General features: G+C 42.5%; 84 protein-coding genes, 10 tRNA genes, 1 pseudogene and 1 riboswitch (2 of these 96 cut by a window edge). Of the genes and pseudogenes, 56 read left to right on the top strand and 39 right to left on the bottom strand.

Annotated features, from left to right (window positions below):
• Positions 1-61 carry the 3' end of an ORC-CDC6 family AAA ATPase gene (locus OCU77_RS10885; protein WP_107302513.1) on the top strand. The gene continues 1,904 nt to the left of window position 1, outside the view, so only the last 61 of its 1,965 coding nucleotides appear in the window; its start codon lies off the left edge, out of view; it ends in the stop codon at positions 59-61.
• Between the two features lie 389 nt (positions 62-450).
• Here the strand turns inward: OCU77_RS10885 and OCU77_RS10880 are convergent, their stop codons facing one another.
• The 7 genes from OCU77_RS10880 to OCU77_RS10850 all read right to left on the bottom strand — a co-directional run bounded on the left by OCU77_RS10880 (position 451) and on the right by OCU77_RS10850 (position 10,899).
• The gene (locus tag OCU77_RS10880; RefSeq protein WP_107302512.1) at positions 451-3,297 is read right to left on the bottom strand and encodes a DEAD/DEAH box helicase; all 2,847 of its coding nucleotides are present in this window, start codon (positions 3,295-3,297) and stop codon (positions 451-453) included.
• The gene (locus OCU77_RS10875) at positions 3,290-4,696 is read right to left on the bottom strand and encodes an EH signature domain-containing protein (protein ID WP_048899583.1); all 1,407 of its coding nucleotides are present in this window, start codon (positions 4,694-4,696) and stop codon (positions 3,290-3,292) included. Before OCU77_RS10875 ends, OCU77_RS10880 begins: the two co-directional genes overlap by 8 nt.
• Positions 4,696-5,481, bottom strand: a complete 786-nt coding sequence (locus tag OCU77_RS10870; protein ID WP_048899584.1) for an OmpA/MotB family protein — start codon at positions 5,479-5,481, stop codon at positions 4,696-4,698. Before OCU77_RS10870 ends, OCU77_RS10875 begins: the two co-directional genes overlap by 1 nt.
• Before the next feature lie 13 nt (positions 5,482-5,494).
• A complete protein-coding gene (gene zorA / locus OCU77_RS10865) occupies positions 5,495-7,312 on the bottom strand; it encodes an anti-phage ZorAB system protein ZorA (protein ID WP_048899585.1) in 1,818 nt (605 codons plus the stop codon).
• Positions 7,313-7,795: 483 nt separating this feature from the next.
• The gene (locus OCU77_RS10860) at positions 7,796-10,144 is read right to left on the bottom strand and encodes a TOTE conflict system archaeo-eukaryotic primase domain-containing protein (RefSeq protein ID WP_107302511.1); all 2,349 of its coding nucleotides are present in this window, start codon (positions 10,142-10,144) and stop codon (positions 7,796-7,798) included.
• Positions 10,145-10,180: 36 nt separating this feature from the next.
• Complete coding sequence (locus OCU77_RS10855; protein WP_048900785.1) at positions 10,181-10,564, bottom strand: hypothetical protein; 384 nt, start codon at positions 10,562-10,564, stop codon at positions 10,181-10,183.
• A gap of 89 nt (positions 10,565-10,653) precedes the next feature.
• Positions 10,654-10,899, bottom strand: coding sequence for a hypothetical protein (locus tag OCU77_RS10850; protein WP_048900786.1), 246 nt, complete (start codon positions 10,897-10,899; stop codon positions 10,654-10,656).
• Between the two features lie 89 nt (positions 10,900-10,988).
• Between OCU77_RS10850 and OCU77_RS10845 the strand changes: the two genes are divergently transcribed.
• The 4 genes from OCU77_RS10845 to OCU77_RS10830 all read left to right on the top strand — a co-directional run bounded on the left by OCU77_RS10845 (position 10,989) and on the right by OCU77_RS10830 (position 13,913).
• Positions 10,989-11,387, top strand: a complete 399-nt coding sequence (locus OCU77_RS10845) for a hypothetical protein (RefSeq protein ID WP_107302509.1) — start codon at positions 10,989-10,991, stop codon at positions 11,385-11,387.
• A 57-nt stretch (positions 11,388-11,444) separates the two neighbouring features.
• The gene (locus OCU77_RS10840; RefSeq protein WP_048900788.1) at positions 11,445-11,669 is read left to right on the top strand and encodes a hypothetical protein; all 225 of its coding nucleotides are present in this window, start codon (positions 11,445-11,447) and stop codon (positions 11,667-11,669) included.
• 395 nt (positions 11,670-12,064) lie between these two features.
• Entirely contained in the window at positions 12,065-12,802 is a 738-nt protein-coding gene (locus OCU77_RS10835; RefSeq protein ID WP_048900789.1) for a zinc-dependent peptidase, read from the top strand.
• A 139-nt stretch (positions 12,803-12,941) separates the two neighbouring features.
• A complete protein-coding gene (locus OCU77_RS10830; protein WP_160314741.1) occupies positions 12,942-13,913 on the top strand; it encodes a GIY-YIG nuclease family protein in 972 nt (323 codons plus the stop codon).
• Positions 13,914-14,099: 186 nt separating this feature from the next.
• On the opposite strand, the gene OCU77_RS10825 is transcribed toward OCU77_RS10830, so the two are convergent.
• The gene (locus tag OCU77_RS10825; RefSeq protein ID WP_048900791.1) at positions 14,100-16,412 is read right to left on the bottom strand and encodes an AAA family ATPase; all 2,313 of its coding nucleotides are present in this window, start codon (positions 16,410-16,412) and stop codon (positions 14,100-14,102) included.
• 157 nt (positions 16,413-16,569) lie between these two features.
• Positions 16,570-16,755: pseudogene (locus tag OCU77_RS10820) on the bottom strand (IS66 family transposase); the annotation flags it as partial.
• A 278-nt stretch (positions 16,756-17,033) separates the two neighbouring features.
• Here OCU77_RS10820 and OCU77_RS10815 point away from each other — a divergent pair.
• From OCU77_RS10815 to OCU77_RS10800, 4 genes are all read left to right on the top strand, one after another.
• A complete protein-coding gene (locus OCU77_RS10815) occupies positions 17,034-18,758 on the top strand; it encodes an ATP-dependent nuclease (protein ID WP_107302508.1) in 1,725 nt (574 codons plus the stop codon).
• Complete coding sequence (locus tag OCU77_RS10810; protein WP_107302507.1) at positions 18,755-20,173, top strand: UvrD-helicase domain-containing protein; 1,419 nt, start codon at positions 18,755-18,757, stop codon at positions 20,171-20,173. The genes OCU77_RS10815 and OCU77_RS10810 overlap by 4 nt, the downstream gene beginning before the upstream one ends.
• A gap of 161 nt (positions 20,174-20,334) precedes the next feature.
• Entirely contained in the window at positions 20,335-21,501 is a 1,167-nt protein-coding gene (locus tag OCU77_RS10805) for an MBL fold metallo-hydrolase (protein ID WP_048900792.1), read from the top strand.
• Positions 21,494-25,804 (top strand): trypsin-like peptidase domain-containing protein, encoded by a 4,311-nt coding sequence (locus tag OCU77_RS10800; RefSeq protein WP_146156695.1) that lies wholly within the window; start codon positions 21,494-21,496, stop codon positions 25,802-25,804. Before OCU77_RS10805 ends, OCU77_RS10800 begins: the two co-directional genes overlap by 8 nt.
• A gap of 568 nt (positions 25,805-26,372) precedes the next feature.
• Here OCU77_RS10800 and OCU77_RS10795 read toward each other — a convergent pair.
• A complete protein-coding gene (locus OCU77_RS10795) occupies positions 26,373-26,690 on the bottom strand; it encodes a DnaJ family domain-containing protein (RefSeq protein WP_048900796.1) in 318 nt (105 codons plus the stop codon).
• An 8-nt stretch (positions 26,691-26,698) separates the two neighbouring features.
• Positions 26,699-27,352: a TetR/AcrR family transcriptional regulator gene (locus tag OCU77_RS10790; protein WP_239686085.1), complete on the bottom strand. Its 654-nt coding sequence runs from the start codon at positions 27,350-27,352 to the stop codon at positions 26,699-26,701.
• Between the two features lie 551 nt (positions 27,353-27,903).
• On the opposite strand from OCU77_RS10790, the gene OCU77_RS10785 reads away from it, so the two are divergent.
• A complete protein-coding gene (locus tag OCU77_RS10785) occupies positions 27,904-29,646 on the top strand; it encodes an Lcl domain-containing protein (RefSeq protein WP_244915156.1) in 1,743 nt (580 codons plus the stop codon).
• Entirely contained in the window at positions 29,643-32,294 is a 2,652-nt protein-coding gene (locus OCU77_RS10780) for a cytochrome c peroxidase (protein WP_107302505.1), read from the top strand. Before OCU77_RS10785 ends, OCU77_RS10780 begins: the two co-directional genes overlap by 4 nt.
• A gap of 143 nt (positions 32,295-32,437) precedes the next feature.
• On the opposite strand, the gene OCU77_RS10775 is transcribed toward OCU77_RS10780, so the two are convergent.
• The 4 genes from OCU77_RS10775 to OCU77_RS10760 all read right to left on the bottom strand — a co-directional run bounded on the left by OCU77_RS10775 (position 32,438) and on the right by OCU77_RS10760 (position 37,927).
• The gene (locus OCU77_RS10775) at positions 32,438-33,685 is read right to left on the bottom strand and encodes a dicarboxylate/amino acid:cation symporter (RefSeq protein ID WP_048900798.1); all 1,248 of its coding nucleotides are present in this window, start codon (positions 33,683-33,685) and stop codon (positions 32,438-32,440) included.
• 70 nt (positions 33,686-33,755) lie between these two features.
• The gene (locus tag OCU77_RS10770; protein WP_048900799.1) at positions 33,756-34,997 is read right to left on the bottom strand and encodes an NAD(P)/FAD-dependent oxidoreductase; all 1,242 of its coding nucleotides are present in this window, start codon (positions 34,995-34,997) and stop codon (positions 33,756-33,758) included.
• A gap of 163 nt (positions 34,998-35,160) precedes the next feature.
• Positions 35,161-36,291 (bottom strand): S-(hydroxymethyl)glutathione dehydrogenase/class III alcohol dehydrogenase, encoded by a 1,131-nt coding sequence (locus tag OCU77_RS10765; RefSeq protein ID WP_048900800.1) that lies wholly within the window; start codon positions 36,289-36,291, stop codon positions 35,161-35,163.
• Between the two features lie 205 nt (positions 36,292-36,496).
• Complete coding sequence (locus tag OCU77_RS10760) at positions 36,497-37,927, bottom strand: aminotransferase-like domain-containing protein (protein WP_107302504.1); 1,431 nt, start codon at positions 37,925-37,927, stop codon at positions 36,497-36,499.
• A 110-nt stretch (positions 37,928-38,037) separates the two neighbouring features.
• On the opposite strand from OCU77_RS10760, the gene OCU77_RS10755 reads away from it, so the two are divergent.
• Entirely contained in the window at positions 38,038-38,934 is an 897-nt protein-coding gene (locus OCU77_RS10755; protein WP_239686086.1) for a DMT family transporter, read from the top strand.
• Between the two features lie 96 nt (positions 38,935-39,030).
• On the opposite strand, the gene OCU77_RS10750 is transcribed toward OCU77_RS10755, so the two are convergent.
• From OCU77_RS10750 to OCU77_RS10740, 3 genes are read right to left on the bottom strand one after another with little or no spacing between them, the layout of a single operon-like run.
• Positions 39,031-39,873: an energy-coupling factor transporter transmembrane component T family protein gene (locus OCU77_RS10750; RefSeq protein WP_048900802.1), complete on the bottom strand. Its 843-nt coding sequence runs from the start codon at positions 39,871-39,873 to the stop codon at positions 39,031-39,033.
• Positions 39,873-41,567, bottom strand: a complete 1,695-nt coding sequence (locus OCU77_RS10745) for an ABC transporter ATP-binding protein (RefSeq protein WP_107302503.1) — start codon at positions 41,565-41,567, stop codon at positions 39,873-39,875. The genes OCU77_RS10750 and OCU77_RS10745 overlap by 1 nt, the downstream gene beginning before the upstream one ends.
• Before the next feature lie 2 nt (positions 41,568-41,569).
• Positions 41,570-42,121 (bottom strand): ECF-type riboflavin transporter substrate-binding protein, encoded by a 552-nt coding sequence (locus OCU77_RS10740; RefSeq protein WP_048900803.1) that lies wholly within the window; start codon positions 42,119-42,121, stop codon positions 41,570-41,572.
• 827 nt (positions 42,122-42,948) lie between these two features.
• Between OCU77_RS10740 and uvrY the strand changes: the two genes are divergently transcribed.
• From uvrY to OCU77_RS10700, 8 genes are all read left to right on the top strand, one after another.
• On the top strand, positions 42,949-43,593 hold the full coding sequence (gene uvrY / locus OCU77_RS10735) for a UvrY/SirA/GacA family response regulator transcription factor (RefSeq protein ID WP_048900804.1): 645 nt from the start codon (positions 42,949-42,951) through the stop codon (positions 43,591-43,593).
• Between the two features lie 47 nt (positions 43,594-43,640).
• Positions 43,641-45,443: an excinuclease ABC subunit UvrC gene (uvrC, locus tag OCU77_RS10730; protein WP_261856003.1), complete on the top strand. Its 1,803-nt coding sequence runs from the start codon at positions 43,641-43,643 to the stop codon at positions 45,441-45,443.
• A gap of 42 nt (positions 45,444-45,485) precedes the next feature.
• A complete protein-coding gene (pgsA, locus tag OCU77_RS10725) occupies positions 45,486-46,043 on the top strand; it encodes a CDP-diacylglycerol--glycerol-3-phosphate 3-phosphatidyltransferase (protein WP_107302502.1) in 558 nt (185 codons plus the stop codon).
• A gap of 634 nt (positions 46,044-46,677) precedes the next feature.
• Positions 46,678-49,575 carry a pyridoxal phosphate-dependent class III aminotransferase gene (locus OCU77_RS10720; protein ID WP_084711904.1) on the top strand — a complete coding sequence of 966 codons (2,898 nt, stop codon included), beginning with the start codon at positions 46,678-46,680 and terminating at the stop codon, positions 49,573-49,575.
• Positions 49,576-49,645: 70 nt separating this feature from the next.
• Positions 49,646-50,890 (top strand): carboxynorspermidine synthase, encoded by a 1,245-nt coding sequence (locus tag OCU77_RS10715; protein WP_107302501.1) that lies wholly within the window; start codon positions 49,646-49,648, stop codon positions 50,888-50,890.
• Between the two features lie 432 nt (positions 50,891-51,322).
• Positions 51,323-52,465, top strand: a complete 1,143-nt coding sequence (gene nspC / locus OCU77_RS10710) for a carboxynorspermidine decarboxylase (RefSeq protein WP_048900806.1) — start codon at positions 51,323-51,325, stop codon at positions 52,463-52,465.
• A 164-nt stretch (positions 52,466-52,629) separates the two neighbouring features.
• A complete protein-coding gene (locus tag OCU77_RS10705) occupies positions 52,630-53,016 on the top strand; it encodes a hypothetical protein (protein WP_048900807.1) in 387 nt (128 codons plus the stop codon).
• 156 nt (positions 53,017-53,172) lie between these two features.
• Positions 53,173-53,246: transfer RNA gene (locus tag OCU77_RS10700), tRNA-Cys, on the top strand.
• A 117-nt stretch (positions 53,247-53,363) separates the two neighbouring features.
• Here OCU77_RS10700 and cobA read toward each other — a convergent pair.
• The 4 genes from cobA to nirB form a co-directional block, all read right to left on the bottom strand.
• Complete coding sequence (cobA, locus tag OCU77_RS10695; protein ID WP_048900808.1) at positions 53,364-54,206, bottom strand: uroporphyrinogen-III C-methyltransferase; 843 nt, start codon at positions 54,204-54,206, stop codon at positions 53,364-53,366.
• A 90-nt stretch (positions 54,207-54,296) separates the two neighbouring features.
• On the bottom strand, positions 54,297-55,121 hold the full coding sequence (gene nirC, locus OCU77_RS10690) for a nitrite transporter NirC (RefSeq protein ID WP_048900809.1): 825 nt from the start codon (positions 55,119-55,121) through the stop codon (positions 54,297-54,299).
• 141 nt (positions 55,122-55,262) lie between these two features.
• Positions 55,263-55,589 (bottom strand): nitrite reductase small subunit NirD, encoded by a 327-nt coding sequence (gene nirD, locus OCU77_RS10685; RefSeq protein WP_048900810.1) that lies wholly within the window; start codon positions 55,587-55,589, stop codon positions 55,263-55,265.
• On the bottom strand, positions 55,586-58,135 hold the full coding sequence (gene nirB, locus OCU77_RS10680) for a nitrite reductase large subunit NirB (RefSeq protein WP_048900811.1): 2,550 nt from the start codon (positions 58,133-58,135) through the stop codon (positions 55,586-55,588). Before nirB ends, nirD begins: the two co-directional genes overlap by 4 nt.
• 693 nt (positions 58,136-58,828) lie before the next feature.
• Between nirB and OCU77_RS10675 the strand changes: the two genes are divergently transcribed.
• The 9 genes from OCU77_RS10675 (at position 58,829) to OCU77_RS10635 (ending at position 60,088) form a co-directional block, all read left to right on the top strand.
• A tRNA-Gly gene (locus OCU77_RS10675) sits at positions 58,829-58,904 on the top strand.
• A 90-nt stretch (positions 58,905-58,994) separates the two neighbouring features.
• A tRNA-Leu gene (locus OCU77_RS10670) sits at positions 58,995-59,081 on the top strand.
• A 52-nt stretch (positions 59,082-59,133) separates the two neighbouring features.
• Positions 59,134-59,207: transfer RNA gene (locus OCU77_RS10665), tRNA-Cys, on the top strand.
• 6 nt (positions 59,208-59,213) lie between these two features.
• Positions 59,214-59,289 (top strand) — tRNA-Gly (locus OCU77_RS10660).
• Between the two features lie 214 nt (positions 59,290-59,503).
• A tRNA-Leu gene (locus tag OCU77_RS10655) sits at positions 59,504-59,590 on the top strand.
• A 52-nt stretch (positions 59,591-59,642) separates the two neighbouring features.
• Positions 59,643-59,716 (top strand) — tRNA-Cys (locus OCU77_RS10650).
• Between the two features lie 6 nt (positions 59,717-59,722).
• Positions 59,723-59,798: transfer RNA gene (locus OCU77_RS10645), tRNA-Gly, on the top strand.
• A gap of 79 nt (positions 59,799-59,877) precedes the next feature.
• Positions 59,878-59,964, top strand: a tRNA-Leu gene (locus tag OCU77_RS10640).
• Positions 59,965-60,014: 50 nt separating this feature from the next.
• Positions 60,015-60,088, top strand: a tRNA-Cys gene (locus OCU77_RS10635).
• A gap of 67 nt (positions 60,089-60,155) precedes the next feature.
• Here OCU77_RS10635 and OCU77_RS10630 read toward each other — a convergent pair.
• Complete coding sequence (locus tag OCU77_RS10630; protein ID WP_048900694.1) at positions 60,156-61,061, bottom strand: hypothetical protein; 906 nt, start codon at positions 61,059-61,061, stop codon at positions 60,156-60,158.
• A gap of 604 nt (positions 61,062-61,665) precedes the next feature.
• Between OCU77_RS10630 and OCU77_RS10625 the strand changes: the two genes are divergently transcribed.
• Positions 61,666-62,454, top strand: a complete 789-nt coding sequence (locus OCU77_RS10625) for a hypothetical protein (protein ID WP_048900693.1) — start codon at positions 61,666-61,668, stop codon at positions 62,452-62,454.
• A gap of 238 nt (positions 62,455-62,692) precedes the next feature.
• A complete protein-coding gene (locus tag OCU77_RS10620; RefSeq protein WP_048900692.1) occupies positions 62,693-65,146 on the top strand; it encodes a collagenase in 2,454 nt (817 codons plus the stop codon).
• Positions 65,147-65,253: 107 nt separating this feature from the next.
• Here OCU77_RS10620 and melA read toward each other — a convergent pair whose 3' ends face one another.
• The 7 genes from melA to OCU77_RS10585 form a co-directional block, all read right to left on the bottom strand.
• On the bottom strand, positions 65,254-66,615 hold the full coding sequence (gene melA / locus OCU77_RS10615; RefSeq protein ID WP_048900691.1) for an alpha-galactosidase: 1,362 nt from the start codon (positions 66,613-66,615) through the stop codon (positions 65,254-65,256).
• A 66-nt stretch (positions 66,616-66,681) separates the two neighbouring features.
• On the bottom strand, positions 66,682-67,668 hold the full coding sequence (locus tag OCU77_RS10610) for an ABC transporter permease (protein ID WP_048900690.1): 987 nt from the start codon (positions 67,666-67,668) through the stop codon (positions 66,682-66,684).
• Entirely contained in the window at positions 67,668-68,423 is a 756-nt protein-coding gene (locus OCU77_RS10605) for an ATP-binding cassette domain-containing protein (protein ID WP_048900689.1), read from the bottom strand. The genes OCU77_RS10610 and OCU77_RS10605 overlap by 1 nt, the downstream gene beginning before the upstream one ends.
• Positions 68,423-69,436 carry a sugar ABC transporter substrate-binding protein gene (locus OCU77_RS10600; RefSeq protein ID WP_244915155.1) on the bottom strand — a complete coding sequence of 338 codons (1,014 nt, stop codon included), beginning with the start codon at positions 69,434-69,436 and terminating at the stop codon, positions 68,423-68,425. Before OCU77_RS10600 ends, OCU77_RS10605 begins: the two co-directional genes overlap by 1 nt.
• 275 nt (positions 69,437-69,711) lie before the next feature.
• A complete protein-coding gene (locus OCU77_RS10595) occupies positions 69,712-70,734 on the bottom strand; it encodes a PTS sugar transporter subunit IIC (RefSeq protein ID WP_048900687.1) in 1,023 nt (340 codons plus the stop codon).
• A 351-nt stretch (positions 70,735-71,085) separates the two neighbouring features.
• The gene (locus OCU77_RS10590) at positions 71,086-71,760 is read right to left on the bottom strand and encodes a transglutaminase-like domain-containing protein (RefSeq protein WP_107302500.1); all 675 of its coding nucleotides are present in this window, start codon (positions 71,758-71,760) and stop codon (positions 71,086-71,088) included.
• Positions 71,761-72,033: 273 nt separating this feature from the next.
• On the bottom strand, positions 72,034-74,286 hold the full coding sequence (locus OCU77_RS10585) for an acetyl-CoA hydrolase/transferase C-terminal domain-containing protein (RefSeq protein ID WP_048900686.1): 2,253 nt from the start codon (positions 74,284-74,286) through the stop codon (positions 72,034-72,036).
• A gap of 461 nt (positions 74,287-74,747) precedes the next feature.
• Here OCU77_RS10585 and OCU77_RS10580 point away from each other — a divergent pair, with 461 nt between their 5' ends.
• The gene (locus OCU77_RS10580) at positions 74,748-76,430 is read left to right on the top strand and encodes a wax ester/triacylglycerol synthase family O-acyltransferase (protein WP_048900685.1); all 1,683 of its coding nucleotides are present in this window, start codon (positions 74,748-74,750) and stop codon (positions 76,428-76,430) included.
• Between the two features lie 220 nt (positions 76,431-76,650).
• Here the strand turns inward: OCU77_RS10580 and OCU77_RS10575 are convergent, their stop codons facing one another.
• Complete coding sequence (locus OCU77_RS10575) at positions 76,651-78,351, bottom strand: FAD-dependent oxidoreductase (RefSeq protein WP_048900684.1); 1,701 nt, start codon at positions 78,349-78,351, stop codon at positions 76,651-76,653.
• Between the two features lie 189 nt (positions 78,352-78,540).
• On the opposite strand from OCU77_RS10575, the gene OCU77_RS10570 reads away from it, so the two are divergent.
• The 19 genes from OCU77_RS10570 to OCU77_RS10480 all read left to right on the top strand — a co-directional run bounded on the left by OCU77_RS10570 (position 78,541) and on the right by OCU77_RS10480 (position 97,306).
• Positions 78,541-78,954 carry a YeeE/YedE family protein gene (locus OCU77_RS10570; RefSeq protein WP_084711892.1) on the top strand — a complete coding sequence of 138 codons (414 nt, stop codon included), beginning with the start codon at positions 78,541-78,543 and terminating at the stop codon, positions 78,952-78,954.
• Between the two features lie 54 nt (positions 78,955-79,008).
• Positions 79,009-79,413: a DUF6691 family protein gene (locus OCU77_RS10565; RefSeq protein ID WP_390624754.1), complete on the top strand. Its 405-nt coding sequence runs from the start codon at positions 79,009-79,011 to the stop codon at positions 79,411-79,413.
• 104 nt (positions 79,414-79,517) lie between these two features.
• The gene (locus OCU77_RS10560) at positions 79,518-79,760 is read left to right on the top strand and encodes a hypothetical protein (protein ID WP_048900682.1); all 243 of its coding nucleotides are present in this window, start codon (positions 79,518-79,520) and stop codon (positions 79,758-79,760) included.
• 564 nt (positions 79,761-80,324) lie between these two features.
• Positions 80,325-81,512, top strand: coding sequence for an amino acid permease (locus OCU77_RS10555; RefSeq protein WP_107302499.1), 1,188 nt, complete (start codon positions 80,325-80,327; stop codon positions 81,510-81,512).
• Between the two features lie 383 nt (positions 81,513-81,895).
• Positions 81,896-82,492: an LPP20 family lipoprotein gene (locus OCU77_RS10550; protein ID WP_048900681.1), complete on the top strand. Its 597-nt coding sequence runs from the start codon at positions 81,896-81,898 to the stop codon at positions 82,490-82,492.
• A gap of 4 nt (positions 82,493-82,496) precedes the next feature.
• Entirely contained in the window at positions 82,497-83,384 is an 888-nt protein-coding gene (locus OCU77_RS10545; protein WP_048900680.1) for a tetratricopeptide repeat protein, read from the top strand.
• Positions 83,359-83,886 carry a hypothetical protein gene (locus tag OCU77_RS10540; protein ID WP_048900679.1) on the top strand — a complete coding sequence of 176 codons (528 nt, stop codon included), beginning with the start codon at positions 83,359-83,361 and terminating at the stop codon, positions 83,884-83,886. Before OCU77_RS10545 ends, OCU77_RS10540 begins: the two co-directional genes overlap by 26 nt.
• Positions 83,887-84,398: 512 nt before the next feature.
• Positions 84,399-85,040: a histidine phosphatase family protein gene (locus tag OCU77_RS10535; RefSeq protein WP_084711891.1), complete on the top strand. Its 642-nt coding sequence runs from the start codon at positions 84,399-84,401 to the stop codon at positions 85,038-85,040.
• A gap of 80 nt (positions 85,041-85,120) precedes the next feature.
• A riboswitch (cobalamin riboswitch) is annotated at positions 85,121-85,332 on the top strand.
• Between the two features lie 184 nt (positions 85,333-85,516).
• Positions 85,517-86,737, top strand: a complete 1,221-nt coding sequence (locus tag OCU77_RS10530; RefSeq protein WP_244915154.1) for a cobalt-precorrin-5B (C(1))-methyltransferase — start codon at positions 85,517-85,519, stop codon at positions 86,735-86,737.
• Positions 86,734-87,387: a precorrin-8X methylmutase gene (locus OCU77_RS10525; RefSeq protein WP_048900677.1), complete on the top strand. Its 654-nt coding sequence runs from the start codon at positions 86,734-86,736 to the stop codon at positions 87,385-87,387. The genes OCU77_RS10530 and OCU77_RS10525 overlap by 4 nt, the downstream gene beginning before the upstream one ends.
• Positions 87,387-88,682 carry a bifunctional cobalt-precorrin-7 (C(5))-methyltransferase/cobalt-precorrin-6B (C(15))-methyltransferase gene (locus tag OCU77_RS10520; RefSeq protein ID WP_048900676.1) on the top strand — a complete coding sequence of 432 codons (1,296 nt, stop codon included), beginning with the start codon at positions 87,387-87,389 and terminating at the stop codon, positions 88,680-88,682. Before OCU77_RS10525 ends, OCU77_RS10520 begins: the two co-directional genes overlap by 1 nt.
• Positions 88,675-89,544 (top strand): precorrin-2 C(20)-methyltransferase, encoded by an 870-nt coding sequence (gene cobI / locus OCU77_RS10515; RefSeq protein ID WP_084711890.1) that lies wholly within the window; start codon positions 88,675-88,677, stop codon positions 89,542-89,544. Before OCU77_RS10520 ends, cobI begins: the two co-directional genes overlap by 8 nt.
• The gene (locus OCU77_RS10510) at positions 89,541-91,157 is read left to right on the top strand and encodes a cobalamin biosynthesis protein (protein ID WP_107302497.1); all 1,617 of its coding nucleotides are present in this window, start codon (positions 89,541-89,543) and stop codon (positions 91,155-91,157) included. The genes cobI and OCU77_RS10510 overlap by 4 nt, the downstream gene beginning before the upstream one ends.
• Before the next feature lie 69 nt (positions 91,158-91,226).
• On the top strand, positions 91,227-92,144 hold the full coding sequence (locus tag OCU77_RS10505; protein WP_107302496.1) for a sirohydrochlorin cobaltochelatase: 918 nt from the start codon (positions 91,227-91,229) through the stop codon (positions 92,142-92,144).
• Positions 92,137-93,021, top strand: a complete 885-nt coding sequence (gene cobJ, locus OCU77_RS10500) for a precorrin-3B C(17)-methyltransferase (protein ID WP_107302495.1) — start codon at positions 92,137-92,139, stop codon at positions 93,019-93,021. Before OCU77_RS10505 ends, cobJ begins: the two co-directional genes overlap by 8 nt.
• The gene (gene cobM, locus OCU77_RS10495; RefSeq protein WP_048900675.1) at positions 93,018-93,806 is read left to right on the top strand and encodes a precorrin-4 C(11)-methyltransferase; all 789 of its coding nucleotides are present in this window, start codon (positions 93,018-93,020) and stop codon (positions 93,804-93,806) included. The genes cobJ and cobM overlap by 4 nt, the downstream gene beginning before the upstream one ends.
• A gap of 6 nt (positions 93,807-93,812) precedes the next feature.
• Positions 93,813-94,832: an adenosylcobinamide-phosphate synthase CbiB gene (gene cbiB, locus OCU77_RS10490; protein WP_107302494.1), complete on the top strand. Its 1,020-nt coding sequence runs from the start codon at positions 93,813-93,815 to the stop codon at positions 94,830-94,832.
• Positions 94,833-94,874: 42 nt separating this feature from the next.
• A complete protein-coding gene (locus OCU77_RS10485) occupies positions 94,875-95,969 on the top strand; it encodes a threonine-phosphate decarboxylase (protein WP_107302493.1) in 1,095 nt (364 codons plus the stop codon).
• Positions 95,966-97,306, top strand: coding sequence for a cobyrinate a,c-diamide synthase (locus tag OCU77_RS10480; RefSeq protein ID WP_048900672.1), 1,341 nt, complete (start codon positions 95,966-95,968; stop codon positions 97,304-97,306). Before OCU77_RS10485 ends, OCU77_RS10480 begins: the two co-directional genes overlap by 4 nt.
• 83 nt (positions 97,307-97,389) lie before the next feature.
• On the opposite strand, the gene OCU77_RS10475 is transcribed toward OCU77_RS10480, so the two are convergent.
• The gene (locus OCU77_RS10475; protein WP_048900671.1) at positions 97,390-98,493 is read right to left on the bottom strand and encodes a phosphoribosylaminoimidazolesuccinocarboxamide synthase; all 1,104 of its coding nucleotides are present in this window, start codon (positions 98,491-98,493) and stop codon (positions 97,390-97,392) included.
• Between the two features lie 593 nt (positions 98,494-99,086).
• On the opposite strand from OCU77_RS10475, the gene OCU77_RS10470 reads away from it, so the two are divergent.
• Positions 99,087-99,638, top strand: coding sequence for a porin family protein (locus tag OCU77_RS10470; RefSeq protein WP_048900669.1), 552 nt, complete (start codon positions 99,087-99,089; stop codon positions 99,636-99,638).
• A 139-nt stretch (positions 99,639-99,777) separates the two neighbouring features.
• On the opposite strand, the gene OCU77_RS10465 is transcribed toward OCU77_RS10470, so the two are convergent.
• Positions 99,778-100,497, bottom strand: coding sequence for a DUF4397 domain-containing protein (locus OCU77_RS10465; protein ID WP_048900668.1), 720 nt, complete (start codon positions 100,495-100,497; stop codon positions 99,778-99,780).
• Positions 100,498-100,584: 87 nt separating this feature from the next.
• Between OCU77_RS10465 and OCU77_RS10460 the strand changes: the two genes are divergently transcribed.
• Complete coding sequence (locus OCU77_RS10460) at positions 100,585-100,743, top strand: DUF2256 domain-containing protein (protein ID WP_371704208.1); 159 nt, start codon at positions 100,585-100,587, stop codon at positions 100,741-100,743.
• A 60-nt stretch (positions 100,744-100,803) separates the two neighbouring features.
• Positions 100,804-103,092 carry an ATP-dependent helicase gene (locus OCU77_RS10455; protein WP_107302491.1) on the top strand — a complete coding sequence of 763 codons (2,289 nt, stop codon included), beginning with the start codon at positions 100,804-100,806 and terminating at the stop codon, positions 103,090-103,092.
• Positions 103,093-103,198: 106 nt separating this feature from the next.
• Here OCU77_RS10455 and OCU77_RS10450 read toward each other — a convergent pair whose 3' ends face one another.
• The 3 genes from OCU77_RS10450 to OCU77_RS10440 form a co-directional block, all read right to left on the bottom strand.
• Positions 103,199-103,843, bottom strand: coding sequence for a murein L,D-transpeptidase catalytic domain family protein (locus tag OCU77_RS10450; protein ID WP_048900667.1), 645 nt, complete (start codon positions 103,841-103,843; stop codon positions 103,199-103,201).
• A 488-nt stretch (positions 103,844-104,331) separates the two neighbouring features.
• A complete protein-coding gene (locus OCU77_RS10445) occupies positions 104,332-107,490 on the bottom strand; it encodes a chitinase C-terminal domain-containing protein (RefSeq protein WP_048900666.1) in 3,159 nt (1,052 codons plus the stop codon).
• Between the two features lie 458 nt (positions 107,491-107,948).
• Positions 107,949-108,590 (bottom strand): YccT family protein, encoded by a 642-nt coding sequence (locus OCU77_RS10440; RefSeq protein WP_048900665.1) that lies wholly within the window; start codon positions 108,588-108,590, stop codon positions 107,949-107,951.
• A 438-nt stretch (positions 108,591-109,028) separates the two neighbouring features.
• On the opposite strand from OCU77_RS10440, the gene OCU77_RS10435 reads away from it, so the two are divergent.
• Positions 109,029-111,857, top strand: a complete 2,829-nt coding sequence (locus OCU77_RS10435; RefSeq protein ID WP_048900664.1) for a WD-40 repeat protein — start codon at positions 109,029-109,031, stop codon at positions 111,855-111,857.
• A gap of 98 nt (positions 111,858-111,955) precedes the next feature.
• On the opposite strand, the gene OCU77_RS10430 is transcribed toward OCU77_RS10435, so the two are convergent.
• Together OCU77_RS10430 and OCU77_RS10425 are read right to left on the bottom strand one after the other, a co-directional pair.
• A complete protein-coding gene (locus OCU77_RS10430) occupies positions 111,956-113,146 on the bottom strand; it encodes a class I SAM-dependent methyltransferase (protein ID WP_048900663.1) in 1,191 nt (396 codons plus the stop codon).
• Between the two features lie 212 nt (positions 113,147-113,358).
• Complete coding sequence (locus OCU77_RS10425; protein ID WP_048900662.1) at positions 113,359-114,759, bottom strand: methyl-accepting chemotaxis protein; 1,401 nt, start codon at positions 114,757-114,759, stop codon at positions 113,359-113,361.
• A gap of 89 nt (positions 114,760-114,848) precedes the next feature.
• Between OCU77_RS10425 and yccX the strand changes: the two genes are divergently transcribed.
• The gene (gene yccX, locus OCU77_RS10420; protein ID WP_048900661.1) at positions 114,849-115,121 is read left to right on the top strand and encodes an acylphosphatase; all 273 of its coding nucleotides are present in this window, start codon (positions 114,849-114,851) and stop codon (positions 115,119-115,121) included.
• 53 nt (positions 115,122-115,174) lie between these two features.
• Here yccX and OCU77_RS10415 read toward each other — a convergent pair whose 3' ends face one another.
• On the bottom strand, positions 115,175-115,343 hold the 3' portion of the coding sequence (locus OCU77_RS10415) for a TusE/DsrC/DsvC family sulfur relay protein (protein ID WP_048900660.1). Its footprint extends 161 nt past the window's final position; only the last 169 of its 330 coding nucleotides appear in the window; the start codon falls outside the window, past its right edge; the stop codon is at positions 115,175-115,177.

Below are 115,343 nucleotides of genomic sequence, written 5' to 3'. Positions count from 1 at the left end.
GCTTGCTTCCGATTGGAGAAAGCATTGGGAGGATTATTTCAACTTGGAACCTCCGATGTAATTGATACGCCTCTTAGTCCACTGTTATGTTGGGATTAAGAGTCGCCAGCCACACTTTTCCCCCCGTAAAAGTGTAATGGTTTAACACTTTTTCCCGGGTAAAAGTGCGGAGCAATTGCTTTATTAGGCACGAATTATGGCATTCGGTAATTCGTTACCTGCTTACATGCTAATGCATGTAAGCAGGTATGGAGCAGTAGGAAGACTTTCGTACTTTTATGTACCGCTTATCTTTCAGTAGCTTATCAACCTAGCCACAGAAATTACTGTGTTCGAATGAACGACATTTTGTCATTTCTTCGAACATGGGGACTGGGTGCTAGCTATATCAATCGATTGCTGGTGTCATAGAACGACCGATTTTGTTAACTTAAATTTACCATTTAGATGCTAGTCCACTACATTCTGCAAAATCAAATCACCCATTTCATCTTTACTGATTGTGCCAGGCATCAGGGCGTTGTAGCTTAAGTGCCGCTTCTTCGTGAGAAGCCTATTGAGGTTGGCATCAAATGAACCATCTTTGTATTTGGGGTGAATCGCCATAGGCAGATATACGTTCACATCCTTCTTTTGTCCAATACGAAATGCGCGGTCTGTACTTTGGTCTTCTACCGCTGGATTCCACCACCGAGTTAGATGAATAACATGGTTTGCAGCAGTGATCGTCAAACCGACTCCACCAGCTTTAGGAGATAACAGCATCACATCAAACTCACCTTCCGTGCCATTTTGAAACTCATCCACAAATTGTTTTCGTGTGTAGCCATCAACAGAGCCATTTATTCGACGTGGTCTTGATGGCAGTTGATATCGGTGCTGAAGGTATCCTGAGAGGTATTCTTGAACGTCAATCGCTTCACAAAATATAAGAACCTTTTCTCCAGATTCTTTTACCTTATCCAAGATTTCTATTAAAGCGGTAAGTCTTGCCGAGCGTTTCACAACACCATCAGTTATCCCGTTTCCATCAAATTCCTCGGCAATAAGCGATGCCCTGCGAATTTTCTGGATAGTCTCCAATACTCCACCAGCCATTCCTCTCTTTAACTGGGCATCCCTTACAATATTTTCGTATTCTGCCGCCTGTTGTTCAGGCATCATTTTCGCTACTTGGTGAATGAATTTTTGGGGAAGGCCATCCAAGTGCTCCTCTTTCAATCTTCTGAGCATCAGGGGAGGGGTGCTTTTTTCCACAAGCAGAGATTTGAGCCTTTTGGCTTCAGCAGGATCACTCTCTGCTGGTTTAGCATACTCATTATGGAACTGGCTAAGAGAACCAAATAGCCCTGGTTGAGCAGTATCAACGATACACCATAAGTCTTTTAGTTCGTTTTCTACAGGGGTGCCCGTTAAAATCAACGTGAAATCTGACGACAAAGATTTAGCCATTTCAGTCATACGAGATACTGGGTTTTTGATCTTTTGGGCTTCATCAAAGATGGTAACTCCCCATTCGATAGAGAGGAAGTATTTGATTTTGTCCCTGAGGGTTTCATATGTAGTTAGCACCCAGCCACTACCTGATATTATGGAGTTGCGCTCAATAACGGTGTAGTTTTTTATCTCTCTGATCTGAGCACCAAATGCTTCAAATACATCTCCAAGTCCATCTTCTTCTACATGCAGCTTTGCTTCATCTCGCCAGTTTTTGAGCAGGCCTGAAGGAGCAACAATGAGAAATGGCTTGGTAGGATAGTGGTTGTTGTTCATTAACTCTTTAACCGAGGCTAAAAATGCTAACGCCTGCATCGTCTTTCCTAGGCCCATATCGTCTGCGAGCAAAGCACCAATTGAGCCTGACTCCCAATGATTGGCTAGCCAGTCAACGCCATATTTCTGATGTTCATAAAGTGTTTTTGTTTTTAATGAGTCTGGAAGCCGAGTGATTTTAGGTCTGGCTTCATGTTTTATGACCTCAAACTCAACTTCCTCAATATTGTCTTTGAGGATTGGTGCAACGACATCAAGCGGGGTATCAGGCGGGCCTTCAGGCTCATCGAAAGGCTTTAGCATTTTTATTAGCAGATTCTTGGTTTCCAGTGATACGGGAACTCGTTGTCCTTCAAAAGTTATTTCAGGAACTTCAGCGTCTAGTGCTTTATTGACTTCGTCTAGAAGACGCTTCATTTCATCAATTGTGAAATTGACCAGAAGATCATCAATAGGGAAGAACAATCGTTCATCATCGTCAGGAACCCAGTCACCTTCTCGCTTCGCGACATAAGCACATAGCTTAGGAGACCAGATACCAATAGTATCGATTCGTTGGCTGATAAAATCGGGGGTTTCGACAAAAATAGCCTCAAGCTCTTCAGGGTGATCTTCCTGGTTAAGCTTTTCATTGATGACCTTATGTGGATTTGATACGAATGCTAACCTCTCTTGACTATCCCTTGTTTGGTAATCTTTTATTACACCGAGAACTTTTTGTACTCGCTGGGGGAGGACAACATATACACCATTTCCGATAGCATAGTTTGATCGGGCTGTACTCCAGGTCTTGAACTGATCTTCAAACTGGGTATGTCTTGCTTTAGGAATTGCGTACTCTACATCAGCTTGACCCTGGACATCCCAGTCTTTTGTGGTGTTTGGCTTAATCAACAGTGGATTAAATACACCATGTTCTTTGATATCTAACGTGACTCTATCTGCACGACAAATGGTGATATCCCGTAGCTGTCCATCAACAATAGACTCTTCAGGTAATAGCTCCTTGATTTCCCCCCAGCGGACAAATTTTTCATCTCTGTCTGATGTATCGACGTTGTTAAACTGCTCAAGTTTATTAATGATAGAGTAGAGTGGCTCAAGGATTAGTTCTGTTTGTCCTCTTACTTTCAGCGATATCCCAGAAACCTTAGATCCCATCATTGGTCTGCCTTCTGGAGTCATTAGCCGATAAGACAACTGGAAACCTGGCTGACTTATCAGCCCTTTAGCTACAATTTTAACTCTGGCGTGGGAAACAGGAGGAAGACATAGCTTTTGAATTTCTAATTCTGTCAGTGCTGCGATAAAGCCTTCGGAGCATGCTATCCCTGAATCGGTAATGCTGGGAGCTATAATCTCATTAACAGTCCTAAATAATGGATCTATTACCACCGGGGTATCTCCTGCCATAAGTCTGAATTTAGACCACTGGTTAGGATGAAGAATTTCGTTATCTAGTTTTACCTGAAAAAGAAAACCAGTATCTGTTTTTTGCCATGTGAATTGTGCAGAGCTAGTCATTCATATACTCCCTGTTTGACACCGATATCCCCGTTAAGCTGTAAATAAGATATGACAACTTCCGTTGCCATGTTCCTGACTCGCTGCCTGAATGTGCCCCAGTATGATCAGCCCAGTTAACTAAACTTTCTCTATGATATGATTTTTGATAGAGCTTAGGACGCTTATTGCTAGAGTCCCATAGCCTGAAACTACCTGAGTGACTCCATTCTGTAATTAAGACTCCATTCACCACCATTATTAGTGCACTGTGACGTGATTGGGCTCCTGAGAGCTTTGCATATGTGTTTCTGCCACCTTGAAGAAAATTGTTTGCCTCGGCATAGGCTCTAGGCCCTAGAGCTACCCATGCTTCTTGGATATGGCCATTTTTCAGGTAAGCGTTCCAGAATCGTTTTCTGTATTTCCAATGCTTATCGGCCATTGAATCCGTTTTTGCAACATGACTTAACAAGTTAAAAAAGTCGTGCATGGTGTTTTCTACCATCCAACTTTTCATTACATTAATAGCAACGGTATTGACACCAAGCCACAATGCCTTTGATGTTCGTGGATCTCCGTATTGATGAAGGAAGAAGTCTATAAGGATCTTTTTTATTTGGGGGTTGGTTTGATGTTGTGAGAATGACGTGAGCAGTCCTTCAGCGAGATTAATCCTTAAGGATGGATATTTTAGTGAGTCATCTTGAGTAAGGAAAAAGTGTATACAGGATGAAGTGATCTTTGACTGTAAAGAAGCATCAAACACTCCTAAATCAGACTCTAGTTGCTTCAATAGGCGGGAGAGGGACGCTAACGCAAATCCTCCATACTCCAGCCCTTTAGATAGCCTGTAATTGGAAAAGGTAGACTGAAAACCCGAATCTATTATTTTCTGGCTGCAAAGCTCATGGCTCCTCTCATCCAAAATACCAGTACTATTTACCCACTGCTTTATGGTGTTAACTTTTGTGTGGTTACTCCCACTTATCAAGTCGTGAAGCTCTTCTCGCAGTCGATCAAACTGCTTTGAATTTAAGGGGTATTCTTGGAGGAATACCTGTATAAAAGGGCTAACCGTATCAAACTTAGATTTACGTTTGATCTGGTCAAATAAAGGGGGGATAAACTCTTCATTTTCAAATAGGGGAGGATTGCCATTTACTGTCAACATGAATGCCCAAGGAACCAGCTTCCATTCCTTTCGAGTTAAGGAAACCGATGGTGACTGGTATTGAAGAAACTTATATAGCTTCCTGTAAACCGTCTCAATATCGGTCTGTGAGGGTTTGGTTGTCGTAACGAATCCATGCCGATTCTTTATCTTCAAAACCTCTGAGACAAAAAGCGACTCTGAAAGGTCAGGTGCTTTTCTTGAATCAATAGTTTTGAAGTCATCAAGGAGCTCTTTCAAGGACATTATTTTGCCCCCCAAGCAATAAGGGCCCTTTGAGGCTCCGTAAGGGCTGGTGGGGTCATAATAAAACGGAGATCAATTCGACGGTTTACACCGTCAGGTGTTGGTACGCTGTGATTATGGCCATCTACGGGCCTTCCCTCTCCGTATCCACTTACTGAAAAGATAGGCTGTCCAGATATATTTCGGAGGTTATCCAGTACGCTGTTTGGTACAACTAATCGATACGCTGCAATAGCCCTGTTGGCTGAAAGTTCCCAATTGTCTTTTATTCGACTAGATTTCATCGGTACGTTGTCTGTGTGACCTTCTATAAATACTGCGTCGATTTTGCCTTTGGTTTGATCGAGATTGGAGCAAGCGATATTACTAGGAGGATTTTCAGCATAACAGGGAATTACCTCATTTAAGACAATACCAATAGTCCTAAGGTTATTCCTGTATCTTTCACTCAGAGTATCCGCAGCAGTTTTGAAAAGGACGGCTTTTTCGGTCAACCTCAGCACACCGTGTCGCGTATCGATTTCAACGTCGATCTTCTCTTTCTTTAACCTGTCCTTGAGGTCTTGCAGTAGTTCATTCCTGATCTGCTCGGTATTGGTTAGTTTCCTAACAACCTCTTTCCGCGTTTCCGTTACCTCATTTTGTTTTTGTATGGCATCCTGAAAATTGATGATGAACGCGACAAGTGTAATGATGAAAACAAGAAGTAATCCAGACATCATGTCAGATACGGAAATTAGATAACCAGCACCTTCGTCCTCTAAGAGTTCATGGTGTTCACTCATGGGCTATTTCCTTTTACTGCTCTGGTTGAAAGCTGGTTCTAGCCATGGCACGAAGGTCTACTTCAAACCCTTTCAATTTTGCTTCTGCGGAGTTAGCGATAGTGTTTATCGAGGATTCAAATATCTCAGTCCTTGAATCTAGAGCTTCTCCCAAAGATTCAACTGCTTCAGAGATCTCCTGGGTAGCAGCAGCGAGGCTTTGAACAACATCAGAAGCGTGCTTATCAAGTCCTAAAATATATTCGTCCGTTTGTGTTGCGTAACGTTCTAAACCAGTGCTGACATTTTTAAATACATTTTCAAGAGTAGTATCTAAGCCAGAGAAGCGTTCTTCGTAATCTTTCCAGATATCGGACATTTCCTCTTGCACTTCTTGTAAGGTTTTGAGGGTTGAGTCAACGCTAGTGGTCGATTCCGAAAGCTGAGTTGATGTTCGGTTCAGTGATTGAATATAATTTTGGAAAGTAGTTGCTGTTTGCTGGAAGTCTAAATTAGTTTGGTTAGCTTTTTCGGAAAGCTCCCCAATGATTTCAATGGATTGAGATATTTCTCCGTAGAGAGTTCTATTGGCTTCTGTCATTGTTTGGTACTGAGTAGCTGTTTCTTTGAGTTTACCCAGTATGCCTTCGAATTCTTGTAAACCATCCTTTAGGTTGTCTGCTAGCTTCTGAGAGGCGATATCAAGTTGCAGAGTGACGTTGTCTATGGATTTTTCTACACTTTCAAGAAGAGCATCGACAGCTTGATCAATGCCTGCATTAATTTTCTTGCTGCCCTCTGACATAGCGTCGGACATATTGGTAACGGCATTTTGAGCCGCCTTTTGCATATCTTCTTGTCCTTTTGTTAGTGACTCAACCTGAGACTCGAGGCTATCACTCATAGTTTTTATGGTGGAGGCAAAGGCTTTCATTTCATCCCCAGCGGCACCGGCTATCTTATCTGCAAATTCACCCATGACTTTGGTTACGGTTTCGTCGCTTGCTGATTTTTGGTCATTCCGTAGTTCATCGATGGCTTTGATCATTGGTTGTGTTACATGTTGTTCTATTACCTGGCCAAGAGACACAGCAAGGTCATTTGCGAAGGATTGGAGTGCTGTGGACTGCTTTTGTGATTCAGCTAGGTTCTTACTCGCAAGCCGTTCTGCTGAAAAATACTCTACTCGGGCATCCAGTTCCGAATTTAGCTTTTGACAACTACTATTGAACAAGTGGATGTATTTTTTCTCATAAGTTGAGAATAATAGTGAGGTCAGTAACCCCACGATCGATGTAATAAAGGCAAGTGACGCGCCATCCAGAAGTATGTTAAGTGCTTCTTTTGCATCATTAATATTGTTTGAGTTTAACCCTGGAGCTGCGAGAGATATACCAACAGTAAGGCCTATAAATGTACCAACTATACCGAGGCCAGTCAGGATGTTTGGTAACGCGTTGTAGAAGCGCATGTTGATATTGGGCAAAAGAAGATTTTTCTGGTTAAAGTAGACAGAAGGTAGGTGGGTATTCATGATGACTTCTTTGTCGTCATCAAAGTCTTCTCCTGGAAGCAGCAACGTTTCCTCGAACTCTCTCCATGAATCTTTCAGGTATTGGTCAGCGTGCATCCAATCTCTTAGTTCATAGTAGTATTCGGGGAACTCTAGTTTGTTTCTTGGGGTTGACTGAGTTTTCTCAAGTGCATTTTTCAATGAGCGTTTGACGGGTGAAAACCTGAACCAAAAGCTTCCACTACACCAAATTGCAATGACGACAATAAGGCCACAGTAAACATAGATAAAAAGAGTAGATGTGATGAAGTTCATCACATCATGTAAGTTAGTGCCCATAAAATAATGTCCTAGCTTGTACTTGCACTGTGCTTAATCACGAGGTTTGCGCGCAGTTTACTATCAACCAATATCATATTAAAGCAGGCTTAGAAGGTAATAACTAGAACAGGCGTCAAGGTTCGAAATATTTCACTTAACGCGATAGAAGCTCAATAAGAGAGGTCACCAGACGCTAACGTTAACTAAAGCTAACATTAACAGCGAAAAACGTCCTTAATGTTAGGTTTAGTTAACATTACAGAGAGCAGTGAGAAGCTAGATAATTTATGAGTAAAAAAAGGTAGTCAACGCACCAAAAATGATAGTTTAGTGCTTGTGTGGCATTGAACATTTCTTGCGCTTGCGTATTCAGCGAAACAATCAGGTACATATACATTGCGTTGCTAAGCTATGGGGACAGAACGAGGCGGACTGTCCTCTGGTTTGTTTGGGAGAAGTTGTATCACTGGAGCAGAACCTAGCCTGACAATAGAATCGCTTTTACTCTTTTTGATTGGCAATCTCATATCCCATGGCTTTGTAACTTTTGGCTCTTTTATCAAACATTCTTTGTAGCATTGGTAACTTGATATCCACGTAATCATAGATAACAGTGTCGTGTTTACCATCGGATTGCCGATGAATACGGCCTGCATATTGGGCAAGTGAGCCCCGCCAGGAAATAGGCATCGTAAGAAATAATGTGTCAAGGCGAGGAAGGTCGAAGCCTTCACCGATGTATTTACCTGTCGCTACGATTACTTGAGCATCTTGTAATTTATCATTTGCGTCTTCTCGCTCTTTGGCTTTCATCGCTCCTCGAAGCACTACGGCGCTTAACTTTTGGGCCTCTAATAGATTTAAGAGTAAATTGGCATGCTCCCTTCGTTCTGTCAGAAGTAGTGGGTGGCGACCAGCTTTAATTGCTTCAGTCACATCACTTATGATCTGTTGGTTTCTCCCATGATTCTCCATAATCCAATGATAGACGGAAGCGATGTGTGGTCGTTTTTCTATTTCACTGAGTTCTGGCGGTGGTTGGTTGTGTATATGTTTTATGTGGACGGTTTGAGTAAAATAATTGGTATGGCTTGAAATGACTTTATGCCTTACTGGGCCTGCTAGCATAAACATGATCTTTTGATGTCCATCTTGCCGGTCTGGTGTAGCTGTTAGTCCATGTACGTATTTAGCATTTACTTCATTGATTACCATCTCATATCTTGGCGCTGAAATGTGGTGACATTCGTCGATGATCACTTGGCCATATTGGTGGGTTAGTTCTGATATGGTGTTATCACGTTTGTTAATTAGACTTTGATAGGTAGCAATATCGATCTGTCCTGTTGGCTTTTTCTTACCTCCGCCATACACGCCGACATCAATACCTGATGTAAATGAGAGGATTCGATCTTTCCATTGGTCTAGCAGTTGTCTGCTGTGGGTTAAAATGAGTGTATTTACTTTTCGTTTTTCGATTAAACCAATTGCGGCAACAGTTTTCCCGAAAGCCGTTGGTGCGTGCAAAATACCAGTATCATGAGATGCCATGGCATCAACGGCAGTTTGCTGCTCTTCTCTGAGTGAGCCTAGGAATTTGATGTGGTCTAGTGGCTGTCCGACGGTTCTTTTTTCATTGAAGATGACATTGATCTTTTGGCTATCTAGAAGGGATCGAACTTCATCAAAGCATCCCCTAGGAAGGGACAAATAGCCTTTTTCAATATGAGCACAGCTGATATAGCGAGGGATACCATGTGTAGAAAATCGCAGTGCTTGTGTTTTAAAGAATGTTGGATTTGAAAAGCTTGCTACTCGTTTTAGGTTGGTGATTACCGGGGAAGGTAATGGTTCGGTTGGTATATAAATATGATTTGCTAATGTCACTTCTATGGAGTCAGGGCAGTTAGGAATTAAGCTTTGGGTAATAGGCTTATTTGTGTCCCATGGATCAGTGAGTTCAAATGCTTCTTTAGTGGTTGATTGGTATGACTCCACGATTTTGAGTACTTGCTGTTGTGAAAAACGTCTGATCTTTGATAAGAAGTCCCATTGATCGAGTTGGGGGTTTAAATTTTCATCCACAAACACGCTGAAGCCATGGTTTCTGGATTTTAGCTGTAGGGGTAGTGCTATCAGGTTACCAAATCCTCCTTCAGGCATCACATCCTGGTTTGGAAACAGCCTGTCGTAAGAATCAAAAGAAAGCGATGGTTGAATTTCCATGGCTTTATCGAGTATCAAAAAGCCAAGTTGGCGGATCGTTTTTGCCGATATTGGTTCAGAGAAAAACACCCACAAATGTGCGCCATTTCCTGAGCGGGAAATCTCAATGGCATGAGGAATATCATAAGCTAAACATGCTTTAGATGTTGCTTGAATGGACTCTTGCCAATCGGACTTATCAAAATCGATAGCAAGGAGATGAGAGCGACTGTTTTTACAAAGAGGGTAAAGTCCTACGACTATTTTTCCGGAGAGATGATCGTAAAGTGTTTGATTGGTGATGGGCTTAAATTGCTGGTTTGGACATTCTCCACACTTCACCTTGGGTTTTGCACATACTCCGTTCTTCCATTCGTTATCACATGCTAATGAGTAGCCATTTCGACCCGTGCCGTTTTCCCATCGTATCGCATAAATATCAGCTCTTCCTTTAAACAGGTCGGCAAAAATTGCGATCTTTTGTTCAGGAGTCATTGAAGGGGTTGGTGGTGGTAGATTTTGTTGTTTTAACAACTCTTGTTTATGAGCTAATAGTTTTTGCTTTTCAGCATCAAGTTGCCGCAGACGAATGTCAATCGCCTCAAGTTCTGATGATAGAAGGTCTCGATTAGTAATATCAGGCAATTGAGGCACCTCAAATTTTTAACTTAGTTACCATGTTTAACTGCTTTTCTTGCGAAATGCCAATTCAGCTTTGAAAATTTCAATTCTCCAGCCAGGCTGACGGGTTTGAGTCCGAATAATGGCTTCAATGTGATCGGTATCGAGCTCCTTTAAAGGTTTAAATTCGACAGGCTGATTACCTTCTTTGCCTCTTGTTCCCCAATAGAAACCTTGTCGGATTTCATTGTGAGGTGCGTCAGCGTAGACAGATTGCTCCTCAAATGGCTCGGTATTAACGTTGCGTCGTAGATAGTCAGTCCCGCCATCTACCATATAGGTTTCTCCGTTGTCATCAATGTGAGTGACATAATCGTGTCGATGTCTGCTAATCAAAATTGTGCCGTCTGGTGTTTTTATCCGGTTTAGAACGATATGTTTCATGTGAGAGCCTCACTTAATTATGGCTAACATATTAATTTTATGAGCAAGTGTGGAGCCGGACGATCTAGAGCAACCGTAGACGAGTGTTGTTAGCAGTCTTCCCGGACACAGGTATTCCTGCTCATTCCCTTTGGCCTGGACTCCTCATCACCAAATGTAAGATAAAGATGGTTTGGTTTTGAAAAATTGCCGACGGTGCAGATACCCCAAGACCAGCACTCGCTATAGTCTTTATCTTGCTCTTTCATCATTTCTAGCTCGGCTTCAATCAGTTCATGAAGTGCCTCGATGTAGCGAGGAGTAAGCCTGATTTTATGGTTATGATATCTAGCCATTTCGATGCAACCTCAGAATTTACTCTATACTGTGTTTTTATACAGTATAGAGTTATAGATTGAAAAATAACAATTCGGAGGCTGTCGGGATGGACGTACCAAATATTTTAAATCTTGAGCATGAGCTAAGAGTACCTGCCGGTTTCGAGTTAACGCTTGTCATGCATGAGTACGGTCTTTACGTAAGCCAAAGTACGCTCATTACTCATTGGTGCTGTTTTCGATTGTTAGCTTTGACAATCGCCTTTTCTCGAGAGGAGGAGACTCGACGGTTTATGTATTCATTACCTAAGCAGTCTGATTTATTTAGCCTTCAATTTGCATTTCAACTGTGTGTACACCAGACCTGTTGTGGTGGGTTTCAACCTTCGAAGGTTCAGTTTTCGTATTCATTTGTTGATGACGATGATGCACGAGAAACTATTGATGACTTTTGGCAACAACTGCTGAAACAGGTTAAATGCCAGGAAGGATTGAAGAGGCTGTAGAAGTGAAAGAAGTAATCACTCTCACATATTCCTACTACATACGAAGTGAGGAAAAAGATGAAATTTAAAGAGGCGTTAATAGCATTGGGCATGACGAGCATTGTTGTCATGAGCATCAATATTATCGTCAACTCAGTGATTCTCGTATTTGTGTGGAATAGCTTGGTGTCCAGTATTCACCCAGCCTTGCCTGAGTTGAGCTTCTTTAACGCTGTTGGAGTCATAGTGGTTGCTTATATTGTGCAGGGCAAATTTTCGATTAAGGTCAATGTTAAGTATTGAGTATTTACGAATTCTCGCTCGAGCTGATTGCTTCAGTAATGAATTAAACATATCCACTTGATTCAACTGGGGAAGAGAAGGCAATGTTCAGAAATGGTGATTTGTACAACCGCCTTCAGGTATAAATGTAATTATTTTAAGATATCAACAATATTTGATTAGAGACTCAGCAAGAGTCAGAAAGAACTGTACGGGATATTGACACTTTAATTGGGGATGCGTGATCTATGTTTACATGCATTATACATGTTAGTGCACGTAAACGGCTCTGCCACTTTGACATTAAATGCAGTAGCTCAAAGTTAACTGGCTACTTTGCCTGGCAGAGCTTCCACACTCAAGAATGGTATGCTTGTAATTAGTTAATGTTTAAGTTGTTTATAGGGTGAGTTGGCATGTTTTTTAGCAAAAGCAAGAATAAAGGTAAGAAGGCAAAGAACAGGTTTGAGAATATTCACGGCACCCTGCTGTCCTCAATGGCGCTATATCCGTTTTTCTCGAATGAGCAGCAACGGATCATTTGTCATTTCGTAAACGAATTTTATAACGGTAAGACGGTGCTGGTCAGTCCTGATATCAAGATTGAAGATAGGGAAACTTTACTGATGGTAATCGCGGCCAATGCAGCTCTGGTGGGTGGGGCTCAGCAAACAGATTATTTCTCTTCCGTAAAATGGATCCACATTTGTTCTGACGATTTGCAGGTTGATGGTGATGCGTATGAGACTTCAACGGTGCGATTGAGCGCCAGGCCTTGTTTGAAGGAGTCGATTGAAATCACCGAGGGGCAAAATCTGATTGTTCATGAGTTCGCCCATATTCTCGATCATTTGTATGGTCTGTCAGGCAGTACTGCAGTACTGCGTGAGGCCTATGAGGTCTACCTTGACAATATTAAGTCGCAACAGGGCGATATAGTCCCAGATTGTGCGACACCACTGGGTGAGATAGTTGACCATGTCAACACTCATGATGAGATTATGTTCCATCCGCCCGAAGAGTACTTCGCAGTATTATCTGAGTTGTTTTTTACTAACCCGGCAGCAATCTACAACGACTATCCTAAGTTATACCGCGAGTTGGTCGGCATTTATGGTCTTCACATGGTCGAGATATTGGATGGGGGCGAATGAGAGAATTTTTGGCTTTGAGTGAGGTGATTTAGAACATCACGATTACTTTTTATGTTTTGATTTATATAGTTATACCTAGAATTTACATGTAGTAGTATTGGTTGCATAGCTATTGATAAACTAGATGTGGATGCTGATTATGTCTGGACACATTACTGATCTTGATATTCTTTTTGCGGAGCTGATTTTTCCTATCCTCATTGAGCGGGTTACCTTGTCTGATCCTCGAATCACCTATGGTGATATAGTTGAAGAAGTGAAGGCAAGACACCCTCATCTGAAACCAGTTAAAACCTTTCACCATCGCCATGTGGGGCGTCGACTTGGTACGATCTGGGAGTTTACCAAGTCTCAGGGGTGCCCTCATCTAGGTGCTTTAGTCGTGGATGCACAACACGGTGAATGTGGCACAGGAATCTATGGGTTAGTGAATCCCGAACAAGAGAGGGAGAAGATCAAAACCTTTTCTAATTGGAGCGATATCGAGCTAGATTTTGGCAAGCACATTAACTTAGTCAAAATGAAAAAAAAGGAACGAGAGACCAAGCCTAAGAAAATTTCGAGGGAAGAAGCCAAGTATAAAGTTGCTGATTACTGGAAGGAGATCAAGCAAAGCAGTCCAATTGACCAAAAAGTAATTGAGAAGTACCGCGAAGAGCTGAGGGAGTTAGTACAACAGGGACATTTACCAGCTAGAGCATTCGCCATGATCATCGGAAAGATGATTGAATCTGGTGAATATAAGGAGATGCAGCCAGCGTACCTTTATGTTGGCGAGTATATCAACAAAATGAATAACGATGAGGCTATTTTCGACGTTGTTAAAATTGGCTTCAGTGAAAACTTAGAGAACAGATCTAAGCAGTTGGCAGGGAATCTTAATCTAACACCACTCAAGTTTCACATTCTTAAAGCATGGAAGTTCAAGCCAGGGTATGCTTACCGAGCGGAGCAAGATATTCACGCCTGGCTCGATGACTTGAGATATGAGGGAGAGTTTTTCAATAGTCAAGAGGGACTTGTGCCTGAGTATGTTGAAGAATTAGTGAACAACTACTTGTTAGATAATCTGATGGTTGAAGTGCAGTGCGAAGAATTGGATATTAGCTAAGTAATTTATGTCCGTGACGTGTTAGCGATCGTCGGCTAGCACGTCGATGCTCCATTCTGAGTTAGTGTTCGCAGATCACGAGTATATTAAGATATATTTTTCGATCACTTGTGCTAATTAATAGCCTCTTAAAAAGGCCTCATCACCATTGACAAGACCAAATAGAAAGAAGATTCTAAAATCAAACTACATACCAGTTATGAACTGCAATGTATTTTTGGCGTAAGATTGGACAGTCTGAAAGTCCAGATCTTGAATTTTCGTGTCGAAACCATCAGCGTGATGATAATCCTTTGAAAACTCGTTTATTTTGGAAATTGTGCTAAATTTTCCGTGTTTATCATAGAAGAGGCTTGATTCATCAGTCTCTTCGCGGATTTTCGTGATCATCTCGCCCAGCCACATTCCTTTAATAAACTGTTTTGGATATAAGAATCTCAAGTATGCTTCTAAGATTGGGCGTATAGACCTCGCAACTTCTACTTTATCAGTTTCACTACCTTCAGAAACAAAATCATAAAGTTTATTATATTCTTTATGATAAGAATGCAGCACATAAGAATCGTAGTTATCTCTAGCAACCATTTTACTAGATATATACTTGGAGCTATCAGGGGCAAGAGGGTCTAAATCTTTGTATGAAGCCTCAATTTCAAAACACTGTGAATCTTTTGAAAGAATCGAATGTTTATAGATGTCAGACAAGAAGAAAGGATCGTGACTAAAAACAAACGTTTGATAATTATTTTCAATAAGTTTGGCAATTTGAACGATTGTTGCGTCTTTACGATAACTATCTAGTGAAGACATTGGATCATCTAGGATAATAATTGACTTATCATCATTAATTTTTGCAAATCTAGATAAGAAGAAAGCAAGAGCAAGAGCAGACCTATCACCAAGACTTAGAACGTGTTCAAAGATATGTTGATGTTCATTTTCATCTAAAATAGAAAGTTCATTGTTAATGAAAGTTATAACGTATTTTAATCTTGTAGAACCACCTTTACCTTTATTGTCCTTATCCAATTCCTTTAATCTAATCATTGAATGAAAGCTTTTTAATATCTCATTGATAGAGTCTTTATGTTTACTGATATTATCTTTTTGTTCTTCGGTAATCTCATCTCTAAGTTCTTTAATTCTCTTTGTATTAGTATTCTTAGATTCATTAAAAGTTTTAAAGTCTGCTAGGTCAGTTACGACCTCAGGAGTGAACCTTAGTTTTGATTCTGTGATAACGTCAATCTTAGACTGAATGGACTGACTTGTCTCTGTTCCCAAACCATCTACAAAATCTTTGATTGACTGATTGTAATTGTTTACAGCATTATTATAAGCAGTAAAATCTATATCATTAAAAATCTGATTAAAAAGTTCGTTAAACTTAGTTAAGTCTACTTGGGATAATAAATCCTTCTTTTTGTTTTGGATTATCTTTGAGCATTCTAATTCAAGATTTATAGAAACTCTGCCCAATTTAGAAAAATCAAAATCCAAAGAAATTTCATCAATTCTATCAGCCCATTCTCTCATTACATTTTTATTTGACTCTACACGATTCTCTAGTGCTTCAAGTTTTATACAGATATCACTAACACTCATTTCAAAATCATCACTGGCAAGTTCAAATTTGCTACTTGCACTTAGATAAGATTCGTTAATGAACTCTTGATAGAGATGGAATATTGGCGATGAGGAAAGTGGTTGGGCACAGAAAGGACAGTCGTTCGATTCAGTGACTAAGTTTGTCCCTGTTTCTATCCAAAAGCTATCTTGTTCTTTTAGGTTTTTTGCAATGTGTGAGTTGACCTTTTCTTCTGCATCTTTAGATAGTTGCTCGATGTTTATAATAAAACAATCTGTCTTTAACTCTGGCTTTTCAAGCTTTAGTAAAGATAGACACTTCCGCTTTCTAAAGTGTTCAACGCTCTTAAGGTCTTGAAGTTGGGCTTTCAAAGTTTCTAGCTCATCATCAGCGTTAGGAGTCGATTTGATAGCTCGAATTTTAGCAGGAGTCTTTGAGGGAAACTTAGTTGATAGTCGAGTCGTTATAGGGGTGATTTGACTCGTTAAAGTCTCATTTTGAGCTTTTAACTGGTCAATTTCCTTTTCTTTCTCGACAGACACGTTACCTAATGAAAACTCATAGTAGTTCGATAGCTGCTTGCGATCTTTACTATTAGAGATGTAAAGATTGTTGTCTATGAAAGCTTGGTTAAACACTTGAAAGGTAAAAGACGACTGTAAGGAGTCTAATGTGATGTTTTGAGAATCAACCCTAAGCTGTAGGGCTTGCTTTCCTTGAGACTCAATCGACTGTAATGCCTCAATGCTCGATTTATCGCTTTGGTTGATGGACTCGAATAGTTTACACAGAGTCGATTTACCAGAGCCATTTCTACCATAGATAAGGTTGAGCATATCGAAAGATTGACTTAGCCCTCCTTTATGTTGCCATTGCTTGATGTTTTCGATTTTTATTATTCTTTCTAACATTTCACACTCGTTCTAGAAAATTACTATATTGATAATCCACTTGTTGCATCAATCTTATACTTAATGATATGCATATAATATGATTGATTTCTTGAATGCAAAAAAACAACAGTATCCCCCCCATGATCCCACGGGGCGATGATTAATTAGAGAGGTTCTAGGGGGGGCGACGTGTTGAATAGCCAGACTCAGGCTTGGCTAACTCTTCTATACACTTAACCATATGGTCGAACAGGATTAGTCTATTAGTTTTTGCGGTTTCGATGATGCCATTGAGCATCGCACTGGCATCTGCACCTTTCGGAGTATCAGCGAAGAGCCAGCTTTTTCTGCCTATGACCACTCACCCTGGGTGCTGAGGCGTCCATTACATCACTACAAACCGGATAAATGTATTCAACTCATTTATTCCTCAATCAGAGCTTACATGGATTTTCGTACCAGCTTCTTTGTTCGCATAGAGTTTGTAAAACCTTACTAAGCCCTCATTAATCTAAAAGTCTTCATTAAGTGTGTAGTATCACAAAATAGTGCACATTATTGTAGATAGTCTTATTTTCTGGGCAGGTGGGGGGCGTATACTTGAGCAAGTTTGTTACTTTGAAACGTAGGGAAGTTTTCATGTCAGTTATACGCCATATAGAAATAATAAACTTTAGAACGCTCAAAAATCTATCATGGCACCCAAAGCCGGGACTGAATTGCCTTATTGGCCCTGGCGATTCAGGAAAATCTACATTGTTGGATGCTATTGACCTTACGCTCGGAGCTCGACGTTCCTATTCCTTCAACGATGCTGACTTTTACCAGCTAAATACCCAATCTCCTCTATCGATAACAATCACACTAGGTGACTTGCATGACGATCTAAAGAATATCGAATGTTATGGATTCTTTTTAAGAGGGTATAATGCAATTACCAAGGAAATCGTTGATGAGCCTCAGCAAGATACCGAAACTGTTTTGACTATAAAGTTAACGGTAGATAGTGATTTAGACCCAGATTGGCGATTGTTTTCAGAAAGAGCGGAAGCGGATGGTTTAGAGCGTAGGTTACCGTGGAAACACAGAGAGCTCTTATCTCCGGCTCGCTTAGGAACAACCGCACACCAGAACCTTGCTTGGGGCAGTCGATCAGTCCTAAATAAACTTTCTGAAGAGACATTTGATGTATCAACTGTCCTTGCACAGTTAGGAAGGCAAACCCGTGAAGCTTTCGCACAACAGCAAGTTGAAGGAGTTACTGGCGTTTTGCAACAAGTCAAAAATATATCTAATGGCTTAGGTGTACCTGTCGGAGAGCTGAAAGCGTTATTAGATGTAAATGGAATTTCCTTATCTAATGGTGCTATAAGCTTACACAATAGTGATAATACCCCTCTTCGACAGCTTGGCACAGGGTCGTCAAGACTTCTAATTAGCGGCCTTCAGAAAGCAGCCAGTCGCTCTAAAGTTATTATTGTTGATGAGGCCGAATATGGACTAGAACCCTATCGTATTACCCGTTTACTCAACGAGTTAGGTTCTAAAGATACCGCTCCAACCCAGCAAGTGTTCATCACAACCCATTCTCCGTATGTACTCCGTGAATTGCAAGCTCAACAACTGCATGTAATGCGTAAACCAACAATTGCACAGGTGGTTTTAGGGCCAGATCATATTCAACATACGGTTTACAGCCTAAATGGGGAAGGCTTACAGCAAGCAACGTTACGTGCCTGCGCTGAATCATTTTTCAGTAAAAGTGTCATTGTTTGTGAAGGTAAAACAGAAATTGGTTTAGTAAGAGGTATTGATCTTTTTAACCAAGATGCAGGCTATCAAACGATAACATCCAAAGGCATCCATTGTGCTGATGGTGGTGGTGATACTATGTTTGCTAGAGCACATATTTTTGCATCACTTGGTTATCCAACGGCAATTTTTAAAGATTCAGATAAAGCTCAGCAGCATCATGAGCACAAACAAAATGCGATAGAAGCCGGTATTTCCGTATTTGAATGGGGTCATAATAGGGCTACAGAGGATGCTATCTTTGCAGCTTGTCCTGCTGGCGCTGTTCTTTCTCTATTAGATATGGCCAGTAAAAGAAAAGGGGCCGATTCAATACATGCCCATATTCAAGCGCATTCAAATCAGTCAGTTAGTTTAGATGACTGTCGCGAACGATTTGCCGATGCCCATCGTGTGATCCTTGCCAAAGCCGCGAACAAAAAAGGCTGGTTTAAAGATATAGAACCAGCAGAAAATATATCCAGAAAAATAATTGGCCCTCGTTACAGCGAATTCACAGAAGAGCTTACCTCGCCTGTAAATGATTTATTTGTTTGGGCGTTTGAGCAATGAATATTGAAGCCGTACTCGATAGTGACTTAGGTTCAGTAGTCGCGCCTGCAGGTTGCGGAAAGACACACCTGATTACCGAAGCTTTGTCTATTCGGCCGCAAAAGCCAATATTGGTTCTAACTCATACAACTGCTGGTGTATCGGCTCTTAAGAAGCGCTTACGCCGTTTGTTTGTTCCTTCTTCTCATTATGTTGTTACAACTATTGATGGCTGGGCTGTTCGAATAGCTAATAGTTTTCCGGTATCTTGTCCAATCACTGCATCTCCAGATAATGCTCGCCAGTATTATCCGGAGTTAAGACAATCGGTACTTAGGACTCTTAATTCAGGGGCTCTTTATGAAATCATAAAGGCATCATATTCAAGGCTGTTGGTTGATGAATACCAAGACTGTGACAATAATCAACACAATATCATCGCTTCTCTGTCACAAGTACTACCAACGGTTGTTTTTGGCGATCCGATGCAATGCATTTTTAACTTCGCAGGCCCAATGCCAGATTGGCAACATGAAGTGCAGTGTAGGTTTCCATTGCTTGGAACCTTAAGTACACCATGGCGTTGGAATAATGCGGGTGCACCAGTTCTTGGTGAATGGATTCTTGCAGCTAGAGAAACCTTACAACAAGGGAGGAATCTAGATCTTACTGACTGCCCTAACCACGTTCAGTGGCAGCAATTAACAAATGTCGATCAAACAGATCTTGTTAATCAGCAGAATGCCCAGCAAAGGATAATCAATCGATATCAATTTGATTCGTTTCTTGTAATTGGAAGCTCAATTAACGAACGGTCTCGACATAGGTACGCACAGAGTAGTCGAACGACTCAAGTTGTAGAACAGGTACAACTAACACAGGTTATTAATGCTGCTGAACAGTTTGACCGTTTAAACGGTATGGCTTTGGTGGAGAGCATACTTACTACAGCGAGCACAATGGTCACCAATGTTGAAATGGCACGAACACTAGCTCGTATTCAGAGTATTCTTGGTGGAAGAAACAGACAACCACCAACCCTCCTTGAAAATGCATTATTTACCGTTGCTAATAGTAATGCTCGCACTGATATTTTGATGGCTCTTCAAGAAATTGAGAGAAAAGATGGTACGAGGATATACCGTAGAAGTGCTTTTACTGCATTGAAGGACTCTGTTTCCTTGTCGATTAGTTCACCAAGTAAAACTATATCTGAGTCAGCAATGGCAATAAGGGAGCAGATAAGACAAAGAGGTGACTCCCGGATCCCTAAACGAGCAATTGGATCTACATTATTACTTAAAGGGCTGGAAGCTGATCATTGCTTAATTCTCGATGCAAATTCGAGAGGAATGGACAGCAAACACCTGTACGTTGCTCTTTCTCGTGGGGCTAAAACGGTTACTGTTTTTTCTCGAAGTTGCCTTGTAAGTTAATTGTAATACTTAGTCGTTAATTGTCAATGGGAAATTTAAATGTGCGTTAGGCAAGTTAAGTTAGAATAAAGGTATAAAGTAAAAAATAAATTATTTATAGGGCATGAGTATCTATAAAATTTCCAAGGATTATTTGTTTTGATAAAAGGTTGTGATTCTGTATGGTAAAAATAAAAATGTATCCTGCTAAAGAAGGAGATGCTTTTTTAATTAGCTTTGGCAATGATAATAGTACAAATATTATCATTGATATGGGGCTTGAAGAAACATATCAATCATTTATTAAACCTGATCTAATTGAGCTAAAAGAAAGTGGGAAAAAAATTGATCTTTTAATTGTCAGCCATGTTGATAATGACCATATTTGTGGAGCTATTGAATTCATAAAAGAAAATAAAGATAACAATACAGTTATACAAGTAGGTGAGGTTTGGCATAACTCCTATCGGCACCTTAAATTTGATAAGGTCGATGAGGTTCTCGAACGGGAAGAGAAATTAGTACTTAAACAAATACGAGAGCAAAATACACCACCCTCTTCAACTGATGGACTTTCGGAAATAAAAATAGACGAAGGAATTACGCTCGCTGGATTATTATACAAGTATAATTATAATTGGAATGTTTCTTTAAATGAAAAAGCAGTATTAATCAGTGAACAAGAGTTGACTATTTCTACAAATGTGAGAGTTAAGGTTATATCACCTAGTGTTAATAAACTTAATTCACTAGCAATAAAGTGGAAAGAAAAGCTAGAGTCAGAAAAATATGGATTCATACTTAATAATGACATAATTTTTGATGATGCTTATGAACAATATATGAAGCATTCTAATCACAGTTCAGAAGTAAATGAGATTGCGAAAAATGAAGATAAGTTAACTTTCTATGAATTAAAAAATAAGAAAGGTAAAGATCGTTCTGTTACAAATGGTTCATCTATAGCAGTAATTCTTGAAAGTGAAGATGTAAAACTTCTATTCTTAGCCGATGCTCATGAAGATCTCATTTATGAAGAACTTAAAAAGTTAAATGACTCTGGGTATGAGTTAAATTTTGATTTTGTTAAATTATCTCATCATGGTAGCAATAATAATATTTCAAATAGAATACTCAGTTTAATATCAGCAAGAAAATATATGATTTCAACTAATGGTAAGTATTCTCACCCTGATTTAGCTACTATTGCAAAAATAGTTGACAATGATCGACATGCTAAAATAATAACAAATTATAATCATGATAAAGTATTGGAATTTAATAATAAATACTTTGATGGAATTGGCGAGTTTACAGTAACAGTTTTAAATGAATTAGTATTTGAGTGATAAAATGGAACTAGATAGAGTTGTACTTAAAGTAGAGTGTGGTAACAAATCTGGCACTGCTTTTTTGATAAGTGGTAATCGTGCTATTACTGCATTCCATGTAATAACTGAATTTAACAGTAAAAGCATTTTTCTTACAAGCAGTGATGGGAAGGTAATTAAAGCTAACTTAAGTAAAAAGATAGACGATTCGTATAAGAAGTTGGATGTTGCTTTGTTAGAGCTTGAATCTGAATTTACTCTAGCTAGTTCAATTAGTATCGTTGATTATAATATTATTACACGCGGGACTAAGTGGTGTTCTAGAGGTTACCCTAAAGCTAAAGAAATAACAGGTGATAATACACTAAAAGGTAGTGATAACATTATAAATCAACAACTAGGAAGCCTAAGAAATAGCAAGATTGATCTTGAACTAGAACATTCAAAGAAGCTTTCTACTTACGCTGGTTATTCTGGTTCTCCAGTGGTTATTTATGGCAATATCGTAGGTATAATTAATAATGAACTATTAGAGTGCGGTGAGTCAAAAGAGCTCACCGCATTGTCAATAAAGTACTTTAAAGAGTTGCTTGTTAGCGAAGGGGTTCATGTAGAATCGAGAAAAACATCTAAGCATAACCCTCTTAGGAAAGTACTTTCAGAGAAATGGTTCAATCAAAATGTAGAAAAAAGTATATCTGATTTAGGGGTTCGTTATACACCAGAGATAAATGTTAAGCTAAAAATTTCAAATGAACTCAATGCTATACTTCGTAATCAAGAGTTTTACGAAGATTTAAAGTTGGAACTACATAAGTATTTATTGAAAATTAATAATTTAGAGCAATTTCTTTCTGTGTATAAGAGTTGTGGAGAGGGATTAAATACTAATAAGTGGAGGGAGAAAATTTTTGAAAATATGTCAAAAATACAAGTGGATATTGAGAGGTTCATTTCCATAAAGATTGAATATTTAGATGTAGTTAGAGTTTTAGATTACGAAGAAGAAATTAGTAGAACTATAAATGATATATCTAGATCAAAAATTTGTAATAAAAAAACAAACATAAACAGTATAATAATTGATGCTGAAAATGTATCTTATGCTTTCAGAACGTATATTAATAATAGGTTTTTGAAGTTAGCTAATCATCCCTATATGTTATTACAAGGGAGAGCTGGTACTGGTAAATCTCACCTTCTTGCGGATACCGCTTCTAAACAGAATAAGTTAGGCATACCTGCAATTTTGCTGCTCGGGCAGCATTTTACTAATGATAAACCGCCTTGGAGTCAAGTTATAGATGATCTTCTTAGGTTGAAATGTTCTGAAGAAGAGCTACTTAAAACTCTAAACGAAATTGGAGAAGAAAAAGAGCAACAGGTATTGTTTATTATTGATGCGATCAATGAAGGTAGAGGGAAATACTTTTGGTCTAAAAGTTTGAATTCTTTTGTAAATGATTTTAAAAAATATCCTTGGATCAGTTTAGTCATTAGTATTAGAGATACATATGCACGAAAAATAATCCCTAAAGACTTTGCAGATAAAACAAAAATAATATATTCAACACATGTTGGATTCTCAGGCTGTGAGCATGAGGCAGTAAAAGTTTTCTTCAATAATTATAATATTGAATTACCAAAAATTCCTTTTATTAACCCTGAATTCTCAAACCCTTTGTTTCTAAAGCTGTTTTGTGAGGGCTTATTTTATAGAAAATTATCACATATCCCCAAGGGGTATGGGGGTATAACGAGTGTAATCAATTATTTTTTAGACAATATTGATGATAAGTTATGTCAGCCTGAATTTTACGATTATGGTGACTCTAGGAAAGTATGTCGTAAAATTGTGAATAGTTTAATTAGGTATAAGGCAGAAAATGAGTTAAATTATATTCCATATGATGACGCTTGTGATTTGGCAAATGAGGTGGTTGATAGATATTCAAATAAAAGAGGAATCATTGAAGATTTAGTTCACGAGGGACTGTTTTCAAAGAACATTTATTGGTTGAGTAATGAAGAAGATGAGGAGGGGATTTATTTTTCATATGAAAGACTTGATGATCATTTTTCAGCAGCTTTATTGATTGATGAAGTTATTACAAAAGAAAATATAATTGATGTATTTAAGTCTAACGGAAAGTTAAATTACCTCGTTAAAGAAGAATATAAATATCAAGGTTTACTAGAGTCATTATCCCTGCAGTTACCCGAAAGATACGGTTTAGAATTTTTTGAATTACTAGATGAAGATAAAAAAGAAGAACTTTTCGTTATTAATTCTTTGGTAAATAGCTTGCTATGGCGAAACTCAGATACAATTTCTACTGTTACCGATGAATATGTCAAAGATGCTGTATTAAAATATGTGGAAACATTTGAATCCTTTATAGAGCTTTCTTATTCAATTGCTGGTGACGATAATCATTCATACAATGCAAATACTTTACATAATTACTTAATATCCATGACGCTACCAGAAAGGGATGCGTTGTGGTCTGTATATCTAAAAAATATGACCACGAGTGAATCTTCTATAGGAAGACTCTTGGAGTGGATAAAAGAATCAGATATGCATAAAAGCATTTCTTATGAATCAAAATCTTTGATAGCTAATGCTATTTTGTGGTTGTGTACAACGACTGATATCGAATTACGTAATAGTTCCACAATAGCCTTAGCAACTCTTCTAATAGATGAGCTTAAAATTGGTCATGAGCTTTTAAAGAAGTTTGAGAATGTCGATGACCCATACGTATATGAAAGACTGCTAGCTGCTCTCTATGGAGCTACTCTAAATTCGACTGATTTTTCAGATATAAGTATGCTATCTCAATATATAGTTGATGAAATATTTCTTAAGGATGAAGTATATCCTAATGTTTTAGTAAGGGATTATGCTCGAAATATTGTAGAATTTTCACTGTTTAATAATTTAATTTCGTTAGATGATTCTGATGTTATTAGACCTCCATACAATAGTAAATTACCCGAATTTTATCCATCTAATGATGAAACTGATAAATTTGCTATTGATTGGAATGATCCAAACTTTAAAGAAGAGTATTGGTCAAAAAATCGTATATTATCATCAATGGTTACTGAATATGGTAGAGGCACTTGCCGATATGGTGATTTTGGGAGATATACCTTTCAAGCTGCATTAAATCTTTGGAAAGACTTGGATCCTAATCCTTTAAGTAATTATGCATGTAAATTGATTTTTGAAAAATACGGTTATGACGTAGAACTTCACGGTAAATATGATCGTAATGTAAGCGGAGGCAATAGGTTTGAAAATAAAGTTGAGCGTATAGGTAAGAAGTATCAGTGGCTTGCATTATATGAAGTTGTGGCGCGTCTTGGTGATAATATTAAAGTGTTCGATGACCGTTATGATGAAGGTAAATACTATCAAGGCCCTTGGCAGAATTGGTTACGAAATATAGACCCCACTCATATAATATCGAAACTTGAGAGTACTGAACCTCCAATCAAGTTGAATAGTATTAACTATAATGACTGGGAAGCTGATGATGTTGAGTGGTTAATTTCTGATGTTAATCTTCCTGACCCTATATTAATGATTGAACATAACGACTTCTTAAGTTTACAAAATGATTACTCGTGGAAAGAGAAGAATAAGTTGGGATTAGATTCTTACAGAAGTGAGCCTAAAAACTTATGGTATCAAGTTCGTAGCTATTTAGTGAGAGAAGAGAATTTTGATTCATTAAGAGAATGGTTAAAGCAACAAAACTTTATGGGTAGGTGGATGCCTGAGGGTAATGAAAATTACTCTGTATTTAGTAAAGAGCACTATTGGTCACCTGCCTATAAAGATAAGGTTATAGAAAATGATGAGTTGGACTGGCAGGCTATAAAAAAGAACCAAACTAATTATGAGGACGATGAGATAATTGCTGAAGTTTTACCAACTGCTGAAGTGCATCGTTGGGAGGGAACGGAGGCGACTTCATTCTTAGCTGCAAGGGATTTGATGTTCAAAGGTATGAATTTTAGCTTCTCAGAAATCGCGAGTTGTTGGTTTAATGAAAATGGCATCTTGGCTTGTTTTGATCCGCACATGTTTGGTGAGGATAGTTCTCAGTTATTAGTAAATAAAGAATTACTTGAAGAATTTTTAAAAGAAGAAGGGCTAAAGATAATTTGGACGGTTCTTGGTGAAAAGCAAATACAAAGTTCAAATCTAAAGTCTAATCAATGGCTAGAAATTTCGGGTGTGTATGAGTTAATAGATGGTCATATCAAAGGTGAAATAAATAAATTTATTAAGGTTGTAGGGGCATGAGCAGATTCTAAGCATTTAGCAAAGAATCTGCTATAGGTATACTCACCGTTATCGATGGTGAGTTTCCAATATATTGGACTATTACTTTATTTGAGATCCCAATCACCACTACTTTGATCATATAAGCTATAAATAAAGTGCTCCCTCGACATCAATAGTGTTGTTGCTTGATGTAAAAGTGGGAAAAGTAAGCATCCTAGGGCTTAACCTGAGGATGCTTACTGTTATCGGTAATTTTTCAATGAGTACTTAATAATGTCAATTCTAACATCAATTTAGATATTGATTTTTAAGGATAATCTACAAATCCACATTGTATTCCCAGTGCCCATAATCGTCCCATTCAGCCCGCCACATTTAAGAAAGGCGCTAATTTATTAGCGCCTTTTTTGCGTTTGAGCTAACGTGAAAAGGATTTGTACCAAATCCGCCATACCCAAAGCGCTCCGCCATATTCAAAGAAAACCGCTGAAACTTCAGCGGTTTTTTTTCGCCTAAATTTTGTGATTAAAGATAGGGTGCCGAACCCTAGAACAGGGTTACTATCGCTTGTTGTTTTTAAAAAGCGTTAGCGATTTTCTTCTAGTAGTAAGTTTTTCTTTAGTTCTAGTGCAGTTATCTCTTTCTGCAAGGTATTCCTACTTTCTGGATCGTTAATCTTTTCGAGTGCTTCTTTCTTGGTACTGATCTGTTTCATCAGCTCCACTGCTGGAGGAAGGCAGTTAGCATCTTTTAGGATCTTCATCCCAAGTCGGTGTTCCGCTGGCGTTCTGAAGTAATCGTCAAGATCGATTGCCTTTCCTTTGTATTGATTGTTGTTCAATTCTCCACTTTTTTCAGCTTTACGGATCCAGCCAGCAATTGCGTTATCTATAAACAATGACATATATACCTCTAATCACATTCGTGAGTGGATGGTGAGACAAAAAATGCTTTTAACCCTTCAACAGAAATTGTAATGCCATCTGCAAAATACTGGTCGTAATCAACGGGCTTGGTCTGCTTCAAGAGCCATGAAAGGTTAGGTAGGTTGTTATCATCGATATGTTCAATATGGCTTGGCACCTTACTTTTTTGGATTTTCCCTGCTCTTTCTTGATGCTGAACAATGTCGGTAACGCGGGTAAAAACGGTTGCGAATGTCATGAAAGCAACTTGAGCATCAAACTCTTCCTTACGAAATACGCCCAGCATGTCATCTACTAAGATGCAGGAGTTAGGCGTAAATTCTTGAGTGTACCGAATAAACTCAACGGAACCCGGAATGGAAAGCAGTACCTTTCTAAAGTTTTTTGCAAAGCAATAAAGATAAGGTTCCCATTCGGTTTCATTCGGAATTTCGACTTTTCCCATCACGAAATCACAACACTGAAGGATGAGGTCATCTTTTGAGCTCACATGGCGATAGAGAGCTGTTGCACTAACCCCGAGTTGTTTGCCGAGCATATGCATGCTCACTTGATCTAGCCCAATTTGAAGCGCGCAATCGATGATCTCTGTTTTTGAAATCTGAGCGGGGCGACCTTTGCTGTTTTTACTCTTCATCATTTACTCAAACTAATAAGTTAACATCATTAAGTTTATTATGTTAACTTAATGGTGTTAACTAAATTGGTCAAGTTATTTTGATTAAGATTTTTGGAAGAGCTTAAGTCATTGGCTTACGATCTGAAGTGCCTTTGATGCTCTATTTGCAAGCTGGAAACAGCAAGGGATTGAATTTACCCAAGAGCGTGAAGAATCTGTCTACATTGTGGTTGTAGACCCAGATGGGCACCGTATACGAGTATTTTCTTAAATCTGATTTGTGAGAGCGACAGTGAGGTCAGTAGAAATGCAGGGCTTTTTCGTGTGTGTTGAAAATAAAGAAAGGGATTTGTATTAAAGCCACTATACCTAATCACTCGTAGAGGGCTATCCATTCCCCCCATTTTTATGGTGATTCAGGCTGTGTGCTGCTGGATTCCTATTTACTAAGTCGCTGTTAGGAGGTGATTTATTACTGTGATCGAATAGCGAATGATATTGATTTCCATTTGCAATTGATTTTTCTTGAGTATATTCTGCGCCGCTCAACAAAAACACAATAGAACTATAATATGAAAATCAGCCAACCATTAGTATTTATTGCTGCAACGTTACTGTCGGGATGTAACCATGGTGACCACAAAAAATCTGTTACCCAACAGCCTTCAATTCCGTCACAACCAACTAAACCCGTACAGCCCACTCAACCTGATACAAATGACAAAGCGCAGGTAACAGAGCTCACTGTTGACCAAGTTAAATCAATCGCGATTGACCGTGTAACCTTCGATGCACCAGGAGTATCAGCGTTAACAGTGGCGAATGTCACGAATATAAAAGCTAACTTTGGTCACGCTTATATTGATCAGGCATCTGGTGAAATGGTGTTTGAACTGACGAGCAGTAGCAAGCTCAATAAGTCAGATCAGCAAGCAAAAGCGATGATAGATTCACCTGAAGATCGTAATGTTAGTTCGAGTGGCTCAAAAAGCTCGGTAATACATTCACGTTTGGCTTCTGAGCAGAATTATCATTTTAAAATAAATTATCAAGTGGGTGATAAGCAGTATCAAGTCTTAGGGTATGCATTGCCGTTATACCAAAAGGATAAGAATACAATTGTTCCTCGCTTTAACAAATTAGATGCGGCAGGTGATGCGTTAGCCGCTGATCTGCAAGTGTTGACCCGTGATAAAAGTGATTGGTCATGTGTCACCGATGCAAGCTCAGATCTAACTTGGCAGGTCTTGCAAGCTAATGGTGATTTTGCATTTGATTCAACCTATTACTGGGGGGATAGAACACTAAATCACCGTGATTATATGCCAGCAAGTTGTGCGCTTGATAAAGATTGTAATACCGATAATTTAGTGGAAATAGCCAATGCCCAAAAGCTATGCGGCAAAACAGATTGGCGAATGCCAACGCGAAATGAATGGAAAACAATATTAACCACTGAGATGTTGAATGATGAAAAGCGTCAATCGCCGATTGATCGTTTCTTTTTCCCCTACTTGGATGCTAACTACGATGAAGCTTATTGGACCAATCACTTCACCGTTTATTTGAATGGCCATGAAGGCCCTGATGGTGATTGGCAAGGTTCGAATAAAACCGTGGGTGATGCGCTAGTAATGTGGATGGGCAGCGACTTCGCATACGAAAAAATGTCACCTCGTTCAACCAATGAACCGCGATTTGCAATGTTAGTGAGTGGGGCGGTTATACCAGATGAATCGGATAACTCGACAGGTGAAATAACAGCACAGTTAAAGTCTGAAATTAATAAAGCAGGCGATGAAGATAAAAATTGGAAAAAACGTTTTATTAAAAACGGCAAAGCAGGCCAAGCTTTACGTGATCAAGATTTAGAACAGTGGGCTTGTACTAGCGATAGCTTCTTTAAGAGTGTGGTACCAAATACCAATATCTTATGGCAACGTATTGATAAAAAAGCACCATTAATGACCTTAGAACAAGCACAAGCTTATGCTAAAACCGTTAATACACAAACATTATGTGGTCGTAATGACTGGCGCTTGCCGTCTGAATCTGAGCTTAAATCATTGCTGATTGATAGCTTGGCATATGGAATGGAAGACATGTCTTACCGCGCTGGTTATACCAAGAGTATCTTTAATGACACCGTAGTAGGTTTTGACAGCTACTATTGGACGGCGACTGAGTATTATGCCGATCCTAAAAATAAAAATATGGCTGTCGCATTTCAAAATGAATGGTCTGAAAGTAGTGGCAAATTACATTCAGAACGCTTCCGTGTACGTCTTATTTCGACATCGGTAAAACAGAAATGAGTCGCTCTACTTTTTTAATTAGCGCTGTTTCGTTAGCAGCGCTGCTGTTACTTGCAGGTTGTAATGGCTCAGATAATTCAACGGGTAATACGGCATTACCAACAGGGTCTAAACCGGATACATCTAAACCTGACACTTCCGTTCCAGACCCAACGCAACCTGATAAAGGCAAAAAGTATGCTAAGCAGCAAGTTACACAAGGTGACACTTTTTCTTATCAGTATACGTTGAAGCCAGGGCAAACCTTGCGTGTTATTCAACCTGCAACGTTGGGCAATGTCAGCGCTGCTAATGGGCTTGTTATTTATCAAGCGCCATTAGCTTTAACAGGGACGGATCAGTTTAAACTCGAAGTTATAGATGGTTTATCGGCGTTAAGCCTTGATTGGATGATCCGCGTAAATAAGCCAACGCCCCGTTTTTCTGTTGTAGCCGTTAACGATCAAGTGGCGGCAAAGGCATGGCAATGCGTTTCAGATGCAGAAACGCATCAAGGTGTCACTTGGCTAACGGCAATTCATCCGAATACTGAGACATTCTCGTGGCAAAATTGGGAAGCAACATTACCTGGGTTTGCAGCAGATTGTTCGCTCTCTGGTGCCTTGAGTGGTAAAGCATGTACAACCAACAACCTCATCGATTATGCCAACCAACAGCAATGGTGCGGTAAAACAGACTGGCGTTTACCGTATGCTTATGAAATGCAAAACCTGACCAGTGAACAAGATTTTGCTTTGGATCGTAATCAGGCGGCGATTGATCCATTCTTCTTTCCACATGTTGGCTTTGAAACTTACTGGCTTAAAAATGATGCCAGTGCCCAACAGGCGGATAATATTGCCTATCGTTATAGCTTTGGTGCTAATCGAAAGAAATCGTTGAGCCAGAATAAGCGTAAGCCAGCTTCAGTTATTTTGGTGAGTGGCAGCTATCGAGATCCATCGCTGCCTAATCAACAAATAAAGCCGCAAGCAGAAGAAACCAGCTTTATTCGATTAGATAATGCAGGGCAACCCCTCGCGCGCAATCGTCAGCAAGATGATTATCAAGATTCACCATGGCGTTGTCTTGATGATATGCGAGGCTTAGTTCGTGACAACTTGTATTTGCGCGATAAGCGTTTCTCGTATGTATATTGGCTAATACCAAACAGCAGTGACGCGACAAGCACTTTACGTAATTACGTGAGTGATTCTAGTGTGAGCAACTGTGCTCAAACTGAATGCTCGATAGAAGCGGCGTTACAAGTGATTAATCGCTCGAAGCAATGTGGCCGTAGTGATTGGCGCTTACCTACAGCAGATGAACTTGCATTATTAATGCATCAGCAAGTGAGTGGTGGTGAATACAAGTTGTTGTATTCAAAATCATTAAATTCGCCAGTTGCTGGAGATTACTGGGTTGCTACATCGACAGAGACAGGTCATGGCACGTTAAAGCTGCCAATGACGGCAACGCTCCAGCCAACACCATTAACGGCCCAGAATAAAGCGACACAAACGGCGAAACTACTCCTGATTGCGAGTGAGTTTGAGCCGCGCGCAACAGAGGACCCGCGTTCAGTTAGGAATCATACTAAACCTGATATTACTCGCTTGAGGCAAGCTTATGCGACTCACCCTTATCATTGGCCCGCCCCTTTTGTTGATGATATTGGTAGTTATCAAGAACTCGGCACTATGCCTCATCCTGTTTTCCCGAATCATAACCCTTATGATGAAAAGAAAGTGGCATTAGGGAAAAAGCTCTTTTTCGACCCGTTTCTGTCTCAGGCTCAGGATGTTGCCTGTGCAAGTTGCCATGAACCGAAAAAAGGATGGGGTGATGGCAGGGAAGTTTCTATTGGTCATGATCGCCAACGTGGAAAGCGCAACGCGCCAACCATAGTTAACAGCGCATTCTTACCACAGTTATTTTGGGATGGCCGTGCTGCGACATTGGAGCAACAGGCGCTGATGCCGATTCAAGACCCATTAGAAATGGCTGAATCGTTGCCTAACTTGGTGAAACGGTTAAACGCTCATCCCAATTACCCGACACTCTTTGATGAGGTATTTGGCCAAGGGGCGATTACTCAAGAACAACTAGGTATGGCATTAGCAACTTTTCAGCGAACGATTATCAGCAAGCAGAGCCAGTTTGATCGATTTGTGAAAGAGGCTGAATTAGGGAAAACGGATGCCTTGTCTGACCAAGCATTGTGGGGGTTAGATATTTATCGCCGAAATGGACGCTGTGCCAATTGTCATATGGGATCTGAATTTACCAATCATAAATTCGAAAATGTTGGTTTAACCTATTACAAAGCATTTTATGAAGACTTAGGTAAATACAATGTAAGCGGTAATAGCCATGATGTCGGGTTATTTAAAACCCCTTCACTGCGTGATGTAATGAATCATGGCCCGTGGTTTCATAATGGTTTAGTGGATACTATTGATGGCGTCATTTCGATGTACTCTGAAGGCATGGCAAGTAACGCGCCTTTTGGTTGGAGCAAGTATGATCCAAATTACCCAAAACTATCAGAGAAGATCAGGCCATTAAATTTAACCTATCAAGAGGCCGAGGCTCTGAAAGCATTTTTAGTGGCTATTACCGCTGAATCACCTTTGGACTCCGCAACCAAAACGGAACTCGGGCAATAAGCTGAGAGCTGAGTTTGCTCGTGTAGCTTGCTGCTAAGTTAAAATGAAAAGCGTTCGTTAGTGATAGCGAACGCTTTTTTATACCTGTTATAACGAACTAAAAGGGGCAGCATGGCTACTGACCCTTTGTGTATTGTTTGTATTTAAGCTTTCGCTTGCCACTTATCAACAACCAAAGCTGCAATAATATCGCCTTCCACATTTACTGCGGTGCGGAAAGTATCAAGAGGACGTTCAATGATCAGCAAAATTGCAATTGCTTCTAGTGGGATCCCTGCTGCGAGTAAGACTAACTGCATACCAGACATGGATCCTGACGGCATTCCCGGGGCTCCAATAGAAGATACCATTGCCATAATAAAGATCATGATGTAACCGCTCGTGCCTAAATCTATGCCGTATAACTGAGCAAGGAAGATAGCAGCAACGCCTTCGAATAGCGCAGTGCCATCCATGTTCATGATGGCACCAAGCGGCAACACCATGCTACTTGTAGACTGCGATACTCCAAGTTCTTGCTCTGCTGTTTGCATTGATAATGGCAAGGTTGCAGAACTCGATGAGGTGGTAAATGCCATCACCATAGGCGCAGACAGCGCTTTAAATAGCGACTTAAAACCAATACCTGTTGTCGCTTTTGCAATACTAGGTAAAACAATGGCGCCGTGTATAAAGGTTAGGAGAAACACTAAGCCCGCAAAACGAGCCAGCTGACCAAATAGTTCGCCATTACTGGTGACAGAAAACTCAAACACGATGGCAAAGACAGCATAGGGTGCAAACTGAATAATGCCCGACACTAATGTGTTAACGGCTTTATTCAGCCCTGAAATAACATCAAAAACGGCATGTTTTGCAGGTAAACTCGCCAGTAAAGCAATACCCAGTAAGATCGAAAAGACAACAATAGCCAGTAAGTTTGTATTGGATAGCGCAGCAATAGGGTTTTGCAGTGCCATGCTGATCAATTTACCAATAATGGCATCTGATGATGCTGAGCTATTATCGATTAATTGGGTGTGTTCACTCAGTGTAACGGTTGCAGGATCCACCAGTTGCGGCCAAGCAGGGAGCGTTAATGATGCGCCTAAACCTAAACTGATCGCAATGATCGATGTGAAGGAGTAAAAGGCGATAGTTTTACAACCGAGCTGCTTAAACTTTACTGTTGAGCCGATGCTTGTGATCCCCTGCAATAATGACAGCATGACAACAATGCCGACGACCATTTTAAGTAGGCCTATGTACGTTGTTTTTGCCAGCATTAGAAGCGAAAAACTGGCAGAGTCGGTATTGATGTAATCGGCTGGGATCAGCTGTGCGAGTAGCCAAGCTGAAATAGCGGCTAGTAGAAGTTGCACAGGAAGAGATTTGAAAAAGGTGAAACGCATAGTAGGCTCTCAATATATAGCAACTAGGCTATCTAGCCCTCACTAGACGTTGTGAGGGCTGTGGTTGCAGTTAAATACCTGTCGGTTTAAATACCGCTTTTAATCGTTTGGCGATCATTAAGCGCGAAACAGTGAATACACCACTTACCGTGCTTTGGTGTAGGCGAAAAATCGTATCGTATATACGTCGAATCATCCGGCCTTGTAATACCAATTTGCCCTCACAACGTTCGTTTTGAGCAAACGGGGCGATACCAAACGAGCCGACAGCAAAATGATGCCCGACGGCGACAACCATTCCACCATCTTTGAAGGTGAAAGGTGTGAGTGCTTGTTCGTCTAAGTGACGACTCAAGCTTTTTGCTAAGTGAATCGCAGCTTGGTTCGCAGCTTGTGCTCTAGGAGGAACGGTTGAGCCATCGGCTTGTGGAATAGATGCACAGTCACCAATTGCAAAAATCGCAGGGTCAATGGTTGAACTAAGATCTTGATTCACTATGATCTGGTTCATTCGGTTGTACGCTAAACCACCAATGCCATTTAACCAGTCAGGGGCTTTTACACCAGCAGCCCAAAATTGGGTATTGGCTGCTAGGAATTGACCATCGCTTGTTTGCATGCCGTCGTGAGTCACTTCCTTAATACGCGTATTGAGTAATACATTAACGTCGCTTCGTGTTAACTTTTCTTGCACCTTTTCAGACATTTTCTGTGGGCTATTGGGTAACACACGATCAGCTGCTTCGATCAGGTTAATGTGTAAACAAGCGGCGTTATATCTTTTAAGTTTTTTGCTCACTCTCGCTAATTCAGCGGCAAGTTCAACACCGGTTGCACCAGCACCAACAATGTTGATAGTGCTGTCATTGCCTGCGCGAAGTACATGGCTAATTTGATTCCATGCTTCACGAGCTTGGCTGGCAGAGTCTAAAAACATACAGTGAGCTTGTGCGCCGTGGGTATTAAAATCATTACTTACCGCACCAATAGCGATGACAAGGTAGTCGTAACTGACGGTATCTTCGGTGCCATCGGCTTTGCGTACATTAACCACTTTTTGCTGGCGATCAATATTGGTCATCGCGGCTTGGTAGTGTTGATAACCGTGTGTTGCGCCATGCGTAAAATAACAAACGGAATCTAAATCACTGTCGAAAGTACCCGCTGCAATCTCGTGCAGACGTGGTTTCCAGTAGTGATCAATTTCAGGTTCGATCAATAAAACTTCATCATTCTTACGAACAGATTTAGCCAGTAGAGTCGATAGTTCAAGGCCAGCAGCTCCGCCACCAACAACAACGATCCGAGACATTATGGGTCCTCAAAAAAAAGACGCTTCGCAATGAATGCAAAGCGTGGCCATGTGCCAAAATCAAAGGTAGAAAGTGCTATCCATAGCAGCATGAACAAGCATGCGGGTCATGAAAGAAAGCAGCCTTTAATCTAAAGGCTGCGCAGTAGAGTAGGGGTTACGATTATTTATCGAAGTGAATAACAGTACGAATGCTTTCGCCTTTGTGCATCAGTTCAAACGATTCGTTGATGTCTTCTAGTCCCATAGTGTGCGTGATGAAGTCGTTTAATTTGAATTCACCCGCCATATAGCGTTCAACAATTTCAGGTAGCTCAGAGCGGCCTTTAACACCACCGAAAGCAGAGCCACGCCATACACGACCAGTGACTAGCTGGAATGGACGAGTCGAGATTTCTTGGCCTGCACCGGCAACACCAATCACAACTGATTCGCCCCAGCCTTTGTGGCAACACTCAAGTGCAGAGCGCATTACGTTCACGTTACCAATGCACTCGAACGAGTAATCAACACCGCCGTCAGTTAGTTCAACGATGACGTCTTGAATTGGCTTATCGTAGTTCGTTGGGTTAATGCAATCAGTCGCGCCTAGTTGACGAGCAAGTTCGAACTTACTTTCATTAATGTCGATCGCAATAATACGACCTGCTTTCGCCATTTGAGCGCCAATGATCGCAGAGAGACCAATACCACCTAGGCCAAAGACTGCAACCGTGTCGCCTTCTTGTACTTTTGCAGTATTAAGTACTGCACCCATGCCGGTTGTTACACCACAGCCAAGTAGGCAAACTTCTTCAAGTGGTGCTTCTTTGTTTACTTTCGCCAATGAAATTTCTGGTAATACAGTGTATTCAGAGAAAGTCGAGCAGCCCATGTAATGGAAGATTGGCTGACCATCTTTATAGAAACGAGTGGTACCGTCTGGCATTAGGCCTTGGCCTTGGGTTTCACGAATTTTCTGACATAAGTTCGTTTTGCCAGATAGACAGAACTTACATTCACCACATTCTGGAGTATAAAGTGGGATAACATGATCGCCGACTTCAACACTCGTGACACCTTCACCCACCATTTCAACAATACCGCCACCTTCGTGACCTAGAATTGCAGGAAAGATACCTTCAGGATCTTCACCAGACATGGTGAATGCATCTGTGTGACAAACGCCTGTTGCGATAATACGAACAAGTACTTCACCAGCACGTGGCAGCATTACATCCACTTCTTCAACGGATAGTGGTTGGTTTGGGCCCCATGCGATTGCAGCTTTTGATTTGATAAATTTATCGGTCATGACATCTCTCTTTATATTTATTACGTCAGCACAATTGCGTGCTCCGTTTTGATGGTTGCCATTATATTTATTTCTCAGATGCTGATAATCCACTTAAATAATAAATTACTTTTACTCAGTGGTAATAATTGAGGAGGGAGAAGGCTAATACCCAAGGAGTGATTGATAAAAAATAACGGAGTTATTCTAACTAAATAATTAATTATCAGTGGGTTATGGTGTTATTTGCGATAATACCTGCAAGCAGAGTAATACCTTGCTGCCAATGGTCGTTTTGCTCGAATGTTGCAAAGCTCAGTCGAATACAGTGATTGTATTGGCCTTGGGTACCAAACATGCTACCGGGTAAGATACTGATCCCCATGGTTAAAGCTTGCTGATAAATAGCAAAAGTATCAGTGTTGCTCGGTAATGTGAGCCAGCATAGGAAGCTACCTTCTGGCTGGGATAGATGGAACTGACCAACCAGTGATGGATGCTGGTTTAATGCATCGACAAAGAGGGCTGCGAAGTTACGTTGATTACGGCGGTAAGTACGTCGGATAACGCCTAAATGCTGGCGGTATTTTCCTGAACTCAAAAATTCACCCACAGCTGATTGCATCAAATTTAAACTGCCCATGTTGTCACACAATAAACGGTGCTCAATGGCATCTTGATATTTGCCAGCTAATACCCAACCAATACGTAAGCGTGAATCGAGTGTTTTTGATAGTGAGCTGCAGTAGATCACCCTATCTTGCTGATCTAAGCTTTTTAAGGTTGCAGGATGCTCTTGATAGGCTAAACCACCAAACACGTCATCTTCGATGATAGGAATGTTTTTCGTGATGGCTAAAAACTGACGACGTGCGTCATCAGGCATGACATACCCCGTTGGATTGTTATAGGAAGGGTTAATCACAATTGCTTTTATTGGCCAGTGATTGATTGCATGTTCAGTGGCGGCAAGATCAATGCCTGTAGTGGGGTTGGCTGGTACTTCTATCGCTTTGAGTTTGAGTGACTCTATGATCAGCAAAGTCCCAAAATAACAAGGTGAATCAACAAGTACGACATCACCTGGTTGAGTTACGGCCTGTAAACTTAAGCTAATCGCTTGCTGAGCACCGTGAGTAATCAGGATTTTATTCGGCGAAGTAGAAATCCCGAGTTCTTGATTTATATGAACCAGTTGCTTGATCAGCGTTTCATTACCCGGTGGGATTTGGTAATGGCTTGGTATATTCGTTTGATAGCGGCTATGGCGGCCAATTTCCGCATATAGTGAGCGAATTGCAGGAAAGTCAGTATTAGGGTGTGCCGATCCGGCATGGACTAAATCAGGACTAAGTGGTTGGCTAAGAATGACTTTACTTAAGCCAATAAGATCAACCTCAGAAGGTGGCAATTGAGACTCTTTAGACGAAGTATTGAGCTTGCTGACTCGAAAGCCAGAACGTGGATGGGGCGTGATATCGCCAGCGGCTTCGAGTTGTTCATAACCTCGAATGACTGTGTTTTTACTGACTTGAAGCTGTTGGCTTAATGCACGAATCGAAGGTAGTTTCTCGTCGGGTAAATAGCACTGGTTTGTGATTTGTTCACGGATAAATTGCACAACCTGTTGGTACTTCTTGCCTATCATTATTGACATCTTCCTTTATAAACACATTTCTGTACCCTAAAAACAAGCCGAAACTGTCACTTTTATGATTTTCTGTACCTGAATAATCTATAACAAAAGGAACAATAAAGGTAGGTCACATGAGAATGACACAAATCGCTCCATATTTATTTGTTGTGCTATGGAGTTCAGGATTTATTGGCGCGCGTTTTGGTTTGCCATATGCTGAGCCAGCAACCTTCTTACTGCTACGCATGATGGCTAATGTGCTGGTATTTGGTGTGCTCGTGTTAGCGTTGAAAGCCCATTTACCTAAAGGGAAAATGCGTTGGCATTCGTTTGCTGTTGGCGTGTTGATCCATGGTTTTTACCTCGGGGGAACCTATAAGGCTATTTCGCTCGGTATGCCTGCAGGACTATGCGCACTGCTGGTGGGGATTCAGCCAATCTTAACGGCTGTTATTATGGTTATCATGAGCAATGAAAAGCTGCGATCTTCGCAGTGGTTTGGGCTCTTGCTAGGGTTTGTTGGTATCAGTTTGGTGCTACAAGGCAATATGGAATGGCAACAAGAAGGGGCCAAAGCCATGGCGTTTGGTTTTACTATGCTAGCACTGTTGGGGATCACATTAGGGACTTTATATCAGAAGCGTTTTTGTCAGGGCGTGGATTTAATTGGTGGGACCTTCTACCAATATATCGCGACAGGTTTGTTGCTGGCGGTGGTGGCAACATCAACGGAAACTATGGTTGTAGACTGGAACACGCAGTTTATTCTGACTTTGGTGTGGCTAGTGTTGGTATTGTCGCTGGTGGCAATATTACTACTGCTCTATATGGTGAAACATGGTGAATCGTCGAAAGTGGCCTCGGTGTTTTATTTAGTACCGCCTATGACAGCGTTACAAGCATGGTTAGCGTTTGGTGAGCAATTTGATATGTTTGGTGCACTGGGTTTTGCACTTGCGGCATTGGCGGTCTACTTAATGATAAGACCCGCTAAAAAGCAACCAATAGTCGTTGAACAGCGTGCCTAAAGATATGAATCATTAATGTGGTAGCTGTGCATGGCAGATAAACAAAAAGCCGCATAGTGAAGCGGCTTTTTCCATCATGGTGCTAATGTGCAGAGCTTACGAGAACGGGTACCAAAACAGGCTTTCAGCTTGATAGCGGTTCATTAAACCAATTGCCAATACAAGGGCAACGGTTGCTAACACTGCATAGTCTCGAGTTTGCAGCGGTTTGAGGCTATACCAAGAACGTTTCTTGTTACGGCCAAAGCCACGAAGCGTCATGGCGTTCGAAATAACATCTGCACGATCTAGGCTAGAAAAAATGAGTGGACCTAAGATTTTAGCGACGTTACGGATACGCTTAAAGACCGGCACATTTTTAGAAATATCAACACCGCGCGCTTGTTGTGCATGCATGATATTAATGAAGTCTTTGGTGACTTCAGGTAAATAACGTAGGGTTAAGCTCACAGCATAAGCAATACGGTAGGGTACGCCAAGTTTGTTCAGGCTTGCTGAAAATTCAGTTGGGTGTGTGGTGAACACAAACACCAAAGCAATCGGGAACATGCTGAAATATTTCAGTGTTACTGTTGCTAAGTAAAACAAGGTTTCTGCCGTAATACTGTAGCTGCCTGGAAGAGGGAGCAGCACAGTTTGTGATCCCATATATTCCATGCCTTGCTGCGGTGCAATCAGGAACATGAAAAGGGCATTCATAATTAGGACGACAGAAGTACCCATCAGTAAGGGCTTATAAACCTTAAAAGGGACTTTTGATTGTTTTAATAGCCATAAGCCGACTGCAATTAATCCGAAAATCACTCGGATATCAAAGGTGATCAGCACCATAGTTACCCAACCCATAAAGAGTAGGAATTTAGTGATGCCGTTCAAGCTATGTAGCATTGAGCCCGTGTTAACGTAGCTAATGCCAAATTTAATTTTATTGGTTTTCATTATTTTGTTTGCGCCTCGTGCTCGATAAAGCAACGAATGAAATCATCTAAACGGGTAATACCGAGTGCTTTGCCTAGCGTGTATAAACTCGTCACGTTAAGGTTGGCTTGCTCAAGTAAGGCTGGTTTACTGAATATTTCGTTTACTGCTTGATCAGCAAGACACTTGCTATCAGCAATAACAATGGCACGTTGGGTATATTCTAAAACAAGGTGCATGTCGTGAGAGATGATCAAAATGGTAATGCCCAGTTTTTCATTTAACTCACGGATAAAGGTCATCATCGCGGTGTAGTGATGATAATCCTGGCCTGCTGTTGGTTCATCTAGAATCAATAGCTCAGGCTCAAGAACTAGAATGGTTGCGATGGTTACGCGTTTTTTCTGACCGTAACTAAGCGCTTCAATCGGCCAGTGACGCAAACGGTATAAGCCGCATAGTTTAAGTACATCGTGGACACGACGCTCGACTTCTACTTCGGCCATACCACGGTTGCGTAAACCTGATGCAATTTCATCAAAAATCATGTGATGAGAAATCATATGATTCGGGTTTTGCAATACAATCCCAATCTTCTGAGCACGCTCGAAAATAGACAGGGTTGATAAGTCTTCACCGTTGAAAGACATCGACCCCGAGTCAGGTTCTAGCACACCCATGATTAAACGCGTAATGGTTGATTTACCTGAGCCGTTTTTACCTAGGATAGAAACAAACTCACCTTTATTTAAGGTAAAGCTCACGTCATCCAGTGTTTGGCGCTCGCCATCATAGGAGTAACTTAGGTTCTGTACATCTAACAGTGGCGAGGTGTTTTCAGGCACCATGGCTTCAGTTTGTTTAGCAAACCACTCGTTTACACGTGGGGCGAATTTACTAAGAGATAGGGTAGAGAAGTAAGCGGGTTTATCTGCTTCTGTGATTTCACAGCCTGCCGCTTTTAATGCCGAGATATACAGTGGTTCACGAATACCGTGTTGTTGTAATAGTGAGCTAGCAATCATGGCGTCTGGCGTCATGTCTGCGACGATTTCACCACGGTTCATTAAAATAATGCGATCAACATGGCAATGAAGAACATCTTCTAAACGGTGCTCGATAATAACCACTGTTTTGCCCGTATCACGGTGCAGCTGATCGATGATCTCAATAGCTTGTTTACCCGTTTGCGGATCAAGGCTCGCAAGAGGCTCATCGAATAAGAGAATGTCGACATCGTCAACCATAACACCAGCCAGTGATACACGCTGCTTTTGGCCGCCACTTAGGTCAAAAGGAGAGAGTTCCAGCATAGTATCAAGATCCAGCATTTTTGCCGTGTTCTCAACAATGCTGTGCATTTCTGCTTGCTCTACCATTTGGTTTTCAAGCGCAAAAGCAATATCTTCACCTATGCTTAATCCAACAAATTGTCCGTCAGTATCTTGTAAGACTGTGCCGACCATATTGGTGCAGTGGTGCAGGTCAAGTTTTGAAACGTCTTGACCATTTAACGTCAGCTTGCCTGTGGTATCCCCTTTAATTGAGTGGGGGATTAAACCGTTTAAGCAGTGGCCAAGTGTCGACTTACCGCTACCACTTGGACCAATAATGACAACCTTTTCACCTTTCTCGATAGTGAGGTTGATATTTTTTAAGGTTGGCTGTTCTAACGCCCAGTACTTGAACGTGAAATCTGAAAACTGGATAGTCATGCTTAATCAGCCTCTTTAAGGTTGTAGCTTTGCTGTTTACGTTTAGCGACAGCAGTAAGAATAAAGTGACCAACAATGGCAATGAGCAGTGTGTTACCAGCCGCAATAATAGAAAGTTGTGCCATGACTTTAACGAAAGGTTCGGCATAGAGTACTGAATCGAGGTACGCCGAGCAGCCGTAACCAATGACGTTACCTAGGAATGCGAGGAAGACGAAAAGCGTGAAATCCAGTTTATTGAATTTCCCTTTTTCTAGGCGGTCTTGAGTGATTTTTGGATATAGGCCGATCAGTAAGCCAACGATACCAGAACCTAGCACCCATGTTAGCCATACCCCCCAACCTGCAAAGAGGTCAGTAACCCAGTGGCCAATAAATCCAACAAGGAAGCCAACTAGTGGGCCGAAAAGAACACCAAATAAAGCAAGAACAGCCATCGCTGGCTTTAGAGTGGTGTTTGCAAAAACTGGAATACCAAACATAGGAAGTCCGCCGATGCCATAAAGGGCAGCACCAATGGCGATAAGCACCACAGTCTTAGCAGAAAGCGTCATGATAGAACCTTTTGTGATCTTTTTCTTCTATCCGCAAAGATGGTTGCTAAAACAGTGAATAATCGACTGTTTTTTCAAAAGCTGTCACCAAAGTAATCAAAGAGGATTACTTAGCGTTTAATTATCCGTAATTAACCAAGAGCGGTAATAAAATCAATGCACCAACAGCATTGAGGGCGGCAATCATACAGCAAGAAAAGCATGAAAGGAACGCTCTACTTCTAGACGTCTAGATATTAGACGATCTTAATAGGTGTCGAGAATATAACTGAAATCACAGTCTGCTATTTTATATGTGTCTTGATGCGTTATGGCTCACTGTTCCTAAGGTGAAAAGTAGGCAATATGCGCTAAGCTTGTAAGGATAGATGGACACTGTAAATATTAAGTTGAATAATAATTCTCGAAAAATCTATCGTTATGAAATAAAAGGTTTTTTATGCTTTGTTTGAATCTGAAGCACAAAAGATAGGTTCAGGTGATAGAGTCTGAGAAGTTCCTACATTTATAGTAACTTCGAGGTATTAACAAACTTAGCAACTAAAGATAAAATAGAGTATATCTTTTGTAACCGATTAAATTATCTCTCTTTTCTGCTTTATTTTTAGGAAGAGTTGGTAAATACTGCTGTTTAGTGATATTTAATTTACAGCATGTAATAAATGCCCTTCAGGTGTGACTTGTCAAGCCTGAACTTGATTCGAAATTTTGCGCTAAGGCACAGAATGCGAATGTGCTCGGATATCAAGTTAGGGTAAAATTAGGTACTATTAAAGCAATCCCGTCAATTCTGACTGGGTGCAGAGCCAAATCATTGGAGATACAGCTTGATTAATGTATTCCTTGTAGATGATCACGAACTGGTTCGCACAGGGATCCGACGTCTTCTAGAAGATGTCCGTGGTATTAAAGTGGTAGGGGAAGCCGACAGTGGTGAGGAAGCCGTAAAATGGTGCCGTAGTGAACATGCGGATATCATTCTTATGGATATGAATATGCCTGGTATCGGCGGTCTTGAAGCTACCCGTAAGATTCTTCGCTTCAACCCTGATGTAAAGATTATCGTATTAACTATTCATACAGAGAACCCATTTCCGACTAAGGTTATGCAAGCTGGTGGTTCAGGTTATCTGACCAAAGGCGCAGGCCCCGACGAGATGATCAATGCCATCCGTATGGTGAATAGTGGACAGCGCTATATTTCTCCTGAAATTGCGCAGCAAATGGCATTGAGCCAATTTGCTTCAGATGCTGAAAACCCGTTTAAAGATCTTTCTGAGCGTGAGTTACAGATCATGATGATGATCACCAAGGGCCAGAAAGTTACCGACATTTCAGAGCAGCTGAGCTTGAGTCCTAAAACGGTCAATAGCTATCGTTACCGCTTGTTCAACAAGCTTGATATTAGTGGTGATGTGGAGCTAACCCACCTTGCAATTCGTCACGGGATGCTAGACACAGAGACCTTGTAGTGTCAGACCATCACGACGGAACAGCTTTTGATTCAAAAAGCTTCTTAATGACAGTCACTCACCAGCCTGGCGTGTACCGGATGTACGATGCCACTGGTGAGGTGATTTATGTCGGTAAAGCAAAAGACCTCAAAAAACGCCTTTCGAGTTATTTTCGCACCAATGTAGCGGGCGAAAAAACACGTGCCTTGGTGAAAAACATCAATAAAGTTGATGTCACAGTCACCCACACCGAAACTGAAGCCCTGATCCTTGAGCATAACTACATCAAATTGTATTTGCCTAAATACAACGTATTGTTGCGCGACGATAAATCTTACCCGTATATTTTTCTGAGCCACCATAAGCACCCTCGCTTAAGCATCCACCGTGGCACGAAAAAGCGCAAAGGGGAGTATTTTGGCCCGTATCCCAACCCTGGTGCTGTGCGAGAAAGCTTGCACTTGATGCAAAAGCTCTTTCCTGTGCGTCAGTGTGAAGACTCCGTTTATGCCAATCGTAGCCGACCTTGTTTGATGTATCAGATTGGTCGCTGTTTAGGTCCTTGTGTTAAAGGTTTGGTTAGTGACGACGAATATAATGATCAGCTTGGTTATGTCCGTCTGTTCCTACAAGGGAAAGATCGACAGGTTATCAGTGCGTTAGTCGAAAAAATGGAACAAGCTAGCATGGCACTTGAGTTTGAAAAAGCCGCAACGTATCGCGATCAAATTCAAGCCCTTCGCCGTGTGCAAGAACAGCAATTTGTCAGCCATGACAACGAAGATGATATTGATGTTATTGGCATAGCGCACGAACGTGGTATGGCGTGTATTCATGCACTTTATATCCGCCAAGGTAAAATCCTTGGTAGTCGCAGTTACTTCCCTAAAGTGCCGTCCGATGCCGATTTGCCGGAAGTATTATCCAGCTTTTTGACGCAGTTTTATCTGAATCAGGCGGAAGGTCGCGTGATCCCAACGGTGATTGTGCTGAGTGAATCGCTAGGGGATGAGCAAACCGTTATTTCAGATGCATTGAGCCAAGTCGCTGGGCGTAAAATTGCCCTCAAGACTAACCCGCGCGGAAGCCGTGGCCAGTATCTTAAACTCGCACAAACGAATGCCAATACTGCATTAATCAGTAAGTTGAATCATAAAATGACGATTCAACAGCGCTTTGCTGCCTTATCAAAAGCGCTCAAGCTTGATGTAATTAATCGGATGGAATGTTTTGATATCAGCCATACCATGGGTGAAAAGACAGTTGCATCATGTGTTGTGTTTAATAAAGATGGTCCGCTGAAGCCTGAGTATCGCCGTTTTAATATCACGGGGATCACTGGAGGGGATGACTATGCGGCCATGGCACAAGCATTAGAGCGTCGATACGGTAAACAAATGGATCCAGATAAGATCCCAGACATTATTTTTATCGATGGGGGTAGAGGTCAGCTTTCAAGAGCGTATGATGTAGTGAATACATTCATGCAAGATTGGCCAAAACGCTCATTACTTGTTGGTGTGGCAAAGGGCACAACACGTAAACCCGGGCTTGAAACCCTACTTTTAGTTACGGGTGAAGAGTTTTCAATGCCGAGTGATTCTCCTGCATTGCATCTTATTCAGCATATACGTGATGAAAGCCATAACCACGCTATTAGTGGACACAGGGCGCAACGAGCCAAGGTTCGTAAGCGCAGTGCGTTAGAAGATGTAGAGGGAATTGGCCCGAAACGTCGCCAAGCATTACTTAAATACATGGGTGGACTTCAAGAACTTAAACGAGCAAGTAAAGAAGACATCGCCAAAGTTCCAGGGATCAGTAAATCTTTGGCAGAAAAGATATTTGACGCATTGCAACATAACTAGCTTTGCGGCACTCTATTAAAATCACTTATAAGAATAATCGTTATGCGTTTAACAATTCCGAATATTTTGAGCTTTATCCGTTTGCTTCTTATCCCCGTCTTCGTAATTGCATTCTATCTACCTTATGAATGGTCGCCTTTTGCGACGGCATTTGTGTTTTGGGTAGCGGGTGTGACAGATTGGTTTGATGGTTATCTGGCACGTAAACTGAATCAAACAACTCGCTTTGGCGCTTTTATTGACCCAGTAGCTGACAAGCTAATGGTGGCGACGGCACTTGTGCTTGTTGTTGAAGACTACCATAGCCTGTGGATCACTATCCCTGCGGTCACAATGATTGGTCGTGAAATCATTATTTCAGCTTTGCGTGAATGGATGGCTGAATTAGGTAAACGCTCTAACGTTGCAGTGTCTTGGGTGGGTAAGGTGAAAACCGCGACTCAAATGTTTGCACTCTTTATTTTACTGTGGCATCCAACCGAGTGGGCGGTGTGGATTGGCTATGTATCACTCTATATTGCGCTAGTTTTAACTTATTGGTCTATGTATCAGTACTTAAAGGCTGCAAAAGATGATTTGTTGCATGCCGACCATATGTAACTTTATATGTTTAAAAAAGGCGACTTAGGTCGCCTTTTTGCTATTTGGAGCTTGTGTACCAAACATTCGTTTGGATTTTAAACAATAAAGATACGTCTCGTATTTTCGATTATGTTCAAAATGAAATATAGGGTGGAAACGCACTGTCGTCTGTGTTACTTTTCTGACAATCCCATGTAGGCCATGTTTACTGGGGCACATGCGTTATGACAAATCCTGCTGATATTGCCATAACGTGCCGTAGGTACTGATACGAACATCTTGTATCAGTAGAAGGGCATTAATAGCGCAAGTCTGTATTAATAAGCAGGCGCATATTGAAGGAACCCAACAGTGCATATTCTTTTTTTGAAAACCCAATTCAGCTTTGTCTTACCTAATTGCAGTATCATTACTGAGCCTTGATCCTCCTATCTAAAAATTTATAGCCAGCCACTGGCGCACTATCTCTTCATCAGCTTTTTGTTGATGGGTACTGATGTGTTTACCGCAAAATTATTACGTGTTTTGTGATGACTCGTTAAGGTAATAATGACAATTCTGAACGTGCAGTTCAGCGTTTGTTATCGATTGCTTATCGCTATCACGCACGAATATACGGCTAAACACAGCAATTTTTTGATATGGAATAATCATGAATAACGTGTTTAATTTAGATAATCTTAAGCATGCGTCAAATGTGCCTGTCGTGCATGATTTGTACGATCTAACGCCAGATGAGCTGTTATTAAGTCAAGAGCATTACGAATCGGAAGTCCGCTCTTACCCTCGCCGTTTGCCACTAGCGATTGCAAAAGCAGCTGGCGTGCTTGTCGAAGATACTCGAGGTCAACTCTTTGTTGATTGTCTTGCTGGTGCAGGAACGCTTGCGCTGGGTTATAACCACCCTGAAATTAACCAAGCGATTATCGATCAACTTAATGCTGGTTTGCCTTATCAAACACTTGATATGACGACGCCAGCTAAAGATAAGTTCATCAAAGAAGTGATGGACTTTCTGCCTGAATCTTTTGCTGAAAATGCCCGTATTCAGTTTTGTGGCCCATCCGGTGCCGACGCTGTCGAAGCTGCAATTAAATTAGCAAAACAAACGACGGGTCGTAATACCATGGCTGCATTTCACGGTGCTTATCATGGCATGACAAACGGTACGATGGCGATGATGGGTAACCTTGGTACCAAAGAGCGTCGCCAAGGTTTAATGTCTGATGTGCACTTTTTACCTTTCCCCTATAGCTTACGTTGCCCATTCGGCTTACAAGGCGACGAAAGTGCAAAACAAAGTATCCGCTACATTGAGCGTATGCTCAGCGATGATGAAAGCGGCGTTCAAAAACCAGCTGCTATTATTGTAGAGCCGGTCCAAGGTGAGGGTGGGGTGATTCCTGCGCCTGCATTCTGGTTACGTGAGTTACGCCGTATTACTCAAGAACATGGTATTTTACTGATTTTCGATGAAATTCAGTGTGGAATTGGTAAAACTGGCCATAACTTTGCTTTTGAAGATTCGGGCATCAATCCCGATATTCTTTGTCTCTCTAAAGCTGTTGGTGGCGGTTTACCTATGTCGATTTTGATCTTCAATAAGTCGATCGACACTTGGCGCCCCGGTGAACACACAGGCACATTCCGCGGTAATCAGCTGGCAATGGCGACTGGGGCAAAAGCTTTAGAAATTATTCGTCGTGATAACTTAGTCAAGCATGCTCAAACGGCTGGTCAGTACTTTCGTGAGGGCTTAGAGCGTATAGCACAATATACCAGCTGTATCGCTGAGGTACGTGGTAAAGGCCTCATGCTTGGTGCTGAAATTGTAAAAACGGATGGCAGTAAAAACAAGTTTGGTGAACCCGAAGCGGATCCTGAACTGGCTGCGCAAATCCAGCGTGCTGCGTTAGAGCGTGGTTTGATCATTGAAAAAGGTGGTCGTCAGGGCTCAGTACTGCGTTTCCTTCCGCCGATAATTATTACCTTAGAGCAAATTGATTTCGCACTTGATGCGTTAAGCAAAGCTATTCTTGCAACGGCAGGCCCTGCGGTGGTGAATGAACCGCCTGTCGTCAGTGAAGATGTTCACTGGCGTGATCACTTCATCCATACTGGCGACGGTGGTGCTGATTTATTTGAAGCGGCATTAAATCAAACGACCCAAGTGCTGAAGAAGGTGTTTGAGGAGTGCAACTCGCCTTATTCTGGCCTTGAACCTCAAGTCCTCAAGTCGATGATCAATAATATCGATTTAGATAATCAGCAGTTGCCGCTTGATCTTGTGCTTGAGCAAACGGGCGAGCTGATTGCAAAAAACTCAATCATTGTTCAACATCCCCACTGTATTGCGCATCTACATACACCACCATTGCTCCCCGCTGTTGCGGCTGAAGCCTTTATTGCAGCCTTGAACCAATCAATGGATTCATGGGATCAGGCAAGCTCCGCAACGTTTGTGGAACAAAAAGTAGTGGATTGGTTATGTGGTGTGTACCAACTTGGCACACAAGCTGACGGTATTTTCACATCAGGCGGCACGCAAAGTAACTTGATGGGTTTATTGCTAGCGCGAGATTGGGCTGCAGATACAATCTCAGGGCACAATATTCAAAAGCAAGGCCTTCCTGATTACGCGGGTAAACTGCGTATTTTATGTTCGAAAAAATCGCATTTTACAGTTCAAAAGTCTGCATCGTTAATGGGACTGGGTGAGCATGCTGTCGAGTGTGTGGATACCAATCCAGATGGCACGATAAAGATTGCTTCGCTGGTCAAAACCGTTGAAGCATTACGTAATGATGGCTTGATGCCATTTGCGTTAGTCGGTACGGCGGGCACAACCGATCATGGTGCGATTGATGATTTAGCTGGTATGGCCGATATTGCCCAACAGCATAACCTTTGGTTCCATGTCGATGGTGCTTATGGTGGTGCATTGATTTTAAGTCGTCATAAATCACGTTTACACGGGATGGAAAAAGCGGACTCAGTTAGCGTTGATTTTCATAAACTTTTCTATCAACCAATTAGCTGTGGTGCCGTGCTACTCAAAGACAAAGAAAACTTTAAGTACCTGCTTCACCATGCTGATTACTTGAACCGTGAAGATGATTTACTCCCTAATTTAGTGGATAAGTCGATCGCGACAACCAAACGTTTTGATGCGCTTAAAGTCTTGATGACCATGCAGTGTGTTGGTACGCAAGCACTGGGTGCTATGTATGATCATTTATTAGGACAAACTCAACAAGTCGCTGACATGATCAATCAGTCGGCAGACTTTGAATTATTTGCTGATCCTGTTCTTTCTACTGTGCTATTCCGCTTTGTAGGACAAAACGCAGTGGATCTTGATCAGCTTAATAAGCAACTACGCATTGATGCACTTGTGCAAGGGAAGGCGGTATTAGGGGAAACCATCGTTGATGGCAAAGTGTCACTGAAATTGACGATTTTAAACCCATGTCTGACTTTGTCAGATTTTGAATCATTACTGAGCGAAATACGCCAAGTCGCCACTCAACTCGAGTTAGTGACAGGCTAATACATGACTTAACCGTGGTCAGTGTATTCGCTGGCTGCGACTTTTATTGATTTAATAAACGGAAAATATTATGGCTATTCTACAAATTGGTGCAGGCGGTGTTGGCTGGGTTGTTGCACATAAAGCAGCACAAAACAACGAAGTGCTAGGTGATATTACAATTGCATCACGTACCGTATCTAAGTGTGAAAAAATCATTGAGTCGATCAAAGGCCGTAATAACCTTAAGGACACAACGAAAAAACTAGAAGCACGCGCAGTAGATGCAGATAACGTTGAAGCCTTGGTTGCACTGATCAACGAAGTGAAGCCTGATCTTGTTATCAATGCTGGTCCTCCTTGGGTAAACATGACCATCATGGAAGCATGTTACCAAGCAAAAGTATCGTACCTAGATACCTCAGTCGCGGTAGATTTGTGTTCAGAAGGCCAGCAAGTGCCACAAGCGTACGATTGGCAGTGGGGCTACCGCGAAAAATTCGCAGAGGCAGGTATCACAGGTATCCTAGGGGCTGGTTTCGATCCGGGTGTAGTCTCTGTGTTTGCAGCATACGCGGTTAAGCATCTATTCGATGAAATCGACACTATCGATGTAATGGATGTAAACGCTGGTGATCACGGTAAGAAATTTGCGACTAACTTCGATCCAGAAACCAACATGCTAGAAATCCAAGGTGATTCATTCTACTGGGAAAACGAAGAGTGGAAACAAGTACCTTGTCATACACGTATGCTAGAGTTTGATTTCCCTAACTGTGGTCCTCAAAAAGTGTACTCAATGGCGCACGATGAAGTTCGCTCCATGAAAGAGTTCATTCCAGCAAAACGTATCGAATTCTGGATGGGCTTTGGTGATGCTTACCTAAACTACTTTAACTGCATGCGTGATATTGGCCTGCTAAGCCCTGATCCACTAACACTGCACGATGGTACAGTTGTTCAGCCATTACACGTACTAAAAGCACTACTGCCAGATCCAACGTCACTAGCACCAGGTTACACAGGCTTAACCTGTATCGGTACTTGGGTACAAGGTAAGAAAGACGGTAAAGAGCGCAGTGTATTCATCTACAACAATGCCGACCATGAAGTAGCGTACAAAGATGTAGAGCACCAAGCGATTTCATACACCACAGGTGTACCAGCAATCACTGCTGCACTTCAGTTCTTCCGTGGTGAATGGGCAGATAAGGGCGTATTCAACATGGAACAGCTAAACCCAGACCCGTTCCTCGAAACTATGCCTGAAATCGGTCTAGATTGGCACGTTCAAGAGCTACCTGTGGGCCAGCCAGATATCAAAATCTTGAAATAAGGTTTTAAACTGGTTATTTCTCTTCATTGCGTTGTTGGAAGTGCTCATTTATGCCTATAAACTCCGCGCTTCCGCCTAGATCTGAAGAGAAATCCCTGCGCTTAAAAGCTTTATAGGTTATTAGCGTCGAAAGTTTAAACGTTGTGAATATAAAGAAGAGGGCAGAGGCTCTCTTCTATTTTATGTGTTGTTGCTAAATGCCTATTTTTCATTGGATGTTGCGTCAGTAATCTTGCAGTCCGAAGGGCAGCTTTGTCTTGTTTGAGCGAAGCGAGTTACAAAGCGGTGCGAAGATTATAAGCAGCATACAAAATGAAGAAAAATTCGGCACACGGCATTTTTTGGTTACTTTGTGTTGCTGTAGACAAAAAGTGACACCCTCGGAGAGGGTTCTAATGTGCCGTTAAGGCAAATTTAGCTTGGAACAAGATAATGACAGTAAACAATAAAGAACAACTAAAAACCCCATACTTCATGATCAACGAAGATAAGTTGATTCAAAACCTAGAGAAAGCAAAACAGCTAAAAGAACTATCTGGCGTTAAGTTGGTATTGGCACTGAAATGTTTCTCAACATGGGGCGTATTTGACATCATCAAACCTTACTTAGATGGCACGACAAGTAGCGGTCCATTTGAAGTTAAGTTAGGTTACGAAACCTTTGGTGGTGAAACGCATGCTTATAGCGTGGGTTACAGCGAAGATGATGTAAAAGAAGTCGCAGATATTTGTGATAAGTTGATTTTCAACTCGCAAACACAGCTAGCGGCACACCGCCATCTTGTTGAGGGCAAAGCCTCAATGGGGTTGCGCCTTAACCCTGGTGTGAGCTATGCAGGGCAAGATTTAGCGAACCCTGCGCGTCAATTTTCTCGTCTGGGCGTTCAAGCCGATCATATAGACCCAACAGTCTTTGATTCAATTGATGGCGTAATGTTCCACATGAATTGTGAGAACAAAGATGCTGATGCTTTCATTGAGCTACTCGACGCGATTTCTGAACAGTTTGGCGAACACCTAAATAAGCTTGATTGGGTGAGCTTAGGTGGCGGTGTATTCTTCACATGGCCGGATTATGCGCTTGAAAAATTGGCGGCAGCACTAAAGGCTTTCTCTGAAAAGCATGACGTACAATTATATCTTGAGCCTGGTGAAGCGATTATCACTAAAACGACAGATCTGGTGGTCACTGTGGTTGATGTTGTTGAGAATGGCATGAAAACAGCCATTGTCGATTCAGCAACGGAAGCACACCGTTTAGATACACTTATCTACAATGAACCTGCGTCTATCGCAGAGGCGTCAGATAAAGGTGAGCATGAATACGTTATCGGATCATGTTCATGTCTCGCGGGTGATCAGTTCTGTGTGACTCAGTTTGATGAACCATTGAAAATAGGGCAACGCCTTCATATTTTAGACAGCGCGGGTTATACCATGGTGAAGCTAAACTGGTTTAATGGCCTAAAAATGCCATCTATTTATTGTGAGCGTTCAACGGGTGAAATCCAAAAGCTGAATGAATTTGGCTATGACGACTTTAAGCGCTCATTGTCACAATGGTCTGTGAAGTAATCTCGAATTTTAATAATAGAAGCCAGTTTTTACTGGCTTTTTTGTTATAGTTACAACTCTAATAAAACAGTGTTGTTGATGATATGAATAGTAAGCGAAAGATAATAGCCTTAGTCATACTTGGTTCTATATTAGGGCTGTCAGGGTGCAATAGTGGCGAGGATGTGACTGAATCCGATTCTTTATACGTTAAAGCCAATACCTATCAAGCACCACAGTTTAGCGTAGGTAAAGATAAGCAAGTAAAAGTAAAAGCCAGTCTTCAGGGAGGGAACCCAATAGAAGCTTATATTCTTGATGAAGAAGATTATCGTCAATGGGTAGCAACAACACAAAATGGTGACTTCGGCAACGCATCACTCGTGTATATCAAAAGTATTACCCCATTGAATGGCGTGCATGAAACAGACTGGTTCGCCCTTGCAGAGGGTAACTACCATATTTTATTTGAAAATACTGCATTTAGTGCTATTAAGCCGACTTTGGCTGGCGAAACCAGTAGTGTCTCGTACTCTGTGCTTACACAAGCAGTACCGGCGAAAAGTGAATAATTGCGCATTGAGTTAGCAAAATGCCAGTGATGGTGAATAAAATACAGTATATTTGGTGATTGAATATTCAGTCACACCATAACTGATAGATTTGTTATTGACTCTATTGTTGAACAGGGTAAAGTACGCCTCGTTCTCAGCGAGAACACTGTAAATGGCGCGTTGGCAGAGTGGCTATGCAGCGGATTGCAAATCCGTGGACCTCGGTTCGACTCCGGGACGCGCCTCCATATTTATACCGAATCTCACTACGAGGTTTGACGGTTAAAGTCCGAAAAGCCAGCTTAGTTGCTGGCTTTTTTGTATCTACTTAGTCCTGTCCCTTTAAAGATCAACCTTGCTGGTGATCAGATTATTTCGCGCTTGTCTTCTGCTACTTCAGTCATTTCACTATAGCAACTTAGTAGGCTTTGCTTTGGTTCAAACCATGACAGTTTGTGAGCAAGTTGTGTCACGCTGCCTATAATGATGAGCGCAGGGCTTTCGGCGTGCGCCGCAATAATCTCTAATGTTTCTAATGAGCAAGGAAGTACACGTTGATTATGGCTTGTACCTCGTTCAACAATCGCAGCGGGTGTCAGTGGGGACATACCGTGTGCTTCTAATCGACGGCGAATTTCACCGCTTTGGTTTAGGCCCATATAAAACACTAATGTGTTGTTTGTTCTTGCTAAGGATGACCAGTCGATTTGCTCTTTTTCTGATTTTAGATGGCCAGTGACAAACTGAACGCTTTGCGCATGATCGCGATGAGTGAGGGGGATCCCTGCATAAGCTGCGCAACCTGCCGCAGCTGTAATGCCCGGCACGACTTCGAAGGGAATATCATGAGGAAGCAGCGCTTCAAGCTCTTCGCCACCACGGCCAAAGATAAAAGGATCACCGCCTTTTAATCGAACAACGATTTGCCCCTTTAGTGCCTCTTCAACCAAAATTTGGTTAATGCCGTCTTGAGGTACACAGTGATTCCCTGCACGTTTACCAACGAAAATTAGGTCTGTTTTTTCGGGAATTAACTCAATAATTTCATTTGAAACTAATCGGTCATAAACAACAACATCAGCTTGCTGGAGCATGCGTAGTGCTTTTACTGTCAATAGATCAGGATCACCAGGTCCTGCGCCAACCAATATGACTTTACCCATCGTTGATTGAGGGGTCAGGTGGCAAACTTTATTGTCGGTTGTCATTAGGCTTACTCCACTCGGCAATTTGAAACTAAATCGTACTTAGCTAAGGCTTTTAGTGGTGCAGTATCTCTACTGCACCGTGACGCTTAATTAGGCTGTTTGTGTTGCTGTTGCTGTTGATGCATTTGCTTTTGCAGATTTTATGATTGGACGTTGTGTTTTAGGTGTTGTAAACCAATAACCTAGCCCCATAAATACGACACCTGAAATTGTATTGCCGATAGTTACCCATAATAGGTTGTGACCAATTCCAGCTAATGTAAATGCCTCTTTGTGTTCGCCGAACCAAGATAATGCAAAGATAGTCATATTGGCAATAGAGTGCTCATAGCCAGAGGCAATAAAGGCCAATAAACACCACCAAATGGCGATAAATTTAGCAGAGCCTTCAACTCGCTGGCACATCCAGATCGCTAAGCAGACAAGCCAGTTACATAAAATACCTTTGAACAAGAGAGCAGTGGCAGAACCAGATGTTTTAGCCATAGCGACATTGTTAAGGAGGCTGTTGGTATCAGGTAGTAGCTTTCCGCCGCCAGCGTAAAAGAACAGAAGTGCAACACCCACTGAGCCTATTAAGTTTCCTGCCCATGTTTGTGGCAGTACCCGTAGGGTATCAGCAAGGGTAATTTGACCTGTTTTTACACCAAAGGTGAGGAACATAGTGTGTCCAGTGTATAGCTCAGATCCAGCGATAATAACTAAGGTCAAAGCAATACCAAATGTACCGCCCATGACTAAGGAACGAATAGATGGATCGACCATATTACCCAAAGTAAAAATAAGGATAATCCCTAACCCAACATAAGCACCTGCCATAGCAGAGCTTAGCCAGAACCCTAATTTTTCCTTATCTGCAAAATCAACGATACGAGCAGCATTGGCTGAACATTTCTTAATCGTGTCTGCGTACATGCGAGTTTTCCTTTCTTAAATTTAAATCGAAATCTTTTTGGGATAGATAATGGCCACTATACCTATTCCAAAAAGCAGGGAATTTTGACAACTGGTAACCAAAATTCCCTGAATCTTAGCGTGAAGCTAAGGGTTTAATATTTAAGCCGCGATTTGAACTTCGCTGTTGACTACTTGTACTTGATAGCTTTTTATGGATGCTTCTGCATTCTCTAGGCAGCGGCCGTCTTTTAATGCGAAGCGTTGTTTTTTGAGTGGACTTGCTACCCAAAGCTCATTTTCATGTTCACAAATAAGACCACGAGATAACACGTTAGAGCGAGCAAACGGATCCATATTACTGATTGCGTAGAATGTGTCTGATGCATCCGGTCGGAACAAAGCAACTTGTTCACCATTTACTAACGCACAAACACCTGTTCCGGGCATAACATCCTCTACTTGACAGACGGTGATCCACTGGCTCATGCGTGTTCCTCCACTGAAATGTTATAAATAGGCGCTTTTTCTTCTTCAGTCGCAGGGCGGTGCTGTTCACGTTCAGAGACAAATACAACATTGCTATCGCGTTCATCTGAATTAATGAAATGACTAAAGCGTTTTAGTTGGTCATCGTTACTCAGTGTGGTGGTCCACTCACACTGGTAGCTTGAAATCAGTTTGTCTGCATCTGCTTCTAGCTGTGCATTGATGCCAAGCTTGTCGTTGATAATGACATCGCGTAGGTATTCGATGCCGCCTTCAAGATTTTCAAGCCATACCGAAGTACGCTGCAGTTTGTCCGCGGTACGCACGTAGAACATTAGGTAACGGTCGACATATTGAAGCAGCGTTTCTTTATCTAAGTCAGCAGCCAGTAAGTCAGCGTGTCGCGGTTTCATACCACCATTACCGCCGACATACATGTTCCAACCGGCATCTGTTGCGATAATGCCTAAGTCTTTGCCTTGTGCTTCGGCACATTCACGGGTACAGCCAGAAACACCGAACTTCATTTTGTGCGGAGTACGAATACCTTTGTAGCGGTTTTCAAGTTCGACACCTAAGCCAACACTGTCTTGTACCCCGAAACGACACCAAGTGCTGCCCACACATGTTTTCGCCATACGTAGGGCTTTTGCATAGGCTTGGCCTGTTTCAAAGCCAGCGGCAATCAGTTTTTCCCAAATAACAGGCAAGTCATCTTTTTGTGCGCCAAATAAACCAATGCGCTGTGCACCTGTGATTTTGGTGTATAGGTTGAATTCACTGGCAACTTCCGCTACTGCCATCAAACCTGCTGGCGTGACTTCACCGCCTGCCATACGCGGGATAACAGAATAGGTGCCATCTTTTTGCATATTGCCTAAAAAGATGTCATTGGTATCTTGCAGCGGCGTATTGTCTTGCGTGAGAACGTAGTCATTCCAGCTTGAAGCCAGAATTGAACCAACAGTCGGCTTACATACTTCACAGCCATAACCTTTCCCGTATTTTTTCAATAGCTCATCAAAGGTTTTGATTTTCTCTACACGGATAAGGTGAAAAAGTTCTTGGCGAGAATATTCGAAGTGCTCACAAAGGTGATTTTTCACTTCGATACCTGATTTAGCCAGTTCTGCATTCAGCACTTGAGTAATGAGTGGCAAACAACCACCACACCCCGTACCTGCCCCCGTTACTGCTTTGATTTCACCAAGGGTAGTGTGGCCATCAGCCACAGCCGTTGCTATCTTGCCTTTTGTGACATCAAAACATGAACAAATGACGGCAGAATCGGGTAGGGAGTCAGCCCCCATAGCGGGTTTTTCAGCGCCAGCGTGGGCTGGTAGGATTAATGTATCTGGGTGCTTGGGTAATTCGATGTCATTCAGTTTTAACTGCAGTAAATTACCGTAGTCAGAGGTATCACCTACAAGTACTGCACCAAGCAATTTTTTACCGTCTTCAGAAACGATAATGCGTTTGTACACTTCTTCGTTTTCATCAAGGTAAACGTAGCTTTTACTGTTAGGAGTACGGCCATTTGCGTCGCCGATACTACCGACTTTTACGCCAAGTAATTTGAGTTTGGCGCTCATGTCAGCACCTTCAAATGCGTTGTCATCACCAATTAAGTGACTAACGGCAACTTGTGCCATTTTATAGCCAGGCGCGACAAGCCCGTAGAACATCTCGTTCCAAGAGGCACATTCACCAATAGCATAGACATCTTGGTCTGAGGTTAGACAGTGATCGTCGATAGCGATACCGCCACGACGCCCTGTTGCTAAACCACATTGCATTGCGAGCTTATCTTGTGGACGAATACCCGTTGAGAACACAATAAAGTCAACTTCTAGCGAGGTACCATCGGCAAAGTTCATTGTGTTACGCGCTTCAGTACCTTCAGCAAGGATTTCTTGAGTATTCTTCCCTGTGTGGACCTTTACACCCAGCTTTTCAATTTTCTTACGCAGCTGTTCACCACCCTGTGGATCCAGTTGCTCCGCCATAAGGACAGGGGCAAACTCAATAACGTGTGTCTCAACGCCTAGCGCTTTAAGTGCGCCAGCAGCCTCAAGCCCAAGCAGGCCACCACCGACAACGACACCGCTCTTACTGCGTTTAGCCGTTGCTTCAATAGTTTTTAGGTCTTCGATAGTGCGGTAAACGAAACAATCTTTGCCTTCATTACCTTTGATAGGAGGAACCCAAGGGTAAGAACCTGTTGCCATGATCAGCTTGTCGTATTGAATTTCACGGCCAGTATTAGAATGGATAATTTTTTGAGCGCGGTTAATGGTGATTGCACGTTCACCGATAAGAACGTTGATGCCGTGTTTTTCGTAAAAGCCTTCTTTTACAAGGGAAAGTTCATCTGCTGTATGGTGTGAGAAGTAAGAAGACAGGTGAACCCTGTCGTATGCAATGCGTGGTTCTTCACAGAAAACTGTTACTTCGTAGTTTTCCATGTCTGCCTTATCGACTAATTCTTCGATATAGCGATGGCCAACCATACCGTTACCGATAATCGCCAATCTGACTTTGCTCATAATATCCTCTTAACAAAGGCGTTAAATCTGAGCTGATAGTAATAAGACGAGTTGTGAATAAATATGATGTAAATCAACTACAATTTTAAATAACCCCAAAGGGGTAGCGGCGGTTTAATCAATGTTTTGTGTGTTAATTGAACTATTTTGGTGTTTGTTTACTACATAATGTAGAAAGAAAAGAATAAATATTTACAGCTTGGTTTCTGTGTTGTGAATATTTGTAGGTCACCATTAGTGTGCTTCAGGTGGTGTAGCACGATTTGTTATATAAGACTGTTACGAATAAGGCTGGTGCCAGTCAGTGCTGTAATACAGAGTGTATAGATCCTTATTACTATATATAGAGCGAGTGCGATAACGAGGAAAAGGTCATTACTCTCTTATAGAAGGGAACACTAACCACACTAAATAGCGTGATCTTTCAGTAAATAGTGCTTATTTAATGTTTTAACCCCAAAATTGAGAAAGCAGTAGAGCTTTATTATTTAAAGGATCGTAGGCGAAACTGGTTATCTGCTTGTTTTTTAGCAGGTTGTTTGGGGTATCACTGCCCAATGTGAATATATATTATTCGTTAGGGGCTGCTTTTTAACCGATTGAATAATTTGTTTATTTTTTTAATTGACTCATTTTTAGAATCTAGTAAAGTACGCCTCGTTCTCACGGCAAAGGTCGCTGAGAAACATTGATGCGACACTAGCTCAGCTGGTAGAGCGCAACCTTGCCAAGGTTGAGGTCACGAGTTCGAACCTCGTGTGTCGCTCCAAAATTTGCGGTATTGATAGTTCTTAGCTGAAAGTCAGTATCTAGATGGTGTTTAACTTTTCAGTTAGCGCATAGCAATAAAGAATTGCGTGCCCTGGTGGTGGAATTGGTAGACACAAGGGATTTAAAATCCCTCGACGTTCGCGTTGTGCCGGTTCAAGTCCGGCCCGGGGCACCATCTATTCCTTAGTATCGTTACCATAGGCGGTATTGAGTAGAGAAAGAAATATGGCGCGTTGGCAGAGTGGCTATGCAGCGGATTGCAAATCCGTGGACCTCGGTTCGACTCCGGGACGCGCCTCCATATTAAGCGACACTAGCTCAGCTGGTAGAGCGCAACCTTGCCAAGGTTGAGGTCACGAGTTCGAACCTCGTGTGTCGCTCCAATATAAAACTTATGATTTAATCATGAGTTAAGTGAAACACAGGTAAAGCAGGTAGAGTGCAACCTTGCCAAAGTTGAGGTCACGCCTAGCTCCTCGAAGATCGGGAACCTCGTGTGTCGCTCCAAAATTTGCGGTATTGATAGTTCTTAGTTGAAAGTCAGTATCTAGATGGTGTTTAACTTTTCAGTTAGCGCATAGCAATAAAGAATTGCGTGCCCTGGTGGTGGAATTGGTAGACACAAGGGATTTAAAATCCCTCGACGTTCGCGTTGTGCCGGTTCAAGTCCGGCCCGGGGCACCATCTATTCCTTAGTATCGTTACCATAGGCGGTATTGAGTAGAGAAAGAAATATGGCGCGTTGGCAGAGTGGCTATGCAGCGGATTGCAAATCCGTGGACCTCGGTTCGACTCCGGGACGCGCCTCCATATTAAGCGACACTAGCTCAGCTGGTAGAGCGCAACCTTGCCAAGGTTGAGGTCACGAGTTCGAACCTCGTGTGTCGCTCCAATATAAAGTCTGATTGCGTATAGTAGTAAGACAAAGATGGTGTTTAACTTTTCAGTTAGCGCATCGCAAAGAATTGCGTGCCCTGGTGGTGGAATTGGTAGACACAAGGGATTTAAAATCCCTCGACGTTCGCGTTGTGCCGGTTCAAGTCCGGCCCGGGGCACCATCTAATATACTGATATCGTTACCATAGGCGATTATAAGTAAAAAGAATATGGCGCGTTGGCAGAGTGGCTATGCAGCGGATTGCAAATCCGTGGACCTCGGTTCGACTCCGGGACGCGCCTCCATATAAAAAGAAAGCCCTAGCAGAAATGCTGGGGCTTTTTTTCGTTTTGTGTTCCGTTAGTAAGAGCCTTAACTAACGTGGTTAAAGTACTTACCTAACAATGCGAGAGATGTTGGGTCAGTTTCTTTGCTTGCAGATCGGTAAGTATCATTATATTGACTATTATATGGCACACCTGAATTAATCATATTGCCTTCACATTTTGATAGTCCATTATCACAAATATCTGATGCGCTTTCATTGCGAGAGAGAATAGTTTGTACATAATATGGAATGTTGTCATTCCAGCCGTTATAAGCACCATCGTGAGCGTAACCCACACCATGCATCATCTCATGAGCGATTAGATCCGCACCTATGCCAGATTGTTCGAACTCGATCAAAAGACCATTAGTGCCCCATGCTCTTCCTGTATGAGAGTCTGATACATAAGCCTTTACATGATTTCCATAGCTTATCGCTGTTTGATTGACGTAGCTTTTAAACTTATCATAGCTGCTCGGAATTAAGACATTCACTGAGCTCTGTGCTTTAACGGTGAAAAGACTAAGATTAAAGTCTTTGCGAAATTCAGGGGTGTTCATCAAAAAGACAACACGACCTAGCGTATCTTTAAATGCGGCGATGGATTGGCTATCCCAATTGACTAGGTGGTAGCCAGCACCAATGGGTTGGTTACCTATGGTATTTGGAGCCATAAACGATGAGCTATTTAGTGGGACAATATTGCCAAATAGTAGGTTGTCTCTATTGCGAAATTCCTCCAGTACTGTTTTCTCGTGATACTTGAAGAGCATTTCCACATCACTTGGCGATAGGCCTAGTTTTGATGACAAAAAATCTTTAGCCGGGTTGGTGTAGTGAACTGGAGCTGCGTTAGGTTGGGCGAGTGATTGACTGTGCTCTGCTGCTGATGCAACGTTACTTCCCAATAAGCCTAAGGTAGCAAGTGCTATAACTGATAACTTTTTCATAATGAGTCCTTTTGTGATTAAGCTGAGTATTAATTTTCACCAAGCGGATAAGACAGTTAGGCCGTCGTTGAGTTGGATAGCCTTCTTATTTGGCTGGCTGTTTTGTTCATTATTCAAATTGTTATGAATGGTGTTTAATATCGCCTGGTTATCTTAGGTCCTTTTTTGAACACTGTTCTAGTGGCATTTATGCAATGTTAGGTTGCTGCACACAAAATAGAATTCTTAGATTGAAGGGATCGTTTGCTGCTACGCTACACTTTTGATGTGACTTGGCGCTAGTGTGCTTATTGCTTAAGTACATTAAATGGAAACTTCAGAATTAACTTTACTGTGTATCTTAATAAAAATATTTCATGGGTTATTTACATAACTTTATCTTCTTTTACTTGGTTAAATAATATATTTAATGAGATGCTTTTTGAAAATCCAATTTGTTTTATAAAAGTTTTGGTTTTTTTACTTAATAATGGAATCAGTCGCTTAATGTTAATGATTCATCTTTAATTTATAGTGGTTAGTGGTGCATTCTTATTACTCGTTAAATATTACGGTCTATAATTAAAAGCTATTTGCCTTTATTCTTTAACTCAAGGAGGAATTAATGTATATAGGGCCAGAGTTTATCCTTGCTGCTATTCGAAAAAAAATAAAAAAAGAAGGGCTTTGTTATACTGTATTATCCCAAAAGACAGGTATTCCACTTTCTACGGTTAAGCGTCATTTGCATAGTTCGTCACTAGGGTTGGATAAAGTTCTACTATATGCCTCTCATTTAAATACCGACTTAGTTGAATTGTCTAATACTGCACGAAAGTTGCAAAAGAAAAATGAATATTTCTTAAAAGGTGAGGAAAGCAAATTTTTTGCTCAACATCCTTACTTGTTGGACTTTATTTATATGATTACATCCGGAAATCAACATCCTGATGAAGTTGCAAAGCGATATCAATTATCAACTGAAAGTTTACGGTTGTACCTGGTTATCGCAGAAACGTTGGGGTATATCGAAATCCATGGTCGTGAAATTGCTTCGCAATCTAATCGTCGTTTTATTATCGAGGAGGGAAGTGTATTAGATAACTTGTTCAAGCAACGCTTTCTTCATGAATCGATATCCGATGATGTGCCGTCAGCCATTTGCCAGGGTCGAGTGTTAATGACGCCAGAGCAAAAGCAACAACTTGAGGAGAAAATCGATAGTAGAATTAGTGAGATACATGCGGCAAACATGGAAAATCAACAAGGAGAGTTAGTTAATGTGTTGGTTCGCTTTACACCCGGAAAACAAATATTTTTCTCAGATGGGTTAATTGAAATTGATAAAGAGTTGCTTAAACAGGCTTCTAGGGTTGTTTTAAGCCAGCAGGAGATAAACAGGAAAAGGGGATAATAAAATGTGATTTACATATAAGTTTATTTTATGTGGTGGTGTGATTAGACCTTGTATATTTTAATGAATATCAAAGGTTGAAACCAAGAGTGCTAAAAATTGATACTTCATTATTTTGATTCTTAAATTTATCTATTGGTTTTAATCTTCATATATATTTGAGATGCAGTTGGATAATTCAAACGGAGTACCGGAGTTGTAGCGGTACAATTGAAACCATTACTAAAGAAGAATATATATGAAAATCTATAAATTGAACTTAGTATTGGTTGGTTTACTTTTGAGTTTAAATGTAAACGCATATAGTGAACCAACATCACAAATGGTTGAAAATCAGGATTTGCAGTATCACCATACACATGGTGTTGAATCCCAACTAATCGAGCGCTCACCCGTTGCGGTTTTGCCTCAGCAAACTAATGAAGAGTCAGATAAATTTGTTAGCATGAATCGAGTTTCTGCATTTGATGCCGTGGAAACGTGTGATTTGAACGCTTTTGTTAATGCATCAAATATCAGTGATGCAATAAAAGAACAAGGCACAGATTGTATCAATAAGCTCTTTTCAGCAAGTAGCGATATACAAGTTGCTGCTTTTGATTCAGGTAATATGTATAACGCTGCAAAACATACCGCACAATTAGCAAGATCTTATAATGGTGGCGGCAGTAAAGACCTGCAAGCGTTATATTTGTATTTACGTGCGGGCTACTACGCTGAGTATTACAATAAAAGCATCAACTTCTCAGCTTGGGTGACACCAGCGGTCAAAGAAGCTCTTGATGCTTTTGTTAATAACGGCAATTTTTATGAAAATAGTGATCAGCACGGCAAAGTGCTGAGTGAAATGCTCACTACTATTGATAGCGCCAATCTACAGCATGAGTATATTCATGTTATTACGCAATGGTTGACTCGTTGGAACCAAAATTATGCTAAGCATTGGTCAATGCGAAAAGCGGTAAATGGTATATTCACTTTGCTATACCGTGGTCAATGGAATAAGGAGTTTGTGAATACTATTGGCTCACAAACTAATTTGGTATATGCGTTGGCTAATTTTGCATTGAAGCAATCTGCGATTGGAGCTGATGATGAATCTATGGCGGCAAATGCTGGGCGTGAGTTAGGTCGATTCACCATGTACAAAAACACCGCTATTCAGCCATTGGTTAAATCAAAAATTAAAGAAATCTTCAATCGTTACAATATGTACGGCTATGGAGATGCCATTTGGTTAGCAACCGCTGATACGACGTCATATTATTCTGATTGTTCTGAGTATGGTATTTGTGACTTTGAGCCTAAGCTCAAAAAGTTAGTGCTTTCACAAAGCTACACCTGCAGTGATAGCTTGCGTATTTTGTCGCAAGATATGACATCTGAGCAACACCAATCGGCCTGTGACAAATTAGGTTATGAAGAAAGTTATTTCCATACTCTGCTAGAAACAGGTAATCAACCAGTTGAAGATGATGTTAATACTCAGCTACAGGTGAATATATTTAATTCAAGTAACGACTATCAAAAATATGCGGGCGTTATTTTTGGCATTAATACTGATAATGGTGGTATGTACCTTGAAGGTGATCCTTCTAAACCAGGTAATGTTCCTAATTTCGTTGCATATGAGGCACCAAAAGCAAACCCTGACCATTATGTTTGGAATTTAGAGCATGAATATGTTCATTATTTAGATGGTCGATTCAATATGTACGGTAACTTTGGTTCACCAACAGAGAAAGTTGTGTGGTGGAGTGAAGGGATCGCTGAATATGTCGCGAATGAAGACAATAACCCAGCTGCGTTAGACACGATTAAAGATGGTAGCGTGTACACTCTGGGGCAGATCTTTGAAACCACTTATGATGGTTTTGATGTGGATCGTATTTATCGTTGGGGTTACTTGGCAGTTCGCTTCATGTTTAGTCAGCATAAGAATGAAATTAATCGTATGTTGGTTGAAACACGAGCGGGTGATTGGGCTGGTTATAAAGCGGTTATTCAGGGGTGGGAACATCAGTACCAGTCTGAATTTGAACAATGGCAGCAAGATTTAATTTCTCATCATTCAGGTGAACCTAAAGCGGTGATAAGTGCCTCGACGAATGGGAAAGTAGGAATGGATATCCCATTTAGCAGTGCGAATAGTACAGACAGTGATGGGGTGATTGTTGGTTATATGTGGAACTTTGGGGATGGAGCAAGTAGTCAAGATGCCAACCCAATCCACCAATATTCAAACAAAGGCACTTATACGGTTACTTTGACGGTAACGGATGACTCTGGTTTAAGTGCAACAGCATCTACGTCTATCACCATCTCTCAGGAGGGGGGGCAAGATCGTTTTCCTATCAATTGCGCGGTAGAAAATAAAGTGACAAGTGGAAGGCTAACGGCTGGAGAGGTTGTTTGCTTGGGGTCTCATCAACCAATATGGTTAAGTATTCCAGAAGTAAATAAACATCAAACTATGTCAATTACTACAGCAAATGGCACTGGCAACTTGAAACTAGAGTACAGTAATTTTGATTGGCCTAATGGTTCAAATTTACATGCTTGGTCTGATAATGCAGGTAATGATGAATGCATTACTTTAAGCTGGCAAAACCAGTATTGGGGTTACCTAAAAATCTCTGGTGAATTTGAAAATGCAGCTATTGTTGTCGACTTTGATAAAGGCTGTCGATAGTAGCTTGAAGGTATGATTGAATCATTAATATGTAGCCAGCGTTTTTGCTGGCTACTTTTAAATGGCAATATGACTTACTCATTTTGTGTCTTGTTAATGATCTAGCATTAACGGTATTGCTCAAGCCAAACTTGCTGTGCTTCAACCATTTCTTTGAACATGGCATCTATTTCTGACAGTGTACAAACTGTTGCGGTCACTGGGTCTAATGCAAGGGCATAGCGTGCAGCATTTAAGTCTTTATTTAGCGCAGCCTCGACAATTAATTCCTGAACAGCAGTATTGGTTTTGATCAAGCTGGCACATTGAGTCGGTAGTTGTCCCATTGATTGTGGCTGTAAGCCACTTTTATCGACCCAGATTGGCACTTCAACCACGCAATTTTGCGGTAAGTTTTCAATCAGCAAACCATCGACTTGTTGGTTGGCGACGTTACCGTTAATGCGTGTGCGTTCACCGCTTATCATGGCATTAATGAGTTTTGGAGCATTGAGCATATTGGGTTTAATGATAAAGTCTTGCTCACCTGCAAGTTGGGCATCTATCTCAGCTTTGCCTGCGGCATGTACTTTTTCCTCTAGTGCTAATAGGTTCCAGCGGAGAGGTAGAAAGTGATTAATCATCTGTTCATTTTTTCTGAAATATGGAACGTAGTCACTACAGTGCCAGTGGTTTTCAGTGCACCAATAATCAAAGAATTTAAGCATCTCGCAACGTACCCCATCCGCCTGATAAACGTCTGGGTTATTGGGAATTTGGCGAATTGCTTCCATTAAATCTTCGCCATTAGCTTGCATCTTAGTTATCCACGTCATGTGGTTAATGCCAGCAAATTCATAATCAATATGCTCAGGAACTTGGTGGTACATTAACTTCTGCCAACGCTCGGGTGTTGATGGATGATCAACCCAAGGGCCTTGTCCTAAATATCCGGCGAGTTGAGCGACGGTATAGCGAACACCGTAGCAAAGCCCAACAGTGGTGATCTTACTGAACTCTTTTGCAGCCCAGGTGAGAGGTGCAAGAGGGTTAGCATAGTTGATAAATATGGCGTTCGGGCAGGTTTGCTCCATATCTTTTAATATCGATAGCATAGGCGGTATATGGCGTAGTGCGCGGAAAATACCGCCAGGTCCCATGGTATCGCCAACTTCTTGAATCACGCCATATTTAGCTGGAATATCGACATCTAGTCGCCATGGTTCAAGTCCACCTACCTGAATAGCATTAATAACAAAATCAGCACCTTGTAAAGCATCACGCTGATTAGTTGTCATTTTCACTGTGACAGGTAAGTTGGCTTGTTCAATCATTTTAGCGACAACCTGACCACTGCGTTTAAGCACTTCAGGTTGAATGTCCATTAAGGTGATCGTTGAGCCAGCAAGCGCAGGGTAGGACAACAAGGCAGAGCAAATTTGGCGGGTAAACATTACGCTGCCCGCCCCAATGATAGTAATTTGTGCCATAACGAATCCTTTTACTATGAAAACAAAAACAGAAATAAAAATGGAAAATTAGGCCAATACGTCTGATTAACGAGAAGAAAATAAACGCGAAAATGAACCAGCATGCTGTTTGAGTAAGATACTGTGTATAACGAGCGAAAGTAGAATGATGACGCCGTAGATTAAACGCGTCCAAAAACCAGCTAAGCCCGCGCTGATAATACCGGCTTCAAGAATACCTATAATGCAGGCACCAAAAAGCGTGCCCATTAGTGTACCTCTGCCTCCGAGCACTGAAGTTCCGCCAATAAAGACAGATGCAAATACAAGTAGCATGTAGCCTTGGCCTTGGTTAGGCCACCAACTGCTCATTTCAATGCTGACAAAAGCCCCCACTAAGGCCGAAATTGCCCCCATCTGCATGAATAACAGCATGCGGGTTCGTTCGACAGGAACCCCCATCATTTCAGCCGCTTTTGGGTTGTCACCAATGAAATTGACGTTGTCGCCAAATACGTGCCAAGCCAGTATTAACCAAAGTACAAGCAATAACACACATGCCCACAGCATTTGCGCTGGGATCACATCGACAATGCGACCAACCATAATACTGTGAAGACCGGTTTGACGGATCTCTGGCATGCTTATCGCAATACCGTCGGCCAATACCGTGGTTAAACCACCAAGGAAAAACTGGGTGCCTATGGTCGTTATGATGGACGGGATGCGAAAGATCACCACTAAGCAACCGTTCAACACACCACAAAGGGTACCTACTGCTATTGCACCAGCAAGCGCAATTAGTGGCGATTGTGTCGCTTTAAATAACGAGGCAAAAACATAACCACCAAGTGCAACAACAGAAGGGAAACTCATGTCAATTTCACGCGCAATAATCAGCAATGTGAGCGCAAAGGCGAGCATCGCAGTGAAAGGGATGGTTGACATGAATGACGTATAAATACGCAGATGAAGAAAAGTTTGCGGACTTAAGTAAGTAAAGAGTGACCACAATATGACTAATATTAATGCAGTCAGGGTTGGAATTCGATGACGAGCGAAAAAGGATAGCATTAGGCACCTCTTCCAACGGCATCAAGTAGAGCTTTATGTAATGCTTCTTGCGTCATGTCTGATTTATGGTGCTGCGCGACGATTTGACCTCTATCCATAACGACAAATCTATCTGCGACGCGAAATGCATCATTCATGTTATGCGTAATTAGCAAGCAAGCGCGATCTTGCTCTCTTAGGGTTTCAATAAAGTGCAGTACTTTATCTACTTCGCCTAAAGAGAGTGCGGTAGTTGGTTCATCTAAGATCACGACCTTGGCATCAAATAACATTGCGCGTCCAATGGCTAATCCCTGTCGTTCTCCGCCTGATAGTAAATTAACTGGGGTCTCGATATTGGCACCCACACCACGAAAGTCGAGTTTACTGAGTAAGGCTGTCGCTTGCTGGCGTTCTGCTTTTTGGTCGATAAAACCTAGCTTGTTCCGCAGGTGGCGGCCAAGAAATAAATTACGCCATACACTTTGCTGTTCACCCAGTGAACCTGATTGGTAAACAGTTTCAATGCCCAACTGGCGCGCGCTTTTGACACCATAATGCTTGATATCGACCGCCTGTCCGTTGATTGTCATGTGTCCTTGATCTACTGCTTCAACGCCGCTGATTAATTTGATTAAGGTTGACTTTCCTGCACCGTTATCGCCTAGCAGGGCACACACTTCACCGCGTTCGAGAGAAAACTGAATGTTCTTTAACGCATGGACGGGACCAAACCATTTGTTCAGCCCCGAAATTTCAAGCACAGTGTTGACCATTAACGAACGCCTTTGGCAGCTAATGGTGCAATAAAGTCAATATTGGCGGCATTAACGAAACCTGCCCCCGTATTGATATCTAAACCAGAAAAACCGTATCGCGTGCTGAGCACAACTTGCACAACAGATAAGTAACCCATTAAGTAAGGTTGGCTATCAGCAACAAGCTGAACATAGCCTGTTTTAATTGCATCTGCAGTGGCTGGAGAAAGGCTGAAGCCAGCGACAAATAATTCGTTTGGACGAACACCTGCGTTACGCAAAAAGTTACCCATTTGTGAGGTTAAGGCACCGTGGTCGACCATGACTAATTTTACGTCTGGTGTACGTGCAAGGTATGCGGAAAGTACACTGGTGCCCAGTGATGGGTCTTTGTCTACTTCAGGTGAAATCTGAATAAAATCAACCTTTACACCAGCTTCTTCAAGCGTAGATATGATACCGCGAGTTGAATCACTGCGTTCTGCAATATCTTTTATTCCCCAGACCATAGCGCGATCACCGGCTTTAAATTTACCGTCGCGTAGCGCTTGATTAGCAAGGTATATACCGCGTTCTGCGTTATTGACGCCAACGTAACCAAATCCATTTGATTGCTGTGCCGCCATTGTTTCTGGCAAAGCGGTATCAACAGATGTCACCTTTATTCCTTTGCTAAACGCCTCATCAACTAATGGTTCGAATGCGCTATCACCAGGGTGCCCCATGACAATGATACCTGTTGGTTTAGCAGCAAGTGCTTGCTTAAAGTTTTCAACCATTTTTTGAGGCTGCCAATCGGAGTAAACCACACGTAAATCAACGCTCAAATCTTCGGCCGCTTGCACTGCTCCGTTTTGAACCACGGTAGCGTAAGGTCCACCCACAGGCCCACCCACATCAAACCAAATAGACATATCTTTACCTGATGGCGCAGCAATGGCAGACATAGATGTGACGGAGAAAGCAAAGGCGATTAAAGCAGCACGTTGCTTAGAAGTTAGTTTGTAGAGGAATGTTCCAATCATATTCATAAAGTTGGTGCTCCATTGGGGCATATGCATTAATTGCGCATAATACTCCTATCAAACAGCAGGTAAATCAAAATAAAGCACTGGAAATAAGATCTGGTGTCATGATTTTGTTGTGAAATTTGACCTTATTCTCAATATGGTTATGTGTGTGGTGTATTTAAGGTATGTCGTTACGGTATAGGCGAGAGGGGAATGAGCGGTGAGCAGGAACATTTAAGCCACTCATATTTAGTGAGTGGCTTTTGGGTTATTTGAATCTATTTACTTGGTCTAAATTAACCATTTGCAAATTGCTGAAGAGGGATACGTTCCGCCAGTACACGTTTGTAGATTTGATGGCCGATCACTCCACCAAGTAAACCTGCAAATGCGGCGGCAACGGTTGCCATAAATAGCGTTTGTGGTGCGTTGAAAGCGATAGAGGCCAGTAGCCCTGGAATTGGCGCTGCGCTGCCAGGAGCATCATTCACAATACCGAAGTAGGCAGCAATTGTGCCTGCAAAAGCACCACCAATGAAGTTTGACATGAAGATAGGTACAGGGTTGCGTGTCACTATGTGTGCTTGAGTCAATGGTTCTAACATTACACTGATAGTGTTACTTGATTTACCCAGTTTTAGTTTGTGGAAAATGTACCCATTGGTAAAAGAACCACCGACACACGCCATTGCTGCGATCCCCATAGGTAAGCCTGTTAAGCCAAGCATCGCGGTAAGTGCCATTGAGCTGAGTGGTGAAGTACATACCATTTTAATTAGCCCGCCGAGCATAAAGCCCATAGCAAGAGGCGATAGTAAGGTTGCCTCTGTGATCATATTCGCCAACGTTCCCATTAACATTTCTAAAGCCGGGCTAATAAAGATACCTAGCAGTCTGGCAAGTGGGGCTAGTGTTAATACACCCACGATGACATCGACCCCTTCTGGTAAATACTTTTTGAAAAGAGGGACAAAGAAAGAGAACAGATAACCGACAATAAAGCCTTCAAGAATACCAAGGTTTGCCATCGCAAGACCTGTCACTATGGCATAAACAGGTTGGATACCCATGCGGAGCATGACCAAAGTTGCAGCGGCGATTCCTCCCATCCCCCCAACCATGTTACCGAATTCGGCTAAGTAGCCGATGCCAAACAAATTCCCCATTACGTATTTATGAATAGCTTCAACTAAGAAAGTCGCGATAGCCGCATCGGCTAAACCGCTCATTGCAGCACTTCCATTAGGGGCTTTAAAACTAAACAGTGAGAATAAACATAAAGCTGCTAATAACGCAGCGATACCCATTAAAATTTCCATATGATTTCCTTACCATTACTGATTACGGTGTAAATAATTGGGCGAGACGAGGCATATCGCCGCAGAGTAGGAAGGTCTTTAGAATTACCCTGGATCGGGCACCGTAATATGGAGGTGGAAACGAAGCGTGGTGTGAGGGAGGAATTGCTGAGTGCTGTACAGACTGCCAGCGCACATTATCGTTCAAAGACGATAGTAATTCTCGTATCGCAATTGTGTAGTAAAACGGCTGCTCATAAAGGTCACCATTGTGTTACAGAAAGCGTGAGTAAATGTTACATCTTGAATGTTAAGCTATCATAGATGATCTGTTTGAATTTTGAGCTGCTTCATGTTCTTGATAATAAATAATTAATCCTGTTTAGGGTTCCATTCTGAGGCTGTTTGTTTATCGTGAGAGGGTTGAGTAAACGCAGTTGCAAAGTCTTGTAGTAGATGCGGATAGACGGCTTCTACAGTTTGTAAAATTAAAGCGATGGGCATATCGTCAAATGTTCCGTGTTGCTTAACGTATTCCATATGCTTTTTACCGTCAGCAGTGTTCGCCTGTAAGATAGCGTCAGATTTACCATCAAAGTCGAGTGGGTGTACGCCAAATTTTGTACACAAGTCTTGGTCAAAAACAGGTGTCGCTTTTATCCATTTTCCTTCTATGTACACGTCAGCATAACCATGCATTGCGAAGTAATCGGTTCTTAACCATTCAATCAACTTGGGACTTGAAAGGTGATTGATCACGTCTGCAAGACCAATACGGGCTGGGATCTCATGTTTTCGACATAAGGCCACCATTAGGGCTGATTTGGGAATACAAAACGCTTGGTGATGCTCAAGGCAATAACTGGCCTTCAAGCTGCCTAACCCATCTTTTAATGTATACGGGTTATATTTGATTCCATCGCGCACTAAATAATAAATACTGACTGCTTTTTCACGATCATTAGCCCCACTTACTTGGCGAGATAACTGTTCGATAAGTGGGTTCTGATAGTCAAAATACGGGGTCGCTTGTAAGTATGCTTCCATTGCAATAGGAGTCCGCTATAAGTGGTCAGATGTGTTAAGTGTAGGTGAGTTGTTTTATTTTGCTGAAAACAAATGAAGGAGGCATTGCCTCCTCCATTATGGTTAGCGCTTACGCTTTATGGGTTGTATTGGTTTGTCGCCAATGGTTGTTTTGCCTGGGCACACACGCTTGACAGGGCACTTCATACAGCCCCAAATGGCCGCATAGGGGCACAGGGCAATTTCCTTGTACTTCTTCGTCATAACAGTACCTACATTGCTTCTATCATTTCATTAATGTTTGAACGCACTCAGTAATAGTTTTTGTGTAATACGTTCTTCGAGTGTTTTTGGTTCATCAAGGCGCATACGTTTTAATAAACATTTTTGCTCTTCATCTGGTTTTCCTACTACGAGTGAGCGGGCGATAGCTTGTAATTTACCAGTAGGGCTAGCTGTTTCCTTTTTCAGTTTTTTAAGCGCTTTACCTATTGTTAGTTCTTCGTCGGTAAAACTACAACCAAATGGGAAGGCTGGGAACCAGTTAAGTTTGGTGTAGGGGGCCAAGAAGGCTTTGACTGAATCCGGTGTATTGTTCGCAAACTCAGCAGGGATTTGATAATCCTTCGCGACTTTACCTGCGGCTTTGGCTTCAGATAAAAGTTGCTGCTGGAAGCGAGAGTCTGCAATTTTAATGAGTTCGGTGTAAACCACGTGATCCGGCTTACTGCGTAAATCCGCAATACCGTATTCGGTGATAACAATATCCCTGAGTTGGCGCGGAATTGTGGTGTGGCCATAGTTGAACAAGATATTCGACTGTAGCTTACCGCCACGGACGCAGGTACTGCGGATTTTAATGATTGAACGAGCATCAGGCAGTTGGTGCGATTGCGCGACAAAATTGTATTGGCCACCCACACCACTGACAACTTGGCCATTAGCAAGTGCATCAGAAACAACCGATCCATCGAGTGTTACCATCATGCCTGAATTAATAAAGCGGGCATGCTGACGTTGCACTTGTTTTAGTTTCTGACTGCCAAGCATATGATCGTAGAGGTCATTGACATAGTTCACGCTTGTCATGCAGAAATGCTCATGCTCCTCTGGTGTTAAGTCACGCAAGTTTTGATAAAACTCTTGTGGGCCGATAAAGAAAGCGCCATGCATGACAATGCCGCCTTGTAAGCTATCGTTTAAGCAGTATTTACTGATGTCTTGAAGGCACTGTGCATCGTGTAAGTTGGCTGTAATTTTATGCCCGTTAATTATCAGGGTACCGTTGCGATAGCAAACTTCGGGCTTCAATACGCCAATTTTTAGTAAGTAATTGACGTCTTCTTCGGTGAGGAATGGCGTGATGATCTTATGGTCACAAAGGGTCAATAGTGTAGAAATAGATACGTCGGTAGTGATTTTGCCGTTATTTAATAAATGTTGCAGTGCAACGTCTTCGAAGACTTGTCGTTTTAGAATACCTGCTTGATACAAGTGCATGAAGCCATCGACCATGAGTTCACTACAGCCGTATAAGCCATGATAGAAAGGTTCAGTATCACCAACAAGGCTAGTGATCGGGAATCTCTCTTTGACCTTTAAGGCTTTCAACATCTGTTGGTATTCAGTGTTGTGTTGGTGGCGCACGAGCGTGCTGTAGGTGAGTGCACTACTGAGTGATCCAATACCAATTTGTAAGGTACCGTTATCTTTTACTAAAGTACTGGCGTATAAACCGATCAAATGATCTTCTGGAGAAATAGCCATATTCGGTGCAGCAAAGATGGCATAGTCTTGGTGATCGGCTTTGCTATTTGCGTCTAAAACAAAATCGAAGGCATTAGAAGGAAGCTCAGCGTGGTTATACATGAAAGGCATGTTGGTATTTACTTCTCCCACAACAGCAATAGGTTTACCTTCCGCTTTTAATTTATCTAATTCAGGAATTAAGTCTAAACCCAAGTCAGAGTTACTGCATAAACTGTAGGTTGTTACGCCGTCACAAGTACGTGATGCAATCAGTTGTGCGATAACATTTACTTTCTTATCAAGGAGATCGCGAACTGCATGGGTGTAGTTTGTACTGGTATAGTTGAGTTGCTGTTTGGAATTCAAACAACTGCCCGCTTTGAAGAAAAACTCACAAACTTGGACATTCGGCGGTAAATTGCCACTGCGAATGTCTTTCATGTACTCGATGTCAGGGACATCGGCAAATTCACGATCGACAAAAGGTTGCAGGAAGTTTTTCTCTAAAGCTGATTTACCCGCTGGTTTTTCTAATGTGATGCCTGTTTCGATAGTGAGTGATATAGAAGGATCTTCTTTTGCTCGTAGATAAAGGGCATTAGCGAAAGCAATAGGTTTACCGATCGCAAGTGGGAGTCCTAATACGATCTTTTTGCCTACCGTAGCAATAACTTGATCAACAAGATCATCGTGGTGATCGAAAACAGTCGCTGGTGGTTTTGTATGAGATACAGAGTTGCCCGCCATGAGAGGCGTAAGATGAGCAGGATGCGTTTCAACGAGTTCAAGTACAGACATATCACATTCCTTTGTTATCGGTATTAGCGATGAGCAGTAATATTTTTTGTTTGTTGTTAAATTGTTATTATTGGAAGAAAGAATAGAGCATTCATTCTATTTTTGAGTGATACACTGTTCTTTATGCAATTTGTTGACTCCAGTCACATCCTTTCTGCACATACTGTGGAGTATGTATCGCTTGTTGCTAGCCGCATATTGCAATAGTTTCAATCAGTGATTTAGCCCGGTTGTTTTTATTGAAGTGCTTATAAATAAAGGGGTGACGGATAGGTGCTTTCATATTGCGTGATATAAATCACGACTTGATATTGCTTGAAATCTAAAAGCGGTTAGTAGTCGATTTTACGGGTGATTTTGTGACATCAGCACAGTACAAGGAAAGAAATTAGAAAGAATGATCTAATATTCATTGTTACCGTAAAGACAGCAATTTGTTATAGGAATAAAAAGGATCATTTATGCCGAGCTTGTCGCTGTTGGATTTTAGTTTTGTGGCCTTCGAGTCAGCGAAAACGCCTCTGCATGTTTCTGGGCTGATCATTCTAGAGCCGCCGAAAGAGGATGCGGCAAATTATGCGCAAAATGTTTATGCGAGCTTTTTACAAAAGCCAGATGCGTGTCAGCCTTTTAACTGGAAGCTGAATTGGGGTATGACGGGCAAACCCCGTTGGGATGTATTGCCAAGTATTAACATCGAAGATCATATCCGTTTTACTATGTTGCCAGCTCCTGGTAACGATGCACAATTGCAAAAAGTGGCGGGTCGCATTCATGGGCAGGTACTTGACCGTGCTAAACCGCTATGGGAAGTATGGGTGATTGATGGCCTAGAAGGAAACCGTGTTGCATTAATGATGAAAATGCACCATGCGGTTGCTGATGGTATTCGAGCAAGTAAGATGTTTACCTCTAGTTGCTCCCCTGATATTGAAGAATCTTTTAATGCGCCATTATGGCAACATGATTTACGTAAGACATCGTCGCAGCGTCAGCAGGAACATCACCTGACCGAAATGGTCATGAAAACTGTGACTAAAGCATCGAAGCAGATTTCTCTACTGCCATCTATGTTCCGCTTAGGCACTAAGCTGGCAATGAAAGCCGTCAATCTCGGTCACAGTGATTTAGCCTTGCCTTTCTCTGCGCCGAAAACGCCGTTTAATGCCAACCCTCAGCGTAATCGTGCACTGAGCCTAGGCGATTTTTCGATCAAACAAATTAAGCATTTACGCACGATAACAGGTGCGTCGATGAATGATGTTCTCTACACGGTATCGGATATTGCGCTAAACCGTTATTTGAATGATAGAGCGCAGCCATTACGCAAACCGCTTATTGCTATGATGCCAATTAACTTACGCAGTAAAGCAGAATCGACTGCGGGTCATGGTAATAAAATGACGATTGGTAATGTGGAATTGGGTCGTCCGAACCTTACGCCATTACAGCGTCTAGAGGCGATTCAAACCGCGACTAATGATCTTAAGCGTGAAGCCTTGGCTATCTCCCCCGATGCTTACATTAACTACTCTTTGTTGGTGAATGGTATCTCTTTGATAACAGGCAAGCTCGGCGTTAATAATTATGTGCCGACCACCACTAACTTGCTGATTTCTAATGTTCCTGGGGAAAAAGAACAACTTTACTTCATGGGTGCAAAAGTACAGCAGCAGTACCCGGTGTCTGTGCTTATGCCGGGACAAACGCTCAATATTACTTTCTTCAGTAATGGCGACACCATGTATTACTCATTAGTGGCTTGTAGCCAATCGTTACCGGGTTTTGAAGTGATTGCAGATTACATGCAAGAAGCGTTTGAAGAACTACAACAAGAGATATTTGAAGCGGCTTGTTTTGAAGTCGGTGAGCGTGTTGATAAGCCAAATGAAGAAGAGTTGGCGATCGAAGTGGCTGTTTCTGCTGCGCAACAGTCTTTAACACCTGAAGATGAAGAGTTTGAGCGTTTATTGCGTGAAAAGCAGCATAAAGTGGCAGAGCTTGAAAAACAATTAGCGGCACTGACAGCCAAATTATCGTCTCAAATTGAGATTGATCCAAGTGTCGAGGCGGTTAATCAAGACATAGACCCCCTTCCAATTAAGGAAGGTAATGCGACACAATCTCGAGCTATGGAAGTTTAACTCTGATATTTGAAGCACTTTAGAGAGAGTGCTTCACGAAAGAGCGCTCTATCAAATCGCGCTTTATGAAATTACCATCACTTTTATTCTAGCGTTTGCCGTGGCTTTGGCTGCGGCTTTTTTTTGCGTATTATTCCTCTATACAAATATAAACAAGGAGCGACATATCACTCCTTATCTATGTTTCCGCTGATCAGTACTGTACTTTTACGTATTTAGCTTATTGCTTGGCAGTGATGTAAGTACGGTAGCCGCCAATCAGGTTTTTCGCTGTAAAGCCATTATTGACGAGCTGACGGTAGGCCACATTACCGCGTAAACCTACCTGACAATAAATTACGATCTCTTTGTTTTTCGGTAGTTCGTGCATGCGGTGGCGAAGTTGATCTACCGGAATATTCAATGCACCTGCAATATAGCCATTTTCCAGTTCAGCTGGGTTGCGCACATCAAGTAGTACTTGGTTATCCGTTAGCTGGTCTATTTCATTAAAGTGGATAGGTGTGGCATCGCCGTTAATGATGTTATTAGCAACAAAAGCAGCTTGGTTGATCACGTCTTTAGCACTGCCGTATGGTGGCGCGTAGGTTAGTTCTAGGTGTTGAAGTTGTTCGACTGTCATTCCAGCACGTTGTGCGACAGCCATAATATCAATACGCTTATCAACACCGTCTTTACCTGCGGCTTGTGCGCCTAAGATTTTGCCTGTTTTTGGGTCAAACAGCATTTTGAAAGACACAATTTCGGCGCCAGGGTAGTAGCTCGCATGGCTGGCGGTATGGACATACACTTTTTCAAAATCAATACCGTCGCGTAGCAGCTGTTTCTCATTCTTGCCCGTGGAAGCAATGGCTAAATCAAAAATCTTACAAATCGCGGTGCCTTGCGTACCTTGATAGCTTTCACTTCTGCCCATCATGTTATCTGCTGCCATCCGGCCTTGTCGGTTCGCAGGGCCTGCTAGTGGCACCATGGTCTGCTCGCCTGTAACAAAATCTGTTTCTTCAATAGCATCGCCCACGGCATAAATTGCAGGATCACTGGTTTGTAGGTTAGGGGTTGTCCAAATGCCGCCTAGATCCCCAATTTTGAGCCCCGCATTCTTTGCAAGTGTGGTTTCAGGGCGAACGCCAATCGCCATAATCAGTAGATCAGTCTTTAACGATTCCCCATTGCTCAACGTAAGGTTGAGGTGGCCATTGATATGCTGATGTTGGGTATTTTCACCCGCATCTTCGCTTGCGATGTGGGTCTCTGGTACATACTCAACGCCTGATAAAGCAACGCCTAAGCGTAGATCGATGCCATGGTTTCGAATTTCACTGTGAGCGAAGCCGGCCATTTCTTTATCGACAGGGGTCATCACTTGGTCAGCCAGTTCTAATAAGGTTGTTTTAATGCCTCGTTGGTGGAAAGCTTCCATCATTTCAAGACCAATAAAACCGCCACCTACTACGGTTGCATGCTCAACATTGTTGGTTTCGATGGTCTGGAGAATACGGTCCATATCTGGAATGCTACGAAGACTATGCGTCAGCGGGTTTTGTACCCCTGGGATTGGCAGAACAATAGGGCCCGCGCCCGGGCTTAGTAGCAGAAAATCATAGCTCTCGGTGTACTCACTATTATCGAGTAGGTTTTTGACTGTGACTGTTTTTAGCTCACGGTTGATACTGGTCACTTCGTTCATGACACGAACATCAACTTTGAAGCGCGCGAGAAAGCTATCGGGTGTTTGAAGCAGGAGTTTACTACGATCTTGGATATCACCACCGATATGGTAGGGCAGGCCACAATTGGCAAAAGAAACAAATTCACCACGTTCAAACATGATGATTTCTGCGTCTTCACTTAGTCGACGTGCGCGAGCTGCTGCAGATGCACCGCCTGCAACGCCACCGATAATCACAATCTTAGTCATACTCACTCCTGATATTATATTTTAACTTTCGTAACTGTTTCTCACTGTAAAACTTAATTTTAGCTTTGTCTAATTTAAATTTAACTTAATTAGCATTGACTAATTTAAATGGCAGGTTAAGCTATTTATTAGAAGGGTATTGGCGAGCATAGAAGTCAATAATAAGTACTGATGTGTCGGGGGAGTGAGATGAGTGAATTTCCATGGGATGCACTAAGAGGCGGAATGTTATTAGGGCTATCCGCAGCGTTATTAATGGTGATGAATGGCCGTATTGCAGGTATCAGCGGTATTGTCTCTGGGCTATTGAAACCGCAGAAAGGAGAGTTTGGCTGGCGAGTAACCTTCATTCTTGGCATGGTCATCGCAAGTTTAATTGCACCTATGCTGGGGTTTGAATTACCGCTCGACTTACCAGTTGCATCAATCCCTGTGGTTGTTCTTGCTGGTTTGTTGGTGGGTATAGGCACCAAGCTTGGGAATGGTTGTACGAGTGGTCATGGTATTTGTGGAATGGGTCGTCTGTCGAAGCGTTCTATTATTGCCACCTGCGTATTTATGGGGTGTGCGATCGCCACAACCTTCATTCGTCTTCATCTATAAGGGCCAGCTATGTTGATTCAAACGATAGTTTCAAGCGCCATGTTTACGCGACTTATGACTCTGACATCTGGTTTGCTTTTTGGATTAGGCATGATGATGTCAGGCATGGTTGATCCCGTGAACGTTATCGGCTTTCTTGATATTTCAGGCGACTGGAACCCGAACCTGATGTTTGTCATGGGGGGCGCACTCATGGTGTTTATGCCGCTCTATTTCTTGGTGATTCGACACTTAGATAAACCTGTTTGTGATAATGAATTTAAGGTGGCAAAAAATACTATTGTGGACCCTAAGTTGTTGACGGGTTCTGCACTTTTTGGAATAGGCTGGGGGATCGCGGGAATTTGTCCTGGCCCTGCCGTAACGTCTTTAAGTGGTGGTAACACTGGGATAATTATTTTTACGCTGAGTATGTTGGTTGGCTTCTTTATTGTCGGAAAAATTGCATCACGACAGTAGAATGTAGATTAGTGCTCAGAATCCCCTCATTTAATGCATTGGCTATTGAATCATCGTCAGATTTTGGTAAAAAGGATTGAAGTCCCCAGGAGCAGGAGGCAAGGATGACGATTGCCAGTAAATTATTAAGCCCAGCGATCATTGATCAGGCGAAAAAGGAAGGTGTGCTAAATGCTTTGGAAAGCGTTTACGCTAAAGCGCACTACGCGAGATTCAAGCGGGTAAAATGGGGACGTGACTTTTTTGATGGGATTCAATTTGGTGATGGTAGCCTGATAGCCGTTAAGCCCGGCCAATTTAACCGATTAACGCTGGTGGCACTTGAATCTGATACTGCGCTTGCTTAATGCTTGCGACAATTTTGGACAAAGTGCGCAATAAGCCTCGTGAGCAAACGGGGCTTTTTTGTATCTGGTGATACCTCTAGTGATCTAGATCACACTATTGCGGTATAAACCAAATAAATACCAATAGTGTATTGTGCTTTCCTCTCTAGATTATTACTTTGCTTATTGACCGAACAAACAGCATTTTTCACTGACCATGAAAGAAGCTGCTTTGATGGCATAAGGAACGCCATCAAAAGAACAATGGAACTGATCGTTTTAGGAGTACGATGATGATTCACACTAATCTAGGGGCTATATCGCATATAGTTTCTGGTGATATACCAAGGACAGCCTCTCATGGTTGCGCCATTAATTCACAGCCCTCAATTTCAACCACCTCTTCTATTGCTTTAGAGCGATTTTATCACTTCTCGTTTATGAAGCGCTTTTGCGCGTAATCCTAATGGTTTAAGCAACCCATCGCTTAACAATTAATCTTATTCTGCTTGATGTACCACTTAATGACCAAGGTGCACATTGTGCAGGAGAAAACGAGAATAAAAACGCTTTAAGGAACACATTGTGAATTTAAAAATTATGGGCAGTGCTTTGATCATTGCCGGTACTGCACTTGGTGCAGGTATGCTTGCTATCCCTATGGTATTGGCGCAATTCGGCCTACTGTGGGGTACTTTGTTAATGTTGGTGATTTGGTCTGGTACGACCTACGCGGCACTGCTTTTACTTGAAGCCAGCATTAAAGCGGGTGGTGGTTTAAGCATGAATACCATCGCACGCAAAACATTAGGTAAAGGTGGGCAAGTGGTCACTAACGGCTTGCTCTATGCATTGCTTGTCTGCCTATTGATGGCTTACATCATCGGCGCTGGCGACTTAGTGAAAAAAATGGCGGCAAGTGCAGGCATAGAACTCACTATGTTACAAACGCAAATTGCCTTTACGCTTATTGCGGGGATTGTCGTGGCAGCAGGTACAGCCGCCGTTGATAAGCTGAACCGTGTACTATTTGGCATGATGCTGGTTGTGCTTGTGATGACTCTGTTCTCACTGGTACCTTCTATTTCTATGGAAAACTTGATGACGGTTACGAGTGATAGCAAAGTTGATCTGATTAAAACCAGTTCAGTGTTGTTCACAAGTTTTGGCTTCATGGTCGTTATTCCATCATTAGTGACTTACAACGAAGGTGCATCGCAAAAACAACTGCGCAATATGGTGGTGATAGGATCTCTTATCCCATTGTTCTGCTATCTGCTTTGGTTATACGCAGCAGTAGGTAATCTTACTTCAGAGCAACTCGTTCACTTTGCTAACGTTTCAGAGCTAATTGCAGCTTTAGGCACAAAATATAGCAGCATTCATACGATTCTATCTGTATTTACTGGCCTTGCGCTTTTAACTTCATTCCTTGGTGTGGCTATGTCGCTTTATCACCAAAATGAAGATGCGTTTAAGCAAAATCGCGCTGTAACTTATGTATTAACCTTCATTTTCCCTTTGATTGGCGCCTTGTTAGCCGCAGATCAATTCCTGGCTGTATTAGGCTATGCCGGTATTATTCTTGTCTTCCTCGCGATTTTTGTGCCAATGGCTATGACAGTGAAAGTGCGTCAGCAGGACAGTTGTGGTAGTGGTGAGCAGTTGCTACAAACGGAGCAAGGCACATTGTACCAAGCCTCTGGCGGTAATATGGCGCTTGGTCTTAGCTTTGCGTTTGGCTGCTTCTTACTAATAGCCCAAATGATTTAATCTTATTGACCCATTTCTTCAATGAAAGGCATACCTAGGTATGCCTTTTTTATACATGCAAGAAAGCTTGCCTCCCATATGGATGGCTAATGCTGTATATCAGGCTGATATTCATAAATTGATAATAATCCAACTTGATTTGACATGAAATTATTTCGTAAGTATATTATGCGCACATTAATGCATTGCTCTTTATTGCTGGTTTAAATGGTGATGGAAATTTAGTTTTTTTTATTAAAACGCGGTTCAATTGCTATGTGTTTTGTGTCAAACTTCCGTGGCTTAGTAATGTGTCAGGTGTGCGCATGCTTATTGTTACTTAGCACTGAAACAATAATATTAAAAATTACTCAATTAATAATTGCTTAGTGGTAGACATTGATATGAATAAAGTTTTGTTAAAGCTAATGGTTGCTCTTGGTGTAGTGACTATGGTCGGTTGTTCAAGCATTGAAACAGCAGAAGACATTCAAAAGGCGGATTGTTATTTCCCTGATATGCCTTCGAAAGAAGCGCCGAAATGGATTTGTGAAGTTACACCACAAGGTTATGAAATTATTGGTGTAGGTTACGCGAAGAAAAGCGTTGCAGGTTCTGGCATTATGCGCGAAATAGCATTGAATAATGCGCAACAACGTTTGGCTTCGCAGCTAGAAAATAATATTAAAAGTAAGTTCGATGCAGTTACAAGACAGTCAAGCACAACAACCAAAACAGTCAGCGACGAGCATGTATCTGAAATGGTAGAAATCACCATTAACAATGTTGTTAGCACTGTGATTCGTGATGCTCGCGTAATGACTACGCTGACGTCACCAAGTGGCGGTATGTACACCTTAGTAGCAATGACTAACGATGCTTATCAAGCGAATATGGCTGCAGCAATTGAAAAAGCACGCAAAGATGAAATTTGGAGCAACCTTGATTCAGAAGAAGCGCAAGAAGCAATGAAGAAAGCGTTAGCATCTTTAGAGGGTTAATTGTATGAAAGCGATGATGAAAAGCTTGTTAGGCTTTACTGTACTTGCTGCAACGCTATTAACTTCAGGTTGTGCTTTTTACACTGAAGTGGGATCAACCATTGCGGCGCCAAGCAATAAAGGCATTAACTATAAGCAAATGGAAGTGAGTAACTTCTCTTCTTCTGAAAAAAGTAAAGGTCCTGTTTTTTCAAAGATGCTGCGTAGTAAGATTCGTGAATACGGTTATGCTGACCCAGCTAGCAAAGCGCTTGGCATTGTTGTTACTGGCGAGATCAGTTGGGACAAAGATGAGTCAACATGGAAAGAGGAAGTGAAATCGGATGATGGCAATTACTTCCGTTACTACGCAAAACGTACACGTTCTGCGACAGTCACTTACTCTGTGAAAAAGAATGGCCATGAAATTACCTCTGGTAACTATTTTAGCCAATCAAACAGTGAGAAAAATGACCTAGACAGCATAGGTGCAGCGCACGCTAAACTGCAAGGTTGGGACAGCATGAACAACTCGATTTTAGAAGACCTTTCTGTTCGTGTAGCCCAAGATCTGACGCCGCACCAAAAGTACATAACTGTACGCTTGCTAAGTGGTGATGATGAAAGTATTGATCTTGCAAATGAATATGCACAGCGCCAACGTTATGATCAAGCCTATGCTATGTACCAGCAAATTGCGCAAGCATCGCCAAACGTAGCTGATCAGGCAATTGCAACGCATAACATGGGTATGATTAAGTTCCTTGAGAGTGAATTTAAAAATGCTTATAAGCTGATCAAACAAGCGAATGTGATTGATCCAAAGAACATGGAAATCTTGGATTCAATTCCTATGGTTGAAAATTACTTCCAAATGAGCAAAAGTCATGATGAACAAATTAAATCTGCTTAGTGCTGCAACGGCATTACTGCTGCTTGCTGGTTGTGCTTCTGAGCCGAGTGTGATCGTTCACGTTCCACCAGCAAAGTCGAAGATCTTTGGTGATGTCAGCTCATGTGAAAGTCAGCTACAACTGCATGTTATTCATGAAACCGATCCCACAGGCGAGCGTATTTATGTTACGTCTGAGCAAACCGTTGTTGTAGCTGGCGGCGATCGCGATAGCATTACAACGCTTGAAGCAGCAGCTCGTGACCGTGCACTATCTTTAGCTGTGATGGAAACAAATGGTGTCGCAATTGAGAAGCACTTTACTCAAAATGAAACTGTGTTAGACCGCAATGGTTCACAGTCATCATACGGTGATGTGCAATCTTGCTTAACCAGCAAGGCTGTTGGTGTTGGTGTGGCGCAGCTTCGTCATTGTGATACTAAAACATTGCCTTCACGTCACATGGAAATGACCTGTGTTGTGGATGTCAAAGTGCCCAAGATGAAAGTTGAGCGCATGTAAGGGTTCTTCTTTTCGCTATGTAATCCACATGGCATAGATATTAAAACCAAGTGCTTGTCACTTGGTTTTTTTTATTAGAACAATCCTAATGGCTAGGGTGTCGGTACAATATTCACCCCATTAATTATCAAGTCATTCTTGTTGGATTAGTTATTAACAGTTTTGATGTAAACGACGGCTAAGGGTAGCTAGGAGAAATATCAGGCACGAAAAAAGCGATAATATACTAAGTACATTACCGTGGCGTTGTTGGTGCGAGGAGTAGGGAAGGCGAGTTTGACCGAACTATAGCCTTCCACTAATGTAAGCCTTTAAATGACCAAAAATAAAGGACTTACAGGCTTTTCACTGAGTACGAAAAAGTGAAAAGCGGCAATATGTTTGCGTGAGCTGATAATACCGACTTTGTTTGATCGCGGCTATAGCCTTGCCTTATGCTGTTTTCGACAAAATACACTAAAGTGTAAACTTATAATTACACGCTAAGGGTTGCGCTGATAAAGCAGTAAGTGATGATAAAGAGTAATGAGCAATATGTGCGGCTTGTCATGGTACGCCATGCAGAAACTGAGTGGAACCTAGCCGGCAAACTGCAAGGATGGCGAGACAGTCGCTTGACCTTAGCGGGTAGGAAAGCACTCTCAAGTTTCATTGCAAGGAACAATATTCCCCGTCAATATCCAGCAGACATTGTATATTCCAGCGATTTAGGCCGTGCTTTGGCATCTGCACGTATTATTTGTAATAAAAGTGGTGGATATATCGTGCCAGATCAACGTTTACGTGAAAGAAGATTTGGTATTCTCGAGGGTAAGCAAAAAAACGTATGTATTAATGGGTTTTTACATGCTAGGCACTGGTTTGCTTATCAAGGCCGCTATGAAAAATGCTTGGATGCGTGCTTGGCAATAGCAACTGAGCTACAGGCAGAAAGTGAAACTGCCTTTGAGCGTCGAGTCGTGGATTTTTTGCGTGCTTTAGTAAGACGACACGCAGGCAAAACGATTTACGTGGTTAGCCACGGTGAGTGGATTCGCTGTGCAAACAATATTTTGCATGGGCGAACATCGTGGGCATACGGGCAAGGTATTCCGATGAATACTGAAATGAATATTTTTGAGCTAAAGCCACCGCAGCTTAATTTAAGTGAATGAATAGTAAATATTATTGTTGATAACTAGAGGCATATCATTAAACTAGTTTGATAATAAACCACATAATAAGTAATGTCATTTTAGCCCAAAGGCTGAGTGATCATGGTGAAAGATAAATGCAAACTAATAGCTTTATCGACCATGCAGGGAATCAGGTGAAAAACCTGAACTGTACCCGCAACTGTAAGCGATGAGCTTTAACTGAGCCACTGAGTAATGACGATATTACTTGGGAAGGGGTTAAAGCGGTTTAGTCGTTAGTCAGGATACCTGTTACTTCATTAGCTTCCGAATTCTGAGCGGGGATACTCAGCATCGTACCTTCCAGCGATTTCTCTATCGTTGCGTTCGGCTATTCGGGGGTTATTGTATTTAAACCCCAGTAATGGATGTCGAGCTTTTCGCAAAGCTAAACAGCATTACCTCGATGGAATGGTAAAGCGCCATGGCGATTGATAAAACTTGTGGAGTGGACTTTGGTCACCAAGGTTAAACGCTCAAAAAAACGCAGCGATTTACGTTCAGGTTTTACGACTGGCGCTTGTGCCGCAGCGGCTAGTCGCGCTGCGGCGCATACATTGCTCACTGGGCTGTTACCGTCGTTTGTTACTATCACCTTACCGAACCTAGAATCTGCCACCTTTGCTATTGCACGCCTTGAAGTTCATGCCGAGGGTGTACTGGCTGGTATTATCAAAGATGCAGGCGATGATCCTGATTGTACCCATGACGCTGAAATTCAGTGCTTTGCACGGTGGCGTGATCAAGCGGGGATTTCGCTTGATGGTGGCATTGGGGTTGCGCGAGTCACCTTACCCGGGCTGGAGTTACCTGTTGGGCAGCCTGCGATAAACCCAGTGCCTCGGGCTAATATCCTCGATATGGTACAGCTCGAATGGAATCTAAACGTCGATACCAAACCAAGTAATGGTTGTCAGCAAGGTATTGCGTTAGAAATCCGTGTACCTGATGGTGAAGAACGAGCCAAAGAAACCATAGGTCCCCGTTTAGGATTAATCGGCGGTATTTCTATTCTTGGCACGCGAGGCACGGTCAAACCTTATTCCACTTCTGCTTTTTCTGCTTCAGTGCGTCAATCGGTGCAAATTGCTAACGCGAACCAACAAAATCACGTCGTGCTCACGACCGGATCTCGCTCAGAAAATTCAGCCATGGCAATGCTGCCACATTTAGACGGTATCTGCTTTATTCAAGCTGGCGATTTTGTCGGCGTTGGCCTACGTGCCAGTAAGCGTTATCAGGTACAAACGGTGACGGTTGTCGCCATGATAGGCAAGTTAGCCAAAATGGTGGCTGGTCACATGATGACGCATGTCTCAGGCCGTGCTATCGACTTTCAGTTATTGGCGGATCTTGCGGTACAAGCTGAGTGCTCAGCAGATTTGTGCCAGCAAATAAGAGACGCAAATACGGGTCGCCATGTTTTAGATTTATGGCGTGAAACGTCTCCACAAGCCTTTTTAGATCTGTTGTGCCAACAAGCTGCGGAACATGCCGCAGTATACGTCGACCATTATCTTGATATCGAATTTCGATTAATTGATTTTGATGGCCGCTTATTGGCCATGCATCGCTCGCCATCTCATCATCACATGCTTAGTGACAGTACAAGCAAAAGCAATATTTATACTAAAAGTGCGCAAGTACCACCCTCAGCTCATAAGGATATACCATGAATAAGATGCAGCAAATGACTGCACAAGGTCGACAAATCGAGAATAATTCGTTCGCGATTATCGACCATGAAATAGAAGCCTTTCACGGTGGACACTCGTTCACACCTGTTGAATGGAATGTCGTGCGTCGGGCCATCCACACTACAGGGGATTTTGAGTACGCTCAGTTATTTCAGTTCAGTGATGATGCGGTGAGTTTGGGCATTCAAGCCCTACAAATAGGGGCTAACATTATTACCGATGTCACCATGATATCGACAGGTTTGAGCCAGCAGCGTCTATCTGTACATGGTAACCAAGCTCACTGCTTTATCAGCCACCCAACAGTGATTGAACGGGCCAAAGCCAGCGGTGAAACCCGAGCTATACAAGCGATGCAATATGCACGAGATGCTGGCGTATTAGATGGCGCTATTATTGCTATTGGGAACGCGCCGACAGCCTTGTTTGAGATTTTACGTATGGTGGAAGTCGGTGAGGCTAAACCTGCGCTGATCATAGGTATTCCTGTTGGCTTTGTGAAAGCGGAAGAATCAAAGCAAGCATTGACTGAACAAAGCGCTATTCCTTATATCGCCAGTGTGGGACGCAAAGGGGGAAGCCCATTAGTGGTTTCAACGATTCATGCTTTGCTGATGGAGTCGGTCTAATGCTCAGTGGTGATATTGCCCCTTCCGAGCTGCCTGCGATCACGGTTGTGGGTGTGCCAGAAGATGGTTGCATGAGCTTAACCAGCCGTGCGGTAAACGCGGTGGCGCAAGCTCGGGTTGTTGCTGGTAACGATCGTTTATTGACTTGGTTTCCTCAGTGTAAGGGGAAGCGGCTATCAATGGCGCAAGGCTACAAAGCGTGGTTAGCAGCAGTATTAGAAGAAAGTGAAGAGGGCGGTGTGGTTATCTTAGCATCGGGTGATCCTCTGTTTTACAGTATAGGTAAAACACTAAGTAACCACTTACCTTCAGCAGAGCTGCGTTTTATTCCTAGTCCATCATCCATGCAGTTGGCGTTTAGTCGTTTAGCATTGCCGTGGCAAGACGCCACTTGTTTATCTGTTCATGGTCGTCCGTTAACGGGCCTTGTCAGCCAAATTCAGCAGGGGGAACTGTTTTGTGTGTTAACGGACAGCAATAATCACCCTGGCGCCATCGCTAAGCACTTACTGACTTATCATCAGGCGCATTGGCAGGTATGGGTTTGTGAACAATTAGGTGGTATAGAAGAGAGAGTCACGGCGTTCACGGTGGCTGAGTTAGCCACAAAGCAAGTTGATGATTTTAATCCGCTCAACCTTGTTGTGTTACAACGTCAGCAAGCGCTCTATTGGGGCGGTTATGGTCAATATGCGGCTGATAACAGTTTTGAAAAGCGAATGCCGAAGCGTGGCTTAATCACCAAGCAACCTATTCGTCATTTAGCTTTGAGTAGCATGCGTATTCGTCCTGACCACTGTGTTTGGGACATAGGTACAGGTTCAGGTTCGGTCGCGATTGAAGCGGCTAAGCAGTGTTGGCAGGGGCAGGTTTATACCTTGGAATCCAACAACGATTGTTATGAATCGATTGAAGCCAATATTGCTGCTCATGCGACCGATAATGTGCAACTGCTGAAAGTGAAAGCACCCGAAGAATTGGCCAATTTGCCTCAAGCCAATAGCGTATTTATTGGTGGCAGTCGTGGTGAAATGGCAGCAATCCTTGATACATGTTGGCAGCGTTTAGCCGATGATGGCGTTATTGTTGCCACCGCCGTCACCATAGATTCAGTCGCCGAACTTCATACTTGGTCAAAACAGCGCAACGTCAAGGCGCTAGTGCAAATGGTCTCTGTTTCTCAGGGGGTACCATTAGCACATTACACCCGCTATCAAGCAGAAAACCCGATTCATCTTTTTATCTTTGATAAACGTCTTCAAACAGAACCACACAGCGAAAATAATAATGATTAAACAATTAGGCAAGCTCTACGCTGTAGGGGTGGGAACTGGCGACAGTGAACTACTGACATTAAAAGCACACCGATTAATCAGCACAGTGGATGTTGTGGCGTTTCCTGAAAAGGATAAAGGCTCGCAGGCGTCTTTTGCTCACCAGATCGTTTCAGGTGCGGTACAAGATGAAGAGATCCAGGGTGAAAAGCTGTTTTTACATTTTCCAATGAGCCGTGATCCGCAGATCAATATTCCTGCGTGGCGTGAAGCGGCACTGTCGTTAATTGCGCGCTTACAACAAGGTAAAGACGTTGTTTTTGCAACAGAAGGCGACCCTTCGGTTTATAGTACTTGGGCCTATATTCAAGAAGAGTTACAAGAATTACTGCCACAGCTTGAGATTGAAATTGTACCGGGTATTACCTCGGTCACGGCTATTCCTGCTCAAACTCAAATCCCTTTAGCTGACGGGCAAGAGCGTTTTTGTGTGGTGCCTGCCACTTGGGGATTATCGTGCTTACCGCGCTTAGTCGAAGAGTTCGATACCATCATGTTGATCAAAGCAGGCCGTATTGTTCCTCAGTTAACTGCGCTACTGGAAAGTATGGATATGCTCGCTTGTGCCACTTATGTGTCGCATGCCACAACCGACAAGCAAGAAGTGTATCAAGACTTGCGCGATGTACCTGAAGGCCATCGTTATTTCTCTATGGTGCAGCTTTCAGTGCGATCTCGTCGTGGTGTGTTGCGCGGCACGTCCGTAGAGCAAGACTCGACTGATCAATCAGTTCAGCAAGCATCAGTCGAGCAAGCCCCTGCTCAACAAATCTCAGTTCAGCAAATCAAAGCCTCATCGTTAGCCAAGGAATCTGCTGCGTGAAAATAGCCATTTATGCCATCACACTTCACGGTGCTAAGCAAGCGCAGCGATTGGCAAAGACCTTGCCATTTGCCACTGTGTTTGTATCAGATGTTGGTCAAGAGGTGTTTCAGCAAAATGAGGCACAAGCTGAGCGTTTAACCTTACCTTTGTCGAATTTTATGGCGCAGCGTTTCAGCGAGTATGACCATCATATTTGCTTTTTCGCCACAGGGATTGTGAGCCGCATGATAGCCCCTCTAATGGTGGATAAACGCACCGATCCTGGGGTGATTTGTATTGATGATCATGCCTATTTCGTCATTCCTATGCTGTCTGGGCACCGAGGTGGCGCGAACGCTTTAGCATGTCGTGTTGCAGAGCTGTTAGCGGCGACACCCGTGGTTACAACTGCATCTGATGTGGCTGGGAGTTTATCGGTAGATATGCTAGGTGCCGCGTTCGGCTGGCAATTAGCCCCTGAATGTGAGCAAGCTATTACATCTGTCTCTGCTGCTGTAGTAAATGAAAAACCTGTTTTGATAGTACAGCGCGCAGGGCAACAGAATTGGTGGCGTGAAAAGCGCTCCATGCCGGCTAATTTGATTTGTCATCCGAAATTGGCAGCGACCCAATTAGCGACCATCTCACCCGAAGTATGGGATGGTCTGGTATTGATTTGCGATCAGAAAATACCGGAAGGGTATGCAGATTGGCAAAGTAAGTGCGTGCTGTGGCGACCAAAGTCCTTGGTTCTAGGGATAGGTTGCGACAGAAATACCCCAGCCCATGTAATTAAGCAGGGCCTACAAACTTTTTTAGATGAACATAATTTAGCGGCAGAATCTGTGGCTGCGTTGTCCAGTATTGCGTTAAAAGCCGATGAAGCGGGTATTCATGCGATTTCTCAGCGTCAACAAACCCCCTTTGTTACTTTTGAAGCGTCGCAATTAGCGGATGTTGAAGGTATTGAAAACCCTTCTGAGTTTGTCAAAAAAATCACGGGTGTATCGTCGGTTGCGGAAGCCGCGGCACTGAAAAAATCAGGATCGAATCGCTTATTAGTGCCTAAGTGGAAGTACAAGCAAGATGGCTTCAACATGACCTTGGCCTGTGCGCGTATTCCTGCTGATGAAGCCATGGCTAAGAAAAAGTGGAAGAACTGGTTAGGTGAACATTGCCATATAAATGCACATGGCAATGAAGTCGTCAAAGGGTATCAATGTAAGCCAAAGCACGTTGATTTAAATCGCCCTATGCTATACCACCGCCACCATGTACTGGTATGTGAAGGTGGTCGCTGCGCTAAAGAAGGTAGCCGTAATTTAGCTCATCACCTAAGAACTTACCTGAAAACATTAGGGCTAAGTGAAGGTGAAAACCGCATTAAAATCAGCCGTACTCATTGTGCGGGCACATGTCGCAATCGCGCTGCTTTGGTGATCTATGAGCGTCTAGCAAGCCATGAAACGCCGATTAATAATGGCCTTTGGCTACGCAATATCGATGCATTAACAGAAGAAAATTGGCAGCAACTCTTCCTCGCGCTGAAAACGCGAACACCATTGCAACAGGTATTGGCTGAAGGCTTTTTTGCACCGATAGAAGATGCACAGATTGAACAATGCCAATAAGCGCTAGCTTCAGTTAGTCACGAGTGATTGTTATGGAAAACATAATTTAAAATTGAAATAGGAATATCAATGAAACGTTTACGTCATTACAACCAAGGTACTGCTATTGTTCTGAGCTGTTTTGGCTCAGTGGTAGAACAACAGCGCTACGTGAAACTCCAGCAACACATCAGTGAGCGATATCCTGACTGCCACGTGCGTATGGCAACCAGCTCTAAAATGGTTATTAAGAAGCTCGCGCGCAAAGGTGAGGTCTGCCAGAGCCTACCACAAGTGTTAGCGGACTTAGATACTCAAGGCTATCAGCATATTTTAGTGGTTTCTTGCTACCTGTTCCCAACGGATGAGCATTTGTACCTAACCAAAATTGTAGATGGCTTTAAGCAGTTTTCGCTATCACGAATCGGACAAACACCTGCCATCATGCATCACAGCCAATTGGCGACGAAATTGCTTGGCGCACTGCATCAGCGCTTCCCCGTTGATCTAGGGTGTAACTTATATATTCATCATGGTGCGCCGTTGCTGGACAACCCTGGTCATCAAGCCATCCATTATTGCGATAGCCTACTGACTAAAATCTCTAAGCGTAATTTTACCTGCTCTTTGGAAGGAGCGTGGCCGTTTGGGTTACTGATTGATAGCCTAACCGAAGAAATGAAACAGGCTTGCCAACCTCTAATTGCTAATGGCGAAAAACCTAAGCTGCGTTTAGTGCCGCTACTGTTGGTTTCAGGCAATCATTTTGAAAATGATCTGGCCAGTATCAAAGGTCAACTTGATGCGGATTTTGATGTGCAAGTTGCAGAACCGGTTCAACATGCACTAGGTAACGGCTTTGAAACGGTCAATGAAAAGTTCTGTATGTTAGATGTGCCAGAACTGATCGAGATAATTGAAAAACAAATCGCGGAAGGGTTGATCAAAATAGGCGCACCAGAACGTGCGTTAGAGAACACCTGTATCGCTGAGGTGAAGCATGGCTAAACTGACGTTGGTTGGTCTAGGGCCGGGCAGTATTGATCTTGTAACCCCCGCAGCCCGCGAAGCCATTGAATCGGCGGATGTTGTGGCGGGCTACAAAGCCTATGTCGACTTAATAGCCTCTTTGATTGATCAGCAAGACGTGATTCAAAGTGGCATGACGCGCGAGTGGGAAAGGGCAGCTGCGGCGATTGATGCAGCGGCGGAAGGAAAGTCGGTTGTACTCGTCTGTTCAGGTGATTCTGGTATGTACGCAATGGCGCCCTTAGTGTTGGAGCTATTACAACAGCGTAATCCTGAGTTACCCGTTGTTGAGCTTGCTATTATTCCGGGGATCACTGCGGCAAATGCATGCGCTTCGTTAGTGGGAGCACCGCTTGGCCATGATAGCTGTACAATTTCGTTATCGGATCTGCTAACACCTTGGGAAGTGATCACCAAGCGGATAGAAGCGGCTGCAATGGCTGATTTTGCGATCACTTTTTACAACCCAAGATCGAAAAAGCGTAAAAGTCATATTGAAATCGCGCAGCAGATCTTATTGCAACACCGCGATCCTAAAACGCCTGTTGCAGTGGTGAATGCCGCGTATCGAGATGATCAGCGCGTGATGTTAAGCACACTCGACAGCTTTACGTCACTCGAGTTTGGTATGAATGCTGCGGTGCTCGTGGGTAACAGTAATAGCTATTACTTTGGCGATTGGATTGTCACACCACGTGGTTATAAGAATAAATATCAGCTTGAAACAGGGGCTGTGCTGTCAGGGCAAAAGCGAGGACATGCACTGAAAACATCAGGTGCACCTCAAGTTGAAACCGAGATTCAAATTGACGCTGAGTTTCAGGAACAAACTATGACTGAGGGTGATCGAGTATGACCGTCTTTTTTATAGGTGCAGGGCCGGGTGATCCTGATTTGATCACAGTAAAAGGCGCGCGCTTAGTTGAGCGTTGTCCTGTGATCTTGTATGCAGGCAGCTTAGTACCCAAAGCCGTGATTGAACGTGCGAAACCCGATGCGAAAGTGTTTAACTCTGCCGATATGGATCTGGATGCGATCACTAAGGTGTACACAGATGCATTTGCGAATGGCGAAGATGTTGCTCGTGTGCAAACAGGAGATCTTTCGATCTATTCATCGCTGGCAGAGCAAGTACGCCGCTTAGATGCACTTGGTATTGATTGGCAGGTCATTCCCGGTGTGTCGTCATTCCAAGCGTCTGCTGCGGCATTGGGGCAAGAACTCACGTTGCCTGAAAAGTGCCAGACAATCATATTAAGTCGTGCATCTGGCCGAACGCCTGTGCCTGACAAAGAAAACCTTAAATCACTGGCTGCACATGAAGCGACGCTGTGTTTATTTCTGAGTGCAACGCTCATTCGTAAAGTGGTGCGCGAGCTTTCAGAGGTTTATCCAATAAGCTGGCCTGTGGCTGTGGTTGAAAAAGCCTCTCACCCAGAGCAGCGGATCATTCGAGGTACCTTGGCGGACATCGCAGATAAAATGCATGACGCCAACATTCGCTCAACAGCAATGATTATTGTGAGTAAGGTGCTTGGCGAACAAGATTTTGTCGATTCAAAATTATATGACCCTACGTTTTCTCATGCCTGTCGCAAAGCGCGTGTGGTCGACGGTGACACTGTGAATAAAGAAGGTTAACGCATCATGTTGTGGGTTTATTCTTCGCCAGCATTGTTTGATTCGGTTTTATTTACGCTAGCACTTTTATTGGCGGCTGGCTTGTTACTAGACGCTTGGTTCGGCGAAGTTCGTCGCTTTCATCCCTTGATTGGTTTTGGTCATTGGGCTAACTGGATTGAACGTCAGCTAAATAAATCGACGTCAAGTCCAGCTGTTGGTACTTCTGAAAAGCGTTGCTCTCGAATGACGAATACGAGAGCAAGAGGCATCTTGCGTGGTGTCTGCGCGTGGTGCTTAGCGATTTTACCTATTGTGCTAGGCACATATTGGCTATTTGATTGGCTCTATCATGTCTCGTTATATCTGTGGTTAGCGGCAAATGTCATCGTGCTGTACTTCACGGTGGGGAAAACCAGTTTATTGCAGCACGCACAGTGGATTTACCGCCCTTTGGTAGCAGGTGATCTCTGTACCGCGCGTGAAAAAGTGGGTTGGATTGTCAGCCGCGATACCAGCGCAATGGATCAATATCAAGTGACGTCAGCAACGGTGGAGTCAGTGCTTGAAAATGGTAACGATGCCGTTTTTGGTGCCATGTTCTGGTTCATTATTGGTGGTGCGCCAGCCGCGGTGCTGTTCCGATTAGTGAATACCTTGGATGCGATGTGGGGGTATAAGAATGACCGCTATCGCGACTTTGGTTATAGCGCGGCAAAACTTGATGATGTCATGGGATGGCTACCTGCTCGGCTAACAGGTCTTACTTATGCCTTAGTGGGGAACACTAAAAATGCGCTTCATTGTTGGCGTACTCAAGCGCATTTGTGTGCCAGCCCTAACGGTGGGGTGGTGATGACAAGTGGTGCAGGGGCAATCAATACCACCATAGGTGGGCCTGCAATCTATCATGGGATTCAACACGATAAGATCTTCATGGGGCAAGGTGAAAAAGCAACTGCATCCGCAATTGCGTTAGCCTGTGGTTTGGTGGAACGCAGCGCATGGTGCTGGGTTGCTGCCTTGGTGATTATTGCTGCGTTATAAAGGCTATAGAGCCCAATCGAGATTATTTATGAGTAGTAAAACATGTTGAATCATGGTGGAAAGTTACGTGAGTATGCGTCTTTGTATCAACGGCCACTAGAAGAATGGGTTGATCTCTCTACTGGCGTTAGCCCTTGGACATATCCTATCAGCCATATCCCAGCGCATGTATGGAATCGTCTGCCTGAAGATGACGATGGTTTAATGGAAGTTGCGCAGCAATATTACGGTTGTGAATCACTCTTGCCTGTCGCAGGTAGCCAAGCCGCTATTATGGCGCTTCCCCGTGTGATCCTATCGTCATTGATTGAAAGTGATTGCGAAGGCGAAGGGAGCTGCAAAAAAGACATTCAGATCGCGCTACCACAGGTGGGTTATAAAGAGCATGAGCAGGCTTGGCGAAAAGTGTTAACGCAATTTCCTACGGTTAATATCTCTTTGGCTTTTTATCATGATGAGCCATCCACTGAGTTGCTAGATAGCACTGATGTACTGGTGGTGATTAACCCGAATAACCCAACGGGACATTATGTTCCAGCCAATAAGCTACACCTGTGGCAACAAGCATTGGCTCAACGAGGTGGATGGCTGGTGGTTGATGAGGCCTTTATGGATCTCACGTCAGAACATTCACTTTTGCATTCTAATGCTTCCGCTGAAACGCCCCTTAATAACTGTGTTGTATTGCGCTCTGTCGGAAAGTTCTTTGGTTTAGCTGGGGCGCGGGTTGGCTTTGTAAATGCTCAACCTAAGGTGTTAGAGCAGCTACAGGCATTACTTGGCCCGTGGACTGTTGCTGGCCCCAGCCGCTATGTTTTGCAGCAGGCATTAGCGGATACATTTTGGCAGCAGCAAACCTGTGAACGAATCTGTGCCATGGCAGATAAATTACACCAAGTGTTGTCTCTGCATTTTTCTAACAAAGATAACGCCGCTGAAGTAAGAATGACCAGCGGGATATTGTTTCATACGGTTCAGATTCCAGATGCGGCTTGGTGGCATCAAGCCCTAGCCAAACAAGGTGTGCTGGTGCGACTGTGCGATGAAAAACATGCTATTCGATTTGGTTTGCCACACAATGATGCTGACTTGCAGCGAGTAAACACAGTATTAACCCATATTAAGGACAATCAATGAGTTCATATTCATGCCCCGCGCTGGTCGTGGCAGCACCGGCATCAGGCACAGGGAAAACCACTGTTGTTGCTGCATTGGCGCGTTACTTTACGCTGCAAGGCAAAAAGGTACGGGTATTTAAAACAGGCCCTGATTTTATTGATCCGCAGTTTTTGGCTTTAGCTTCTAAAGCGCCTGTTTACCAATTGGACTTTTGGATGTGTGGTGAAGCGCATTGTCGCAATATACTGGCTCAAGCATCGCAAGAAGCGGATTTGATCTTGATTGAAGGCGTGATGGGAATGTTTGATGGCCAGTGCTCTAGTGCAGATATTGCCGCAGCTTTTGGCATCCCTATTTTAGCCGTGATTGATGCTGGTGCAATGGCCCAAACTTTTGGTGCGATTGCACATGGGTTAGCCAGCTACCGTCAGGATGTTGATGTGTTTGGTGTGATTGCAAACCGCGTTGGTTCTGAGCGCCACGCTGAAATGCTGCAAGAAAGTTTGCGGTCACCGCTGACATTCTGTGGTTGGTTACCAAAAGACATGGATTTAGCTTTACCTGAGCGTCACTTAGGCTTGGTGCAGGCCAGCGAGTTGGAAGATATAGAAGCAAGATTAGATCATGCAGCCAATGTGATAGCTGCTAGTAGTGATGTGCCTTTACCTAAGCCAATCCAGTTTGAGCTACATGATGATCCAAATACTGTCACGGGCGCTCAAAAAACAGCACTTTCTGGTGTGACAATTGCGGTTGCAAAAGATAACGCTTTTCTGTTTTTGTATCAGGCAAACCTTGAGCTTTTAGAAGCTTTGGGCGCTGATCTGGTTTACTTTTCTCCCCTCACAGACGCCGATTTACCGCGCTGTGATGCTTTATATTTACCGGGCGGCTACCCAGAACTTCACCTTGATGCATTACATGCTAATCAGGTACTCATTGCGCAAATACAGCAGCATGTTCAACAAGGTAAACCATGTGTCGCAGAGTGCGGTGGTATGCTTTATCTCAATAAAACGTTAACAGCGGCGGTAGCATCAGAAGCAGAATCATCTTGCCTTTCCTTCCCCGTTTCTATGTGTGGGGTGTTAAATGCACACTCGACAATGCAGTCTAAACTGGCAGCATTAGGCATAGTTGAAGCAGCCTTTGCTCTCGGCACATTGCGTGGACATACCTTCCATTATTCAATGACCACATCAGAGGAAGAAGTGTTAACGCAACCTGTTAGTCAGTATGGTCGTAAGACAGATCCTGTGTGGACGAAAGGGGCAACTACAGCGTCTTATATCCATTGGTATTTTCCTTCGAACCCTGATGTCGTGGTGTGGTTGTTTACGCGAAAAGTAGCGTGAATGGTGTAATGAATGTAATAAGAAAGGGCTGCGTACTGCAGCCCTTTTGGTATCTATTCAGTTACAGTGATGATTGTTAACGCTTAATCAATCAAGCCGTATTGCTCACGAAGGATCGCGACGATTTCGGCTTTAGGATTTTGACTAAGCACAATTTTCTCACCCGTTACTTTTTCTGCGATATCTGTGTAGGTTTTTGATAACGCCATTAATGCACTTTCTGGCAGCTCGTTATCGCGGGCAAGGGCAAAACGCTCGTCCATACGATCTTTGTTAAGTAGGATGTCGGCATCAGGGAAGTAGTTAAGCAGGAATTGGCGGAAACCTTCTTTTGAGTTTTCGACAATTTTACCGTCACGATAAGAAGACTCTTCCCAAATACGTGAAGAATCAGGTGTACCCACTTCATCCATATAGATCAGTTTTTCGTTACCTTGTGCGTCTTCCACATAACCAAATTCAAATTTAGTATCAACGAAGATTTGACCCAGCTTTTCAAGTTCACCACTGATCACATCAAAGCCTTCTTTTAATAGCTTCTCGTAATACGCAATATCATCGGCAGATTTGAAATTGAAGGCTGCAAAGTTATCTTCAATATTTTTACGGGTTATATTTACATCATCAACCGCAGGAACGCCGGGGACATTCTCTAAAATGCCTTTTGTTGAAGGGGTGATCAGTAATTCTGGTAGCTTTTGGTCACGCGTTAAGCCTTCTGGTACTTCAATACCACAGAATTCACGTTCGCCTTTCTCGTATGAACGCCACATAGAGCCCGTAATGTATTGGCGGCAAATAGCTTCAATCATAACAGGCTTTGCTTTTTGGACGATCCAAATGAAAGGGTGGGGAATGTCTAAAATATGGCTATCGGCTAAGCCATTGTCGCGGAATAATTTAAACCAGTGATTTGAAATGGCGTTAAGCGCTGCACCTTTACCAGGTACGCCTTTCATACCACCTTCGCCGTGCCAGATACAGTCAAAAGCTGAGATACGGTCACTGATAACCATAATAGCTAATGGAGCATCAGGCTTTACGTTATAGCCTTTTTCCTTAATCAGACGCTGGCTGTCTTCTTCAGTTAACCAATATACCGAACGAACTTTACCGCTGTGCACGGGTTTGTCAGTACGGATTGGAAGGTCATTATTTACAGCAAGAACTTGATCAGCGAGGCTCATGGCGAAATTCCTATTTCATATTAATGCGATGAAAGCACAAGTACTCACTTATTGTGGGTACTTGTGAAGGGCAACTGCCTGTTTCTGTGTGGATCATACCAGAAGTTGGAGACTCTGCCAGTAAAAAAGCAAACGTTTGCCTTATTGGTAAGCAAAGAGAAAGCTGTTGGTGAAATGACTGTGAGAGCTAACAGCATTGATGACCTATCCGATCTGTACCGAGGTGAAGCAAAGACATGGTATTTAAAAATCGTAGCTTTTAATTGAAAAGTGGCTAACGTCGACTAAATAACAGGTAACTAATATAGATGCGATGTATTTATTTGTTTTGATTGATAGTGGCTATTTATTTAGTTAAATCCATAAAGGATTATTTAAAATTAGAGCAAATACACAAGGTTAAATTATTTTTAATGCTAAGTGTTTGTTTTTTATTACCACAATAAAACAATGTTTGATTAATTTGGATTTTGCTATTTACAAGCATCAGGAACTCAAGTAAATTTCACTCCATCAAATAAAACAGCGTTCGAAACAAGATTTAAATATTGTTTCAAATGATGATAAAACGACATTATATACATGGAGCTATCATGAAAAAGTTATTAGCCTTAGCAATCGTTTCTACTATCGGTTTTGGTGCGACAGCTGCACAAGCAGAAGGTCTATATGTAGGTGGTGACTTACAACTACAGCAACAAACAATGAAAGGTAACGGTGACAAGCAAAAGACTAAGCTTGGTTCAATCAATGGTAAAGTAGGTTACGAAGTTAACGAATACTTCTCGGTAGAAGGCCGTGCAGGTATGGGCGTTAAGAACGGTAAATACAATGCTGGTAGCACAGAGCTAAAAGCTAAAGAAAAATACAATGTGGGTGCTTACGCATTGGCTAGCTACCCAATTACTGACTCTTTCTCTGTATACGGCCTTGCTGGTTACTCATACGGTAAAGTATCTTTAGAAGCTAACGGCCACAAAGAAAAAGTATCACTGAAAGGCCTTTCTTACGGTGTTGGTGCTAAATACAAAGTGACAGAGCAAATCGCTCTTACCACTGAAGTGGGTCACTACGGTAAATACAAAGATGGTGATGCAAAAGTATCTAAAGAAGCTGTTAGCCTAGGTGTACAATACAGCTTCTAATGAAACGGGCTAGTGACTAGCTTGCCATGCTTTACGCTTACTATTTGTCCCTGTGCAAATTGAATGGGTATTAAGGCATAATCAAAACAGCCCATCACGGGCTGTTTTTTGTTTGTAGGAATAAGGTTTGGATAAAGGATTATTCAACAAATGCGTCCAATAAAATCAAATCTACTGCCGCAAAGTTAGCGTCCGTGTCAGAGGCAATTGCGTTATAAACTTTGCCATTCTCCAAATCTATCGTCACCATTTTAACCACAGTTTTCGTTCCAGTTGGGGTTAGTGACACCTCGTATTGGCCTGCTGGTAGCGCGACATAGCCAGTGTCTTTCTTAAATACTAGGGCTGATACATTCGGTGTTAAATTCGTGATATCGGCTTGTGGTGCCGTGACATAAATATCGACACCAGCTGTGGAAGCATCGTTTGCAAACGCCGAACCGTGGATCAACCGTAACTGTGCCATGTCATCTTTTACTTCTACGTTATCTTCAAGCAAGATGACGGTGAATGGCCCTGTACCTCCTGTGAATTTATCTAACGCAATCGCACTGTATTTTTTATTTGCTTCGACTGGTATATCAGCCTCAAACACAGCTGTAGTGGTGCCTGCTCCAACGACTTTTACATTGTAAGTGGCTGGTGGCAACATGGCGTATTCGGTTACGTCTTTGAAGCTTTTATTAGTAAAGGCTGCAGCATCATTTACGAGAATATCGACGGCTGGCGCATCAGCCGAACCATGTACTACACGAAGTTGTGCCTCAGTTGGAGTCATTGATGAATCATCGTCATCGTTACATCCAGTAATAAAGGCTGCTGCAAGTGCAAATAAACAAACTTTCAACCAAGCTTTCATAATACTTCCTCCCGTCTGGTCCTTAATCTACGAAAGGTGTTGATATGGCGATCACATTTACTTTCTTTATTATCAATAAGGCCTCTGATGAAAAAGACTAACCTGCCAACAAAACCGTGCGCTGTTTGTTTAAAGCCTTTTAGTTGGCGTAAAAAATGGAAGCGTTGCTGGCAAGACGTGAAGTATTGTTCTGAACGTTGCCGACGAGCAAAAACTAACCAGAAGCATAGGGAGAAGGTGGATTAAATCCATTAATTTCACAATTTATGGCAAAATTGCGGTCATATTTTTTAGCCTGTTAGAATTATGACGACCTTTACTTCAGAACAAGATGCTTTTATTCAGCACCAAGATGGTAATGCTGTGTGTATCGCGGGTGCGGGCACCGGGAAAACAACGACCTTAGTTGGCTTGATTGGGCAAAAGCTGGAATCTATTTCAGCTAATTCAATGCTCGTTCTGATGTTTAACAAAGATATTCGGTCTGATTTCAAACAAAAACTGCAAGCATCGGGCGTTATGCAGGATGTTCCTGTTCATACTTTCCATAGCTTTTGTCTGAAGTTTTTAAATCAAACGGGGTATTTGCGTGAAACGGGCTATCAGATTGATTTTAACGAAGGCGAGCAAGATAAGCGCTTTGCTAAGCAGATCCTTCGGGGCATTGCTCAGCAGGAAAAATCGTATCAACGGCAGCAGTTGATTAAAGATCCGAAAACGATAGAGTTATTGATGAATTTTATAGGCTTAGTGAAAGCCTATTTATTGCCGCCAAAAGAAGTGTTTGATCTGACAGATATTAATCACGAATATCGCTTTATACTTGATGCTTATCGTGAATTTGAAACAGTTAGAAAGCAACACAAGAAATTGTTTTTTGATGATTGGCTCGTTGAATCTGTGAAAGTGCTGAAACAGTCAGAAGCTATTCGCGCTCAGTACCAAAATCAGATTCGCTTACTGGTTGTTGACGAGTTTCAAGATATCAACAACGCGCAATATGCTTTATTGAAGGCTTTATTGGGCGATCAAGCACAGCTTATTGCTGTGGGTGATGTTGACCAGTGTATTTACAAGTGGCGCGGGAGTGCACCGCAATTCATGTTGAATTTTGAACGTGATTTTGCGCCAGCGACGACCTACACCCTGTCAAATACCTTCCGTTTTGGGCATACCTTAGCCCTGGCGGCTGGGCAGTTGATTGCTCAAAACAAAAATCGCTTTCAAGACTTTATCACTGTCGCTAATGCAAAACCTGATAACACACATGTACATGTTCAGGGGAGTGGTCGTCAGGTCGGTGAAATTGCGCAATCCATTTATGATCATCTTGCGAATGATGTTCAAAGCCATGATATTGCTATTTTGGTCCGCCGTTGGTCTCAAGCTTTGCTTTTTGAGCTAGCCTTTCTTTCTAAGCAGATCCCCTATCAGATGCCGATACCCTCGGTGCTCTCTAATAGCCGTGAGGTTAGGCTGCTAATGGATCTGATGATATTTACAACGGGGCGTTTTAAAGAAGGGACGGAACAGCAAAAATCAGGCTTATTATTCAACCTCATGTGTTTCCCGCACTGCTATGTACCAAATAAAGTCTTACAGCCAATGTGTGTGTCTATAGCTGCTTTGCCAACCAGTCAGTGGCTAAGTTATGCGGAAAAGCAGAAAGCGCAAGTCAAAGAAGCGAACCTCGATAGTTTCATTGACCGGTTAGAACTATTAACTCGTATTGAACGCAAAGGGGCGTTTAAAGCGGTAGAAGTGTATCGTCAGTACCGAAAAGATAGTCTGTTAGATAATTGGATTTGGAAAACAGAAGCAACCAGCTCTGAGATTGAAGAGGCGCTCGAACGTTTAGACAGTATTGAAACTGTATTAGACACCATGGATCAAAATTGTGCCAAAGCACTACAGTATTTTGAATACTATACCCACCAAACAGGACAGGTGCATCAACGCGAGAAAGCGGCGCATGGTGTGCAGCTTACGACAATATTCCGAGCGAAAGGTTGTGAGTATCGTCATGTGTATTTGCCTTATTGGGACAAAGACGCCTTTCCGTATGTTAACCGCTCTGCTGCGAGTATTGGCGCTGATACAGAAGAAGAACGCCGTTTAGCGTATGTTGCTCTGACACGAGCAAAAGAAACTGCAAGTGTGTTTTATACGACCGAAAATACTAAAGACAGTGAGCGTTTATGTGCAAGCTCTTTTGTACCGGAAGCGAAAGTCAGTATTGCGATTGATGCCGGTGAAGCACTGTACCAGCAAGGTGAACTGCCTTATTACCGCTCTGAATTGGTGCATCAATATTACGATAAAGTGGGCCGAATTGATGATATGGCACCCCCCCCTGTTGAAGTGCAAAAAACACCGCCGAGAAGTGGTGATTACAGTTATTTATGGGCACTGGAGCAACCCATTCCGACCAATGCTGAAAAGGTTATTCGTTCTTTAACTCAAACGAAAACTGTGAAGTATTTAGACGGTGAAATTACGCGGGTACTTAGAGAGTTAGGGAAGGCAAGCGATACTAAGAAAAAGGTTTTAGAGAATCGTCTAATTGCAGTCTCACGAGCAAAAGCAAGAAAGTGATTTTCTACCTTGCTTTTATCCACTTGTTTTAAAAATCATAGAGTTAATTAAGATTCTTAACTCTATGATAAATAAAATACTATAAATTAATAGACGTTTTCTTTAATTAAGCGTGAGCGTAAATAACACTTCCGCCTTTAATGGTATTAATGATTGATCTTGAAAGTGCTTTGGGTAGAGCAGGGCAGCCCCAACTACGACCTAAGTAACCGTTTCGCTTAATAAAACTTTCATTGGCATAGTCAGCACCATGAATAACAATATAACGACGACGCGCGTTATCATTGATCCCTTTTGTTAATCCATCCAATTTAAGCGAATAGCCATTACCACCTTGGTAAGTGGTATCTGTAAGAAAAGTACCTAAAGAGGTTTGCTTTGAATTTACTACGTTCGAAAAGCGATTCGCAACCTTGCCGCCGCTGTTAACACCATGGGTAACATAGGTATGATAAAGTAATTTATTGTTTTTCAAATCAATCACATAGAATCGTTTCTGTGTGGATGGCTTGCTATAGTCAATAATGGTTAAAATTGATTTCTTTTTATTTTTCGTATGGTCATATGCTAAATAACCATCTTTAAATAATTGATAATCCATTATATTTTCGAGTTTTGCAGCTTTAAATGCGTATTTAATTATTACATCTTGTGTCTGTGTTTTATTGGTTTGCTGTGTGAAGTTCGCAGCAAGACTGTTAAAAGATACAAACCACAAAGCCAATAAAACTAGACTAGTGAACCTTTTCATTTTCCTTAAATACTCATTTAATTAGTAAATTAAAAATTGGAGTCAGACTTTACCATAAAAAATGAATATGTTTAGCTACGCGACGTACAATGATATGCATGATAAAAGAGTTAAAATCCTAGGATTATTTTATCATGATAAATTCTTAGATATTAATAACAAGTGCTTATGAACTAAACGCTGTTTAATTGAAGTTTAGTTAATTCATCAAGCTTAAATGGATTAATGAACAAAAAGGCTCGTAACTTAAGAATAAGTATTTGTATTCTATTGTGAATGAAATTATTGCTCAGATAAAAGTGAGGAAATGTAACCGCAGAACTGTTTGGTTGGTTTTTGAGCGATTTATCGCATTTTTTTACTCTTGCTCTTAGTCTATTTAAGACTAGTTGCTGACATCTTGTTTGTTATTGGTGATGCTAGGGTGTTTTTTGAGCAGAGGTGAAAGTGCAGGGGAGCCCTGCACTTTGATACTGATTTAGCGGATGTTACTTCACACTACAAACGGTAGCCCAGCTGCCGTCACTGCCAGGAATAGCACTCGTCCACCAATTTGCTTGATAAACGATGCCATTGTGTACGATTTTATCACCTTGGTTTGCATGGCTTGGGTTACCTGCCCAGTCGGTTTGTGGCCAGTTAGGGTAGACATTTAGCCCTGTTGTACTACAGGTACCACCGCCGTTATCTCCACCATTGTTGCCACCGTTATTACCGCCACTGATATCACCAATTGGTAAGTCAGGTTGCTCAAACTTAAAGGCGTACTCTTTACCGTTCACCGTAACAGCATAGTTTGCAGGGCCAGAGATAGGTAGGTAGTAAACCATATCAAGTTCGTAAGTACCGCCTGCTGGCAATTCTTTCCATGATGGCAGCGTAAAGGCAACACGGTGCATTTCACCCGTTAGGCCACCGATGTTGTTTGCCTGAGTATGGCCCGATGCGATCACTTTCAGACCGCCGCCCGATTGGTCTTTCGCATTATCAGGTGCCGATGTTGGAATATCGAATTGGAACTCAGTACCGCCAGGTAATGCATGGCCGGTGTTATTGGTGAAGGTAATTTTCGGGTTGATAGGGTAGTTTTGATCACCCACTTTAAATCCGCCAACAGAGATAGCAATGTCGAGTGCTTCAGTTGGAATAGCACCTGTTGCTACCTTATTGCCATAAGGTGTTGCAGATTTAAACTTCTCATACATGGCATTGGTCATGGTGTTACCCATGTGGTATTCACCCGTTCCGTTTTTACATGACATTTCACTCACGTCCACGCCTGCACGATTCCCGTTAGCATCGAGTACATAACAGTTGTAATCCCCTGCAAGTTCCCAGAACATGATGCCGCCAATGCCTTTGTCGATGACATAATCAGCTTTGACATTGATAGAGTCTTTATCTTCGGTCGATAGGAAGACCTTCTTCTCTGCATTCCACAGCCATGGTGCGACTGCAACATTATCGTAATGGCGTGCGTAACTACCAACTAATTTATCTTGAGGATCGTTGACAGGGTCTAAGCCATAAGCTGCGGTGTAAGTACCGTAAATACCTTGCGCAAGGTTCATTGCATGCCACATAGGGTTAGAGCCTGCGCCCATCTCGTTACCTGCGGAGTTGAGGTCGTGCCACATGTTGTCGATACCCAGTGCACCGTTACCACAGTTGTTCTTCTCACCTTCACCAGTACCTGGTGCGCAATCTGCTTGATTTGGTAGTGCTGCGCGGCCCCACAAACCGTTTTCACCGCCAGTTACTCCTTGCCAACCACGGGTGTAGTAAGGGACACCAATATTGATACGGCCTGCTGGCATAGAACCACGGAAGTAATGGTAGGCCCAATCCGTATTCAAGTAACCAATGCCGCCGTATGCCGCAGTGTTGTAGACATTCCACATTGCTAGCTCTGAATCTTTACCTGTATCGTAAAGCGCTGCATTGTGACCTACGTGATCATTCCAAGCACCGTGTAAGTCATAAGACATGATGTTGACGTAATCGAGGTATTTAGTGACATCGAATGTTTCCATCCCACGTAATAAATAACCTGACGATGGTGCTGCTATGGTTAACATGTAGTGAATGCCATCTTGCGCAGATGCTTTATCCAGCTTCTGACGTAAAACCTTCATCAGCTCTTGGTACGAAGCCCATAGGTAAGCACGACGAGGCTCCATGAAGCCTTTATCATCAGGATTACCAGCGCCAGCCATAGAGGTTGGATATTCATAGTCGATATCTAATCCATCGAATTGGTATTTACGGAGCATTTCAACCGCAGAGGTGGCAAATTTTTCGATACCTGCATGGTTAATTGAGCCATCAGCATTAGTGGTCATAGTGTAGAAGCCACCGTCGGCAACACGTTTGCCATCAGGGCCAAAGTGTCCACCTGTTTCAGCCCAACCACCAATGGAAATCAGTGTTTTAACATCGTGTTTCTTTTTATAGGTGGCAAGTGCACCAAAGTGACCTTTGAAACCGAGTGTAGGGTCAATCTCAACACCAGGCCATTCTTTACCTGTTGCTGCGTTGTTCGGGTCTGTGACATCACCAACATTCACTTTACCGTCAGAGCCGATACTCACAAATGCGTAGTTAATATGGGTTAATTGTTCCCAAGGAATGTCTTTTACTAGGTATTGTGCTTGTGGATCATCACCAGAACGCCAGCTCGTGAAGTAGCCAATAACACGGCGAGGGTGGTCTGCCCCCATTTGTTCACGGCCATCTTGGTCGTAAATGGTACAGTATGGAACATTGACTCCTTCAGTTTGGTAAAGACCATCAGGACGGCAATTGTTCACCACCGCGCCCCCCTTGACGGTAAGCGAAACAATTGCAGAATCACCTGTTGCACCCAAATCATCGGTAGCACGGCTAAAGATATTGAGCGAGCCTGCCTTGGTGGTTGTATAAGCCAACGTATACGGCGCAGTTGCGGCTGTTCCTACAAGGGTACCATCAACGTAAAAATCAACTTTTGCCACAGTGCCATCTGTATCTGCAGCGGTTGCTGTTAAGGTAACTAGATCACCGAGAGTGACGTTATTGGCTGATAGCGTTACGCTGGTTGTAGGCAAAGCATTTGAAGTGTCAGTAACATTGACTGTTGTAATAGATTCAGCGGTTGCTCCTTTGTCATCAAAGGCAATTGCTTTAATGGTTTGGTTGCCGGTAACTGCGGTCCAATTTGTGACGTAAGGAGCTTGAGAAACAGTCGCAAGCAAGGTTGCGCCTATATAGAATTCGACTTTAGCGACAGTGCCGTCAGTATCTGCTGCATTTGCTGTAATCGCGACAATATCTCCCGCAACAATCGCATCGGAAGAGGAAGGTGAGGTGATCGCAACTGTGGGTAGTTCGTTAGCTCCTCCGTTGTTACAGTCATCCACAAAACTCCACTCTTGGTGAGCGCCTGAATGTGATGTTGGGCTATTTCCTTGTGTCCACCAGTTTGCTTTAAAAACTTTATTCGCTTCTTGTACTTGAGCACCGCCACTATAGGCCGTTGTGCTGTTCCAATTATCTATATTGCTACAGTCCATTGCAGCTTGTGCGTTAAAAGCTAGAGCACATGAAACGGCAAGCGTGCTAAGCATAAAGCTTTGCTTAAGTGCCTTTCCTTGTTTCGAGTGGTTCATGACATCATCCTTAAATAATAGTAATGAAATTAGCGTTCTGTAACGACAAGATGAAACTTTATATTTGCCGTAAACTAACTATAGATAAGGGCTGGCTTGAGTCACTTTTAAATGTCTAGATTTACATACTTAGTCCCAAGTGGATGTTGATTTCATGTAACGAAACCTAACTTATTTTGCAGCAGTAACTTAATAAAATGCTCGTATTCCACTGGGGTATAATGGTGAAATTTTAATAAATTAGAATGTGATACGTTATTTGATGTTAGGTGTTGATTGCGCCCTTCATCAGCAACAGAAGCAAAACGTGATGGTACTTCGCTCTTTTGGGCATTAACGCGGGGGAAATAAGGCTAAAAATAGTGAGTGTAGGTTCTATAAAGCCGAATAAAGGGGGGGGAGTAGAGCGCCTAGTCAAGCGCAACATGTTCGCTGCGCCTAACTAAAATCGCATGTACTTATTGGCTTATACGCGCTTTAAAGCGAGCCTTTGTTGCTTCATCAGCTTGTGAATACCAATAGTTCAGCATGTTTTCGGCTGTGTTTTCACCCTGTGGTACAGGTGAAGTATTACTTGTTGTTGGTGCTGCTGGCGTAACAATAGCGGGTAGTGTTGTTACAGCGACGGCGCCAGCAAGAGCAGCCGGTTGAGATGTTTGGTTATAAGCTGCCATTTCTGCTTCAAAATCACGGCCAAATTGGATGCCGTTCTTGATTAGGCGACCTTGTTCAAACTCAGCTGCTTTACCGTTCGCATCGGTTAGGTTAATGACAGGCTTTTTATTAAAGCGGTTGCCCTCAATCTCGGAAGAAATCTTCGGAAGCTCTAGCGTGTAATTAGCATTTGTTCCACTGAATTTAATGATCATAACATTCGAGCTAAACAGCGCGTAATCGCCATTTTCGCGGTAACCACCCTCGTAGCGGAATGCGACTTGGTTAGTACCATCTTTTAGCGTTAAAGTGTCGTTACCTTCTGCACTCTTTCCATTTACGAGTACCAATTCAGCCGTTGATGGTAGCGCAAGAGTGACATCTGCCAGTGCAGGTAGGCTCGCACTTGCTGCTGCAAGCGCAATAAATGCGGTTCGAAGTTTCATATCTTATCCTTGAGTCAATGCGTGATATCGCAGCTTGATAATTTACACTGCTCACTTTAACAGAAAATGAATGTAACAAGAGATAGTATCGCCTAAATTGTTATATAGATTGATATTTCACCACTCTCTGATGAGCTCTCTTTCTCTGATATTTAGAAATTTTTTCGCCCTTTTGGATGATGGTAACGGTGGGAGTAAAGTGTTTTCTGAAAAAATTGTTCATTTCCTAGACATTGCTAAGCAAGTTATGCTTATATGTCACACAATAAAACACCGTTCACTTAATTGATAATGATGGTAAACCACTCACTCTGATGTTGTTTGGATCATGAGATTTATGTGATGTGTTTTGTTCCAGCTTGCAAACTGTAAATTAAAACAGCATTTAAATATAAAAATACGCCTGCATACTGACAGGCAATAATAAGAAATGGATTTATGAAAAAGACACTAACGCCTTTAGCCTTAGTCGGTGCGCTTGTTGCACCTATGGTCGTTGTTTCCAATGTGGCTGCTGAGCCAGTTGCATGGGATAAGCAAGATCAGACATGGTTAACACAAGAATCAGAGCATTTCTCAGTGAGCTTTCGTAATGGCCATGAGCAAGATGCCAGCCGCGTATTAGATATCGCCGAAAGAATACATACTGAATTACTCCCATTCTTCAAAACAGCGCCAAGCCTAAAGACACAGCTTGTTCTCGTTGATGACGTGGACATGTCAAATGGCTGGGCGACCCCTGTTCCTTATCCTCAAATTCGGTTGTACATGTCACCACCAAGTGAAGCGAGCAGTTTAAGCTCGAATGATGAGTGGATGCATACGCTACTGCGCCACGAATACACGCATATCATGCAGATGGAATTGGGTAATGGTGCCGTAAAAGGTATTCGCCATGTTCTAGGGCGACATGCCTTTTTGTTCCCACATGCGTTGACTCCAACCTTGCTTCTTGAGGGTTTAGCGGTTTATTTAGAAACTAATAAAGCCTTAGGTTATGGTCGCTTGCAAAGTAATCTATTCGATATGCAAATGCGAATGGAAGTTGCGGAAGGGAAGAAGTCTTTAAAACAAGTGGTTTCATCTGCCCGTGAGCTGCCATTCAATACACATTATCTTTATGGCGCGTACTTTTACGAGTATTTAGCGACAACCTATGGTGAAAAAGCCATTGAAGAATACATGCAAGACTATAGCCGTAAAGTTATTCCTTACTTCTTGATTAGTGGTTCAGCTAAAAGGGCGTTTGGGAAAGACTTTATGACGTTATGGCAAGATTTCGAGTCGTATTTAGATAAGAAATACTCGGCACAAATTGCCAGCCTTGAAACCAGTGCTGTTACAGGGCAAGACATTCAGACTAACGTTTTTCAGCAAATAACGGCGCCAAGCGAACTTGGGTTATTAGTGAATCGATCGAATGGTGAAGATCGACCAGAGCTAAGCACTTTAAAGCGACAACGTGGCGATGCTCAGTGGACGCCCGTAGTGCATACCAAGGGTATTTCTGCGCTGGATACACATCCGCAGGCTGGTATTGCAGCTTCACGCGCGATCAGCTATGCCGATGGACGTTTGACGAATGATATTTTTATCTACCAAGCGGGTAGCTGGACGCGTGTTACCAATCATTCGCGCTTCCAAACAGTACGTTGGATGCCTAATGGCCAGCAGTTAGTGACTAGTCGTAAAGTTGGTGGTCTCAGCGAGCTATGGTTGATCGACGCTAAACCTGACGGCCAGCAAGAAAAGCTGTGGCAAGGTGAAAAAGAGTTTGTGTTGGGTGACTATACAGTGACGGCTGATGGTACTGCGGTTATTGCTAGCTTGAAACGCCCACAGCAAGGTTGGAACCTCGAACGGTTTGATTTGACTACACGGACATGGCATGCATTAACAGACACGAAAGCAATTGAACGAACACCTGTCATGCTGCCTGACGGTCGTGTGATGTTCAGTGCTGACTATGATGGGGTTTATAACATTTATGCGATGGATGTTGAAACTGGCGAAGTAGAACAGTGGACCCGTGAAGTTGGTGGTGCTTTTGCGCCTCAATGGCAACCAGGGCTGGGCTTAGTGTATCAAGCTTATGGCTCTAATGGTTATACGCTACGTGAAATTATACAGCCTAGCGCTATAAAAACATTCACTATTGCAAGCCAGCAAGGGCGTTATGATTACCCGCCTGCGGTTGTCGATTCCGTGGAGAAATCACAGCCAAAACCCTACAGCGCGCTTTCAACCTTATACCCGCGAAGTTGGTTGCCTGTATTAAGTATTGATGACCAACAGTCATTGGTTGGTGCGACAACGTCTGGGACCGATGCGTTGAATCGCCACAGCTATCTAGTGTCAGCGAGTTGGGATTTCTCTAATAGCTTAGCCAACTACAATTTGCTCTATCAGTATGATACACGTTGGCTACTATCTGCATCGCGTAGTTATGAGTTTGAAAAGGCGAATAAAGAAAAGGATCAATATCGTATTACGAGTGAAGATAATATTGCCGTTCAGCGTGCGAATATTGTGAATGCTTTTGAAGACCAATTAAGCCTAAATGCAGGGGTCACTTGGAATCATGAAGCTGTGGAGTCTGAGCCAACCAATAGTACGTTGAAGCCATTTAATAGCACCAATGAAGCCTTAGTGGGTCTTGGACTTGTGTTTGATAATCGTGAAGGCTATCTGAATGTTCCTGGCACAGGGTGGGGACATTATGCTGATTTGATTGTTGAAACCAACGAGGCCTTTAAAACTGATTACCAAGGCCAGAAATATCAAGCTCAGTGGTTAGGAACATGGGACTTACCTTCTCGTATGACACTAACGGCCCGTTTAGGCGCAGGTTATGCCGATAGCGGGGCAAAAGCCTTTCGTTTAGGGGGGAATAAGACTGCAGAGGAAGCGGTACGCTTTGGTCGTGATACACAAGCATTGCGTGGCTATGATGACAATGTACAACGTGGACATCGTTACTTTACCCAGCGTTTGGAACTTGAATCTTGGCTTGGACGAGTTGAGAAAAACTGGGATCTTTACCCTGTTGGTTTAGGGGACATTTCGGGTTCGGTTTTTGTTGATTCTGGTGCGATGTGGGATAGTGGTCAAGAAAGGCAACAACTCACAGGTGCGGGTTTACAGTTAACCGTAGAAGCTAAGTTAGGTTATAACTTAACTTTACCTGTTTCGTTTGGTTATGCACGCGGCCTAGACAAAGACTTAGGTCAAGATAAGTTTTATGTGCAGCTAAAAGGTAACTTCTAATCGTAACTCTGATGCCTATAAGAGGCGATTAGTTAGACTTCTCCCTGAACAAAGAAGCCCAGTAAATACTGGGCTTCTTTTTATTCGTTAATTTGCGATTACTTCACGTAACACGCAAAACCTTTCAGGTAGAAACCTTCAGGGTAAGCACTGTCTAGTGGGTGATCGGCCGCTTGGCTGAAACGCTCAATAAACTGTACTTCACGGTGTGCATCAAGTGCTGCATCTGCAATGATTTTTTGGAATAAGTTGTTGTCCATTAAACCAGAGCAAGAGTAAGTTAGCAGTGTGCCACCAGGTTTCAATATCTGCATCGCTAGCATGTTGATATCTTTGTAACCACGGCATGCACCTACAAGCTGGTTTTTAGACTCAGCAAATTTAGGTGGGTCCATGATAACCACATCAAAAAGCTCACCGCGTTCACGGTATTCACGCAGTAACTTAAATACGTCAGCATTTAAGAACTCAGCGTTTTCAACTGGAAGGCCATTAATCTCAGTATTCAAACGTGCAGTATCCAGCGCATGCTGCGAAACATCAACGTTTACAACTTTGCTTGCGTTACCTTTTAGGGCATATAAACCAAAGCCACCTGTGTAACAGAAACAGTTGAGCACGCGCTTACCGTTTACGTATTTCACTGCAGCTTCACGGCTATCACGTTGGTCGAGGTAGAAACCCGTTTTGTGGCCACCCATGATATCTACATTGATTTTCACACCGTTTTCTTCAATAACCACAAATTGTGGTGGTTCTTGGCCTGCAAGTACGCCAGTGCGAAGTTTCAGACCTTCTTTTTTACGAACGGCTACATCTGAACGTTCGTAAATATTGCAATCTGGGTAGCATGTATTTAGCGCTTCAATCAGTGCGTCTTTTTGTGCTTCAGCACCGGCACTTAATAGCTGACAAACAAAGTAGTCTTGGTAACGGTCAATGGTGATACCTGGTAGACCATCAGATTCCGCTGCAATTAGGCGGTAGCCAGTTAGACCATCACGCTCAGCTAAAATGTCACGTAGACCTTGTGCTTTTTGAATGCGATTAATGAAGAAGTTAACGTCAACTTTTTCTTTTTTATCGAACGTCCAAACACGAACACGGATTTGAGATTGTGGTGAGAAAGCACCACGAGCAAGCCATTCGCCTTTGTGGTCGTAAACGTCAACTGTTTCACCCAGTTCAGGTTTACCTTCAATGCGTTGAATGCCGCGAGAAAAAATCCAAGGGTGACGGCGGCGAAGCGACTTTTCACGTCCCTTTACCAAATAAATAGATGCTGTCATGACGAGCCTAGTAGGGTATTCAGATTGGGGCGCATAATAGCAACTTCTGGTCTTAATACCAATCTGAACAATGTATTGAGCTTATTTGACGCGTATCGTGGTGTCAGGCAAGGAAAATGAAAGAGGGGACGTTGGGAGTAAGTGATGGGCTTTAAGTTAAAAAAACAAGCCGCTAAAGCGGCTTGTATATGAGGCTTTGACAGGTGCTTTGGTTAAGCCTTTAAACCACTCATTAATGATTCAAGTACATCAGCTTGTTGGTTTAATCTTTCGATCTCACCTGATGATGCCGCGATCATTTCCGCAATTTGACGAGATTGCTCACGCACTTGCTCTACACTATTAGCGATGTTGTCAGCTACAGCACCTTGTTGCTCAGCGGCAGCTGCAATTTCTGTACTACGATCGGATATCTGTTGGTTACGCTCGGTAATTTGCCCGATATCACTATCAACATTATCCATTAGTTGCTCACTGTTTGATGCATGACTAACGGTATTCTTCATCACAGACATTAGCTGCTGGCTATTCGCTTGCAGTGCTTCGATCATTTGCTGAATTTCGACCGTTGCACTTTGTGTACGACCAGCAAGGGTACGTACCTCGTCGGCAACCACGGCGAAACCTCGCCCTTGCTCACCTGCGCGTGCTGCTTCAATTGCCGCATTAAGGGCTAGCAGGTTGGTCTGCTCTGAAATGCTATTGATGGTTGTGACAACGTCATCGATTTTTGCTGCATTGCTATCAAGCTCGTTGACTGCATCAGAAGCTTGGTTAATTTCACCTGACAGGGTAGAGATAGCAGATTTGGTCTCATTGACTTGTTCACGGCCCTTTTCGCTCACCGCTTGTGCTTCACGCGTTTGATCAGATGTATCATGTGCATGCGTGGCAACTTCACGAATCGACGATGCCATCTCTTCTGTCGCGCTGGCAAGTGAGTCAAGGTGCTGCTGTTGACCAGAAGAAAGTGATTCACTTTGAAGAGTACTTTGACGTAGCTGGCTGCTGATCTGCTGCATTAAGGCAGTGGCTTCTTGTGTTGCTTGAACCAGTTTTTGTTCACGCTCAGCGACACGGTCGATAGTGATAGCTATCATGCTAAATTCATCACGTACTGGGAAGAAGTTTAATCGTCCCGTCAAATCACCGTCTGCTAAGCCTTGTAGGGCTTTATGCATGGTAAACATCGCACCGCCAATGAATGACATGATGTAATACACTGAAGCTAGCATGATGAGTAGTAAAGCTGATGAAAAACCAATTTGAAGTGGTGATAAATAGCTGAAAACACTTGGGGATTCAACCGCACTAATGCTGTAGTTCATTCCTTGAACGGTTGAAGAAATCTCGCCTGAACCTACCCGTAAACCACTATTGATAAGCAACGAATTTGCTTCTGTTCGATCCACTTGCTTGGCAGAAAGCAGTGCTGACATAGAGGCAACATGATTTGTTGTATTTTCAATACGGTGCTTACCCGCAGTATCGACTAGAATTGCACTGACGCTGATAACGGCAATAAAAGGCAGAAGAAAAAGCAGATAGAACTTTTCTTGTAGTTTCAGGTGAATAAGGTATTTATCAATCCATCGAAAAGCGACTTCTTTCATGTGTGTTCCTATATAAACGGTAGTATGCAGCTAGATAATAAAGCTGATAAATATATATCGTGCAGGTGAATGTAATCTTGAGGTGAGCCATGTCACAGATTTGTGTAAAAGCAAGGATAAAAGGACGAGTTCAAGGTGTTGGGTTTCGTTTTCATACCGCCCATCAAGGCTTAAAATATGGTTTAACAGGCTATGCGAAAAACTTGCCTGATGGTTCAGTTGAAGTGCTTGCGTGTGGTCATGAAGAGGCAGTAACACAGTTGCTGGCGTGGTTACAAGAAGGACCAAAAACATCTGTGGTAACAAGTGTAGAGGCGGATGAAGTGGAATGGCGCCACGTTGATGGTTTTGAAATATTGTAGAGGCAGGATAAAAAAGAGCAGCGATACCGTGAGGGGAAGCTGCTCGTTTTAAGCTAGATACATTTTACGGGCTTAGGCAGACCTGCAAGTTTAGTTGCTTGCTTTGCTGGCCCTTTAGGGAATAGCTTATAGAGGTAGCGAGAGCTGCCTTTTTCTTCACCGTACTTTTTCGCCATGGCCTTAACAAGCATACGAACAGCAGGGGAGGTGTTGAATTCTATA

The sequence above is a fragment of the Photobacterium swingsii genome, from assembly GCF_024346715.1.
GTDB classification, from domain to species: domain Bacteria; phylum Pseudomonadota; class Gammaproteobacteria; order Enterobacterales; family Vibrionaceae; genus Photobacterium; species Photobacterium swingsii.
Note: the sequence above shows the minus strand (reverse complement) of the source record. Positions and strands in the feature narration are given on the sequence as shown.

What these genes read in the sequence shown, in the direction of transcription:
- nspC (WP_048900806.1), top strand. Translation starts at nt 51,323, where the DNA reads ATGACAGTAAACAATAAAGAACAACTAAAAACCCCATACTTCATGATC.
- cobJ (WP_107302495.1), top strand. Translation starts at nt 92,137, where the DNA reads ATGGCTAAACTGACGTTGGTTGGTCTAGGGCCGGGCAGTATTGATCTT.
- cbiB (WP_107302494.1), top strand. Translation starts at nt 93,813, where the DNA reads ATGTTGTGGGTTTATTCTTCGCCAGCATTGTTTGATTCGGTTTTATTT.
- OCU77_RS10740 (WP_048900803.1), bottom strand. Translation starts at nt 42,121, where the DNA reads ATGACGCTTTCTGCTAAGACTGTGGTGCTTATCGCCATTGGTGCTGCC.
- OCU77_RS10855 (WP_048900785.1), bottom strand. Translation starts at nt 10,564, where the DNA reads ATGAAACATATCGTTCTAAACCGGATAAAAACACCAGACGGCACAATT.
- cobI (WP_084711890.1), top strand. Translation starts at nt 88,675, where the DNA reads ATGATTAAACAATTAGGCAAGCTCTACGCTGTAGGGGTGGGAACTGGC.
- OCU77_RS10445 (WP_048900666.1), bottom strand. Translation starts at nt 107,490, where the DNA reads ATGAACCACTCGAAACAAGGAAAGGCACTTAAGCAAAGCTTTATGCTT.
- nirB (WP_048900811.1), bottom strand. Translation starts at nt 58,135, where the DNA reads ATGAGCAAAGTCAGATTGGCGATTATCGGTAACGGTATGGTTGGCCAT.
- OCU77_RS10605 (WP_048900689.1), bottom strand. Translation starts at nt 68,423, where the DNA reads ATGGTCAACACTGTGCTTGAAATTTCGGGGCTGAACAAATGGTTTGGT.
- zorA (WP_048899585.1), bottom strand. Translation starts at nt 7,312, where the DNA reads ATGGGCACTAACTTACATGATGTGATGAACTTCATCACATCTACTCTT.
- OCU77_RS10580 (WP_048900685.1), top strand. Translation starts at nt 74,748, where the DNA reads ATGCCGAGCTTGTCGCTGTTGGATTTTAGTTTTGTGGCCTTCGAGTCA.
- OCU77_RS10750 (WP_048900802.1), bottom strand. Translation starts at nt 39,873, where the DNA reads ATGAAAACCAATAAAATTAAATTTGGCATTAGCTACGTTAACACGGGC.
- OCU77_RS10560 (WP_048900682.1), top strand. Translation starts at nt 79,518, where the DNA reads ATGACGATTGCCAGTAAATTATTAAGCCCAGCGATCATTGATCAGGCG.
- OCU77_RS10485 (WP_107302493.1), top strand. Translation starts at nt 94,875, where the DNA reads ATGTTGAATCATGGTGGAAAGTTACGTGAGTATGCGTCTTTGTATCAA.
- OCU77_RS10570 (WP_084711892.1), top strand. Translation starts at nt 78,541, where the DNA reads ATGAGTGAATTTCCATGGGATGCACTAAGAGGCGGAATGTTATTAGGG.
- OCU77_RS10875 (WP_048899583.1), bottom strand. Translation starts at nt 4,696, where the DNA reads ATGTCCTTGAAAGAGCTCCTTGATGACTTCAAAACTATTGATTCAAGA.
- OCU77_RS10625 (WP_048900693.1), top strand. Translation starts at nt 61,666, where the DNA reads ATGTATATAGGGCCAGAGTTTATCCTTGCTGCTATTCGAAAAAAAATA.
- cobM (WP_048900675.1), top strand. Translation starts at nt 93,018, where the DNA reads ATGACCGTCTTTTTTATAGGTGCAGGGCCGGGTGATCCTGATTTGATC.
- OCU77_RS10505 (WP_107302496.1), top strand. Translation starts at nt 91,227, where the DNA reads ATGAAACGTTTACGTCATTACAACCAAGGTACTGCTATTGTTCTGAGC.
- OCU77_RS10840 (WP_048900788.1), top strand. Translation starts at nt 11,445, where the DNA reads ATGAAATTTAAAGAGGCGTTAATAGCATTGGGCATGACGAGCATTGTT.
- cobA (WP_048900808.1), bottom strand. Translation starts at nt 54,206, where the DNA reads ATGACAACCGACAATAAAGTTTGCCACCTGACCCCTCAATCAACGATG.
- yccX (WP_048900661.1), top strand. Translation starts at nt 114,849, where the DNA reads ATGTCACAGATTTGTGTAAAAGCAAGGATAAAAGGACGAGTTCAAGGT.
- OCU77_RS10610 (WP_048900690.1), bottom strand. Translation starts at nt 67,668, where the DNA reads ATGCTATCCTTTTTCGCTCGTCATCGAATTCCAACCCTGACTGCATTA.
- OCU77_RS10440 (WP_048900665.1), bottom strand. Translation starts at nt 108,590, where the DNA reads ATGAAACTTCGAACCGCATTTATTGCGCTTGCAGCAGCAAGTGCGAGC.
- OCU77_RS10480 (WP_048900672.1), top strand. Translation starts at nt 95,966, where the DNA reads ATGAGTTCATATTCATGCCCCGCGCTGGTCGTGGCAGCACCGGCATCA.
- OCU77_RS10590 (WP_107302500.1), bottom strand. Translation starts at nt 71,760, where the DNA reads ATGGAAGCATACTTACAAGCGACCCCGTATTTTGACTATCAGAACCCA.
- OCU77_RS10880 (WP_107302512.1), bottom strand. Translation starts at nt 3,297, where the DNA reads ATGACTAGCTCTGCACAATTCACATGGCAAAAAACAGATACTGGTTTT.
- melA (WP_048900691.1), bottom strand. Translation starts at nt 66,615, where the DNA reads ATGGCACAAATTACTATCATTGGGGCGGGCAGCGTAATGTTTACCCGC.
- OCU77_RS10600 (WP_244915155.1), bottom strand. Translation starts at nt 69,436, where the DNA reads ATGAATATGATTGGAACATTCCTCTACAAACTAACTTCTAAGCAACGT.
- OCU77_RS10870 (WP_048899584.1), bottom strand. Translation starts at nt 5,481, where the DNA reads ATGAGTGAACACCATGAACTCTTAGAGGACGAAGGTGCTGGTTATCTA.
- OCU77_RS10455 (WP_107302491.1), top strand. Translation starts at nt 100,804, where the DNA reads ATGACGACCTTTACTTCAGAACAAGATGCTTTTATTCAGCACCAAGAT.
- OCU77_RS10780 (WP_107302505.1), top strand. Translation starts at nt 29,643, where the DNA reads ATGAGTCGCTCTACTTTTTTAATTAGCGCTGTTTCGTTAGCAGCGCTG.
- OCU77_RS10795 (WP_048900796.1), bottom strand. Translation starts at nt 26,690, where the DNA reads ATGTCATTGTTTATAGATAACGCAATTGCTGGCTGGATCCGTAAAGCT.
- OCU77_RS10470 (WP_048900669.1), top strand. Translation starts at nt 99,087, where the DNA reads ATGAAAAAGTTATTAGCCTTAGCAATCGTTTCTACTATCGGTTTTGGT.
- OCU77_RS10595 (WP_048900687.1), bottom strand. Translation starts at nt 70,734, where the DNA reads ATGGAAATTTTAATGGGTATCGCTGCGTTATTAGCAGCTTTATGTTTA.
- OCU77_RS10525 (WP_048900677.1), top strand. Translation starts at nt 86,734, where the DNA reads ATGAATAAGATGCAGCAAATGACTGCACAAGGTCGACAAATCGAGAAT.
- OCU77_RS10425 (WP_048900662.1), bottom strand. Translation starts at nt 114,759, where the DNA reads ATGAAAGAAGTCGCTTTTCGATGGATTGATAAATACCTTATTCACCTG.
- OCU77_RS10550 (WP_048900681.1), top strand. Translation starts at nt 81,896, where the DNA reads ATGAATAAAGTTTTGTTAAAGCTAATGGTTGCTCTTGGTGTAGTGACT.
- OCU77_RS10720 (WP_084711904.1), top strand. Translation starts at nt 46,678, where the DNA reads ATGAATAACGTGTTTAATTTAGATAATCTTAAGCATGCGTCAAATGTG.
- OCU77_RS10845 (WP_107302509.1), top strand. Translation starts at nt 10,989, where the DNA reads ATGGACGTACCAAATATTTTAAATCTTGAGCATGAGCTAAGAGTACCT.
- OCU77_RS10565 (WP_390624754.1), top strand. Translation starts at nt 79,009, where the DNA reads ATGACTCTGACATCTGGTTTGCTTTTTGGATTAGGCATGATGATGTCA.
- OCU77_RS10830 (WP_160314741.1), top strand. Translation starts at nt 12,942, where the DNA reads ATGTCTGGACACATTACTGATCTTGATATTCTTTTTGCGGAGCTGATT.
- OCU77_RS10760 (WP_107302504.1), bottom strand. Translation starts at nt 37,927, where the DNA reads ATGTCAATAATGATAGGCAAGAAGTACCAACAGGTTGTGCAATTTATC.
- OCU77_RS10545 (WP_048900680.1), top strand. Translation starts at nt 82,497, where the DNA reads ATGAAAGCGATGATGAAAAGCTTGTTAGGCTTTACTGTACTTGCTGCA.
- OCU77_RS10465 (WP_048900668.1), bottom strand. Translation starts at nt 100,497, where the DNA reads ATGAAAGCTTGGTTGAAAGTTTGTTTATTTGCACTTGCAGCAGCCTTT.
- OCU77_RS10755 (WP_239686086.1), top strand. Translation starts at nt 38,038, where the DNA reads ATGAGAATGACACAAATCGCTCCATATTTATTTGTTGTGCTATGGAGT.
- OCU77_RS10770 (WP_048900799.1), bottom strand. Translation starts at nt 34,997, where the DNA reads ATGTCTCGGATCGTTGTTGTTGGTGGCGGAGCTGCTGGCCTTGAACTA.
- OCU77_RS10430 (WP_048900663.1), bottom strand. Translation starts at nt 113,146, where the DNA reads ATGACAGCATCTATTTATTTGGTAAAGGGACGTGAAAAGTCGCTTCGC.
- pgsA (WP_107302502.1), top strand. Translation starts at nt 45,486, where the DNA reads ATGCGTTTAACAATTCCGAATATTTTGAGCTTTATCCGTTTGCTTCTT.
- OCU77_RS10620 (WP_048900692.1), top strand. Translation starts at nt 62,693, where the DNA reads ATGAAAATCTATAAATTGAACTTAGTATTGGTTGGTTTACTTTTGAGT.
- OCU77_RS10435 (WP_048900664.1), top strand. Translation starts at nt 109,029, where the DNA reads ATGAAAAAGACACTAACGCCTTTAGCCTTAGTCGGTGCGCTTGTTGCA.
- OCU77_RS10745 (WP_107302503.1), bottom strand. Translation starts at nt 41,567, where the DNA reads ATGACTATCCAGTTTTCAGATTTCACGTTCAAGTACTGGGCGTTAGAA.
- OCU77_RS10825 (WP_048900791.1), bottom strand. Translation starts at nt 16,412, where the DNA reads ATGTTAGAAAGAATAATAAAAATCGAAAACATCAAGCAATGGCAACAT.
- OCU77_RS10520 (WP_048900676.1), top strand. Translation starts at nt 87,387, where the DNA reads ATGCTCAGTGGTGATATTGCCCCTTCCGAGCTGCCTGCGATCACGGTT.
- OCU77_RS10775 (WP_048900798.1), bottom strand. Translation starts at nt 33,685, where the DNA reads ATGCGTTTCACCTTTTTCAAATCTCTTCCTGTGCAACTTCTACTAGCC.
- OCU77_RS10805 (WP_048900792.1), top strand. Translation starts at nt 20,335, where the DNA reads ATGGTAAAAATAAAAATGTATCCTGCTAAAGAAGGAGATGCTTTTTTA.
- uvrC (WP_261856003.1), top strand. Translation starts at nt 43,641, where the DNA reads ATGACAGTCACTCACCAGCCTGGCGTGTACCGGATGTACGATGCCACT.
- OCU77_RS10835 (WP_048900789.1), top strand. Translation starts at nt 12,065, where the DNA reads ATGTTTTTTAGCAAAAGCAAGAATAAAGGTAAGAAGGCAAAGAACAGG.
- OCU77_RS10790 (WP_239686085.1), bottom strand. Translation starts at nt 27,352, where the DNA reads ATGATGAAGAGTAAAAACAGCAAAGGTCGCCCCGCTCAGATTTCAAAA.
- OCU77_RS10535 (WP_084711891.1), top strand. Translation starts at nt 84,399, where the DNA reads ATGATAAAGAGTAATGAGCAATATGTGCGGCTTGTCATGGTACGCCAT.
- nirD (WP_048900810.1), bottom strand. Translation starts at nt 55,589, where the DNA reads ATGAGCCAGTGGATCACCGTCTGTCAAGTAGAGGATGTTATGCCCGGA.
- OCU77_RS10475 (WP_048900671.1), bottom strand. Translation starts at nt 98,493, where the DNA reads ATGAGCCTCGCTGATCAAGTTCTTGCTGTAAATAATGACCTTCCAATC.
- OCU77_RS10575 (WP_048900684.1), bottom strand. Translation starts at nt 78,351, where the DNA reads ATGACTAAGATTGTGATTATCGGTGGCGTTGCAGGCGGTGCATCTGCA.
- OCU77_RS10765 (WP_048900800.1), bottom strand. Translation starts at nt 36,291, where the DNA reads ATGACCGATAAATTTATCAAATCAAAAGCTGCAATCGCATGGGGCCCA.
- OCU77_RS10585 (WP_048900686.1), bottom strand. Translation starts at nt 74,286, where the DNA reads ATGTCTGTACTTGAACTCGTTGAAACGCATCCTGCTCATCTTACGCCT.
- nirC (WP_048900809.1), bottom strand. Translation starts at nt 55,121, where the DNA reads ATGTACGCAGACACGATTAAGAAATGTTCAGCCAATGCTGCTCGTATC.
- OCU77_RS10715 (WP_107302501.1), top strand. Translation starts at nt 49,646, where the DNA reads ATGGCTATTCTACAAATTGGTGCAGGCGGTGTTGGCTGGGTTGTTGCA.
- OCU77_RS10810 (WP_107302507.1), top strand. Translation starts at nt 18,755, where the DNA reads ATGAATATTGAAGCCGTACTCGATAGTGACTTAGGTTCAGTAGTCGCG.
- OCU77_RS10460 (WP_371704208.1), top strand. Translation starts at nt 100,585, where the DNA reads ATGAAAAAGACTAACCTGCCAACAAAACCGTGCGCTGTTTGTTTAAAG.
- OCU77_RS10630 (WP_048900694.1), bottom strand. Translation starts at nt 61,061, where the DNA reads ATGAAAAAGTTATCAGTTATAGCACTTGCTACCTTAGGCTTATTGGGA.
- OCU77_RS10815 (WP_107302508.1), top strand. Translation starts at nt 17,034, where the DNA reads ATGTCAGTTATACGCCATATAGAAATAATAAACTTTAGAACGCTCAAA.
- OCU77_RS10785 (WP_244915156.1), top strand. Translation starts at nt 27,904, where the DNA reads ATGAAAATCAGCCAACCATTAGTATTTATTGCTGCAACGTTACTGTCG.
- OCU77_RS10540 (WP_048900679.1), top strand. Translation starts at nt 83,359, where the DNA reads ATGATGAACAAATTAAATCTGCTTAGTGCTGCAACGGCATTACTGCTG.
- OCU77_RS10850 (WP_048900786.1), bottom strand. Translation starts at nt 10,899, where the DNA reads ATGGCTAGATATCATAACCATAAAATCAGGCTTACTCCTCGCTACATC.
- OCU77_RS10450 (WP_048900667.1), bottom strand. Translation starts at nt 103,843, where the DNA reads ATGAAAAGGTTCACTAGTCTAGTTTTATTGGCTTTGTGGTTTGTATCT.